The sequence below is a fragment of the Burkholderia sp. BCC1985 genome (genome assembly GCF_905339915.1).
In the GTDB taxonomy this organism is placed as follows: Bacteria; Pseudomonadota; Gammaproteobacteria; order Burkholderiales; family Burkholderiaceae; genus Burkholderia.
This window is the reverse complement of sequence record NZ_CAJPGY010000020.1, coordinates 1-112,432: the sequence shown is the minus strand read 5'-3', so window position 1 is coordinate 112,432 and position 112,432 is coordinate 1. Positions and strand designations below refer to the sequence as shown.

General features: G+C 67.8%; 101 protein-coding genes and 1 pseudogene (1 of these 102 cut by a window edge). 56 read left to right on the top strand and 46 right to left on the bottom strand.

The genetic code is table 11. From position 1 onward, the window contains the following. The 5 genes from copC to U4Z31_RS21535 form a co-directional block, all read right to left on the bottom strand. Positions 1-2 carry a 2-nt sliver of a copper homeostasis periplasmic binding protein CopC gene (copC, locus tag U4Z31_RS21555; RefSeq protein ID WP_321811346.1) on the bottom strand. It extends 364 nt beyond the left edge of the window, so just 2 of its 366 coding nucleotides fall inside the window; only part of the start codon is in view: it crosses the left edge, with 2 bases visible at positions 1-2; its stop codon lies off the left edge, out of view. 223 nt (positions 3-225) lie between these two features. After that, complete coding sequence (locus U4Z31_RS21550) at positions 226-603, bottom strand: DUF2946 domain-containing protein (RefSeq protein ID WP_044846867.1); 378 nt, start codon at positions 601-603, stop codon at positions 226-228. A gap of 103 nt (positions 604-706) precedes the next feature. Then, positions 707-1,201 carry an SRPBCC family protein gene (locus U4Z31_RS21545; protein ID WP_044846907.1) on the bottom strand — a complete coding sequence of 165 codons (495 nt, stop codon included), beginning with the start codon at positions 1,199-1,201 and terminating at the stop codon, positions 707-709. A gap of 56 nt (positions 1,202-1,257) precedes the next feature. Next, complete coding sequence (locus tag U4Z31_RS21540) at positions 1,258-1,560, bottom strand: 2Fe-2S iron-sulfur cluster-binding protein (protein ID WP_059527056.1); 303 nt, start codon at positions 1,558-1,560, stop codon at positions 1,258-1,260. Positions 1,561-1,694: 134 nt separating this feature from the next. Next, positions 1,695-3,584 (bottom strand): sigma-54-dependent Fis family transcriptional regulator, encoded by a 1,890-nt coding sequence (locus U4Z31_RS21535; protein ID WP_321811345.1) that lies wholly within the window; start codon positions 3,582-3,584, stop codon positions 1,695-1,697. Positions 3,585-3,976: 392 nt separating this feature from the next. On the opposite strand from U4Z31_RS21535, the gene U4Z31_RS21530 reads away from it, so the two are divergent. Both U4Z31_RS21530 and U4Z31_RS21525 read left to right on the top strand, forming a co-directional pair. Then, positions 3,977-4,252 (top strand): DUF2964 family protein, encoded by a 276-nt coding sequence (locus tag U4Z31_RS21530; protein ID WP_235879236.1) that lies wholly within the window; start codon positions 3,977-3,979, stop codon positions 4,250-4,252. 243 nt (positions 4,253-4,495) lie between these two features. Beyond that, on the top strand, positions 4,496-4,783 hold the full coding sequence (locus tag U4Z31_RS21525) for a DUF1488 domain-containing protein (RefSeq protein WP_014898618.1): 288 nt from the start codon (positions 4,496-4,498) through the stop codon (positions 4,781-4,783). Positions 4,784-4,954: 171 nt separating this feature from the next. Here U4Z31_RS21525 and U4Z31_RS21520 read toward each other — a convergent pair whose 3' ends face one another. Genes U4Z31_RS21520 through U4Z31_RS21510 form a run of 3 tightly spaced genes read right to left on the bottom strand, consistent with a single transcriptional unit; the run spans position 4,955 to position 6,711 of the window. After that, positions 4,955-5,827: an MBL fold metallo-hydrolase gene (locus U4Z31_RS21520; RefSeq protein WP_321811344.1), complete on the bottom strand. Its 873-nt coding sequence runs from the start codon at positions 5,825-5,827 to the stop codon at positions 4,955-4,957. Between the two features lie 4 nt (positions 5,828-5,831). Further along, complete coding sequence (locus U4Z31_RS21515; protein WP_124485271.1) at positions 5,832-6,158, bottom strand: hypothetical protein; 327 nt, start codon at positions 6,156-6,158, stop codon at positions 5,832-5,834. Positions 6,159-6,171: 13 nt separating this feature from the next. Continuing rightward, positions 6,172-6,711 (bottom strand): sugar ABC transporter, encoded by a 540-nt coding sequence (locus U4Z31_RS21510; protein WP_321811343.1) that lies wholly within the window; start codon positions 6,709-6,711, stop codon positions 6,172-6,174. Positions 6,712-6,913: 202 nt separating this feature from the next. Between U4Z31_RS21510 and U4Z31_RS21505 the strand changes: the two genes are divergently transcribed. Beyond that, entirely contained in the window at positions 6,914-7,765 is an 852-nt protein-coding gene (locus tag U4Z31_RS21505; protein WP_044846873.1) for a LysR substrate-binding domain-containing protein, read from the top strand. Positions 7,766-7,939: 174 nt separating this feature from the next. On the opposite strand, the gene U4Z31_RS21500 is transcribed toward U4Z31_RS21505, so the two are convergent. Further along, positions 7,940-9,241, bottom strand: a complete 1,302-nt coding sequence (locus U4Z31_RS21500) for an NCS2 family permease (protein WP_044846874.1) — start codon at positions 9,239-9,241, stop codon at positions 7,940-7,942. Positions 9,242-10,007: 766 nt separating this feature from the next. Between U4Z31_RS21500 and U4Z31_RS21495 the strand changes: the two genes are divergently transcribed. Beyond that, positions 10,008-10,286: a hypothetical protein gene (locus U4Z31_RS21495; protein ID WP_027807295.1), complete on the top strand. Its 279-nt coding sequence runs from the start codon at positions 10,008-10,010 to the stop codon at positions 10,284-10,286. A 173-nt stretch (positions 10,287-10,459) separates the two neighbouring features. Here U4Z31_RS21495 and U4Z31_RS21490 read toward each other — a convergent pair whose 3' ends face one another. The 5 genes from U4Z31_RS21490 to U4Z31_RS21470 all read right to left on the bottom strand — a co-directional run bounded on the left by U4Z31_RS21490 (position 10,460) and on the right by U4Z31_RS21470 (position 15,141). Next, positions 10,460-10,834 (bottom strand): DUF2917 domain-containing protein, encoded by a 375-nt coding sequence (locus tag U4Z31_RS21490; RefSeq protein WP_257769020.1) that lies wholly within the window; start codon positions 10,832-10,834, stop codon positions 10,460-10,462. A gap of 252 nt (positions 10,835-11,086) precedes the next feature. Next, positions 11,087-11,374, bottom strand: coding sequence for a hypothetical protein (locus tag U4Z31_RS21485; RefSeq protein ID WP_044846876.1), 288 nt, complete (start codon positions 11,372-11,374; stop codon positions 11,087-11,089). Positions 11,375-11,464: 90 nt separating this feature from the next. Further along, positions 11,465-12,370 (bottom strand): metal-dependent hydrolase, encoded by a 906-nt coding sequence (locus U4Z31_RS21480; protein WP_044846877.1) that lies wholly within the window; start codon positions 12,368-12,370, stop codon positions 11,465-11,467. Positions 12,371-12,404: 34 nt separating this feature from the next. Continuing rightward, positions 12,405-14,192: an SDR family oxidoreductase gene (locus U4Z31_RS21475; protein ID WP_321811342.1), complete on the bottom strand. Its 1,788-nt coding sequence runs from the start codon at positions 14,190-14,192 to the stop codon at positions 12,405-12,407. Positions 14,193-14,241: 49 nt separating this feature from the next. Continuing rightward, a complete protein-coding gene (locus tag U4Z31_RS21470; RefSeq protein WP_321811341.1) occupies positions 14,242-15,141 on the bottom strand; it encodes a M24 family metallopeptidase in 900 nt (299 codons plus the stop codon). Positions 15,142-15,639: 498 nt separating this feature from the next. Between U4Z31_RS21470 and U4Z31_RS21465 the strand changes: the two genes are divergently transcribed. Further along, a complete protein-coding gene (locus U4Z31_RS21465) occupies positions 15,640-16,917 on the top strand; it encodes a haloacid dehalogenase-like hydrolase (protein ID WP_321811340.1) in 1,278 nt (425 codons plus the stop codon). Positions 16,918-17,030: 113 nt separating this feature from the next. On the opposite strand, the gene U4Z31_RS21460 is transcribed toward U4Z31_RS21465, so the two are convergent. The 3 genes from U4Z31_RS21460 to U4Z31_RS21450 form a co-directional block, all read right to left on the bottom strand. Beyond that, positions 17,031-17,804, bottom strand: coding sequence for a slipin family protein (locus U4Z31_RS21460; protein WP_044846881.1), 774 nt, complete (start codon positions 17,802-17,804; stop codon positions 17,031-17,033). Further along, positions 17,801-19,360 (bottom strand): nodulation protein NfeD, encoded by a 1,560-nt coding sequence (locus U4Z31_RS21455; protein WP_321811339.1) that lies wholly within the window; start codon positions 19,358-19,360, stop codon positions 17,801-17,803. The genes U4Z31_RS21460 and U4Z31_RS21455 overlap by 4 nt, the downstream gene beginning before the upstream one ends. A 121-nt stretch (positions 19,361-19,481) precedes the next feature. Further along, a complete protein-coding gene (locus tag U4Z31_RS21450; RefSeq protein ID WP_321811338.1) occupies positions 19,482-20,516 on the bottom strand; it encodes an AraC family transcriptional regulator in 1,035 nt (344 codons plus the stop codon). 137 nt (positions 20,517-20,653) lie between these two features. On the opposite strand from U4Z31_RS21450, the gene U4Z31_RS21445 reads away from it, so the two are divergent. From U4Z31_RS21445 to U4Z31_RS21420, 6 genes are all read left to right on the top strand, one after another. Beyond that, the gene (locus U4Z31_RS21445) at positions 20,654-21,787 is read left to right on the top strand and encodes an acyl-CoA dehydrogenase family protein (RefSeq protein ID WP_321811337.1); all 1,134 of its coding nucleotides are present in this window, start codon (positions 20,654-20,656) and stop codon (positions 21,785-21,787) included. Positions 21,788-22,029: 242 nt separating this feature from the next. Then, positions 22,030-23,736, top strand: a complete 1,707-nt coding sequence (locus U4Z31_RS21440) for an AMP-binding protein (protein ID WP_321811336.1) — start codon at positions 22,030-22,032, stop codon at positions 23,734-23,736. A gap of 115 nt (positions 23,737-23,851) precedes the next feature. Continuing rightward, positions 23,852-25,381, top strand: a complete 1,530-nt coding sequence (locus U4Z31_RS21435) for a CoA-acylating methylmalonate-semialdehyde dehydrogenase (protein ID WP_321811335.1) — start codon at positions 23,852-23,854, stop codon at positions 25,379-25,381. Between the two features lie 18 nt (positions 25,382-25,399). Beyond that, positions 25,400-26,302 (top strand): 3-hydroxyisobutyrate dehydrogenase, encoded by a 903-nt coding sequence (gene mmsB / locus U4Z31_RS21430; RefSeq protein ID WP_044846886.1) that lies wholly within the window; start codon positions 25,400-25,402, stop codon positions 26,300-26,302. Then, positions 26,299-27,090, top strand: coding sequence for an enoyl-CoA hydratase (locus U4Z31_RS21425; RefSeq protein ID WP_321811334.1), 792 nt, complete (start codon positions 26,299-26,301; stop codon positions 27,088-27,090). Before mmsB ends, U4Z31_RS21425 begins: the two co-directional genes overlap by 4 nt. After that, entirely contained in the window at positions 27,087-28,226 is a 1,140-nt protein-coding gene (locus U4Z31_RS21420; RefSeq protein ID WP_124667450.1) for an enoyl-CoA hydratase/isomerase family protein, read from the top strand. The genes U4Z31_RS21425 and U4Z31_RS21420 overlap by 4 nt, the downstream gene beginning before the upstream one ends. Before the next feature lie 42 nt (positions 28,227-28,268). On the opposite strand, the gene U4Z31_RS21415 is transcribed toward U4Z31_RS21420, so the two are convergent. Then, on the bottom strand, positions 28,269-29,204 hold the full coding sequence (locus tag U4Z31_RS21415; protein WP_044846889.1) for a LysR family transcriptional regulator: 936 nt from the start codon (positions 29,202-29,204) through the stop codon (positions 28,269-28,271). Positions 29,205-29,392: 188 nt separating this feature from the next. Here U4Z31_RS21415 and U4Z31_RS21410 point away from each other — a divergent pair, with 188 nt between their 5' ends. Continuing rightward, positions 29,393-30,931 carry an MFS transporter gene (locus U4Z31_RS21410; RefSeq protein ID WP_321811333.1) on the top strand — a complete coding sequence of 513 codons (1,539 nt, stop codon included), beginning with the start codon at positions 29,393-29,395 and terminating at the stop codon, positions 30,929-30,931. A 176-nt stretch (positions 30,932-31,107) separates the two neighbouring features. Here the strand turns inward: U4Z31_RS21410 and U4Z31_RS21405 are convergent, their stop codons facing one another. Together U4Z31_RS21405 and U4Z31_RS21400 are read right to left on the bottom strand one after the other, a co-directional pair. Next, a complete protein-coding gene (locus tag U4Z31_RS21405) occupies positions 31,108-31,689 on the bottom strand; it encodes an HD domain-containing protein (RefSeq protein ID WP_321811332.1) in 582 nt (193 codons plus the stop codon). 109 nt (positions 31,690-31,798) lie between these two features. Then, complete coding sequence (locus U4Z31_RS21400; protein ID WP_044846911.1) at positions 31,799-32,356, bottom strand: helix-turn-helix domain-containing protein; 558 nt, start codon at positions 32,354-32,356, stop codon at positions 31,799-31,801. A 545-nt stretch (positions 32,357-32,901) separates the two neighbouring features. Here U4Z31_RS21400 and U4Z31_RS21395 point away from each other — a divergent pair. Together U4Z31_RS21395 and U4Z31_RS21390 are read left to right on the top strand one after the other, a co-directional pair. Then, positions 32,902-34,305, top strand: a complete 1,404-nt coding sequence (locus tag U4Z31_RS21395; protein ID WP_257769070.1) for an HdeD family acid-resistance protein — start codon at positions 32,902-32,904, stop codon at positions 34,303-34,305. A 416-nt stretch (positions 34,306-34,721) separates the two neighbouring features. Continuing rightward, on the top strand, positions 34,722-35,453 hold the full coding sequence (locus U4Z31_RS21390) for a ribonuclease T2 (RefSeq protein ID WP_321811331.1): 732 nt from the start codon (positions 34,722-34,724) through the stop codon (positions 35,451-35,453). Positions 35,454-35,532: 79 nt separating this feature from the next. On the opposite strand, the gene U4Z31_RS21385 is transcribed toward U4Z31_RS21390, so the two are convergent. Beyond that, positions 35,533-36,168, bottom strand: a complete 636-nt coding sequence (locus U4Z31_RS21385) for an isochorismatase family cysteine hydrolase (protein ID WP_321798735.1) — start codon at positions 36,166-36,168, stop codon at positions 35,533-35,535. A gap of 260 nt (positions 36,169-36,428) precedes the next feature. Between U4Z31_RS21385 and U4Z31_RS21380 the strand changes: the two genes are divergently transcribed. The 7 genes from U4Z31_RS21380 to U4Z31_RS21350 all read left to right on the top strand — a co-directional run bounded on the left by U4Z31_RS21380 (position 36,429) and on the right by U4Z31_RS21350 (position 43,974). Continuing rightward, complete coding sequence (locus U4Z31_RS21380) at positions 36,429-37,055, top strand: class I SAM-dependent methyltransferase (RefSeq protein WP_321811330.1); 627 nt, start codon at positions 36,429-36,431, stop codon at positions 37,053-37,055. 218 nt (positions 37,056-37,273) lie between these two features. Continuing rightward, positions 37,274-38,227, top strand: coding sequence for a LysR family transcriptional regulator (locus tag U4Z31_RS21375; protein ID WP_124485294.1), 954 nt, complete (start codon positions 37,274-37,276; stop codon positions 38,225-38,227). 63 nt (positions 38,228-38,290) lie between these two features. Beyond that, positions 38,291-39,700, top strand: a complete 1,410-nt coding sequence (tcuA, locus tag U4Z31_RS21370; protein ID WP_321811329.1) for an FAD-dependent tricarballylate dehydrogenase TcuA — start codon at positions 38,291-38,293, stop codon at positions 39,698-39,700. After that, a complete protein-coding gene (gene tcuB, locus U4Z31_RS21365; protein WP_321811328.1) occupies positions 39,687-40,901 on the top strand; it encodes a tricarballylate utilization 4Fe-4S protein TcuB in 1,215 nt (404 codons plus the stop codon). Before tcuA ends, tcuB begins: the two co-directional genes overlap by 14 nt. 58 nt (positions 40,902-40,959) lie before the next feature. Then, positions 40,960-42,279 (top strand): MFS transporter, encoded by a 1,320-nt coding sequence (locus tag U4Z31_RS21360; RefSeq protein ID WP_321798745.1) that lies wholly within the window; start codon positions 40,960-40,962, stop codon positions 42,277-42,279. Positions 42,280-42,880: 601 nt separating this feature from the next. Further along, positions 42,881-43,264, top strand: coding sequence for an ATP-dependent protease (locus U4Z31_RS21355; RefSeq protein ID WP_321811327.1), 384 nt, complete (start codon positions 42,881-42,883; stop codon positions 43,262-43,264). Positions 43,265-43,413: 149 nt separating this feature from the next. Beyond that, positions 43,414-43,974 carry a hypothetical protein gene (locus U4Z31_RS21350; protein ID WP_321811326.1) on the top strand — a complete coding sequence of 187 codons (561 nt, stop codon included), beginning with the start codon at positions 43,414-43,416 and terminating at the stop codon, positions 43,972-43,974. A 322-nt stretch (positions 43,975-44,296) separates the two neighbouring features. Here the strand turns inward: U4Z31_RS21350 and U4Z31_RS21345 are convergent, their stop codons facing one another. Together U4Z31_RS21345 and U4Z31_RS21340 are read right to left on the bottom strand one after the other, a co-directional pair. Beyond that, positions 44,297-45,268 carry an aldo/keto reductase gene (locus tag U4Z31_RS21345; protein ID WP_321811361.1) on the bottom strand — a complete coding sequence of 324 codons (972 nt, stop codon included), beginning with the start codon at positions 45,266-45,268 and terminating at the stop codon, positions 44,297-44,299. Between the two features lie 107 nt (positions 45,269-45,375). Next, the gene (locus U4Z31_RS21340) at positions 45,376-46,353 is read right to left on the bottom strand and encodes an oxidoreductase (RefSeq protein WP_321798751.1); all 978 of its coding nucleotides are present in this window, start codon (positions 46,351-46,353) and stop codon (positions 45,376-45,378) included. A 152-nt stretch (positions 46,354-46,505) separates the two neighbouring features. On the opposite strand from U4Z31_RS21340, the gene U4Z31_RS21335 reads away from it, so the two are divergent. Continuing rightward, the gene (locus U4Z31_RS21335) at positions 46,506-47,387 is read left to right on the top strand and encodes an AraC family transcriptional regulator (RefSeq protein ID WP_321811325.1); all 882 of its coding nucleotides are present in this window, start codon (positions 46,506-46,508) and stop codon (positions 47,385-47,387) included. A 164-nt stretch (positions 47,388-47,551) separates the two neighbouring features. Here U4Z31_RS21335 and U4Z31_RS21330 read toward each other — a convergent pair whose 3' ends face one another. Further along, positions 47,552-48,496 (bottom strand): LysR family transcriptional regulator, encoded by a 945-nt coding sequence (locus U4Z31_RS21330; protein ID WP_321811324.1) that lies wholly within the window; start codon positions 48,494-48,496, stop codon positions 47,552-47,554. A 138-nt stretch (positions 48,497-48,634) separates the two neighbouring features. Between U4Z31_RS21330 and U4Z31_RS21325 the strand changes: the two genes are divergently transcribed. Together U4Z31_RS21325 and U4Z31_RS21320 are read left to right on the top strand one after the other, a co-directional pair. Then, a complete protein-coding gene (locus U4Z31_RS21325) occupies positions 48,635-49,399 on the top strand; it encodes an SDR family oxidoreductase (protein WP_321811323.1) in 765 nt (254 codons plus the stop codon). Between the two features lie 75 nt (positions 49,400-49,474). After that, positions 49,475-50,266, top strand: a complete 792-nt coding sequence (locus U4Z31_RS21320) for an SDR family NAD(P)-dependent oxidoreductase (RefSeq protein ID WP_044846901.1) — start codon at positions 49,475-49,477, stop codon at positions 50,264-50,266. 228 nt (positions 50,267-50,494) lie between these two features. Here the strand turns inward: U4Z31_RS21320 and U4Z31_RS21315 are convergent, their stop codons facing one another. Next, entirely contained in the window at positions 50,495-51,409 is a 915-nt protein-coding gene (locus tag U4Z31_RS21315) for a glutaminase (protein WP_124523240.1), read from the bottom strand. Between the two features lie 220 nt (positions 51,410-51,629). On the opposite strand from U4Z31_RS21315, the gene U4Z31_RS21310 reads away from it, so the two are divergent. Then, positions 51,630-52,340, top strand: a complete 711-nt coding sequence (locus U4Z31_RS21310) for a response regulator (protein ID WP_044846903.1) — start codon at positions 51,630-51,632, stop codon at positions 52,338-52,340. Between the two features lie 64 nt (positions 52,341-52,404). Further along, positions 52,405-53,535, top strand: a complete 1,131-nt coding sequence (locus U4Z31_RS21305; RefSeq protein WP_321798764.1) for an ATP-binding protein — start codon at positions 52,405-52,407, stop codon at positions 53,533-53,535. Between the two features lie 71 nt (positions 53,536-53,606). On the opposite strand, the gene U4Z31_RS21300 is transcribed toward U4Z31_RS21305, so the two are convergent. Next, positions 53,607-56,024, bottom strand: coding sequence for a patatin-like phospholipase family protein (locus U4Z31_RS21300; protein ID WP_321811322.1), 2,418 nt, complete (start codon positions 56,022-56,024; stop codon positions 53,607-53,609). A 270-nt stretch (positions 56,025-56,294) separates the two neighbouring features. Here U4Z31_RS21300 and U4Z31_RS21295 point away from each other — a divergent pair, with 270 nt between their 5' ends. Further along, positions 56,295-57,329 (top strand): rod shape-determining protein, encoded by a 1,035-nt coding sequence (locus tag U4Z31_RS21295; protein ID WP_044847899.1) that lies wholly within the window; start codon positions 56,295-56,297, stop codon positions 57,327-57,329. Positions 57,330-57,972: 643 nt separating this feature from the next. Here the strand turns inward: U4Z31_RS21295 and U4Z31_RS21290 are convergent. After that, a complete protein-coding gene (locus U4Z31_RS21290) occupies positions 57,973-58,191 on the bottom strand; it encodes a hypothetical protein (RefSeq protein WP_321811321.1) in 219 nt (72 codons plus the stop codon). Here U4Z31_RS21290 and U4Z31_RS21285 point away from each other — a divergent pair. The 3 genes from U4Z31_RS21285 (at position 58,184) to U4Z31_RS21275 (ending at position 68,021) form a co-directional block, all read left to right on the top strand. After that, positions 58,184-65,284: an autotransporter-associated beta strand repeat-containing protein gene (locus U4Z31_RS21285; RefSeq protein ID WP_321811320.1), complete on the top strand. Its 7,101-nt coding sequence runs from the start codon at positions 58,184-58,186 to the stop codon at positions 65,282-65,284. The two genes, U4Z31_RS21290 and U4Z31_RS21285, sit on opposite strands and share 8 nt — an antisense overlap. Before the next feature lie 156 nt (positions 65,285-65,440). Further along, positions 65,441-67,666 (top strand): amylo-alpha-1,6-glucosidase, encoded by a 2,226-nt coding sequence (locus tag U4Z31_RS21280; RefSeq protein ID WP_321811319.1) that lies wholly within the window; start codon positions 65,441-65,443, stop codon positions 67,664-67,666. Between the two features lie 100 nt (positions 67,667-67,766). Next, a complete protein-coding gene (locus U4Z31_RS21275) occupies positions 67,767-68,021 on the top strand; it encodes a hypothetical protein (RefSeq protein ID WP_044847902.1) in 255 nt (84 codons plus the stop codon). A gap of 494 nt (positions 68,022-68,515) precedes the next feature. Here U4Z31_RS21275 and penR read toward each other — a convergent pair whose 3' ends face one another. Beyond that, a complete protein-coding gene (gene penR / locus U4Z31_RS21270; protein WP_044847903.1) occupies positions 68,516-69,406 on the bottom strand; it encodes a beta-lactamase transcriptional regulator PenR in 891 nt (296 codons plus the stop codon). 116 nt (positions 69,407-69,522) lie between these two features. On the opposite strand from penR, the gene blaPEN-bcc reads away from it, so the two are divergent. Next, entirely contained in the window at positions 69,523-70,416 is an 894-nt protein-coding gene (gene blaPEN-bcc / locus U4Z31_RS21265) for a PEN family class A beta-lactamase, Bcc-type (protein ID WP_321811318.1), read from the top strand. A gap of 520 nt (positions 70,417-70,936) precedes the next feature. On the opposite strand, the gene U4Z31_RS21260 is transcribed toward blaPEN-bcc, so the two are convergent. The 3 genes from U4Z31_RS21260 to U4Z31_RS21245 all read right to left on the bottom strand — a co-directional run bounded on the left by U4Z31_RS21260 (position 70,937) and on the right by U4Z31_RS21245 (position 74,032). After that, entirely contained in the window at positions 70,937-71,137 is a 201-nt protein-coding gene (locus tag U4Z31_RS21260) for a membrane protein (protein ID WP_044847905.1), read from the bottom strand. Between the two features lie 859 nt (positions 71,138-71,996). Further along, a complete protein-coding gene (locus tag U4Z31_RS21250; RefSeq protein ID WP_321811317.1) occupies positions 71,997-73,373 on the bottom strand; it encodes an ATP-binding protein in 1,377 nt (458 codons plus the stop codon). Continuing rightward, positions 73,370-74,032 carry a response regulator gene (locus U4Z31_RS21245; RefSeq protein ID WP_044847907.1) on the bottom strand — a complete coding sequence of 221 codons (663 nt, stop codon included), beginning with the start codon at positions 74,030-74,032 and terminating at the stop codon, positions 73,370-73,372. The genes U4Z31_RS21250 and U4Z31_RS21245 overlap by 4 nt, the downstream gene beginning before the upstream one ends. 226 nt (positions 74,033-74,258) lie before the next feature. Here U4Z31_RS21245 and U4Z31_RS21240 point away from each other — a divergent pair, with 226 nt between their 5' ends. The 6 genes and pseudogenes from U4Z31_RS21240 (at position 74,259) to U4Z31_RS21215 (ending at position 78,603) form a co-directional block, all read left to right on the top strand. Further along, positions 74,259-74,612 carry a YgiW/YdeI family stress tolerance OB fold protein gene (locus U4Z31_RS21240; RefSeq protein ID WP_044847908.1) on the top strand — a complete coding sequence of 118 codons (354 nt, stop codon included), beginning with the start codon at positions 74,259-74,261 and terminating at the stop codon, positions 74,610-74,612. Between the two features lie 71 nt (positions 74,613-74,683). Beyond that, positions 74,684-75,544: a MurR/RpiR family transcriptional regulator gene (locus U4Z31_RS21235; RefSeq protein ID WP_044847909.1), complete on the top strand. Its 861-nt coding sequence runs from the start codon at positions 74,684-74,686 to the stop codon at positions 75,542-75,544. 60 nt (positions 75,545-75,604) lie between these two features. After that, positions 75,605-75,718 (top strand): annotated as a pseudogene (locus tag U4Z31_RS21230) (GNAT family N-acetyltransferase); the annotation flags it as partial. A gap of 111 nt (positions 75,719-75,829) precedes the next feature. Then, a complete protein-coding gene (locus U4Z31_RS21225; RefSeq protein ID WP_321811316.1) occupies positions 75,830-76,690 on the top strand; it encodes an isocitrate lyase/phosphoenolpyruvate mutase family protein in 861 nt (286 codons plus the stop codon). 334 nt (positions 76,691-77,024) lie between these two features. Continuing rightward, a complete protein-coding gene (locus tag U4Z31_RS21220) occupies positions 77,025-77,291 on the top strand; it encodes a YodC family protein (RefSeq protein WP_044847912.1) in 267 nt (88 codons plus the stop codon). A 145-nt stretch (positions 77,292-77,436) separates the two neighbouring features. Continuing rightward, complete coding sequence (locus U4Z31_RS21215) at positions 77,437-78,603, top strand: cytochrome P450 (RefSeq protein ID WP_321811315.1); 1,167 nt, start codon at positions 77,437-77,439, stop codon at positions 78,601-78,603. An 18-nt stretch (positions 78,604-78,621) separates the two neighbouring features. Here U4Z31_RS21215 and U4Z31_RS21210 read toward each other — a convergent pair whose 3' ends face one another. Both U4Z31_RS21210 and U4Z31_RS21205 read right to left on the bottom strand, forming a co-directional pair. After that, entirely contained in the window at positions 78,622-78,948 is a 327-nt protein-coding gene (locus U4Z31_RS21210; protein WP_044847914.1) for a superinfection immunity protein, read from the bottom strand. A 90-nt stretch (positions 78,949-79,038) separates the two neighbouring features. Next, positions 79,039-79,458: a rhodanese-like domain-containing protein gene (locus U4Z31_RS21205; protein ID WP_321811314.1), complete on the bottom strand. Its 420-nt coding sequence runs from the start codon at positions 79,456-79,458 to the stop codon at positions 79,039-79,041. 111 nt (positions 79,459-79,569) lie between these two features. On the opposite strand from U4Z31_RS21205, the gene ftrA reads away from it, so the two are divergent. Next, the gene (ftrA, locus tag U4Z31_RS21200) at positions 79,570-80,544 is read left to right on the top strand and encodes a transcriptional regulator FtrA (RefSeq protein ID WP_044847916.1); all 975 of its coding nucleotides are present in this window, start codon (positions 79,570-79,572) and stop codon (positions 80,542-80,544) included. Positions 80,545-80,693: 149 nt separating this feature from the next. Next, positions 80,694-81,437, top strand: coding sequence for a hypothetical protein (locus U4Z31_RS21195; protein WP_321811313.1), 744 nt, complete (start codon positions 80,694-80,696; stop codon positions 81,435-81,437). Between the two features lie 67 nt (positions 81,438-81,504). Here the strand turns inward: U4Z31_RS21195 and U4Z31_RS21190 are convergent, their stop codons facing one another. Beyond that, a complete protein-coding gene (locus U4Z31_RS21190; RefSeq protein WP_321811312.1) occupies positions 81,505-83,853 on the bottom strand; it encodes an Orn/Lys/Arg decarboxylase N-terminal domain-containing protein in 2,349 nt (782 codons plus the stop codon). 3 nt (positions 83,854-83,856) lie between these two features. Continuing rightward, positions 83,857-85,389: an arginine/agmatine antiporter gene (gene adiC, locus U4Z31_RS21185; RefSeq protein WP_044847919.1), complete on the bottom strand. Its 1,533-nt coding sequence runs from the start codon at positions 85,387-85,389 to the stop codon at positions 83,857-83,859. A 428-nt stretch (positions 85,390-85,817) separates the two neighbouring features. Here adiC and U4Z31_RS21180 point away from each other — a divergent pair, with 428 nt between their 5' ends. From U4Z31_RS21180 to U4Z31_RS21160, 5 genes are all read left to right on the top strand, one after another. Beyond that, on the top strand, positions 85,818-86,888 hold the full coding sequence (locus U4Z31_RS21180; protein WP_321811311.1) for a nitronate monooxygenase: 1,071 nt from the start codon (positions 85,818-85,820) through the stop codon (positions 86,886-86,888). Positions 86,889-87,015: 127 nt separating this feature from the next. Then, positions 87,016-88,470, top strand: coding sequence for a M20 family metallopeptidase (locus tag U4Z31_RS21175; RefSeq protein WP_044847921.1), 1,455 nt, complete (start codon positions 87,016-87,018; stop codon positions 88,468-88,470). 60 nt (positions 88,471-88,530) lie between these two features. Beyond that, positions 88,531-89,640: a malate/lactate/ureidoglycolate dehydrogenase gene (locus U4Z31_RS21170; protein WP_321811310.1), complete on the top strand. Its 1,110-nt coding sequence runs from the start codon at positions 88,531-88,533 to the stop codon at positions 89,638-89,640. Continuing rightward, positions 89,637-90,164, top strand: coding sequence for a TfoX/Sxy family protein (locus tag U4Z31_RS21165; RefSeq protein WP_321811309.1), 528 nt, complete (start codon positions 89,637-89,639; stop codon positions 90,162-90,164). Before U4Z31_RS21170 ends, U4Z31_RS21165 begins: the two co-directional genes overlap by 4 nt. Positions 90,165-90,478: 314 nt before the next feature. Then, positions 90,479-91,057, top strand: coding sequence for an NnrU family protein (locus tag U4Z31_RS21160; protein WP_321811308.1), 579 nt, complete (start codon positions 90,479-90,481; stop codon positions 91,055-91,057). A 180-nt stretch (positions 91,058-91,237) separates the two neighbouring features. Here U4Z31_RS21160 and U4Z31_RS21155 read toward each other — a convergent pair whose 3' ends face one another. The 3 genes from U4Z31_RS21155 to U4Z31_RS21145 all read right to left on the bottom strand — a co-directional run bounded on the left by U4Z31_RS21155 (position 91,238) and on the right by U4Z31_RS21145 (position 92,987). Beyond that, a complete protein-coding gene (locus U4Z31_RS21155; RefSeq protein WP_124485404.1) occupies positions 91,238-91,975 on the bottom strand; it encodes a sulfite exporter TauE/SafE family protein in 738 nt (245 codons plus the stop codon). 209 nt (positions 91,976-92,184) lie between these two features. Then, positions 92,185-92,763, bottom strand: a complete 579-nt coding sequence (locus tag U4Z31_RS21150) for a DUF488 family protein (RefSeq protein ID WP_044847926.1) — start codon at positions 92,761-92,763, stop codon at positions 92,185-92,187. Beyond that, positions 92,760-92,987: a DUF2945 domain-containing protein gene (locus U4Z31_RS21145; protein WP_321798814.1), complete on the bottom strand. Its 228-nt coding sequence runs from the start codon at positions 92,985-92,987 to the stop codon at positions 92,760-92,762. Before U4Z31_RS21145 ends, U4Z31_RS21150 begins: the two co-directional genes overlap by 4 nt. Positions 92,988-93,233: 246 nt before the next feature. Here U4Z31_RS21145 and U4Z31_RS21140 point away from each other — a divergent pair, with 246 nt between their 5' ends. The 3 genes from U4Z31_RS21140 (at position 93,234) to U4Z31_RS21130 (ending at position 96,591) form a co-directional block, all read left to right on the top strand. Continuing rightward, positions 93,234-94,523: an FAD-binding oxidoreductase gene (locus tag U4Z31_RS21140; protein ID WP_321811307.1), complete on the top strand. Its 1,290-nt coding sequence runs from the start codon at positions 93,234-93,236 to the stop codon at positions 94,521-94,523. Positions 94,524-94,539: 16 nt separating this feature from the next. Further along, positions 94,540-95,097 carry a helix-turn-helix domain-containing protein gene (locus tag U4Z31_RS21135; RefSeq protein WP_044847929.1) on the top strand — a complete coding sequence of 186 codons (558 nt, stop codon included), beginning with the start codon at positions 94,540-94,542 and terminating at the stop codon, positions 95,095-95,097. A gap of 147 nt (positions 95,098-95,244) precedes the next feature. After that, positions 95,245-96,591 carry a glutamine synthetase family protein gene (locus U4Z31_RS21130; protein ID WP_044847930.1) on the top strand — a complete coding sequence of 449 codons (1,347 nt, stop codon included), beginning with the start codon at positions 95,245-95,247 and terminating at the stop codon, positions 96,589-96,591. 70 nt (positions 96,592-96,661) lie between these two features. On the opposite strand, the gene U4Z31_RS21125 is transcribed toward U4Z31_RS21130, so the two are convergent. The 5 genes from U4Z31_RS21125 to U4Z31_RS21105 form a co-directional block, all read right to left on the bottom strand. After that, positions 96,662-97,150 (bottom strand): hypothetical protein, encoded by a 489-nt coding sequence (locus tag U4Z31_RS21125; protein ID WP_321811306.1) that lies wholly within the window; start codon positions 97,148-97,150, stop codon positions 96,662-96,664. 300 nt (positions 97,151-97,450) lie between these two features. Next, entirely contained in the window at positions 97,451-97,840 is a 390-nt protein-coding gene (locus U4Z31_RS21120) for a lysozyme inhibitor LprI family protein (RefSeq protein ID WP_321811305.1), read from the bottom strand. A gap of 50 nt (positions 97,841-97,890) precedes the next feature. Beyond that, positions 97,891-98,652, bottom strand: a complete 762-nt coding sequence (locus U4Z31_RS21115) for an N-acetylmuramoyl-L-alanine amidase (RefSeq protein ID WP_321811304.1) — start codon at positions 98,650-98,652, stop codon at positions 97,891-97,893. A gap of 147 nt (positions 98,653-98,799) precedes the next feature. Further along, on the bottom strand, positions 98,800-100,419 hold the full coding sequence (locus U4Z31_RS21110) for an FAD-dependent oxidoreductase (protein ID WP_321811303.1): 1,620 nt from the start codon (positions 100,417-100,419) through the stop codon (positions 98,800-98,802). Next, positions 100,419-101,933 (bottom strand): polyamine aminopropyltransferase, encoded by a 1,515-nt coding sequence (locus U4Z31_RS21105; RefSeq protein ID WP_321811302.1) that lies wholly within the window; start codon positions 101,931-101,933, stop codon positions 100,419-100,421. The genes U4Z31_RS21110 and U4Z31_RS21105 overlap by 1 nt, the downstream gene beginning before the upstream one ends. Positions 101,934-102,054: 121 nt before the next feature. Here U4Z31_RS21105 and U4Z31_RS21100 point away from each other — a divergent pair, with 121 nt between their 5' ends. The 6 genes from U4Z31_RS21100 to U4Z31_RS21075 all read left to right on the top strand — a co-directional run bounded on the left by U4Z31_RS21100 (position 102,055) and on the right by U4Z31_RS21075 (position 106,273). Beyond that, on the top strand, positions 102,055-102,441 hold the full coding sequence (locus U4Z31_RS21100) for a DUF350 domain-containing protein (protein WP_014898735.1): 387 nt from the start codon (positions 102,055-102,057) through the stop codon (positions 102,439-102,441). A gap of 26 nt (positions 102,442-102,467) precedes the next feature. Then, positions 102,468-103,520, top strand: coding sequence for an SPFH domain-containing protein (locus tag U4Z31_RS21095; RefSeq protein WP_321811301.1), 1,053 nt, complete (start codon positions 102,468-102,470; stop codon positions 103,518-103,520). A 9-nt stretch (positions 103,521-103,529) separates the two neighbouring features. Beyond that, positions 103,530-105,050 carry a DUF4178 domain-containing protein gene (locus tag U4Z31_RS21090; RefSeq protein ID WP_321811300.1) on the top strand — a complete coding sequence of 507 codons (1,521 nt, stop codon included), beginning with the start codon at positions 103,530-103,532 and terminating at the stop codon, positions 105,048-105,050. After that, positions 105,050-105,196 (top strand): hypothetical protein, encoded by a 147-nt coding sequence (locus U4Z31_RS21085; protein ID WP_170296473.1) that lies wholly within the window; start codon positions 105,050-105,052, stop codon positions 105,194-105,196. The genes U4Z31_RS21090 and U4Z31_RS21085 overlap by 1 nt, the downstream gene beginning before the upstream one ends. Further along, entirely contained in the window at positions 105,193-105,570 is a 378-nt protein-coding gene (gene speD / locus U4Z31_RS21080; RefSeq protein ID WP_321807053.1) for an adenosylmethionine decarboxylase, read from the top strand. Before U4Z31_RS21085 ends, speD begins: the two co-directional genes overlap by 4 nt. A gap of 106 nt (positions 105,571-105,676) precedes the next feature. Continuing rightward, a complete protein-coding gene (locus U4Z31_RS21075; RefSeq protein ID WP_321811299.1) occupies positions 105,677-106,273 on the top strand; it encodes a DJ-1/PfpI family protein in 597 nt (198 codons plus the stop codon). Positions 106,274-106,291: 18 nt separating this feature from the next. On the opposite strand, the gene U4Z31_RS21070 is transcribed toward U4Z31_RS21075, so the two are convergent. Next, positions 106,292-106,744: a type II toxin-antitoxin system RatA family toxin gene (locus U4Z31_RS21070; protein WP_057929413.1), complete on the bottom strand. Its 453-nt coding sequence runs from the start codon at positions 106,742-106,744 to the stop codon at positions 106,292-106,294. 184 nt (positions 106,745-106,928) lie between these two features. On the opposite strand from U4Z31_RS21070, the gene U4Z31_RS21065 reads away from it, so the two are divergent. Both U4Z31_RS21065 and U4Z31_RS21060 read left to right on the top strand, forming a co-directional pair. Beyond that, complete coding sequence (locus U4Z31_RS21065; RefSeq protein WP_321811298.1) at positions 106,929-107,969, top strand: bifunctional nicotinamide-nucleotide adenylyltransferase/Nudix hydroxylase; 1,041 nt, start codon at positions 106,929-106,931, stop codon at positions 107,967-107,969. A gap of 74 nt (positions 107,970-108,043) precedes the next feature. After that, on the top strand, positions 108,044-109,477 hold the full coding sequence (locus U4Z31_RS21060) for a nicotinate phosphoribosyltransferase (protein WP_321811297.1): 1,434 nt from the start codon (positions 108,044-108,046) through the stop codon (positions 109,475-109,477). Between the two features lie 52 nt (positions 109,478-109,529). Here U4Z31_RS21060 and U4Z31_RS21055 read toward each other — a convergent pair whose 3' ends face one another. Then, the gene (locus U4Z31_RS21055) at positions 109,530-110,396 is read right to left on the bottom strand and encodes an NmrA family NAD(P)-binding protein (RefSeq protein WP_321811296.1); all 867 of its coding nucleotides are present in this window, start codon (positions 110,394-110,396) and stop codon (positions 109,530-109,532) included. Between the two features lie 179 nt (positions 110,397-110,575). Between U4Z31_RS21055 and U4Z31_RS21050 the strand changes: the two genes are divergently transcribed. Then, positions 110,576-111,484 (top strand): LysR family transcriptional regulator, encoded by a 909-nt coding sequence (locus tag U4Z31_RS21050; RefSeq protein ID WP_124920944.1) that lies wholly within the window; start codon positions 110,576-110,578, stop codon positions 111,482-111,484. A 15-nt stretch (positions 111,485-111,499) separates the two neighbouring features. Here the strand turns inward: U4Z31_RS21050 and U4Z31_RS21045 are convergent. Further along, positions 111,500-112,432 (bottom strand): PLP-dependent aminotransferase family protein (locus U4Z31_RS21045; RefSeq protein ID WP_321811295.1); only part of this gene is annotated, 933 nt, incomplete at its 5' end.

Here is a 112,432-nt window from a genome sequence, read left to right as displayed (position 1 = left end):
ATGACGGGATGATCCGGTTGGAAATGATAAGGAAAACGATGTATTCGAATTCGGTACACGGCCGCGCGTTCGCGCACGCGCAACCAGCGGGCGAGCGCACGCACGGCACGGCGCCGCGAGCAATACGGTCGAACATGATCGTCCTTCGAAACGTGACACGGCATGCACGCGCGGACGCGTGCGGACGGCGCGATGCGCTTCGGCATCACGCGCGGTGACGACGAATCAGGACGCGAGCGGCGGGGCGCGCGGCTGCGCGGCCGTGAGCGGCAGCGCGCGGCGCAGGCTTTCGAAGCGGGTTGCTTCGCGGTGCTGGAGCGGGTGGACGTTGGCCGCGAACGTCAGTTCGGGCGCGGGCAGGGCCGGCGTATGGGCGAGCAGGCTGCAATAGCCGCAGGCCTGCAGATGCGCCTGCAGGCTTTTCGACGACGCATCGCCGGCGTGGCCGCCGTCAGCCGGCGCGGCCGTGCAGTGGCCGGCAAGCAGTGCGTCGACGCGGCCTTGCGTCGTCAGCGCCTGCGAGATCGTCGGCGCGAGCGCCGTCATCAGGATGGCGAGCATCCCGATCAGACTGACGATCTTCCGGAAACGACGACTCAGCATGCGATGCGCGGGGCGGCGTAGGGTAACGATGGAGCGGATTATGCCATGCACCCGCGGCTAGGGCATGCGGGCACGCGGATACCGGGCATGACGTGCGCCGCGCTCACGCGTGCTTCGCCAGATATTTCGTGATCAGCATCATCTGCGCGGCCCAGCCGTGATCGTTCATCTCGCGCGCCTTCGCACGGCGCGCTTCGATCAGCTGGTCGAAACCCGTCTCGGTGACCGTCAGCAGCGTGCCGCCGTCTTTTTCCGCGAGCGCGAACGTGACGAGCGTCATCGGCTCGGACGTGTAATCGAAGTTCGGGTCGATCGCGAACGGGTGCCAGCGAAAGGAGAACAGTTGTTTCGGCTCGACGCGATCGACGACGATTTCGAACACAGTGCCCGCATACGGCTCCTGTGCCTTGGCGATGTCGTCGTCGACGCGCGTCGGCGTGATGCGGCCGAACAGCGGCTGGTCGGGCACGAACGGCCCGTCGAACGACACGCCGAACCAGATGCCGAATTCGCCGGCATTGCTGACGGCTTCCCAGACGCGCGCCAGCGGCGCGGCGAGCAAGGCTTGCTTCTCGATGCGATCGGTGGACTGGGTCATCATCTTCTCCAGGCAGGCATCATCGTTGCGGGACGGCGTGCGGCCGCGCGCCGCGTTCAGTCGATCATCACCGCGTCGGGCACGTCGAGCACGACATCCGAAGTCGCGACGGCCACGCACGGCAGCGTATAGCCGTCGGCCTTCTCCTCGCGGCTCAGGCCCGGCCATTCGATCGTATAGCGTACGCTGCCGCTGACGATCCTGCACAGGCAGCTTCGGCACGTGCCGTTGCGGCACGAGCGCGGCAGTCGGACGTGCGCGAACGCGGCGGCCTCGAGCAGCGTCAGCGAATCGGGCGCGTCGAATGTCGCGCCGAGCGGCTCGATGCGCACGAGAGGCGGGTGGTCGGGATCGGTCATGGGTGAAAGCGGGCGGCGAATCGGCAGCGAAGCGAGGCAAGGCAGCGCGATGCCGGAAGGCAACGCAAGCGCCAAGCATACCCGAAGCCGCCTGCGGCCGGCGCCCGTCGGGCGGGCAACCGGCCCGGAACGTGTCAGTGCCGGCGCAGGTAGCGGTACACGGTATTGCGCGCGAGCCCGAGCTCCCGCGCGGCGGCCGATACGTTGCCGCCGTGCCGTGCGAGCACGGCATCGATCACCGCGGCCTGGTGGCTCTGCAGCGTCGTCGCTTCGCGCACGTCGGCCGGTGCGGCTTGCGCCGCGGGTGCGTCGTCGCAGTCGAGCCAGAAATCGTCGGGCAGGTGCGCGAGCGTGATTTCGGCTTCGTCTTCGGCGAGCATGCCGGCCGTGCGCAGCACGTTGGTCATTTGCCGCAGGTTGCCGGGCCAGCGGTGCCGCATGAACGCGTCGAGCACGTCGGCCGCGAGGCGGCCCGGCATCGGCTCGCTGCGCGCCAGCCGCGCGAGGATCCGCTCGACCAGCGCGGGCAGGTCGGTGCGCGCGGCGAGCGGCGGCAGCGTGACCGCGAGCCCGTTGATCCGGTAGAACAGGTCTTCGCGGAACGTGCCTGCGGCGATCATCGCGCGCAGGTCGCGGTGGGTCGCGCAGACCACCCGCACGTCGACCGGCACCGCGCGTGCGCCGCCGAGCGGCATCACCGCGCGCTCCTGCAGTACACGCATCAGCCTGACCTGCTGCGCGAGCGGCATGTCGCCGATTTCGTCGAGAAACAGCGTGCCGCCGTCGGCCTGCACGATCTTGCCGGGGCTGCCGCGCTTGCGCGCGCCGGTGAACGCACCGTCCTCGTAGCCGAACAGTTCGGCCTCGATCAGCGAATCCGGCAGCGCCGCGCAGTTGACCGCGACGAACGGGCCGTCTGCGCGCGGCGATGCCTGGTGCAGCGCACGCGCGAGCCATTCCTTGCCGGTGCCGGTCTGGCCGAGGATCAGCAACGGCAGGTCGCGTCCGCGGATCTTCGCGACGCGTTCGAGCACGGCGGCCATCCGCGCATCGCCGGTGTCGAGCGTCGCGAACGTGATCGCGTCGGGGTCCGGCGCCCGCGTGCGCACGGCGGGGGCGGGCGGCGTGACGGCGACGGTCGTCTTGTGCGCTTCCGCGAATTCGCAGCGGGCGAGCACGCGCACGCCGGTCGACAGCGTGAGGCGGAACGGTGCGCCGGCCGCGCGGGCTGCGTGCTGCGCGAGCTGGCCGAAGTGCATGCCGAACAGCGCGTCGCAGCCTTGATGCTGCAATGCATCGAACGTCGCGCCGAGCTGGAATTGCGCGCTCCGGTTCGCGGCGATCAGCCCGCCGTCGGGGCCGAATGCGACGAGCCCGGCGAACAGCGAGTCGACGCAATCCTCGTGGGCGTGGAAGCGCAGCCGCAGCGCTTCCGCGCACTGGTTCGCGAACAGATGGTTCTCGATCAGCTGCGCGGACATCCGCACCAGCGCGAGCGTATGGGGGCTGAAGCCGCGCGGGTCGCCGCTCACGTCGAGCGTGCCGAGGGTGCGGCCGAACGGATCGATGATCGGCGCGCACGAGCAGGTGAGGATATGGTTCGCGCGCAGGAAGTGTTCCGACCCGTGCACGGCGACCGCCTGGCCCGATGCGAGCGCGGTGCCGATCGCGTTGGTGCCGCGTGCGCCTTCGGCCCATGACACGCCGGTGCACAGCGCGACGCGGTTCGCCTTCTCGATGAAGTCCGCGTCGCCGATGCTGTGCAGGATCACGCCGTCGGCATCGGTGAGCAGCACGAGGCTTTGCGTGTCGGCGATTTGCGCGTGGAGGTTTTCCATCACCGGGCGCGCGTGCGCGAACAATGCGTGGTTTGTGTCGAGCAGTTCGCGCAGTGCGAGCCGCGACAGCGGCGAGAAATCGGGGCGCTCGTTCGCGCGCAGGCCGACCGCGGTCGAACGGGCATGCGCCTGCGCGAGCAGGTCGGTGCGGCCCGCGGTGGCGGGCAGCACGAAAGATTGAGGCATGTCTTGTCTCCTGTCGACCAGAGTTAGCGCTTTAGCGCTTACTCTGGTCCCATGCTTCGCGGTCGGCCGGAGTTAGCGCTTTAGCGCTTACTCTGGTCCCATGCTTCGCGGTCGGCCGGAGTTGGCGCTTCAGCGCTTACTCTGGTCCCATGCTTCGCGATCGGCCCAAGTTGGCGCTTCAGCGCTTGCTCTGGTCCCACGCTTCGCGGTCAACCCGAATCCGCACATCAGCGCGTTCCGAGGCCCCCGCTTCGCAGTCGAACCCCTTGGACGCCCTGCACCGCACCATCCGCCACCCGGGCCGCCGCCGTCGATATCGCCTCATCATACAAGCGCCGCGCACGTTGTGCGACTGCGTACAAAAACCCCTTGCTTTTAAGCGCCCGCCTGCAATGATGGAAATGGAACACGCACGCGCCGTGTTCCGCATCGCAACATGCATGCGACGCGACATGCATCCGTTCGGGAGACGCATCATGGTTCGGACGGAACTGAGAGTCGTGCTGGCGGCCATCGCCACTTTCATCATGCTGGGCGGCATCGCCGTGGCGATCCACGGTCTGCTGTTCGACCTGAGCGACGCGGTGCAATACGGAGCGGCCGCGATTGCGGCGGGCGCCACGACCGCCGCGATCGCGCTGAACGTCTGGCCCACCGATCCTCACTGACGCCGTTCGGCAAAACGGTGCCGGATGTCGCGCTGGTCAGAGGAAATGCGCGTCGGAACGACGCACATCGCAAATTTTGCCTCCTGCGCGAAACCGTCTAAAGTGGAATGCAACCGGCATGCATTAGTCCGCGCCATACCCCCGTGGATCGTGCCTCTGCCGGCGAGCCCGCGTAAATTTTCGTCCGGCCGGTAGCGGACGACGGACGCGGTCATTTGCTTTCTACCGGTCGAGGCGGCTCCCATGCAGATCCATTTCACGAATGAGAAGCCCGAATATTCGGGGCGCGACCTGATGCTGGGTTTCACGGCGCTGGTCAATGGCGAGCGCGTCCAATGTCAGATCACCGCCGAGGCGCTGGAGGATCATTTCGGTGCGGCATCGCCGCGCTTCGAGGACATGGTCGGTGCGTACGATCAGCACCGCGAGCGGATCGAGGCAGCCGCACGGCGGTTGCTGTCCGAGACGCGCGCGCAATGCGTGACGCTGCGCAGCGGCTACGTGCGCTTCTACGAAGCGAACTGGCGCTGAGCCGGACGACCGGGCAGCGACGGAGCGGGCGCCGGATACCGGCGCCCGTGTCATATCGGCGCGGGCTCGTCCGGTAGATCGATCGCTTGTGCGGGACGATGCGCTGCACGGTCCGGGCATCGTGCGGCGCGATGGCGCGCCCGCGTTCCGTTTCGGTTGATCCCGTTTCGCTCAATCTGCGCCGATCAGCGCATACGCGCCGCTCGTTGCGTCGTGCGTGCGCGCGATGCGTGCGATGCGTGCGAAGCCTGCGTCGGCGAGGTGCATGCCTGCAATCAGCAAGCGATCCGAAGCGACTTCGGCGAGCGTGGCCGCGCGTGTCGCCGATGCCTGCGACGGATCGTGATCGAACGCGATCGACACGTCGGGGTGAGCAACCTGGATCGGCGCGAAATGCACGAGATCGCCCCAGATCAGCAGGCGCTCGCCCTGCGATTCGACGCGATAGCCGGTGTGGCCGGGCGTGTGCCCCGGCAGCGGCACGGCGGCGATACCGGGCAGCACGTCGCCTGCCGCGATGGTGCGCAGTTGCGCCGCGCAGGCGTCGAACGCGCGCCGCGCGATTCGGACATTGACGCGCGCGCGCTCGCTGGCCCTCTCGTACATATCGTCGTCCAGCCAGAACATGCGTTCCCGTTCGTCGATGAGCACCTCCGCTTGCGGAAAGGCCGGGCGCCCGTCTGCGTCGAGCAGGCCGCCGATGTGGTCCGGATGCGCGTGCGTCAGCAGGACCGTGTCGATCTCGCGTGCATCGATGCCGGCTTGCGACAGCGACGGACGCAGCAGGCCGCCCCAGTTCCGGATGCCGCCGGCACCGGTGTCGACGAGCACGGTGCGGCCGTTGCCGCGTATCACGTAGCAGTTGATGTTGACCGCCGACGGCGTGTGCATGCCGGCCCGGTGCATGATGCGGGTCGCGTCGTCGACGTCGATGTTCGACAGCAGATCGAGGCCGGCCGTCAGCGTGCCGTCGCTGATCGCGGTCACCGTGAAATCGCCGACTTGGCGGCGCGGGAAAGAAGGCCGTGGAACGGGTGCGCTCATGGGGTCAATGTCGGGCGTGAAGGTGGGTGGTGTCGTAGCCGAAGCAGCGGATGCGTGCGACGAATCCGGTGTGCCGGAGAATCTCGCGATCCAGTTCGGCCATGAACCGGTCCATCAATTCAGTGGTACGAAATGATGCGATGCGAAAGCGGATCTCCGCGCTGACCGGATGTCCTCGGCCGAGCCGGATCGGAACGTAGGCGACGTGGATCGTGCCGGGTGCGGCGCGCAACACCTCGGTGCAGAGCGTCTCGCAGGCTGACGACAGTGCATCGAGTGCCGCGCTGGACGGCATGCTCGTCCCGGGGATGAAAATCGTGACGCTGGGCATGGCCGGGCTCCCGTCAGCGTGCGGCCGACGTCGTCGTCGCGCTGACAAGCCGGTCGCCCATCGGCGCATAGCACCGGATCGCGGCGCCCGACGCATCCGACGCGAGCCGCGCCTGATCGTGATCGAGGACCGCCAGCCAGCGAGTGGCCGGCTGGCGGTCCAGCGCGACCGCATGCATGGCCGTGGCTGCGATACCTGCTCGCGCGAACGGGGCGGCGTCGTCGCAAACGGCCAGCCATTGATGGCCGGAGACGGCCGGCGCGGGTGCCGCGCTGTCGTACACGTTACGGCGCCATTCGACGATGTGCGGCTGCCAGCGCGCGAAATTGCCGCCGCCCTTGTCGCGATACTCGTCCGACGTCAGCACGTCCGGGCCGTCGATCGTATGCAGCGCGAGGTAGACGGGGCCGTCGCCGCCGAGGGCGCGAAAGCGTTGCGACGTGCGGAAGCCGGATACCGAGATCAGCGCCGGCAGTTTGACGCGGCTGTAGAAGTCGTTCCACCCGGCTTCGACGGCGGGCTCGGCGATGCTGCATTCAACGGCATAGATCATGACATCTCCACGGGTGGCGAGCGGCCTTCGGGCGCGATCGGCCGGCTCGACTGGTTGAGTTTTTGTCATGATAATGAGCGGAAGAATGGGCGGAAAACGATGATTCGTCACCGTTCAATGACATTTGATCAAGCCATGACCGACGGCGGTCGGACCGGGAGCAATCGTGACGCGACGCAGGATTCCGAGCAATTCGGCATTGATGGCATTCGAGGCCGCGGCGCGGCATGGGAGCTTCGCGCGCGCCGCCGACGAACTGGCGTTGACGGAAGGCGCGATCAGCCGGCAGATCGGCCGGCTGGAGACGTTCCTGGGCGTCGCGCTGTTCGAACGGGTCGGCAACCGCGTGCGGGTGGCGCCGAACGGCGCGCGCTACGCGGCGCAGGTTCGCGAAGTGCTGGACCGGCTCGAGCGCGACAGCCAGTACATGATGGGACAGCCCGGCGACGGCGGCAGCGTCGATATCGCCGTGACGCCGACGTTTGCGACGCGCTGGCTGATTCCGCGGCTCAAGGGATTCCAGACGCAGCATCCGAACATCACGGTGCATTTCGCCGATCGCGCCGAGCCGTTCGTGCTGGCCGGCAGCGGCTTCGACGCGGCGATTCACTTCGAGCATCCGGCCTGGGCCGGCATGCATACGTACCGGTTGTGCGAGGAGGTGCTGGTGCCGGTCTGCCATCCGTCGCTGCTCGCGGGCGGGCAGCCGGACACCTTGCTGGGCACGCTGCCGCGCCTGCACAAGCGCCAGACGCCCGATGCGTGGTCGGCTTACGTGCAGGAAACGGGGTTGCCCGTGAACAATCCGGCCGCCGGCGCCCGCTACGATCTTTACTCGATGCTGATCGCCGCGGCGCTGGCCGGGCTCGGCGTCGCGCTGGTGCCGCGCCTCTATGTCGACGCCGAAATCGCGCAGGGGCTGCTCGCGGCGCCCTGGCCGGACGGGCGGGGCGTGGTCAAGCGCTTCTGTCTCGTGTTGCCGGAGGCGCTGGAACTGGGCGAGGGGCCGTTGCAGACCTTCGCGCGCTGGGTGCTCCGGCAGGCGGACGCGTGACCTGACGTCGCCCGCACCAGGCGGGCGCCCATGTGAAACGACCCGGCCGCAAATGCGACCGGGTCGTCAGGGGCCGTCCTTCTCGCCATGCCGTTCGGTTCCGCGACAGGAACCGGGCGGCACTACACCTGAAGGTGGCGTCTTTTCATCATGCATCGCACCGATGCGCGTGCGTCACTCGCTGCCGAGATAGAAGAAGCGGAACAGGAACACGGCCGCGATGATCCACACGATCGGCTTGACCGTGCGGGCCTGGCCCGTCAGCAGCTTCAGGCCGCCGTACGCGATGAAGCCGAACGCGACACCGTTCGCGATCGAGTACGTGAACGGCATCAGCAGCGCGGTCAGCGCGGCCGGCACGGCTTCGGTCGCGTCGTCCCACGGCACGTCGACCATCTCGCGCAGCATCAGGCACGACACGTACAGCAGTGCCGGTGCCGTTGCGTAGCCCGGCACGACGCCGGCGAGCGGCGCGATGAACAGGCACGCGAGGAACAGCACGGCGACGGTGATCGCCGTCACGCCGGTGCGGCCGCCGGCCTGCACGCCCGATGCGCTTTCGATATACGCGGTGGTCGACGACGTGCCGAGCACCGAGCCCGCGACGATCGCGGTGCTGTCGGCGAGCAGCGCCTTGTTCAGGCGGTTCATCTTGCCTTCGACGAGCAGGCCCGCGCGGTTCGCGACGCCCATCAGCGTGCCGGTCGCATCGAACAGCTCGACGAGGAAGAACACGAGGATCACGTTGATGATGCCGGTCGACAGCGCGGCGCCGATGTCGAGCTTGAACAGCGTCGCGTCGATCGACGGCGGCGCGGAGAACACGCCGTGGAACTGATTGCCGCCGAAGAAGAACGACAGGACGGTGACACCGATGATGCCGATCAGGATCGCGCCGCGCACGCGCAGGTGGTCGAGCGTGACGATCGTGAAGAAGCCGATGATCGCGAGGATCGTCGTGGGCTTGTGCAGGTCGCCGAGCGTGACGAGCGTGGCCGGGCTGCCGACGATCACGCCCGAGGTCTTCAGCGAGATGATGCCGAGGAACAGGCCGATGCCGGCGGTGATCGAGATGCGCAGCGATTTCGGAATGCCGTTGACGATCGCCTCGCGCACGCGGAACAGCGTGACGAGCAGGAACAGGCAGCCGGAGATGAACACCGCGCCGAGCGCGGCCTGCCACGTGAAGCCCATCCCCTTGACGACCGTATACGCGAAATACGCGTTCAGGCCCATGCCGGGTGCGCACGCGATCGGATAGTTCGCGTACAGCCCCATGATGATCGATGCCAGCGCTGCGACGAGGCAGGTCGCGACGAACACGGATTCCTTCGGCATGCCGGCATCGCCGAGGATCGCGGGGTTGACGAAGATGATGTAGGCCATCGTCAGGAACGTGGTGACGCCCGCGAGTATTTCGGTGCGGAAGTCGGTGCCGGCTTCAGCGAAGCCGAAATACCGCTTGATGGATTCCATGAAGGCGTTTTCTCCGGTCGGGTTGTCGTGTTGCTTGTTGTTCGTGCCGAATTGTTGTAAGGCAGCGCGAGGCCGGCCTACTGTAACCAGCCACTATTGCCGCGCTATCGGCGGATTGTAATAGCGCGGATAGCTCGGACGATATAGTTGCGGGGCACGATCGGCCGCGTTCGCGCGAACGGTCGAACAGGCCGGCCGCGCGAGGAAGGCGCGCATTTTACCGGTTCGGACGAGGCGGGCAGGTAGAAACGATGGAAACGATTCGATGAGGGGCGGGGGGCCGGGCCGGCCGATGCGGGCGCAACGACATGACGGGCATGCGGCGCGGCCGCCGCGCGATGACATGCGACTGCAATGGCGCACCCGCATGCTGGCCGAACGCAGGACGGTCGCAATGCATGCGCGAACGCGCGCGGCATGACCGGCGCGGGTGCGCAGCGGCGTGCAGCGGCCATTCATCAGTCCAGGCGGTTGCAGATATCGGGCTATCCTGCGCCGAACCCGTTCCGTCCGCAACTGTCATTTCGCGACGCGGGCGCGACTGTGGTTTCTGTGTAAAAGATTGCAAGACGTCATCGCGTTAACCGGCAAGTCTTTCTAGGATAGATACACCGCGCACACACGCCGGCCAGTCGTTGCCGACGCGGGGGAGTCGCAGTCCGTGCAGGGCAGGCGGTGAAGTGCGGTGACGGTCGTTGCGCATTCGGGCAGGCGCGACCGGTTGCGATTGCCCGATGCGGGTTCGTCCGTCATCCCGGAGGTGAGCATGTTGAACTGGATCAGCCGTTGGGCGATGCGGCACGCCCCCACGCCGGAAAAAACCGCTGCGTCGATGCTCGTGACGGCGCGCATGGAACTGTTCGCAGCCGAACAGCGCGTCATCGATGCGAAATTACAGGCGGATTACTGGCGTACGCGGGTGTCATTTCTCGAGGAGGTGCAAAAGCAAGGCATCGACCCGTGGGTGACCTCGCAGGCGGCGCAACGCCCCGACCTCGATGCCACTCCCCGCAGCACGGGCCCGCGTCTCGCCGCCAGCACCTGATGCACGCGATGCATGCAAGGGTTGCGCACGGCGCGCGATCGCTCGCGGCACGCACGCGCGTGCCGCGTCATTCGATGCGCACCCGCGACGCATGGCGCCGCGGGTGCGTCCGTTTCCGGATGCGTTGATTCCGCGCGTTCCGGTGTCACGTCGCGCGACGGAATCGCGCATCATCACTCCCGTCTTCGCCATCGTCCGGCGAGCAAACGTTGCATTCGCGCGAGCGTGCGTCTCAGCCGTTCGCCGCGCCGCACGTACGCCGTCGTGATCGACGCTTCGGCCGGCCGGTCGTCATCGGTGCCGAGCCAGATGCGATCGCCGCGCGCGATGCGCAGCACGTCGCCGGGTTGCACCCAGTAGTCGTCGACGCTCGGCGGCCGCGTGATCCACAGCGGCGCACCGTGCGCACGAATTTCCGCATCGCCCGGCGCGCGCCAGGTCAGCGTCGTGCGCGGCGCAACCGCGAAACGGATCACGACGGTCGGTAACGCGATCGCGCCGGCGCGGCGCGAATCGGGACGGTCGAACAACGGGCTTGCCTGATCCATCGTCTTCTCCATTCGTTGAGCCGGACGGATGACGCGCACCAGAACAAAAAGGCCTCATCCGTTTCCGGTGAGGCCTCGTGTGACATGCGGTACTGCTCGGATGCTAACGCACAAGCGCCTCCCGTGATCCATTCTTTCGAATGTTCACCGGGCAATGATTCGCGATGGCGATGAGCTTGAACGTAGGCATGCGAACGAGTTTGTCGATGTCGTACGGCGTTGTCAACGACTATTTTCGAGAAACGTGGCGCGTCACGCGTCGCGCTGGGCGAGGCCGTTGACGAGCAGTTCGGACAGCAGGCCCGTCATGCCGTTCGGATGCGTGGCGGCGCGTGCCTTCAGCTGTTCGACGAGTTCGGCGTTGAGCTTGCACGCGAACGGCACGAGGCCCTGTTCCTGGTCGAGCTTGCGTTGCGCGCGACGATCGAGCTTCGCCGCGTCCTCGGCGCCCTTGCCGAAACGGGCGGAGCTCGACTGCTTCATCGCGTGCGTCAGCTTGAGCGCCTTGTTCTTTTCTAGATCGGTTTTCTTCATGGCCATCGCGGCACCTCCGGGAAATGAAGCCGCGATTGTACGCATTTCGGCGGACGCCGCCCGCCGACGCCGTGACGAAGCCGTCGACGAACCGGCTCATGCGCCCTTCGTCGTGCCCCAGTTGCCGCCGTGCGCGGCCGCCTGCGCGGCCGGCGAGCGCGCCAGATACGCGAGCGCCTGCTCGGTCGAGCCTTCGTGGTGCGGCGTATAGCCCGGCTTGAAATAGCGCAGCGCCGCGCCGATCACTTTCCAGAACGACGGCAGGTGCCCGCGCCGCGAACCCTTCCACCATGCGAGCACGAAACCCGGATAGCGGCCCGCGGCCGGATCGCGCCGGTACATGAACTTCGCGCCGCTCGTGATGAAGTAGAGCAGCAGCACGATCACGAACGCCATGTGCAGGCAGCGCTCCGGGTAGTTGCCGCCCATGTGGTTGTAGATGTCGAACGCGACGGTCCGGTGCTCGACTTCCTCCGCGCCGTGCCAGCGCAGCAGGTCGACCATCGTCGGGTCGGCACGGCCTTCGTCGAGCCCGTGCGCGTTGAGCACCCAGTTGCCGAGGTAGCCGAAGAAATGCTCGAGCGACGCGATCACCGCGAGCTGCTGCCGCAGCCAGAAGCGCGTATGGCCGATCTTCAGCCCGAACGGCGCTTCGCCCAGCACGCGCGTGAACAGCCAGTTCAGCTTCTGCGTGAACGGCTTCGTGTCGATCCCGTGCCGGTCGTAATAATGCTTGAGCACGCCGCCGTGCGAGCGCGAATGCACCGCTTCCTGACGCAGGAAGCCTTCGGCTTCGTCGCGCAGGCGTGCATCGGTGATGTGCGGCAGCGCCTTGTTGTACACGCGGCAGAACCACAGCTCGCCTTCCGGGAACAGCAGGTTCAGCGTGTTGATGATGTGCGTGCTGCCCGGGTCGTTCGGCACCCAGGTGATCGGCGTGTCGCTGAAGTCGAACTTCACGTGCCGGGCCTTGATCTTGTGATAGTCGGCGGTAGCGGTCATCTGTGTCTCCGTTCCTGTGCGGCGCGCTGCGCCGTCAATGCGATGCCATGCTGATGCGGGCGAGCATCCGGCCGAGCCACGGCATGAAGCGGCCGACGAAGCGCAGCGCATGCGCCTCGGTGCCCACCGCCACGACCGGGCGGTTGCGCAGCACGCCGTCGACCATCGCCTGCGCGACGGTTTCCGGCTTCAGGCCGCGCATCTGGTACCGCTTCGTCGCGCGCTTGCGCAGCCGCGCTTCGTCCTGTGCGTTGGCGCCCGCGTATTGCGTCGACGCCATGATTCCGGTTTCCGCGAAACCCGGGCACACGGCCGTCACGCCGATGCCTTTGTCCGCGAGTTCCGCGCGCATGCATTCGCTGAGCATCAGCACGGCGGCCTTCGTCGTCGCGTAAGCGGGCAGGTCGCGCGACGGCCCGAACGCGGCGGCCGACGCGGTGTTGACGATGTGGCCGCCCGCGCCGCGCGCGGCCATCTGCTGCGCGAACAGCCGCGAGCCGTGGATCACGCCCCACAGGTTCACGTGCAGGATGCGCTCCCAGTGCCGCTCGCTCGTGTCGAGGATGCCGCCGGCCATGCCGATGCCCGCGTTGTTGATCACGATGTCCGCGCCGCCGAGCTCGCTGCCGACCCATGCCGCGAGCGCTTCCATCTCGTCGGCGGCGCCGACGTCCACGCGTTTCGCGTATGCCTGCGCGCCGGTCAGCCCGAGCAGCAGCGCGGTGCGCTCGGCGCTCGCGAGATCGATGTCGCATGCGACGACGGTCGCGCCTTCGCGGGCGAACGCGAGCGCCGCGCAGCGGCCGATGCCGCTGCCCGCGCCGGTGACGACCGCGACCTTGCCGCTGAACCGGCCGCTGGTCGCGCGGCGGCGTGCGTTCGCGAGCGCGGGCGGTTCCTCGCCCGATTCGACCGCGTCGATCAGCTGCCCGGCGAGGCCCGCGAAGCGCGCGGGATCGGCGAGCGGCAGCCAGTGGCCGGCCGCGACTTCACGGCGGTAGTACTGCGGCACCCAGCGCGACAGGTTCTCGGACAGCGCCGGGCTCACGTACTTGTCGCCGAGCGGCACGATCGTCTGCACCGGTGCATGCGCGTAGCGCTCGCGCGGCGCGAACAGGCAGCGGATGAAGTTCGCGCGATAGAGGCGCACGCCGCGCGCGCCGTCGTCGGCCTGCGTCGGGCGCGGCGTGGCCGGCGTCTTCTCGATCCGGCGCAGCAGGCCCGGCCATGCGCGGCCCAGCCACAGTCGCCAGCCGAGTTCAGGGACGAACGGCAGGTGGAACAGGTACACGTACCACGAGCGCACGAGCTGGCCGCCGAGTTTGCCGAGCGACGAGGGCGTCGGGTGCAGCACGCGTTCGCGCAGCCAGAAGCCGACGTGATCGAGGCACGGCCCCGAGCACGACGTGTACGACGCGATGCGGCCGGCGAGCCGCGGATCGGTGACGAACTCCCAGCCCTGGATCGAACCCCAGTCGTGCGCGATCAGGTGCACCGCGCGGCCGGGGCAGAGCGCGTCGATCACCGCGACGAAGTCGTCGGTCAGCTTCGCGAGGTGGTAGTCGGCCGTGCGCTTCGGCACGCCGGACAGGCCCGCGCCGCGCACGTCGTAGGCGATCACGTAGTGCCTGCGCGCGAGCAGCGGCGCGACCTGCTGCCAGACGCTGCTGTCGTCGGGGTAGCCGTGTACGAGCACGACCGGCGAGCGGGCCGGGTCGCCCCAGGTTCGCACCGCGAGCGTCAGGTCGCCGGAGGCGACGGCCGTTTCGCTGTGGACCGATTCGAACAGGGCCAGCGGCGCTTCGTCGGAAAGAGGCTGCATCGTGAGTCCGTCGTTCAGGGATTCGGGAGGAAGGCGCAACGCGTGCGTGTCAGGCGGCGGCCTGCACGGTCGCGACGGCCGGCGCGCGTTCGGCCTGGCGGCGCTGCCAGCGGCGCACGTGCGGCAGGTCGTCGTCGAGCCAGTACGCGTCGTCGTCGGTGATCACCAGCAGTTCCTCGAATTTCGCGCCGACGCCGGCGAAGCCGAGATGCGGCTCCACGGCCCACAGGCCCGGCACGGGCGCGTGCTCGGAGCGGCGGTCGATCGACCACAGCGGCGACCAGCCCTGCTGCTTCGCTGCGCGGCCCTGGTCGAGCAGCAGGTTGCGTGTCGCGTTCAGCCCGAAGCGTGCGACGAAGCGCGGCTTCGACAGCTTGTGGATCTTCGCGACGCGATGCGCGAGCACCTTGAACGGATAAGCCTTGTGGCGCGGCTCGACGCCCTGGCGACGGCACAGCGCGTCGACCGCCTGTGCGACCTCGGCCATCGGACGACGCGCCTTCACGAGCTGCACGATCAGGTCGCGATGGTCCATCAGGTCGTCCTGCAGCTGTTCGAGGATCGGGTTGTGGCCGAGGCAGTGCGCGTAGCCGACGTCCGCGACGATCCCGTCGAGCACGGGCGCGACGTCGAGGATCACCGGCATGTCGGTTTCGAGCTGGCGGTTGCTCGGGAAGAACGCGAGGTTGAAGCCGCCCATGTGCTTCAGGCCCGAGAAGCCCTGGAACGCGGTGCGGTCGCCGAACCACGCGAACGGCTTGTGCAGCCAGTCGTGCACGCCGTTGTCCTGCAGCCATTCGGTCAGCAGGCGCGCGGCTTCCTTCTCGGTGATGCCGGGGTAGAGCATCGCGCCGACGGTCTCGACGCAGCGGTACGCAAGCTGCTGGACCGCGCGGAATTGCGGCAGATCGTCGAGGTGGACTTCCGGCAGCGGATGGTGGGCGGTCATGATGCGTCTCCGTGTGTCGGCCCGCGTTCGCGCCTCGGCGCGACGCGGGTCCGGTGCAAGGCTGGGGCGCTGATCAGGAATGCATCCGCCGGGGATCCGGAGGCGGGTTATTCAGTCAGCATTTAATGTGTCATTGGTCGATGTAAAGATCATAGCGGGTTCGACGTGGCGCGGAGGTGAGGATTTCTCCTAATGAAGGCCGAAATGGAGGGGAAGCTCTAGGTTGGCGGCGATCGGGGCGGACGGCCGTCGGGCGCACGCATCCCGAGCGGGGCAGCCGGCCGGGGAGCGCCACGCGAGGCCGCGGCGCGGGCCTGGCATGTCGCGCTGGATCAACTCCCTGTCGTGTCGCGGCGCGACGCTGTCAAATTGCCGAAATAATTTCGTCACATCATTCGCCCCCGATTCGAAGCCTTCGCGGCTTCGCGGGGCCGGTGTGCCGCGCGTCGCGCGGGGGCAGCGACCGAAGCCGATTCGACCTTCCTACGGAGACAGACCATGCAACGCCGCAAGTTCATGAACACCCTGGCCGCGGCGACCGCTGCGACGCCGCTGATGCTCAAGGCCGGCATGGCCGGCGCGAAGAGCGCGACCGCGCCGGACGCGCTGGACCCGGGCCGCTGGTCGCCGTTCAACGCCGCGCGCCTGCAGGCGGTACTCGACCAGCACGGCGTCGCGAGCGCGCGCTACGACGGGAAGCGCCGCCCGTATGCGGTGTTCGACTGGGACAACACGTGCATCATGAACGACTGCGAAGAAGCGTTGCTGATGTACCAGATCAACCATCTGCAGTACAAGCTGACGCCGGACGAGTTCGTCGGCGTGATGTGGAAGGACGTGCCGAAGGGCGCGTTCATGAAGGACTACACGACCGTCGACGGCAGGCCGGTGACGATGGAGGATCTCGCCGCCGACGTCGAGTCCGACTACCGCTGGCTCTACGCGAACTACAAGGGGTTCGGCGGCGACAAGAGCCTCGACGAGATTCGCGAGACCGACCAGTTCAAGGATTTTCGCGCGAAGCTGTACTTCATGTACGACGCGATCTGCGATACGCATCCGCTCGAAGTCGGCTACAAGTGGATCATCTACTTCTACAAGAACATGACGACCGCCGAGCTGCAGGCGATGGCGGAAGCGTCGAACAACTACGGGATCGGCGACGCGCTGCGCAAGGTCCGCTACGAAAGCCCGAAAGCGCTGCCGGGCAAGGCCGGCGTGGTGGCCGACACGCATTTCCACGGCATCCGCATTCACGAGGAAATCCGCGCGGTGATGCATACGCTGCGTGCGAACGGCATCGACGTGTACGTGAGCACCGCGTCGCTCGACGATGTCGTGCGCGTATTCGCCGGCAATCCGAACTATGGTTACGGCGTGCCGCCCGAGAACGTGATCGGCCTGCGTCTCGACATGCAGGACGGCAAGTACACGAGCACCTATCCGGCCGGCTGGCATTTCAACTGGGGGCCCGGCAAGACGGTGGGCATCCGCAACGTCCTCGCGTCGAAGAAGGGCTACGGCCCGCTGCTGGTGTTCGGCGACAGCGACGGCGACGCGTGGATGCTGCGCGACTTCAAGGACACCGCGGCCGGCGTGATCGTGAACCGGATGAAGAAGGGCGAGATCGGCGCGGACAGCAAGCTCGCGGCCGAGCAGATCGGCAAGCCGGACGCGCGCTTCCTGCTGCAGGGCCGCGACGAGCACACGGGGCTGATGATCCCGGACGAGAAGTCGATCAAGTACGGCAAGACCGACCGAAAGCTGCTGGCCTGACGTGGGCCGGGCGCCGGGCATCCGGCATCCGGCTTCCGGCCGCGGCGGCCCCGCGCCCGAGCGTCGCCCGTCGGCATCGGCCGCAGCGTCGCTCGGGCCGGCGCACGCGCGTCTCACTGCTCGCGCGGCGGCCTCAATCGCTCCAGCAACGCCCCCAGCAGATCCACCGGCAGCGGAAACACGATCGTCGAATTCTTGTCCGCCGCGATCGTCGTCAGTGTCTGCAGGTAGCGCAGCTGCATCGCCTGCGGCTGCAGCGCGAGCCGCTGCGCGGCCTGCAGCAGCTTCTCCGACGCCTGCAGTTCGCCTTCCGCATGGATCACCTTCGCGCGCCGCTCGCGTTCGGCCTCGGCCTGCCGCGCGATCGCGCGGATCATCGTCTCGTTCAGGTCGACGTGCTTGATCTCGACCGTCGACACCTTGATGCCCCACGCATCGGTCTGCGCGTCGAGCGTCTTCTGGATGTCGGCATTCAGCTGCTCGCGTTCGGCGAGCAACGCGTCGAGCTCGTGCTTGCCGAGTACCGCGCGCAGCGTCGTCTGCGCGAGCTGGCTCGTCGCCTCGAAGAAGCGCGCGACCTGGATCACGGCCTTCTCCGGATCGACGACGCGGAAATACACGACCGCATTGACCTTCACCGACACGTTGTCGCGCGTGATCACGTCCTGCGCGGGCACGTCGAACACGACGGTGCGCAGGTCGATCCGCACGACCTGCTGGACGATCGGGATGATCAGCACGAGCCCCGGCCCCTTCACCTTCCAGAACCGGCCGAGCATGAAGACGACGCCGCGCTCGTACTCGCGGAAGATGCGGATCGACGATGCGACGAGCACCACGACGAAGACGATCAGGACGCTGCTGAAGCCAAACGTGTAGCCCATCATGACGGTGCTCCCTGGTGTTGTTGTTCGTGTGCCGGCACGTCGTAGAGCGGCGCGACGGTGAGCGTCAGCCCGTGGCGGCCGGTCACGCGCACGCGGCAACCGGCGGCCAGCGGCGTGCTGCTCGCGACGCGCCAGCGCTCGCCGTGCACGCGCGCCCAGCCCGCCGCCGACGGTGCGGCGCCGGCCGCGCCCTGCGGCTGGTCGGCGTGCAGGCCGTCGTCGAGCACTTCGCCGATGCTGCCGACCATCGCCTCGGCGCCCGTCACCACCGGCCGCCGCCGCGCGCGCAGCGCGACGCTCGACACGACGGCGACGAGCAGCCCGCCGCCGGCCGCGAGGCCCACGATCACCGGCCACGGAATGCCGTAGCCGGGCACGTCGGTGTCGATCAGCATCAGCGCGCCGATCGTGAACGACACGATCCCGCCGAACCCGAGCACGCCGAAGGTCGGCAGGAACGCCTCGGCGACGAGGCAGCCGAGCCCGAGCAGCACGAGCCCGAGGCCCGCATAGCTGACCGGCAGCAACTGCATCGCGAACAGCCCGATCAGCAGGCAGATGGTGCCGGCGACGCCCGGCAGCACGAAGCCGGGATTCGCGAACTCGAAGAACAGCCCGTAGATGCCGATCGTCAGCAGGATCAGCGCGACGTTCGGATCGGTGATGATCGACAGGAAGCGGCTGCGCCAGTCGGGCGCCAGCACGACGAGCGGTGCATGCGCGGTCGCGAGGTGCAGCGTGCCGGCGGTCGTCGTCACGGTGCGCCCGTCGAGCTGGCGCGCGAGGTCGGCCGGGTCCTGCGCGACCAGGTCGACGACATGCTGCGCGCGCGCCTCCGTTGCCGACAGGCTCAACGCCTCGCGCACCGCGCGCTCGGCCCACTCGGCATTGCGTCCGCGCAACTGCGCGAGGCCGCGGATGTACGCGGCGGCGTCCTGGGTCGCCTTGCGGATCTCGGTCGACTGCGTGTCGTTCGGCAACTCGGCTGGCGTTGCGGATGCGCCGGACGCGCCGGCCGGCGACGGCTTCGTCGCCCCCGGCGCTCCCGGCGCGCCGCCGCCGATGCCGAACTGCACCGGCGACGCCGCGCCGAGATTGGTGCCGGGCGCCATCGCGGCAATGTGGCTCGCGTAGACGATATAGGTACCGGCGCTCGCAGCCCGCGCGCCACCCGGCGCGACGAACGCGGCGACCGGCACCGGCGAGCCGAGGATCGCCTTGATGATCAGCCGCATCGACGTGTCGAGCCCGCCGGGCGTATCGAGTTGCAGGATCGCGAGCGGCGCGTGCTCGCGCGCCGCGCGGTCGAGCGAGCGGACGATGAAGTCGGCGCTGGCCGGCCCGATCGCGCCGTTGACCGGAATCACGACGACCGGCGGCGCGGCGACGGGTGCGGTGGCGGGCTGGGTAGCGGGGGGCGGCGCGGCAACCGCCGCGCACACGACGAGCAGCGCCGCGAACAGCGCGGCGCGCGCGACCCGCGCGGACAGCGGGTGACGGGGGCGGCCGCCGGGCGAAGCAGGTGCCGGCGGCGGCCCATGACGGTGAATGTGCATCGGGGCGTCCGGGCGGCGCGCGGCCGCACGCCGTCCGGCTCGCGGAAAGGGCGTTGGCCCGATATTTGAAGATTAGGCGGTTTCGGCGGAAAGCGCGAAGGCGGTGCCGCCGGCCGCGCACTCAGCCGGCGGCGCCGCCCCGCGCGAGCGCTTCTTCCCGGTACTGGGCCGGGCTGCGCCCGCTCCATTTGCGAAACGCGCGGTAGAACGCGCTCGGTTCCGCGAAACCGGCGGCGGCCGCGACGTCGGCGATGGTCCGCGCCGGATCGGCCAGCGCCTCGAACGCGAGGTCGCGCCGCAGCGTGTCCTTGATCGACTGGTACGCGTGGCCTTCCTGGTGCAGCTTGCGGCGCAGCGTCGCCTCGGCCACATGCAGCCGCGCGGCCATCCCGCCGGCGCCGGGCCACGCGGCGGGCGGCATCCCGCGCAGCACCGTGCGCACGCGCTGCGCGAGCGCGTTCGGGTTGCGGTACTTGACGATGAAGCTGGCCGGCGCATTGCGCAGGAAGGTCTTCAGCGTCTTCGCGTTCTGCACGACCGGCAGCGTCGCGAATTCGGGATCGAAATCGACATACGAATCGGGCTGGTTGAAGCGCATGTCGTCGCACAGCATCGACGGGTATTCGTGGTCGGCCGGCGGCGTGTCGCAGCGGAAGCTCGCGTGCAGCAGCGGGATGCGTCGCCCGATCAGCCAGCAGGTGAGCCCGTACACGATGATGAAATAGGTCGCGTACGTAAACATCGCGGGCGCCGCGGCGCTGTTGCGGTGCACGAAGCGCAGCCGCACGCGCTGCGGGTTCGCGTCGAGCTCCGCGTGCAGGTCGTCGAGCACGCAGTGCATGAAATTCACCGCGCGCGCCATCGCGTGCAGCCCGTCCTGCGCGGACAGCGCGGCCTGGCTCATCGCGATGAAGCTGCCGCTGCGCATCGGGTGGCGATCCTGCCCGAAAAACTCGTCGTCGAGCGCGCGCGCAATCGCGTTCCACAGCGCACCGTATTGCTGCGCCGACACCCGCGCGCGCGGCTGCGCGAGCAGCGCGGGCGCGATGCCGGCCTGCGCGAGCAGCGGCTCGGCCGCGACGCCGCGCCGGGTGGCGAGCGCGACGCTGTAGGCGACGAGGCTGATCGCGACGGTTCCCTTCTCTTCCTGCTTCATCGAAGCCGCCGGTATGGCAAAAACGCTCAGTGTAAATGAGCGGCGCGAGCATCGAACAGTCGCGCGCGCTTGCCTACACTTGTTGCATCGAAACGAAAGGTCGGTCGCGGTACGCGGCCGCGGGAGACAGCAGCGCCATGGACGAGCTTTACACCGAAGACCAGCGGATGATCCGCGACGCCGCGCGCGCTTTTGCCACCGAGGTGCTGGCACCGCACGCCGCGCAGTGGGACCACGACGCGCACCTGCCCGACGCCGTCGTCGCGCAGCTCGGCGAACTCGGCCTGCTCGGGATGATCGTGCCGCAGGAACTGGGCGGCGCGTATACGGATTACGTCGCCTATGCGCTGGCGATGGAAGAGATCGCGGCGGGCGACGCCGCCTGCGCGACGATGATGAGCGTGCACAACTCGGTCGGCTGCGGGCCGATCCTCGGCTTCGGCACGCCCGCGCAGAAGGATCGCTGGCTGGCCGAGATGGCGGCGGGCCGCATCATCGGCGCGTTCTGCCTGACCGAGCCGCAGGCCGGCTCCGAGGCGCACAACCTGCGCACGCGGGCGGAGCTGCGCGACGGCAAGTGGGTGCTGAACGGCGCGAAGCAGTTCGTGACCAATGGCCAGCGCGCCGGCGTCGCGATCGTTTTTGCCATGACCGACCCGGAAGCCGGCAAGCGCGGCATTTCCGCGTTCCTGGTGCCGACCGACACGCCGGGCTTCATCGTCGGCAAGCCGGAGAAGAAGATGGGCATCCGCGCATCCGACACGTGCCCGATCACGTTCGAGAACTGCGCGATTCCGGAAGAGAACCTGCTCGGCAATCGCGGCGAAGGGCTGAAGATCGCGCTGTCGAACCTGGAAGGCGGGCGCATCGGCATCGCCGCGCAGGCGCTCGGCATCGCGCGCGCCGCATTCGACAAGGCGCGCCGCTATGCGGGCGAGCGCGTGCAGTTCGGCAAGCCGCTCGCCGAGCACCAGGCGATCCAGCAGAAGCTCGCCGACATGGCCACCCAGATCAACGCGGCGCGCCTGCTCGTGCATCACGCGGCGAAGCTGCGCACCGCCGGGCTGCCGTGCCTGTCGGAAGCATCGCAGGCGAAGCTGTTCGCGTCCGAGATGGCCGAGCGCGTGTGTTCGGACGCGATCCAGATCCACGGCGGTTATGGCTACCTCGTCGATTACGAAGTCGAGCGCCACTATCGCGACGCGCGCATCACGCAGATTTACGAAGGCACCAGCGAAGTGCAGCGGATGGTGATCGCGCGACAGCTTTGAGTCGCGACGCGCGCGCCATCGACAACCACGCAAACAACCAGACATACAGGCCGGCAAACAGGCAGGGCACGAGGGCAGCGCGGCAAACGCGGCACGCAACGACGTGACCGTGCGCCGCGTGATACGGAACCGGGCATTCGCTGCAGCGCGTGCCCGGTTGACCGCTGGGCATGGAGACTCGCCAAGGCATGGGACGTGAGTAAGCGCTAAAGCGCTAACTCACGTCGACAGGAGACGACACGATGACGGTACAGGCATTCCTGGACGCACGCGACTTTCTGCTGCGCCATCGCACCGACTACGAAACCGCTTACCGCGATTTCGAATGGCCGGTGCTCGATGCGTTCAACTGGGCGCTCGACTACTTCGACCCGATGGCGCGCGGCAACGACAAGCCCGCGCTGTGGATCGTCGATGCGGCGACCGGCACGGGCGACCCGTATTCGTTCGCGCAGATGTCCGAGCGCTCGTCGCGGATCGCGAACTGGCTGCGCGGCATCGGCGTCGTGCGCGGCGACCGGATCCTGCTGATGCTGCCGAACCGTGTCGAGCTGTGGGACGCGATGCTCGCCGCGATGAAGCTCGGCGCGATCGTGCTGCCCGCGACCACGCAGCTGTCGGCCGACGACGTGCGCGATCGCGTGCAGATCGGCGGCGCGAAATACGCGATCGTCGACGAGAACGAAACCGCGAAGTTCGAACAGGCCGATCTCGGCCTCGCGCAGAAGATCGTCGCCGGCGCGCCGCGCGCGGGCTGGCTCGCGATGAACGACGGCTATGCGGCGAGCGCCGCGTTCGAGCCGGACGCCGTCACGCACGCGAGCGATCCGATGCTGCTGTACTTCACGTCGGGCACGACGTCGAAGCCGAAGCTCGTCGAGCACACGCATCGCACCTATCCGGTCGGGCACCTGTCGACGATGTACTGGGTCGGCCTGCAGCCGGGCGACATCCACTGGAACATCAGCTCGCCGGGCTGGGCGAAGCATGCATGGAGCTGCTTCTTCGCGCCGTGGAATGCGCAGGCGTGCGTGTTCGCGTTCAACTACGCGCGCTTCGAGCCGAAGGTCGTGCTCGATGCGCTCGTCAAATACCAGGTGACCACGCTGTGCGCGCCGCCGACCGTGTGGCGCATGCTCGTGCAGCAGCCGCTCGCGTCGTTCGACGTGAAGCTGCGCGAGATCGTCGGCGCGGGCGAGCCGCTCAATCCCGAGATCATCGAGCGCGTGAAGAAGGCGTGGGGCATCACGATTCGCGACGGCTACGGCCAGACCGAAACCACCTGCCTGATCGGCAACACGCCGGGCCAGCCGGTCGTCGCGGGCTCGATGGGGCGGCCGCTGCCCGGCTACCGGATCGCGCTGCTCGACCCGGACGGCGCGCCGGTGACCGAAGGCGAGGTCGCGCTGCCGATCGGCGCCGGCGTGACGCGCCCGGTCGGCCTGATGACCGGCTATGCGAACAATCCCGACGCGACGGCCCACGCGATGCGCGACGGCCATTACCGCACGTCGGACATCGCGATGCGCGGCGACGACGGCTACTACGTGTACATCGGCCGCGCGGACGACGTGTTCAAGTCGTCCGACTACCGGCTGAGCCCGTTCGAACTGGAAAGCGTGCTGATCGAGCATCCGGCGATCGCGGAAGCGGCCGTCGTGCCGAGCCCGGACCCGCTGCGGCTGTCGGTGCCGAAGACTTTCATCACGCTTCGCCAGGGCTACGAGGAAAGCCCCGCGCTCGCGCTGGAGATCTTTCGCTTCTCGCGCGAGAAGCTCGCGCCGTACAAGCGCATTCGCCGCCTGCAGTTCGCGGAGCTGCCGAAGACGATCTCGGGGAAGATCCGTCGCGTCGAGCTGCGCCGCCGCGAGATCGAGCGCGGCGACGATGCGACCACGCGGATGCCCGGCGAATACTGGGAAGAAGATTTCGCCGCCGAACTGAAATGACCGGCCGCGGGCCGCGCGCGCCGCGCTTTTGCCGTGCGTCGCCGGCCACCATACTGAACCGAACCGGCCGCGCGTGGCATCACGCCATGCGGCCCACTGCAAGGAGAGTGCACTGATGAACGCGAATCCGACGCCCCGCACGGGGCAAGACGTGCCGACGGTCAAGCTGCTGATCGACGGCGCCTTCGTCGAGTCCACCACGAGCGAGTGGCGCGACATCGTCAACCCGGCGACGCAGCAGGTCCTCGCGCGCGTGCCGTTCGCGACCGGCGCCGAAGTCGACGCGGCCGTGCAGGCCGCGCACGCCGCGTTTGCGACGTGGAAGAACACGCCGATCGCCGCGCGCATGCGCATCATGCTGAAGTTCCAGGATCTGGTGCGCGCGAACCTGCAGCGCATCGCGAAGACGCTGACGGCCGAGCAGGGCAAGACGCTGCCCGATGCCGAAGGCGACATCTTCCGCGGCCTCGAAGTGGTCGAGCATGCGTGCTCGATCGGCACGCTGCAACTCGGCGAATTCGCGGAGAACGTCGCGGGCGGCGTCGACACCTACACGCTGCGCCAGCCGCTCGGCGTGTGCGCGGGCATCACGCCGTTCAACTTCCCCGCGATGATTCCGCTGTGGATGTTCCCGATGGCGATCGTATGCGGCAACACGTTCGTGCTGAAGCCGTCCGAGCAGGATCCGATGTCGACGATGCAGCTCGTCGAACTCGCGATCGAGGCCGGCGTGCCGAAGGGCGTGCTGAACGTCGTGCACGGCGGCAAGGAAGTGGTCGACGCGATCTGCACGCATCCGCTCGTGAAGGCGATCTCGTTCGTCGGCTCGACGGCGGTCGGCACGCACGTGTACAAGCTCGGCAGCGAGCACGGCAAGCGCGTGCAGTCGATGATGGGCGCGAAGAACCACGCGGTGGTGCTGCCCGATGCGAATCGCGAGCAGACCCTCAACGCGCTGGTCGGCGCGGGCTTCGGCGCGGCCGGGCAGCGCTGCATGGCGACGTCGGTCGCGGTGCTGGTCGGCGAGGCGCGCGACTGGCTGCCCGATCTCGTCGCGAAGGCGAAGCTGCTGAAGGTGAACGCGGGCGCGGAAGCCGGCACCGACGTCGGTCCGGTCGTGTCGCGCGGAGCGAAGGCGCGCATCCTGTCGCTGATCGAAGCGGGCGTGAAGGAGGGCGCGAAGCTCGAGCTCGACGGCCGCGACGTGAAGGTGGCCGGTTACGAGGAGGGCAATTTCGTCGGCCCGACGATCTTCTCCGGCGTAAAGACCGACATGTCGATCTACACGCACGAGATCTTCGGTCCGGTGCTGGTCGTGCTCGAAGCCAACACGCTCGACGAAGCGATCGCGCTCGTCAACGCGAACCCGATGGGCAACGGCGTGGGCATCTTCACGCAGAGCGGCGCGGCGGCACGCAAGTTCCAGAGCGAGATCGACGTCGGCCAGGTCGGCATCAACATCCCGATCCCGGTGCCGGTGCCGTTCTTCAGCTTCACCGGTTCGCGCGGTTCGAAGCTCGGCGATCTCGGCCCGTACGGCAAGCAGGTCGTGCAGTTCTACACGCAGACCAAGACGGTCACCGCGCGCTGGTTCGACGACGACACGACGGCCGGCCCGGTGAACACGACGATCCGGCTGCATTGAGCCGCGGAGGACACGAACATGAAGATCGGTTTTATCGGACTGGGCCACATGGGTGCGCCGATGGCGCTGAACCTGTTGAAGGCCGGCCATGAAGTGCATGCGTTCGACCTGAGCGCCGACGCATTGCGCGCGCTGCAGGACGCCGGCGCGCAGGTCGCCGCATCGCCGCGCGACGCGGCATCGGGCGCGGCCTTCGTGATCACGATGCTGCCGGCCGCGCCGCACGTGCGCTCGGTGCTCGCCGGCGAGAACGGCGTGCTGGCCGGCCTCGGCGCCGGCGCGACCGTGATCGATTCGAGCACGATCGACCCGGCGAGCGCGCAGGCGTTCGGCGCGCTCGTGCGCGAGCACGGCGGCGCGTTCGTCGACGCGCCGGTGTCGGGCGGCACCGGCGGTGCAGCGGCCGGCACCTTGACCTTCATGGTCGGCGGCAGCGATGCGGATTTCGAGCGCGTGAAGCCGGTGCTCGCCGGGATGGGCAAGAACATCGTCCACTGCGGGCCGACGGGGATGGGGCAGGTCGCGAAGGTCTGCAACAACCTCGTGCTCGGCATCTCGATGGCGGCCGTGTCGGAGGCGATGTCGCTCGGCGTCGCGCTCGGCATCGACCCGAAGGTGCTGGCCGGCATCGTCAACACGTCGACGGGCCGCTGCTGGAGCTCGGACACCTACAACCCGTATCCGGGCGTGATCGACACCGCGCCGTCGTCGCGCGGCTACAGCGGCGGCTTCGGCACCGACCTGATGCTGAAGGATCTCGGCCTCGCGAACGACGCCGCGAAGCAGGCACGCCAGCCCGTCTATCTCGGTGCGCTCGCGCAGCAGCTGTACCAGACGATGAGCAGCCGCGGCGACGGGCAGCTCGATTTCTCGGCGGTGATCCGCCTGTACCAACCGGCCACCAAGAAGGACGCCTCATGATCGAACTGGACTACGTCGACGACGGCGCGATCGCGTGCGCGACGCTCAAGCGTCCGCCCGCGAACGCCTTCACCGCCGACGGCCTGCAGCAGCTGCAGGCCACCGTCGCCGAATTGAATGCGAACCCGCGTGTGCGCGCGCTGGTGATCACCGGCGACGGCCCGAAGTTCTTCAGCGCGGGCGCGGACCTGAACACGTTCGCCGACGGCGATCGCGCGGTCGCGCGCGCGATGGCCGCGCGTTTCGGCGCGGCATTCGAGGCGTTGCACGACGCGCGCGTCGTGACGATCGCGGCGATCAACGGCTATGCGATGGGCGGCGGCCTCGAATGCGCGCTCGCGTGCGACCTGCGGATCGCCGAGACGCACGCGCAGATGGCGCTGCCCGAGCCGTCGGTCGGCCTGCTGCCGTGTGGGCTCGGCACGCAGACGCTGCCCTGGCTCGTCGGTGAAGGCTGGGCGAAGAGGATCATCCTGGCCGGCACGCGCGTCGACGCGGCGACGGCCCTCAGGATCGGCCTCGTCGAGGACGTCGTCGAAAGCGGCGCGGCCCGCGATGCGGCGCTGGCGCTCGCGCGCAACGTCGCGCGGCAGAGCCCGCATGCGGTCGCCTACAGCAAGGAGCTGATCGGCCTCGCGCGCCGCGGCGTGCCGCGCGGCGCGGCGCTCGCGGTCGAGCGCGAGCGCTTCGTCGACCTGTTCGACACCAACGATCCGCGCGAGGGCGTGGCCGCGTTTCTCGGCAAGCGCGCGCCGCAATGGCACACCGACGGGGAGTCGCAACGATGAGCACGCCGGTGACGACTCATGACAGCTTCGCGCAACCCGCGCCGGAGGTGCTGTTTCGCGTGGTGAACCGCGTGGCGCTCATTACGCTGAACCGGCCGGCCGCGCTCAATGCGTTGTCCTATTCGATGATCGGCGAGCTGGCCGCGCTGCTCGAACGTTGCCGCACCGACGACCAGATCGTCGCGGTCGTGCTGCGCGGTGCGGGCGAGAAGGGCTTCTGCGCGGGCGGCGACGTGCGAGCGCTGCACCGAATGGTCGCGCAGCGCGAGACCTGGCTGCCGTTCTTCGTCGACGAATACCGGCTCGACTACGCGATCCACACGTTCCCGAAGCCGGTGGTCGCGCTGATGGACGGCGTGACGATGGGTGGCGGAATGGGGCTCGCGCAAGGCGCGGCGCTGCGCGTCGCGACCGAGCGCAGCAAGATCGCGATGCCCGAGACGCGCATCGGCCTCGTGCCCGACGTCGGCGCGACGCATTTCCTGTCGCGCATGCCGGTCGAGCTCGAACTGTACGTGGGGCTGACGGGCGCGATGCTGTCGGGCGCCGACGCGCTGAGCGCGAAGCTCGCGGATCTGTGCGTGCCGTCGGCGTGGCTCGATACGTTCGAGACGCGCATCGACAGCATCAAATGGGACGGCGACGTGCTGCCGGCGCTGCGCAAGGTGTTCGAGCCGCCGTGCAACGTCGTGCCGCATGCGGCGCTCGATACGCAGATGGCGTGGATCGTCCGTCACTTCGACAAGCGCTCGACCGTCGAGCGGATCGTCGCGACGCTCACGCAGGAGCTCGCGCGCGACGAGCTGTCGCGCGAGCACCGTCAATGGCTGCAGGCGACGCTCGATGCACTCGCCGGCCATTCGCCGACGATGTTGTGCGTGACGCGCGAAGCGCTGCTGCGCGGACGGCAGATGACGCTCGCCGAATCGTTCCGGATGGAGCTCGGCATCGTCGCGCGCGCGATCGAGGAGGGCGACTTCTGCGAAGGCGTGCGCGCGCATCTCGTCGACAAGGATCGCAAGCCGCGCTGGGCGCCGGCGTCGCTCGTCGAGCTGCGCGCCGAGCGCGTGCGGCATTTCCTGACGTCGCCGTGGAAACTGTTCGCCCATCCGCTCGCCGATCTCGGCGCGGCGTGAGCGCCGCGTGACGGCCCGGCGCGCCCGTGCGGCGCGTCGGTTTCAACCGGTTTTCTTGAGGCTCGCGGGCTCCGGCCGCTCGATCATCGGCGGCACCGCCTGAACGAGCGCGTCGATCACGCAGCGCGTCTTGCGCGGCAGGTAGCGCGTTTTCGGCCAGATCGCGTGAATGTCGCCTTCGCATACGAAGCAGCGGTCGAGCACGACGACCATCTCGCCGCGCTTCACGTAATGATCGAGCAGCCAGCTCGGCAGCCACGCGATCCCGAACCCCGATGCGCCGGCCGCCGCGATCGCCTGCACGTCGTCGAAGCTGAGCTGGTGCGGCATGTCGATGCGCACCGTCGAGCCGTCCGGCGCGCGCAGGTCCCACGGCTGCGCGACGCCCGAGCGTGAGTACGCGATCGTCCGGTGGTTCCTCAGATCGTCGAGCGATTGCGGCATCCCGTAGCGCGCGAGATACGACGGCGCGGCGCCGAGGCTCCCGTATTGCGTGCCGAGCCGCCGCACCGCGAGGCTCGTGCTGTCCGCGAGCGAACCGATCCGCACCGCGAGGTCGATGCCTTCCTCGACCAGGTCGACGAAGCGGTCGGTGATCGACACGTCGATCCGCAGGTGCGGATAGGTGCGCGCGAGATCGAGCACGATCGGCGTCACGCAGTGATGCCCGAACGCGAGCGGCACGCTCAGCCGCAGCTTGCCGCGCGCTTCGTTGCGGCCGCAATCGAGATCGGCTTCGGCCGCTTCCAGCTCCGCCAGCGCGCGCACGCAGCGGTCGTAGTACGCCTGGCCGTCGTCGGTCAGGCTCTGGCTGCGCGTCGTGCGCTGCAGTAGCCGCGCGCCGAGCCGCTTCTCGAGCCGCGCGATCGCCTTGCCGACCGCCGAGCGCGTCATGTCGAGCCGTTCCGCGGCGAGCGCGAAGCTGCCGGATTCCACGACCTGGACGAAGGTCGTTACGCCGTCGAGTTTGTCGGTCATGGCGGGGTGTGCTGGGGTTGCCCCAATTGCGTCCTGTGATTCCCGAGTCCGGGGAAATGGACGCATCAATGGGGAGGGAAATTCTCACTATAGTACCGATTCCCGCCCAGCGTGCGTTGCCGGCCGCACGCGGCGCATCCTTCTCACCTGGAGGCGCACGGCCTGTCGAGGGCCGTCGCGCAATACGCATGACCCTATCCGACTCCCGCAGGAATGCGGTCGCGCTGGCGGCCGTCTGTCTCACGTCGCTGATGTTCGGCCTCGAGATCTCGAGCGTGCCGGTGATCCTGCCGACGCTCGAACGCGTGCTGCACGGCGACTTCAACGGCATGCAGTGGATCATGAACGCGTACACGATCGCATGCACGACGGTGCTGATGGCGGCCGGCACGCTTGCCGACCGGTTCGGCCGCAAGCGCGTGTACGTGATCGGCACCGTGCTGTTCGGCGCGACGTCGCTGCTGTGCGGGCTCGCACCGAACGTGCCGGTGCTGGTCGCGGGCCGGCTGCTGCAGGGCGCGAGCGGCGGCGCGATGCTGATCTGCCAGATCGCGGTGCTGTCGCACCAGTTCCGCGAAGGGCGCGAGCGTGGCCGCGCGTTCGGGATCTGGGGCATCGTGTTCGGGATCGGCCTCGGCTTCGGGCCGATCGTCGGCGGCGCGATCGTCGCGGCGGCAAGCTGGCCGTGGGTGTTTCTCGTCCATGCGCCGCTCGCGGCCGTCGCGCTCGTGCTGATCGGCGGCGCGGTGCAGGAGTCGCGCGATCCGCATGCGGGCACGCTCGACGTCGCGGGCATCGTCACGCTGTCGCTCGCGGTGCTCGGTCTCGCGTTCTACATTACCCAGAGCGCGGAATTGGGGCTCACGAGTGCGGCCGGCCTCGGCGTGCTCGGCGCGACCGTGCTCGCGCTGGCCGGCTTCTTCGTCGCGGAGCGCACGAGCGCGCGGCCGATGTTCGACTTCTCCGTGTTCCGGATTCGCGCGTTCACCGGCGCGATCTTCGGCTCGATGGGGATGAACTTCAGCTTCTGGCCGTTCATGATCTACCTGCCGATCTGGTTCCAGGTCGCGCTCGGCTACGACAGCGTGACGGCCGGCCTCGCGCTGCTCGCGTACACGCTGCCGACGCTGGTCGCGCCGCCGTTCGGCGAGCGGCTCGCGCTGCGCTACGGGCCCGGCGTCGTGATTCCGGGCGGCCTGTTCACGATCGCGGCCGGCTTCGCGCTGATGCGGATCGGCAGCGGCGTCGAGCACGCGAGCTGGCTCACGATGCTGCCCGGCTGCGTGATCGCCGGCATCGGGCTCGGGCTCACCAACACGCCGGTCACGAACACGACGACGGGCGCGGTGCCGAGTTCGCGGGCCGGGATGGCGTCGGGCATCGACATGAGCGCGCGGATGATCTCGCTCGCGCTGAACATCGCGACGATGGGCTTCGTGCTGGTCGCGGGGATCGTCGCGAGCCTGAAGGCCGGCGTCGCGGGAGCGGTCGATCCGGAGGCGCTGCGCGCGCTGGCGCAGCAGATCGCGTCGGGCCGCACCGACGGGCTGCAGGCGATCGCGCCGGCGCTCGCCAAGGCCGACCCGAACGGTGCGGCGCTGCACGCGGCGCTCGTGCACGGCTTCGGCTGGGTGATGGTGTACGGCGCGGCCGGCGTGGCCGTGCTCGCGACGGCAAGCGCGGTGGCGTTCGCGCCGGCGCGGCGGGGGGTGACGGTGTGTGAATGACGCGTGCGCCGCGCGTCGGGTGACGCGTCGTTGCCGTGACGCGGCAACGAGCGCCATCATCGGCCGGTCGTGTTCCTCGCCGCGCGCGGGCATCGCGCCGATTCCCGTCCGTTCAGGTGCGTGCGCATCTTGTGCGATTGCCGCACGCGGTGTGGTGCGCGGCTGGTTCCGCGCGCTTATGCACCGTCGCCGCGTGTGTCGATCCTGCGTTGCGTGTCCGCGTCGACGATCGCACGGATCGCGTTGAACAGCGGTGCCGCGTCGGTGTAGCGCCGGCCGTAGCCGAGATTGAACGCGTAGTCGAAGTCCGGCGGATTGCTGCCCTGGTTGTGCAGCAGGATCGTCTCGAGCTTGTCGAGTGCCTTCGCGGCGCGCGCTTCCGGTGATGCCGCCGCCTCGTATTCGTCCCACAGTGCGACGATCTCGTCGCGCAGCGCGCGATCGAGCCCGGCCGTCAGCGTGAGCAGGTCGTCGCGTTCGTGCGTGCTCTTGTCCGGATGCGCGGCCTGCTCGATCGCGGGGATGTCGCCGTGCAGCGCTTCGCCGAGATCGTGGACGACGCACAGTTTCAGCAGCTTCGTCGTGTCGACGTCGGGCAGCGCGTCGGCGAACACGAGGGCCATCAGGCACAGCCGCCAGCTGTGCTCGGCCGTGCTTTCGGCGCGCCCGCTCGACGTGTGGCCGCTGCGCAGCACGTCTTTCAGGCGTTCGGCTTCGCGCAGGAAATCGAGCCGCGCGTGGATCGTGTCGAGGTTCATGGCCGGTGGGAATGCTTGAATCGTGCCGTCAAGCGTACGCCGTGCGGCCGCGCTGCGTCCACGCATGAAATATGCGCGCCGCGCTTGCACCCCGCGACCGCCGCGCGTGCTACAGCGTTTCGACGAGGCGCGCGGCGGAGCCGTCCGACAGCGTCATCCGCGTCCATCGGCAGGTGCTGCCGCGGATCGGCACGACGCGCGACGCATTGGCGCCGGTCGCGAATTCGACGCTCGGCGGCCCCGCATGATCGTGCCAGCCGAGCGGGTCGAGCGCGGCTTCCATGCGGACGATCTCCGGCGACGCATAGCGCCACAGCGACGTGCCGAGCAGCGTCGGCAGCGGCCGCGAGAACTCGGCCGCGCGCGACGGCGAGCACGCGAGCAGACGGTGCGTGAGGTCGCACACGAGATGCATGCGCGCCGCGCTGCTCGCGATCAGCCGCGCGAGCGCGTGGTCGCCCGCCGAATCGAGACGCGCGGCAAGCAGCCGCTCGGCCGTCGCGCGCTCGTCCGGCGACATCTGCTGGATGCCGGCTTCCCAGCGCGAGATCGTCGATTGGGCGACGCCGAACAATTCGGCAGCATGGCTCTGCTTCACGCGATGCAGCGTGCGCCAACGCTTGAGTTGCGGGCCGAGCGGCGGGGTGTGAAGCGGTGAGGCGGGCATGTTCGTATTCCGTTCGGGATGCGGGCCGCGCCGGCGCCGCGTTGCGCAATGGATGAATGGGGCCGTCATTTCCGGGATGCCTGGATTACGACGAACCCAATCGGAACGCGCGTCGTCCGCCAAGGGCGGGTGAGCCGTCGGCGGTGATCGGTGTGCGCTGCATCGTGAGATCCAGACCTGCGATCGCCATCGTGACATGCCGAGCTTAGATCGTGTACGGCTGGTCGAGCAACGGTGCGGCCATCCCGGACGGTACGTCGAAACCCTCGGCGGAATAGCAGCCGCAACTCCGCCAATCGCGCCGTCTCTATCGACACGCCGGGCGTCCGGCTCCGCCGGCAATGTTTTCGCCAGGCTTTCAACCGGCTCCGCCATATCTTATTATTCGGCGAAAGCGGAGCGCGCCGGCCGTGATTGGAGATGTCGACGCATGACGCGCCGGTCAGCATTGCCACCGTCCGCCTTCCGCATCGCACGATGCACGATCGGCACGACCGGAGGCGCGTGATCTGCGCGTATCCCGAAAAAATCAATACGAGGGCGCCATGGTACGACTGGTGTTGCTGCTGCTGGGCATCGAATATCTGCGAACGCGCTGGCGTGGACTGACCGTGCTGGGCTGGCTGTGGGTCGTCGCGGGCGTCGGCATCTTCGTCGACGCACTCGACGGCGCGCTGCATTTTCCGATCGAACTGTTCGCGTGGCTGTTCCTGATCGAGGGGCTTGCGACGCTCGCGGTGGCCGGCAGCGGCGTTGGCGGGCAGCGCATCCTGCGCTACGTGAAGGGCATCGCGGTCGTGGTGGCTGCCGCGCTCGTGTTCGCGGGCCATCATCACGGACACTTCCTGCTGTCGATGATCTTCGGCACGCTGTTTCTCGTCGACGGGCTGCTGCAGTGCACGTCCGCGTGGATGGTGCGTTACCGGCGCTGGCACGTCGCATTCGCGTGGGGCGTCGTCGAGATCCTGCTCGCGATCTTCTTCTACCAGCCGTACCCGACTCATTATGTGGGCACCGTGCCGTACTGCCTCGGCCTGCTGCTCATGTTCGGCGGGATGCACATGCTGAGCCTTGCCGCGCGCGTGCGGCGGCTGACGCGCAACCCCGCGTTCGTCACGTCGCCGGCGCCGGCGATCGTCCCCGACATCGACACGGCTGCCGACCTCCCGCGCTTCACGCAATCCGAATGGGACGGCCCGCCGGCCGACCACGAGCACGCGCTGACCGTGCACGTGTGGACGCCGACCGGCACGTCGAAGGCCGAGGCGCAGCGCTATCCGGTGATCGACCGCTACATCGCGGCGGTGGACGTCAACGGGGTGATCTCCACCGGCCATGCGGCGCTGGAGTCGCCCGAGGGCATCTACATCAGCCTGTATCCGGCCGTCGAGATCGATCGTTCTCCCGATGAATTCACGCGGATCCTGCGCGCGACGCGCGAGAACGACGTGCCCGGGCTGTTCCAGCCCGACTATGCGACCGAGTCGAAGGCGTGGTGTCCGTCGACCGTGCGCGTGCGGATCCGCAATTACGATCCGGCGAAGCTGGCCGCGTTCTGGTCGTCGTATCGGCAGACGGTCACGTACAACCTCACGCACCGCAACTGTTCGAGCACCGTGTCGAACGCGCTCGAAGCGGCGCTCGACGGCGCGGTGTGGCGGCTCAAGGGCACGCGGGCCGGGTGGGGCGCATTCGTGCGGCTGCTGCTCACGCCCGAGCTGTGGGTCGCCGCGCAGATCCGCAAGCGCGCGGTGACGATGGCCTGGACGCCCGGGCTCACGCTCGACTATGCGCGCGCGCTCAGCATGCTCGCCGATCCGCGTCCGTTCGCGTGGTGGAAGGTCGCGCGCTCGGCCGTGCAGGCGATCATCGCGTCGCGCCGCGCGTGGCGCGAGCAGGACAGCGCGGCGCTGTCGTCCGGCGGATCGGAAGCCGCGTCGGTGAAATGATCGCGTGGCGCCGGACGAGGGCCTGCGCGTGAGCATCTGCGTGTGGCAGATTCTCGCGCTCGAAGGCACGGATTCGGCCGCGCGTGCGTGCATGCAGCTTGGCAGCAGCGAGCCGTGAGCAGGGGCATGCTGTTCGCGAGTTCGATGCTTTGCCCGTTCCGATCGCGACGCGATTGGGCCTGCCCGGCTGGCAGGCCGTCATCGTGGGGATGCTCCGTTGCAGGGTTGGGCGGCGTCTCCGGCGGAGAAGGGCGCGTATTGGTACCGGTGCCGGTGCTGACAAGGGTGGCGTTCGACTACGAATTCCTTCGTCCACCTTCATATTGATGCCACGTTGCGCGAGCAACAATCGCGGGCAGACATTCGACAACCTTGCGGCGCATCCCGCGACCGCAAGCCTTTTCCGAGGAAACGCCATGCTCAAGACGCTCGCTCGCGCCGCGGCCGCAATCGCGGTTGCATCCGCCTCGCTGCACGCCGTCGCGCAGACCAGCTACGACTACCTGCTGCTCGCCGCTTCGTGGGAACCCGGCTTCTGCGCGTCGCACGACACGCCGGAGTGTACGAACCTCGCCGGCACGTACGCGGCGACGAGCCTGTCGCTGCATGGTCTCTGGCCGAACCGGTACGACGGCAACCAGCCGTTCTACTGCGGCGTGCCGCAGAGCGACGTCGATCTCGACAACGCGCACCAGTGGTGCAGCATGGATGCGTATCCGGTCAGCACCGCGACCCGCAACACGCTGTCGACCTACATGCCGGGCGTGGCGTCGTGCCTCGACAAGCACGAATGGTTCAAGCACGGCACCTGCTCGAACTCGGCGTCGCCGGATGCGTACTGGAATCAGGCGGCCGGCATGATCAGCCGGCTCGGCAACACGTCGTTCAACGCGTTCCTGCAGGCGAACGCAGGCAAGACGGTGACGCGCAACCAGCTGCTGTCCGCGTTCGAAGGCGCGTTCGGCAGCAATACGCGCAGCGCGGTGTCGCTGAAGTGCACGAAGACCAATGGCGTCAGCTATTTCACGGAAGCGTGGATCGCGGTCAAGACGAACGCGACCACGCAGTTTCCGAGCGCGGCGTCGCTCGTGACGGACGGGAATACGCAGGGGACGTGCCCGACGTCGGGCGTGTATATCGCGAAGTAACGCGCGAAGTTGCGCACGGCGTGATGCGCGAGGCGCCGGCCGGAAGCGCTCCGGCCGGCGTGGCGTGGATATCGTGCGCCTAAGCGAGCAGCCGCAGCGCGTCCGCGAGCGACAGCACCGTCGTGCGCGTCTCGAACGCCGTCGCGAACAGATGCTCGTGCACGACCTGATCCGGGTCGTAGCAGCAGTCCTTCACCGTATACAGCCGGAAATCCGCGTCGCTGGCGTGCGCGACCGACGACAGCACGACACCGGTCGACGCGATCCCGACCAGGATCAGCGTATCGATACCCCGCGCGATGAGCCGCGCCTGCAGGTCGGTGCGGAAGAACACGCTCGCGCGATGCGCGATAGTCAGCGGCTCGCTGTCGAGCCGGCCGAGCTCCGGGCACGGGCCGTCGTCGACGAACAGCCCGAGTTGCTTGATCCCTTGCCCGTTCTTGTTGCGCGGACTGACTTCCGGATAGCCGGGGCTGAAGCGGAGATTCGCGAAGCAGACGTGGACACCGCTCGCCCGGGCTGCATCGCACAGCTTGCGCGTGTTGGCGAGCAGGGTGGGGGCGACTGACGGAAAGAGGCCGAGGATGTCGGTCTGGTAGTGCATCACGATGAGCGCGGTTTGTGCCGGAACGATCGAGGGTATCGGCGCGTGCGTGCCGCCTTCCGCACCTGCATGGCGAGTCGTTGCGAGATCTGAAGCGTGTTCCGGTTGCATGACTGATGCTCTCCCATGAGTCACTTCGGTGTTTTCAGAAAATCGACCGCTCCGTATACGTCGTCAACCATTCCGGCGCGAGCGTGTTGGAACTCCGGCAATATAAACCGACATTTCATCTTGGTGCAGACCGACCGAGCTGGCGAGTGCGGTGCCGCCCTGGACGACCGGGTTCGGTCAGCTCTGGACATCGGGTCGGCGATACTGAAACGCCGGCAATCTGGCAAACTTCGCGAAACACCGACATTTGGAGAACGGTGGTGTCCATCAATGTACGCGGCACGGAAGGCTACGCGGAGCATGCACATTCGCTCATCGAGCGATGGCAAGACATCTCGTTCGAGAAACATCATCAGCCCATCCTGTATCTCGTTCCCGTGCTCCCGTCTTGCATTCTCGATGTCGGAGCCGGTATCGGAACCGATGCGGCTGCATTCGCGGCGATGGGGCATTCGGTCGTAGCCGTCGAACCGGTGGATGCGCTGCGCGTTGCGGGAATCAGGCGGCATTCGTCTCCGCGGATCGAATGGCTGGACGATAGCCTGCCGGATCTCGCGATTTTGCGTACGAGGCGAAAAGCATTTGACTTCGTGATGCTGTCGGCCGTCTGGATGCACCTTGACGAAGACGAGCGCCGTCGGGCGATGCCGAACGTCAGCGCTCTCCTGTGCGATGGCGCGATGCTGGTCATGTCCTTGCGTTACGGACCAGTTCCGGAAGGACGACGGATGTTCGACGTTTCAGCGGAAGAAACCATGCAGCTCGCAAATGCTCATGGCTTGCGCAATGTGCTGAATGTCCAGACCGAATCCGTACAGCGTGGAAATCGGCGTGCGGGTGTGACGTGGAGCCGATTGGCATTCGTCAAAGGCGGCACGCGGGGTTAGCTTCGGTCGAAGCTCGAGCCAGGGAGGCTTCGGTAAGCGCGTATGGAGCGATCAGCGCCTGTTCTCGAAGAGAGCGGTGGCAGTAAGGGGTTGGTCTCTGCCGGATATGTGCGACTGCTGCAGAGACGCACCTGCTGTAAAGATCCAACCTCGACACTGAGGATTACCCGACGACGTTCTGTCAAAATATCCGCCCAATCCTTCTGATCGAGCGCGGAATGGAACTCAGACAACTACGCTATTTTCTCAGTGTCGTCGAACACGGAAGCATGGGCAAGGCAGCGCTGGAACTCGGCGTGGTGACCTCGGCACTGAGTCAGCAGATCAGCCGTCTCGAAGGCGAACTATCCACGCGCTTGCTGCAACGCACCTCGGCGGGCGTCGTTCCGACCGACGCAGGTTTGGCGTTCTGGCGTCAGGCGCAACTTGCGCTGCGGCATATCGACGATGCCGCGCTTGCCGCACGCTCGGCCCGTCTGTCGGGCCATGTCAGCGTCGGCATGGCGCCGAGCACGGCGAGCGTGCTGGGTGTCGCGTTCATGCAGGCCATGCGCTCGCGCTATCCCGATGTACGGTTGCACATGGTCGAAAGTCTCTCCGGCTATCTTGCGTCCATGTTGAGCGCGCGTCAGATCGATCTCGCCGTGCTGTTCCGTGAGGAGTCCGCGCAACGCTGGAGCGTGCTGCCGCTGCTGGACGAGCGGCTGTTCCTGATCGGCGCGGGCGATCTCGATGGCATGCCGACGAGCGCATCCGTCCGGCTGAAAAATCTCGGCAGGCTTCCGCTGATTCTCCCCAGCGGCACGCACGGGCTGCGTTCGCTGCTGTTATCGGCGTTCAGGCGCGCCGAGTACGAGCCGAACATCGTCGCCGAAGTCGACGGCCTTGCGCTCCTGATGGACTTCGTCCGCACCGGCATCGGCGCGACGATACAACCGGGCGCGGCGCTCGCCAGGCCCGAGAACGTGATACTGACGAGCGTGCCCGTCGCGGAAAAATACGCCACGCGGCCCAATATGCTCGCCAGCATCTCCGATGACGAACTGTCTCCCGCCGGTCTCGCTGCGCGCGTGGTGCTCGCCGATGTCGCCCGTCGACTGGTGCAGGAAGGCCGCTGGCCCGGTGCGCGGCTGCGGGAACCTCAGCCTTCACAAAAAGTGAAGACCCGTTGACGGCTGGCTGGTAGCGACGCGGGCACGAGACCTTTACGATTTGTCCAAAAGGAGGCAAGTCTGATGGTCGATGTGCTCGTAATCGGAGGAGGCAATGCCGCGCTGTGTGCCGCATTGATGGCGCGCGAAGCGGGCGCCTCGGTCCTCCTTCTCGAATCCGCGCCGCGCGAATGGCGCGGCGGCAACTCGCAACACACGCGCAATCTGCGCTGCATGCACGATGCGCCGCAAGACGTTCTCGTCGATGCCTATCCGGAAGAGGAATTCTGGCAGGACCTGTTGAAAGTCACCGGCGGCATCACGAACGAGCATCTCGCGCGGCTGACGATCCGCGCGTCGTCGTCGTGCCGGCCGTGGATGCAGAAGCACGGCGTGCGCTTCCAGCCGCCGCTGTCCGGTGCGCTGCACGTGGCACGCACCAACGCGTTCTTCATGGGCGGCGGCAAGGCGCTCGTCAACGCGTATTACCGCAGCGCCGAAGCGCTCGGCGTTGATATCCGCTATGAAACGCCCGTCGATTCGCTTGAACTCGACGGCAGTCTCTTCATCGCGGCGCGCAGCGGCAGCCAGCGCTTCGAGGCGCGCGCTTGCGTGCTGGCGGCAGGCGGTTTTGAATCGAATCGCGAATGGCTGCGCGAAGCGTGGGGGCAAAACGAGCGCGGCGAATGGCCCGCCGACAACTTCCTGATTCGCGGCACGCGCTTCAACAAGGGCGTGCTCATCAAGCATATGGCCGACGCTGGCGCGGACATGATTGGCGACCCGTCTCAGTCGCATTGCGTCGCCATCGATGCGCGCGCGCCGCTGTATGACGGCGGCATCTGCACACGCATCGACTGCGTGTCGCTGGGCGTCGTGGTGAATCGTGACGCCGAGCGCTTCTACGACGAAGGCGAGGATTTCTGGCCGAAGCGCTATGCAATCTGGGGACGCCTCGTTGCGCATCAGCCGGGGCAGATCGGCTATTCGATCATCGACTCGAAAGCAATCGGCCGCTTCATGCCGCCGGTGTTTCCGGGCGAACAGGCCGACACGCTGCCGGAACTCGCGCGCAAGCTCGGGCTGCCGGAAGCGCGCTTCATGGAAACGCTCACGCGCTACAACGATTCATGCCGCGACGGCACCTTCGACCACACCGCGCTCGACGACTGCCACACCGAAGGCCTCGCGCCGCCCAAGACGCACTGGGCGCGCCGCATCGAGACGCCGCCGTTCTACGGTTATGCGTTGCGGCCAGGCATCACGTTCACGTATCTCGGACTCGAGACCAATGACCGCGCGCAGGTTCACTTCGGCGGCAAAGCCAGTGAGAACCTGTTCGTCGCCGGCGAAATGATGGCCGGCAACGTGCTCGGCAAGGGCTATACGGCGGGCGTCGGCATGTCGATCGGCACGGCCTTCGGGCGCATTGCCGGGGCGCAGGCCGCACGCGCCGCACTCAAGACAACGGAGGCAACCAGTGCAGCAGTCTGACCCGCTCGCGCCCGAACGCACGCGCACGGCGTGCTCGGTCGATACGAAAAAAACTTCACACGGCAGCACGGCGCGCGTGATCCCCATCGTGCAGATGAGCGCCGCCGAAACCGAAGTTGCACGGCAGATGCAGATCTGCAACGCCTGCCGCTATTGCGAAGGCTTCTGCGCGGTGTTCCCGGCCATGACGCGCCGCCTGGAATTCGGCAAGGCGGACGTCAACTATCTGGCGAATCTCTGCCACAACTGCGGCGCGTGCTATCACGCGTGCCAATACGCGCCGCCGCACGAGTTCGGCGTGAACGTGCCGAAAGCGATGGCCGAAGTCCGGCTCGAAACCTACACCGAATACGCGTTTCCCGCGTCGTTCGGCGCGCTGTACAAGCGAAACGGCCTGACATTGTCGGTTGCGTTGGCGGCCGGAATCGCGCTGTTTCTGCTGCTCGGTACGGCATTGCGCGGCGGCTTGTCGGGCGATGTCGCGCCGGCGAACTTCTACGCGATCTTCCCGCACGGCCTGCTCGCGGCGATGTTCGGCATCGTTTTCCTGTTCGCCATTCTCGCGCTCGGTCTGGGCGTCACGCGCTTCTGGCGCGACGTGTCGGCAGGAGCGGCGAGCGCGAGCGCGCCGGCCGTCGCGGAAGCGGCCAGGAACGCGCTGACGCTCAAGTACCTGGACGGCGGCCACGGCGACGGCTGCAACGAAGAGGACGATGCCTTCACGCTGGCGCGGCGTCGTTTCCATCATCTGACGTTCTACGGCTTCATGCTGTGCTTTGCGGCAACCGCGGTCGCGACGCTCTATCACTATGCATTCGGTCTGGAAGCGCCGTATCCGGCTCTGAGCGTGCCGGTGCTGATGGGAACGGCGGGCGGCATCGGATTGCTTGCGGGGCCGGCGGGACTGCTGTGGCTGAACCTGAAACGCGTTCCGGAGCGGGGCGATGCCCGTCAGCGTCCGATGGACCGCGGCTTCATCGCGCTCCTGCTTCTCACGAGCGCATCCGGTCTCGCGCTGCTCGCGCTCCGCACGACCTCGGAGATGCCGTTGCTGCTCGCGATTCATCTCGGCATCGTGATGGCGCTGTTCGCCACGCTGCCTTACGGCAAGTTCGCTCACGGCATCTTCCGCTCGGCGGCATTGCTCAAATCGTCGATAGAGAGGCGGCAACGCAACACGCTGAGCCTCGGTTCGGATTAGCAAGTCACTAGGGTGCGCCTTGGGCGCCCATCACCATAGACAAGAAGCAGGAGACGCAATGAACCGCACAGAATCGATCGCTGCCACGTCCGGCGTTTCGCCCATGACGAGGGCCGCCGCCGTGTTGCGCGTGACCAGCGGCAATTTCATCGAACAGTTCGATTTCTTTCTGTTCGGCTTTTACGCGACCTCGATCGCGAAGATCTTTTTCCCGTCCACCAGCGAGTTCGCGTCGCTGATGCTCACCTTCGCCGTGTTCGGCGCGGGCTTTCTGATGCGTCCGCTCGGCGCGATCTTTCTCGGCGCGTATATCGACAAGGTCGGGCGGCGCACCGGGCTGATCGTTACGCTGTCGATCATGGCGAGCGGCACCGTTCTGATTGCCTGCGTGCCGGGGTACGCGACCATCGGCCTGGTCGCGCCAGCGCTCGTGCTGCTCGGGCGTCTGTTGCAGGGCTTCTCGGCGGGCGCGGAACTGGGCGGCGTGTCGGTCTATCTCGCGGAAATGGCGACGCCCGGCAACAAGGGTTTTTACACGAGTTGGCAGTCGGCGAGCCAGCAGGTCGCCATCGTCGTGGCGGCGGCCATCGGTTACGGCTTGAACCAGTGGCTGTCCGCGCAGCAGATCGCTGCATGGGGCTGGCGCGTGCCGTTCTTCATCGGCTGCGCGATCGTGCCGTTCCTGTTCGTGCTGCGCCGTTCGCTGCAGGAGACCGCAGCGTTCGAAGCGCGGCGGCATCATCCGCAGGCGCGCGAGATTTTCGCGATGTTGCTCGGCAATTGGCGCACCGTCATCGGCGGCATGCTGCTGACGGCGATGACTACCACCACCTTCTATCTCATCACCGTGTATACGCCGACCTTCGGGAAGTCGGTGCTGAAGCTGTCCACCGCCGACAGCCTGATGGTGACGCTGCTCGTGGCTGCATCGAATTTCGTCTGGCTGCCGATCGGCGGCGCGATCTCCGACCGCATTGGCCGCAAACCGCTGTTGCTCGCCATTTCCGCGCTGACGATCTTCACGGCTTATCCGGCGCTGTCCTGGCTCGCCGATGCACCGAGCTTCGCGCGCATGCTGATCGTGCTGCTGTGGTTCTCGTTCTTCTTCGGCATGTATAACGGCGCGATGGTCGCCGCGCTCACCGAAGTGATGCCGGTCGAAGTGCGCGTCGCGGGCTTCTCGCTGGCGTTCAGTCTCGCGACGGCGCTGTTCGGCGGCTTTACGCCGGCCGTATCGACGTATCTGATTCAGGTCTTGCATGACAAGGCCGCACCCGGCTACTGGCTGAGCTTCGCCGCGCTCTGCGGCTTTTGCGCGACGCTCGGGCTGTACCGTCGCCGCGCGGGCGGCAATGCGTCGGCGGCATCGTCGGCCTGAGAGCGATTACAGCGGCGCGTTTCCGTCACCCCGGCTTCGCGCCGGGCTTGCGCTTTTTCAGTGGCGACAAGAGGGGCGATGCGGTCCGGCTTGCGCAGCAGCGCAGGCCACGCCGTCGTGCCGTAGGAGCGGCGGGTCTGTGGTTGACAGGCTCGTGTGTCCGGCGCGCAGATCATGGGCTGAAGGCCTATTCGACTGACCGACGAGTGGGCTTTTCGGCAAGGGGAGCGGATTCAACCGGCAACGGACCGCCGGGGAGGTATCCAACGGCGTTCGATTCGGCCATGACGAGTCATGCACGACCGGCACCCGCATTGGCGCTTGAGTACCGGAGTGACGCTTGCGGCGATACGCTCGAAACTTGTTCCGTGATTTGCCGCGCCCGGTTGCTTTCTTCACTGTGCTCGCAATGCTGCAAAATGAGTGTCCTGTTGCCCGGGCGGCCCCGATGAGTGGCACGCTGGAAGGCGTGCCCCCGCTCACGGTGCCTTTGCTCCGGTCAGCCGGTGGCGCGAAGCGGTGTGTTGCACCGTCCGGATTCGCGGCACCGGCCCGGATGCGGCCCGTGCGATGATGTGCCATGACCGACATGAGAGATGGAATGACGACTACCTTCGACGAAGCGACAACGGCGGCAATCGCCGCGTTTGCGCAATTGGATTTCTACACCGCTGTGCAAGCGATGCGCGCCGAGGCCGATTACGACCGCGAACTGGACCAGTGGATCTCGCGCTATATCGACGAGCACGGCGGCGGCGCGGACGATGCCGCATACGACGCCCTGCACGCGCAGGCGCAGGCAACCCCGGAATATGCGCAGTTCGTCGATGCGGTTCGCCGGGAAATCCTGGAATACTTCGGCGTGACCGACGATCGACTGGACTGGATGGTCGTGCTGCGCAATGACGACAGCGACGAGCTTTGGGCGGAAGTCAACCGGCAGCGCAGCGCGCTGGGAACCGGTGAAGTGCGCGGAGATCTCTGATCGTTGCCATCGAACGGGTCGATTCAATCGAAGACACCAACTCGGCTGGAGTCGCGAGAAAAGGCGGTATATATCAGGAAAAAATCGCACGGCGAGGATGATCGTTCGCTATGCTGCCTGCGACAACGCACCTACTCCAGCCGATATACATGAGCACGACTGCGCGGACCATTCTCAAAGCCATTCTGAGCATCCCCATTGCCTTTGGGCTCGCCTATCCCCTTATCTATCCCGCTGAAGGCGGAGGCGTTCTCGGCGAAATGGAGATGCTTGGGCCGATCGGTGGCATCGTCGTCATCGCGGTTTTCCTGGCGCTGGTCTATGCCTACGCGAGCGACCTCAGGACCACCCTGAAATCGGTCAACCGAGGATCGCGTGCGGCCGAACCCAACAGCGTCTGGCTCATGTTCCTCTTGCCATACAACTTCATCGAGGACTTCTTCATTATTTCCAACGTCGCGAAGTCCCTGGAAGCGGAGTCTCGTATCAATCCGGCTCTGTCGGGTTTGCGCTCGTTCGGCCGGATCAGCGGCATCGGGTGGTGTCTTGCCCAGGTTCTTTCGCTAATACCCAATACCATTGGCTCCATCGCGGGCGGCGTTGCGGTTTTGCTCTGGGTTTGGCACTGGGTGTTCGTGCGCCGAGCGAACAGGATGCTCGCCGGCAGTCAGGTCTCCGTGGCTGCTCTACCCGGACGGACAGAATCGTAGCCCTCGTTGGAATCCGGATCGCGTACCGCACCGCCTTCGGCGTATATGACGGGCGGGAGTTGTGGTGCACGGTGGGGAGTTACGAAGCAAACCCGCTCCCGAGAACAAGAGTCATGCATCTTTCAAACTTGCGCGAAATCGCAAGATGTCCGACAGGCCACAGCTCGTATACGTCGTGGCGCTGCCCCTGGTTACTTACGTCGTGTTGACCACAGTCTGGCTGAGGCGCGCGCCTTCAAGGTCGGAGTCTGCCGGATCAAAACCTGTCAACGTCGATCACTGCCTGCGCAAACGCTCGCGGCGCCTCCTGCGAGTTGCTGTCCTAATGACCGAGTGTGGCCATCATTCCAGACGAATAGCGTTCGCCAGCTGCTGCGCCGAACGGAGCGGCCGCATCCAGGGCGTTCATCTCGTCCTGGGTCAGCGTGATATCGATGGCGGCGACGTTCTCTTCGAGATACCTGATGCGTCGCGTTCCCGGAATGGGCACCGTTCCGGTACTCGTCACCCATGCAAGGGCGAGCTGAGACGGCATGACGCCCTTTGCTTCAGCGATCTCGGTGATGCGGTCGACCAACAGTAGATTGGACTGGAGGTTCTCTCCCAGGAAGCGCGGATCGAACCGGCGGAAGTCGGTCGGATGCAGGTTATCCAGATGCTTCAGCGCACCGGTCAAGAAGCCCCGGCCGAGCGGCGAGTAGGAGACAAAACCGATTCCCAGCTCTCGGACGGTCGCCAGCACATCGTTGTGCTCGACGCCACGCTCGAACAGGGAATATTCCATTTGGACGGCCGTGAGCGGATGAACCGCGTGGGCTTTCCGGATCGTCTTTGCCGATGCCTCGGATAGGCCGAGGTAGCGGATCTTGCCTTCGTGCACGAGGTCGGCGAGCGCGCCGATCGTCACTTCGATCGGCGTTGCTGGATCGATGCGATGCAGGTAGACGAGGTCGATGACGTCGGTCCTCAAGCGTCGCAGCGATCCTTCGACCGACTTTCGGATATGCGACGGATCGCCCGTGACCAAGGGCTTCTCACCTTCCATGGCGAGCTTGCCGTGCTCGGTGTAGCGAAATCCTGCCTTGGTCGACAGGATGACCTTGTCGCGCTTGCCTATGAAGGCCTTGCCGAGAAGCTCCTCGTTCATGAATGGGCCGTAGACCTCCGCCGTATCAAAGAACGTCACACCGAGGTCGAGGGCGCGCATGAGGGTTGCAAGGCTTTCCTGCTCGTCGCTGGGCCCGTAGGTAGTGCTCATTCCCATGCACCCAAGGCCTTGCGCGCTGACCGCCATGCCTTGGCTACCGAGTGATACCGTTCGCATGTTTTTTCTCCTGGCTACGTTGCCATAGTGGTTGGTGATAAGGCGCGACTGGTTGTCCCGAGTCGCATCGAATTTGCTCAATCCAGCGTCACACCCGTCAGTTGTTCGCTGAGCTGCCACAAACGGCCGGCGGAGACGGGGTCGATGGCACGGGGCCTGACGCCGTGCATTTCAGGGCTCCCGTCGCTGGGAAGCGCGATGGCGATGTCGCAATCGGCGCAGTAGACGCCGCCCATGCCGGCTAGTTGAGGGCTCGTCGCGCACCACACGGAGGTGGCCGCCCCCTGTTCGGGCGTCTTCTTGTTGTTTTCCGGATCAATGACCGGCTTGCCCTCGGCATCGAAGATCCGGCTCGCTTCGATCTCGGAGGGCAGCATGTGGCGCGCTAGCGGGGTGGCAATGCCACCGGGATGGACGGCGAATGCGCGCACGTTCCAGTGCCGGCCGATTGAATCCAGCGCGACGGCGAACAAGGCGTTCGCGGTTTTGGCCTGGCCGTAGGCTATCCATCGGTCGTACTCACGACGCTCGAAATGAGGGTCGCGAAAATCGATGCCGGCGCGGCGATGTCCGTAGGAACTCAGCGCTACGACGCGAGCCCCCTCCGCGCGCACGAGTGCGGGCCATAGCCGGCAGGTGAGTTGGAAATGGCCGAGGTGGTTGGCCGCGAACTGCATTTCGTAGCCGCGCGCATCGCGTGTCAGCGGTGCGGCCATGACTCCAGCGTTATTGACAAGAATGTCCAGCTTGTCCGTCAGCGACAGTACGCGACTGGCGAATCGGTCTATCGCTGCAGGCTCCAGCAGGTCCATCGCTTCCACGATGACGTCAGGCATGGTCGCGAGGGCTGCTTTGGCCTGGGCTGTATCGCGGGCCGGCACGATGACCCTGGCGCCTGCGGAACGAAATGCACGGACGGTCTCGATTCCGATACCTGAAGCGCCGCCGGTTACCACGACGGTCTTGCCCGTAAGATTGATGCCACGGATCACCTCGTCGGCGGTCGAGGCGGGGCCGAAGCCTGAACCGATTGGTTTTTGAGGCGTGTGCGTCATACGGTTTCCTCGTTCAATTCTGCGTTTGGGACGCTCCATTGAATCGCAGGGACCGTTCGCGGTGGTAGCGCAATGCCGCCAATCTCTTGCACAATCCTGTCAATTGGTGTTTCCGGAGCGGGTGCAATGCCCTGAGGTGTTTGGAGGCAGGCTTGGACCACTTGTACGAACTTCGCGCGCTGGTCGAGCGCCATGGCGGGGAAGGCCCGACTGAAACCGCCGTTGGCGGGCTGACGCTTTATGTCGAGACGGATCTTTCGGTGGTCACCTACGTGGTCCACCGGCCGGTTTTGGCCCTAATCCTCGGTGGGGCAAAGCGGACGGTGCTCGGAGGCCGGCTATTCGACATCGTGCCGGGCGACTACGTAGCCGTGTCCGTGGACCTGCCAGCGACAGGGCAGGTCACCCTGGCGCCATACTCCGCCGTCACGCTGGACCTGGACTTGGGCATGCTCGCGAGCTTGATCGCCGAGCCAATGGCGCCACAGGGCGGCGCCGCCGGCGTGGAGGTGAACCAGGCTGGGCCCGATTTGCTTGATGCGATGTGGAGATTGGTCAGGTTGCTCGACCGGCCGGAGGACATTGCAGTCCTCGCGCCCATGATCCGGCGCGAGGTGTTCTGGCGGATTCTGCAAAGCCCGTGTGGCCCCATGGTCCGCCAGATTGCCATGGCGGACAGCCGCCTCTCGCAGGTGAGCCGTGCCATCACATGGCTGCGCACCAATTTTTCGGAGTCGGTGCGGGTCGAACGCCTGGCCGCGTTGGCAGGGATGAGCCCGGTATCTTTCCACCGCCATTTCAAGGCGGCAACCGCCATGAGCCCGCTTCAATATCAAAAGCAAATCCGCCTCCAGACCGCTCGCGCCCGGCTTTTAGCGCAACAAGGAGGTGTCGCAGGCGTCGGCTTTAGCGTGGGCTATGAAAGCCCGAGTCAATTCAGCCGTGAATATGCACGCCAATTCGGAGTGTCTCCCGCGCGTGACATGGCCCGTTTCCACGGGGCAGGAGCGCGCGCCCATTGCGTTGCAGACTAGCGATGCCGTTTCTCTCGTTCGACTTTCCCCCACGGGGCGTGCGGCCCGCAACGGACACCCGTCAATAATCAAATTTGCAACGTATGGAATGCCAGAGCACGGAACGATCGCGCTCCCGCAGCCTGAATGCCCGACGATGGCGGACGCTTGTCCGGGAGGCGCCTTCAACGCATCGCCGGCGTGGCGCCTGCCCGATTTCCGTCATCCCGGTCCCACGGCGGCACTCCACCGAACGCATCGACCAGGAAATCGATCATGACGCGCACTCTGGCGCTCAAGTGTCGGCGGCTCGGGTAGACAGCAAGTATGTCGATCTCGGGTAGACGATACTCAGGCAACACGTGAACGAGTTTGCCTGCACGCAGATCGTCGTTGATCAGGAACGTGGGTTGCCAGATCAGCCCTTGCCCGGCGAGCGCTGCCGAGCGCGCCGTATCGCCGTTATTGGTATGCATATGGCAGTCGACCCTCGCAGGATGGGTCTTGCCGTTTCCATCGATCAGTTCCCATTCGTCGCCGGTGGCCGCATATGTGTACCCGATGCAGCGATGCTCGACCAGGTCCGTCAGCGCGGTCGGATGTCCGAAGTGGGCCAGATAGGCCGGCGACGCACACAGAATGTTTTGCGATGTCGCCAGCTTGCGTGCCGCGTGGTTGGTCGAGCCGGCGCGCGAGATGCGAATGGCGAGATCGTAGCCCTCGTCGACGATATCGACGACGCGGTCGATCAGCCCGATGTCGAGTTCGATTCGCGGATATTTCTGCATGAACCCGGGCCATAGCGGCGCCAGATACAGAATGCCGAAGCTCACGGGCGCATTGATGCGCAGTCGTCCACGTGGTTCGACCGACGCGGATGACACAAGCCCCTCCGTCTCCGCAACCTCGTCGAGGATGGACTTGCAGCGGGCGTAGAGGGTCTCGCCGCCCTCCGTCAGGGACAGCGTGCGTGACGTGCGATTCAGGAGGCGCGTGCCGAGGTGCGCTTCCAGTTCATGCACGTACCGCGTGACGTTGGCCGGCGACGTGCCGAGCGCTTCCGCCGCGCGCGCGAAGCCGCCACGGCTCACCACCGTCACGAAAACTTCGAAGGCGCGAAGGCGATCCATACCAATCCTCGATCATTCACAAAAACTTAATGATAGAACCATTTTTTATGCCTTTCTGCAATCAAGACTGAAGCCTATATTGCTGTCACGGGCCAACGCATCGGGCGCTGGCCGACGCAGCGGATCAGGAGATTGGAAATGCAACGTTTGACAGGAAAAGTCGCGATCGTGACGGGTGCCAGCGCAGGTATTGGCCGTGCCACTGCAAAGCTGTTCGCGAAGGAAGGCGCCAAGGTAGTCATTGCGGCGCGGCGCGCGGCGGAACTCGAGACGCTCGCGGCGGAGATCGCCAGCGAAGGCGGCGAGGCTGCGTATCTGGCCGGCGACGTACAGTCGGAGGACTTCGCGAAGGCGCTGGTCGCGCTTGCAGTGAGCCGCTTCGGCCGTCTGGACATCGCCTATAACAACGCAGGTACGCTCGGCGAGATGGGCCCGACCACCGGTATTTCCGAAGCAGGCTGGAACGCCGCGCTGGCGACCAATCTGACCAGTGCCTTCCTGGGCGCGAAGCACCAGATTCCCGAAATGCTGAAGCAGGGCGGCGGATCGATCATCTTCACGTCGACGTTTGTCGGTTACTCGTTCGCGTTTCCCGGCACGGCGGCCTACGCGGCGAGCAAGGCCGGGCTGATCGGCTTGACGCAGGCACTCGCCGCGGAGTACGGCGCGCAAGGCGTGCGGGTCAACGCGGTGTTGCCCGGTGCCGTGGACACGGAGATGTATCGCGGCATGAACGACACTCAAGAATCGCAGGCGTTCGTGACCGGGCTGCATGCGCTCAAGCGCGTGGCAAAGCCGGAAGAACTGGCGCGTTCAGTGCTTTATCTCGCATCGGACGATTCGTCCTTTGTCACCGGCACTGCGTCGCTGGTCGATGGCGGCGCATCGATTACGCGTACGTAATCCCGTTGGCGACATCCGGTCGTTCGAGACTCGATGTCGTCACGTCTACTTTGTCCACGGAAAAAGGAATCACTCATGAACCTGAATCTGACAGGCAAACTCGCACTGGTGAGCGGCAGCACAGCCGGCATTGGCCTCGCTATCGCCAGCACGCTGGCCCAGGAAGGCGCTCGTGTGATCGTGAACGGACGCTCCCAGTCATCTGTCGATGACGTAGTCGCGCAACTGAAAGCGGATACCGGCGGCGATGTGGCTGGATTTGCGGGCGACCTGAGTACGGCCGAAGCGGCCGACGAACTGGCGCAACGCTATCCCGGCGTGGAAATCCTGATCAATAACCTCGGCATCTTCGAGCCCAAGCCATTCGAAGAGATTCCTGACGCGGACTGGAAGCGTTTCTTCGAGGTCAACGTCCTGAGTGGCGTACGCCTCGCCCGGCTGTTCCTGCCGGCGATGAAGCAGGCCGACTGGGGGCGCATCATTTTCATTTCGAGCGAAAGCGGGGTGCAGATTCCGGCCGAAATGATCCACTACGGGGTGACGAAGACCGCGCAGATCGCGGTTGCGCGCGGGCTGGCCGAAGCCGTTGCCGGCACGGGTATCACGGTCAACAGCATCCTGCCGGGGCCGACGAAATCGCGCGGCGTGGGCGAATTCGTCGAGACGCTCGCGAAGGCCGACGGCAAATCGTTTGAAGCGTTCGAAAAGGAATTCTTCGAGAAGGTCCGTCCCACATCGCTCATCAAGCGATTCGGTTCGCCGCAGGAAGTGGCGTCCCTTGTGGCTTATATCGCCAGCCCGCTTTCGTCGGCGACGACCGGCGCTGCGTTGCGAGCCGACGGGGGCGTGATAAAGAGCGCCTTCTAGCTGCGTGGCCGGACTTGCGCCGGCCTGTCCGAATCTTGCTCGCTCGATGTTCCGATGCGATCGGTTGTCGCGCTCGATTCATGACGAGTGCGACGTCCGGTTTCGGGCGTTGCGAGCGTGTCCTCCGGGTCGATTGCTGCCCGAGAACGAATTCCCGATTCAACGTGTAGATGCGTGCCGAATCGATCGTCACATTTCAAAGAATGCGTCGCGCGTGAATTCGGTGCGTCAAAAAATCGACCTTTCCGTATAAGTCGTCAACCACTCCAGCGCCAACGTCCCCGCCAGCGAGTTCCCGTTCGCATCGAGCCCCGGCGCCCACACGCACACGGCCATCTCCCCCGGCAGCACCGCGACGATCCCGCCGCCGACACCGCTCTTGGCAGGCAAGCCGACGCGATAAACGAAGTCGCCCGCCGCGTCATAGGTGCCGCAGGTCAGCATCAGCGCCGACAGCCGCTTTGCCGAACTCGCATCGACGACCCGCTCGCCGGTAACGGGCGCGACGCCCCCGTTCGCAAGAAACAGCGCGGCCTGCGCCAGCTCGACGCAGTTCATCGTGATCGCGCACTGGCGGCAATACGCGTCGACCACCGTATCGGGCGGCATCTGCATGTTGCCGAAGCTCGCCATGAAATGCGCCATCGCGCGGTTGCGTTCCGCGTGCTGCAGCTCCGACAGCGCGACGCGCGAATCGTAGTCGAGGTCGGTCGCGCCGATCAGCCGCCGCACGAACTCGACGAGCGCCGTCTCGGCCCTGACGAAGCGGCGGCACAGCACGTCGGTGACGACCAGCGCGCCGGCGTTGATGAACGGGTTGCGCGGCTTGCCGCGCTCGCTTTCGAGCTGAACGAGCGAATTGAACGCGGTGCCGGACGGCTCGCGGCCGACCCGTTCCCACAGCGCGTCGCCCAGCAACTGGAACGCGAGCGTGCACGCGAACAGCTTCGAGATGCTCTGGATCGAGAAGCGCTCCCGCGCGTCGCCGACCGTGTAAACGTTTCCGTCCAGCGTCACGACGGCCATCCCGAACTTGTCGGCGGGCACTTTCGCGAGCTCGGGAATGTAGTCGGCGACGCGTCCCTGGCCGATCCAGGGGGCGAGTTCGGTATGGATGCGTTCGAGGATCGGCTGATAGTTCATCGCGTGCGAGGCAGGGCGGGCGGCCCGGTTTCCAAAGAGCCCGTATGGAACCGTTTCGGCGCCGGTTCGTCAAGCGCGGCAGCAATCGCGCCCTTATTTATCGGATCGGGCAACAGGCGAGCGGTGGGCGCAGTATCATGCGGTACGTTTCGACCGATGGCCGGCAGCCGGTGCAAGCCTGCCGCCGCCGCGGTCTCCCCGTACGATCCGACCGTTGCCCATGCCCTTTCGCATCCTGCTCGTCGAAGACGACACCCGCCTGTCCACGCTGATCGCCGGCTACCTGCGCAAGAACGACTATGAAGTCGACACTGTGCTGCATGGTGACGCCGCCGTGCCGGCGATCCTGTCCACGCGCCCGGATCTCGTCATTCTCGACGTGAACCTGCCGGGCAAGGACGGGTTCGAGATCTGCCGCGAGGCACGCAAGCAATACGACGGCGTGATCATCATGGTGACGGCGCGCGACGAGCCGTTCGACGAACTGCTCGGCCTCGAATTCGGCGCCGACGACTACGTGCACAAGCCGGTCGAGCCGCGCATTCTGCTCGCGCGGATCAAGGCGCAGCTGCGCCGCGTGCCCGCGCGCGCGGCCGAGGGCGCCGCGCCGCAGCCGGAGCGCTACACGTTCGGCCAGTTCTCGATCGACCGCACCGACCGCTCGGTCGTGCTGCCCGGCGGCGGCTCGCCCGACCTCACGTCGGCCGAGTTCGACCTGCTGTGGGTGCTGGTGTGCCGTGCGGGGGAGGTCGTCAGCCGCGACGACCTGATGCTGCAGCTGCGCGGGGTCGAATTCGACGGCCTCGACCGCACGATCGACGGGCGCATCTCGAAGCTGCGCCGCAAGCTGCACGACGATGCAGGCAACCCGCAGCGGATCAAGACGATCCGCAGCAAGGGTTACCAGTTCAGCAAGCATGCGTGGGAATGACGCCACCCTGGCGCGGCGCCGTCGGCCGCCGCGTCCCCGCATCGCACGATAGCCGGAAGCCGAGATGATCCGACGCACCCGTTCGCATCCCGACGCAGCGCCGCTTTCCGCGCTGCGCTATGTCAAATGGCGCTGGCTGCATTTCCGCCGCGCGTGGACCGACACGCGCGCCGACCGCATTCCGAGCTGGTCGCGCCTGTACGTGCGCACCTACCTGCACCTGCTCGGCCTCGTGCTGCTGACCGCGCTGGTGCCGGCGCTCGCGCTGTGCGTGGTGTTGTCGCCGGAAGTCGTGTGGCACGCGTTCGACGCGCTGCCGGGCGATATCTGGATCGTGCTCGCGTTCGTGTTCACCGCGCCCGCACTCGCCGCGTATCGGTGGATGCGGCCGGTCTGGTCGGATCTCGTGATGGTGCGCGAGCGCGCGATCGATTTCACCGGCGGGCGCTTCAACACGCGCGCACGCGAGTCGCACAGCGTGATCATCGGCCCGCTCGCGCGCACGCTGAATGCGCTCGCGATGCGCATGGAGCGGCTGATCGCCGCGCAGCGCGACCTGACGAACGGGATCTCGCACGAGCTGCGCACGCCGCTCGCGCGCGTGCGCTTCGCGCTCGAGATGCTGCGCGAGCCGGGCTCGGCCGCCGAATACCACGGTGCGCTGGAGAGCATCGCGCAGGACGTGACGGAGCTCGAGGAGCTGATCGACATGAGCCTCACGTACGCGCGGCTCGAATACAGCTCGCTGCAGTCGAGCCTCGAGCTGACCGCGCCGGTCGCGTGGTTCGAGCACCAGGTCAGCGACGCGCAGCTGCTGTATCCGGAGCGCGCGATCGAGTCGCGCATCGCGATCGCGTCGGACCTGCGCGTGAAGATGGACCGGCGGCTGATGTCGTACGCGATGCGCAACCTGCTGCGCAATGCGAGCAAATACGCGGCGTCGCGGATCGTCGTCGGGATCGCGATCGAACACGGCAACATCGCGATCTATGTCGAGGACGACGGGCCGGGCGTGCCGGAGAGCGAACGCGAGCGGATCTTCGACGCGTTCGTGCGGCTCGACCGCCGCACCGGCGGCTACGGGCTAGGCCTCGCGATCACGCGGCAGGTGCTCCACGCGCACAACGGCCGGATCGCGGTCGTCGATCCGGCCGAACTCGGCGGCGCGCGCTTCGAGATCAGCTGGCCGATCTAGCCGGCGTCCGGCTGCACAAGGCGCGGGCGGTGACGCGGCGGATGCCCGCCGCCGCCATCCGCGCGCCCCCATCAGTATGTGCGGCCGAGCTGCAGGTAGATGTTGCGCCGGCCGCCCGGCGCGAGCGCGATACCCATGTACAGCGGACCGAATGAGGTCGACAGGCTCGTGAAGAACGTATAGCTCTGCTTGAGCGTGCCGCCGCCGACCTTCACGCCGCTCGACCACACGTTGCCGAGTTCCGCGCTGGCGCCGACCGACAGCGCCTTGATCGGGGACGCGTTGAACGTCATCAGCTGGTTCATGTAGGTCACGTTGCCGTACGCGAGTTCGTTGCCCGTCAGCTGGTCGGCCGCATACGCGGCCAGATGCTGGAACCCGCCGAGCGTGAAGTTGAACGCGTTGATCAGGTTGGTGCCGCCGATGCTCTTGCCGCCCTCGATCGTTGCACTGACGCTGTGCCGGCCGAACTGCTGCGCGATCATCGCCTTGGCGTAGAGCTCGGTGTAAGGCGTGTTGGATGTATCGGCGAGGTCCTCCGCGGACTGGCTGTTGTGCGACCACAGCGACCGTTCGACACGGAATTCGCCGTAGTAGCCGCGACGCGGGAACATCGGATCGTCGAGCTGATCGATGACGAGCCGCGCACGCGCGGTCAGCGCCTGCGACGTGAAGCTCGGCCAGATCAGCGTCGAGCTGCCGTCATCGAACGGGAACGGCAGGTTGTAGTTCGGCGAGCCGTGCCCGGTCGCATAGCCGATACCCATCCGGAAGTCGCCGAGTCGCGCGATCGGCAGGCCGAAGTCGAGCCCGGTGCGCGCCGTCTGCATCAAGTACTGATTCAGCTTCACCTCGCCGCTGTTGTCGTACAGGTTCACGTAGCGACGCTGGTATTCCGCATAGGGCGAAATGTACAAGCCGTATGCGGCCGGCAACGGCTGGCGCAGTTCGACGCGCGCCGATTGCAGGTCGCTGCCGATCGTCGTGTCCGCGCGGAATTCGAGGCCCGATTCGGTGAGCCACGGCCGCCGGTAGCCGACGTGCAGGCGGAAGCCGCCTTCGTCGGTCGAACTGCTCGACATCCCGACGCCGAACAGCAGGAAATTCGGCCCCCAGTATTTCTCCCGCGCATCGATCTCGAGCACGTTCTCGTCGCCGTGGCTCACGATCTGCTGCGTCACGCTCTCGAAATTGCCGCCGGTCGTCAGTCCGAGCAGGTCCTGGCTGACGGTCGCCGGATCGTAGGTGTCGCCCGGTTTCACGTGCAGCGCGTCGGCGACGACACGCTTGGGCACGCCGCCGGTCGTCTTGATCTCGACCCGCGTGATGCGGATCGGCGGCGGCAGCGGCTGCGCATGCGCGGACCGGTAGGCCGCGTACTGTTCCAGCGTGAGCGCGAGGTGCCTGAGCCGCGGCAGCGCCGCAGTCGCGGCGGCCGCGCCGGCGGCGATCGCCTGCTTCGCGTTCTGGAAATCGGTGAACGCGAGCGCGCCGAGGTCGGGCGTGAGCAGCACGTCCTGCGCGGCGAGCTGCTTGCGCTGCGACGTCACGTTCTGGCGGATCAGGATGCCGACCATCTGCTGCATCACGTCGGCCGGCGATGCGAGCGCGTCGAGCGGACGCAGCTGCGAGCCGATGTCGACGGCGATCACGACCTTCGCACCCATCTGCCGCGCGGTGTCGACCGGCAGGTTGCTGACGAGCCCGCCGTCGACGAGCGCGCGGCCGTTGATCTCGGCCGGCGCGAACAGGCCGGGCATCGCCATGCTCGCGCGGATCGCGAGCGGCAGCGAGCCGCGGTCCAGCACGACCATCTGGCCGGTCTGCAGGTCGGTCGCGACCGCGCGATACGGGATCGGCAGCTGGTCGAACGGCTGGTTGGTCGGCACGGCGGCGGTCCAGTTCGCGAGCAGCGCCTGCAGCCGGTTGCCCTGCACGAGGCCGACCGGCGCCTTCACGCCTTTCTTGCCGAAGCCCAGCGTCAGGCTGTTGATGTACAGGCGCTCGTCCTCGCGGCTGGTTTGCGGCAGGTCGGCGCGGTCGGTCACGTCGAACGCGATGTCGGCCAGGTTCACCTCCGACAGCTGCTTCTGCATCTCGTCGGCGGCCATCCCGCTCGCATACAGGCCGCCGACCACGGCGCCCATGCTCGTGCCGGCGATGCAGTCGATCGGGATGCGGTTTTCCTCGAGCACCTTCAGCACGCCCAGGTGCGCGTAACCGCGCGCGCCGCCGCCGGACAGCACGAGGCCGACCGGCGGCCGGCCGGCCGGGCCGCCGTCGGCGTTGCAGGTCGAGGCGGGCGTGGCGGCGGGGGCGGCCGTCGTGGCAGGGGCGGCCGGTGCGGCGGCAGTGGCCGCCGTCGCGGTGCGCGCGGCGGTGTCGGCGGCCGGCAAGGGCTGCGCGGCAACGGTGCAGCACCACAGCGCAACGAGCGTGGCGCCGAGCCGGCGCACCCCGAGCCAGCGGAGAGAGGCGGTCGCTGTCATGGTGGAATACCTGGCGTGATCGGGCGTCGGGCGCCTGCCGGGAGCAGGCAAGACCGAGAGATTACCGTGTTTTACAAGCGCAACGCGAGCGGCCGATGCGTAGCCGCGGGCCTGCCGAAACGCGGTTTCGGCAATTTCGTCGCGAAATAATCATTGGAATTGCTTAAAGTATCGGCACGATTTGCCGCTAAGACTTCAATGGGGCGGCGAAGGCGCGCCGCGGGGATGCGGCCTGGCCGCTTCGGCCGTTTGTTCAAGAAAAGGGTAACCATGTCGACACCGCTGTTCGGAAAGTTGTTTGCGCAACCCGTTGCGATCGACCCTGGAACGGCGAGTACGCGGATTTATACGCACGAGCGCGGCGTGGTGCTGGACCAGCCGTCGGTCGTCTGCTTTCGCAAGGGCGGCGCGTCCGATGCGCGACCGACGCTCGAGGCGGTCGGCGAACTCGCGAAGGCGCTGCTCGGCCGCGAGCCGGGGCATCTCGAGGCCGTGCGGCCCATGCGGCACGGCGTGATCGCCGATGCGCACGCCGCCGAGCAGATGTTTCGGCGCTTCATCGACATGTCGCGCACGCGCTCGCGCTTCAGCCGCCGCGTCGAGGTCACGCTGTGCGTGCCGTCGGATGCGACCGCGGTCGAGCGCCGCGCGATGCGCGAGGCGGCGTTCGCGGCCGGTGTATCGGACGTCGAACTGATCGAGGAAGCGCTCGCCGCCGCGCTCGGCGCGGGCCTGCCGGTGACCGAGCCGGTCGGCTCGATGGTCGTCGACATCGGCGCCGGGACGACCGAAGTCGCGGTGATCGCGCTCGGCGGTGTCGTCTATCGCGAGGCGATCCGCGTCGGCGGCAACCAGTTCGACGCGGCGATCGTCAATCACGTGCGCAACCTGTACGGCGTGCTGCTCGGCGAGCAGACTGCCGAGCGCGTGAAGGAGACGATCGGCTCGGCCACCAGCGCCGTGCCGCGCGCGTCGACGCGCGCGATCGGGCGCAGCGTCAAGGACGGCCTGCCGCGTTCGATCGAGCTGTCCAACCACGATGTGGCGGACGCGCTGGCCGCGCCGCTCAAGCAGGTGATCGGCGCGGTGAAGTCGGTGCTGGAAAACGCGCCGGCCGAACTCGTGACCGACATCGCGCATCGCGGCGTGGTGCTGACGGGCGGCGGCGCGCTGCTCGCGGATCTCGAACGCCTGCTGCGCGACGAGACCGGGCTGAGCGCGCGGATCGCCGACGAGCCGGCCACCTGCGCGGTGCGCGGCGCCGGGGAGGCGATGGGGCGGCTCGCGATGTGTCCGGTGGATTGACGCCGGCCGGGCAGGCGCGTTGAGGTCCGTTGAAAATCCTTCGAACCCCGAAGCTCCGGCATGCCGAACATCGTCAGGCTGCTCCGGACACGCTCGACACGCCGTGTCGACCGCAGTGCCTGGCCATGCGCGAGCCGGCCGTGGCAGCATGCCGGGCCGCGTGCCGTGCAAGCCGGCGGCACGCTTCTCCTGAAGTCCGACACCTTTGCACCTGAGTTTCACGCGGGGCCGCGCGGCAGGGAGTCGATTGACCTTGCGGCTTTCATTTTTCATTTCAAGGCGGCGGAATCATGTGCGCCGTATTCGAAAGCGCTCTGCAAGTGTGTTGAGAATCCACGCTCTCAATCTTTTAAATAAAATGGGTTCGGATTATTTGCGCCGCTGCCGCCGTCATCATTTAAATTGAGTCGCGAAAATCCGACTGGGGATTAGTATGAATTATCAGTGTTTTCACTGATCTCATGGTGCAGGTAACTTTTCCTGGCATGACGGAATGACCGAAAGACCCTTTTAATCCGGTCGTTTCACGCAATCTAACGAGTAAAAAATACGTATTCCATCGACCTCGCTCCGATAACCAAACATCGACTGGAAAACCCTGTTTATTTGATATAGCCTTGTCTGACAAAAAGCAGGGCGGTAATCAAATCAACCAGAAAGTCGCTGCATAAGAACAAGGGGCCACGATCATGTTGTCCGGTTGAGTTTGCACTCGCAAACGAGAATCGATTAACCCGCAGTTCATCCACGAATAGACCGACGTCGTTCCGCGACCGCCGGAGGGCACGCTTGCGTCCCGGATTTTCCGCCGCCGCCGGATCGATTCACCGGCCATGCCGAGCACGAGGGGAAGCATGAACATTGCGCATTCGAAGAAGAGCGGAGAGCCGTTTCCGAAATTCCTGTTGCCGACGGGCGTCTTCCTGGCCTTGTCCGGCGCGGGCATCGTCCCCGCGTACGCGACCTGCAGCACGGCAGGCACCACGGTGACCTGCACGGGCGTCGCGAATCCGCTGGCGCCGAGCTATGCAAACAGCGCCAACAACCTGAACGTCACCGTCAATCCCGGCGCGAGCGTCGGCGTGCTGCTGGGCGTCGGCGGCACCGCGATGTCGCTGACCGGCAACAACAACACGCTGACCAACAACGGCACGATCGACCCGTCCGCGCTCGGCTCGGGGCTCGGCGTGCTGTCGAGCGGCGCGGTGCTCGGCAATGCGTCGGCGAGCAATACCACCGTCACCAACAACGGCACGATGCTCGGCTCGACCGGGGTCGCGATCAGCGGCGTGACCGGCATGGCGCTGTCGGTCCAGAACGGCACCGGCGGCACGTCGACCATCAACAACACCGGCACGATCGGTTCGAACCCGCTGGTCGGCGCGACGCTGTCCGGCGCGGATGCGCCGGTGGTCGCCGCATACGGCGGCGGCACGGTCAACATGACGAACAGCGGCACGATCAACGGCCGCGTGTCGCTCGCCACGAACGGCACGCCCGGGGGCGGCAACACGTTCACCAACTCGGGCACGATCAACGGCAGCGTGTCGATGGGCGCGAACAGCACCAACACGTTCAACGCGGTGACGGGCTCGTCGGTCAACGCGGCGGGCGGCACCGGCGGCGCGTTCAACATCACGGTCGGCCCGAACACGCTCAACGTGGCGGCGACGGGGATCGTCGACGGCGGCGCGGGCGGCAACAACACGCTGAACCTCCAGCAGGGCACCTCCGCGAACGGCACGATCGCGATCAACAACTACATCAACTTCAATCACCTCGACGTCGCGAGCGGCAACTGGACGATCAACGGCGCGTCGACCGTGCAGGACGCGACGCTGTCGAGCGGCGGCGTCGCGATCATCAACGACAACGCGTCGCTCGGCACCGGCACGATCACGGCCAACGGCGGCGCGCTGCAGGCGGGCACGGCCGGGCTCAACGTGTCGAACAACGTGACGCTCGGCACCGGGCTGACGGTGCAGGGCGCGACCGGGCTCACGCTGTCGGGCACGGTGTCGGGCAGCGGCGCGCTGACGAAGAACGACGGCGGCACGCTGGCGCTTTCGGGTGCCAATACCTATACGGGCGGCACGAACCTGAACGGCGGCAACCTCGTGGTCGGCAACAACGGGGCGCTCGGCACCGGCGCGGTGAACGTCAATGCGTCGGCGTTGCTCGACACGAGCACGAACGTCACGCTGAACAATGCGGTCAATCTCAACAACAGCGCGACGCTGACGCTCGGCGGCAGCAACAGCCTCGGGCTGTCCGGCACGATCAGCGGAAACGGCGGCCTCGTGAAGAACGGCTCCGCGACGGCCACGCTGACGGCCGCGAACACCTACACGGGCGACACGACGATCAACAGCGGCACGCTCGCACTGAGCGGCGCCGGCAGCCTTGCGGCGACCGGCACGGTGAACCTGACCGGCGCGGGCGCGACGTTCGACCTGAGCGGCGCGTCGGGCGCGCAGACGATCGGTGCACTGGCGGGAGCGGCCGGCACGAACGTGGACCTCGGCAGCAATTCGCTGACGCTCAACGGCACCATCAACGCGACCTACGCGGGCACGATCGGCGGCTCGGGCAGCGTGACGCTGTCCGGCCCCGGGACGCAATCGCTGACCGGCACGAACGTCTACTCCGGCGGCACGAACCTGAACGGCGGCAACCTCGTCGTCGGCAGCAACACGGCGCTGGGCTCCGGCGCGGTGAACGTCAACGGCTCGTCGACGCTCGATGCGACCACCAACGTGTCGCTCGCGAACGGCATCAACGTCGCCACCGGCACGACGCTGACGCTGGGCGGCAGCACCGATCTCGGGCTCGGCGGCACGATCTCCGGCGGCGGCGGGCTCGTGAAGAACGGCGCGGCGGCGCTGACGCTGAGCGGCGCGAACAATTACACGGGCGGCACGACGCTGAACGCCGGCACCCTCGTGCTCGGCAACGCCGCGGCGCTGGGCACCGGCACGCTGACCGTCGGCGGTGCCGCGACGCTCGATGCGAATACGAGCCTGTCGGTCGCCAACGCGATCGATCTCGGCACGGCCACGGCACTCACGCTCGGCGGCAGCAATGCGCTCGCGCTGGGCGGCGTGATTTCCGGCGCCGGCGCGCTCGTGAAGAACGGCGCGGCGACGGTGACACTGACGGGCGCGAACACCTACACGGGCGGCACGACGATCAATGCCGGCACGCTGGCGATCGGCGCGGGCGGCAGCCTTGCGGCGACCGGCACGATGAACCTTGCGAACGCGGGCGCGACGCTCGACCTGAGCAATGCGTCGGGCGCGCAAACGCTCGGCGCGCTGTCGGGCGTGGCCGGCACGAACGTGAATCTCGGCGCGAACGCGCTGACGCTGGGCGGAACCGCGAGCGGCACGTACAGCGGCGCGATCGGCGGCACCGGCAGCCTGACGCTGGCCGGCACCGGCACGCAGACGCTGAACGGCGCGAGCACTTATTCGGGCGGCACGAACCTCAATAGTGGCGGACTGGTGCTCGGCAACGCCGCGGCGCTGGGCACCGGCACGCTGACCGTCGGCGGTGCGGCGACGCTCGATACGAATACGAGCCTGTCGGTCGCCAACGCGATCGATCTCGGCACGGGTGCGGCGCTCACGCTTGGCGGCAGCAACGCGCTTGGATTGGGCGGTGCGATTACCGGTACGGGCGCGCTCGTGAAGAACGGCGCGGCGACCGTGACGCTGACGGGCACGAACACCTACACGGGCGGCACGACGATCAATGCCGGCACGCTGGCGATCGGCGCGGGCGGCAGCCTGGCGGCGACCGGCGCGATGAATCTCGCGAACGCGGGCGCGACGCTCGACCTGAGCAATGCGTCGGGTGCGCAAACGCTCGGCGCGCTGTCGGGCGTGGCCGGCACGAACGTGAATCTCGGCGCGAACGCGCTGACGCTCGGCGGAACCGCGAGCGGCACGTACAGCGGCGCGATCGGCGGCACCGGCAGCCTGACGCTGGCCGGCACCGGCACGCAGACGCTGAACGGCGCGAGCACCTATTCGGGCGGCACGAACCTCAATAGTGGCGGGCTGGTGCTCGGCAACGCCGCGGCACTGGGCACCGGCACGCTGAATGTCGACGGTTCGGCGACACTCGATACGAACACGAACCTGACAGTGGCGAATGCAATCGGTCTCGGCGCGGGCTCGACGCTCACGCTCGGCGGCAGCAACGCGCTCGGATTGGGCGGCGCGATTACCGGTACGGGCGCGCTCGTGAAGAACGGCGCGGCGACGACCACGCTGACGGGCGCGAACACCTACACCGGCGGCACGACGATCAATGCCGGCACGCTGGCGATCGGCGCGGGCGGCAGCCTCGCATCGACCGGCACGATGAATCTTGCGAACGCGGGCGCGACGCTCGACCTGAGCAGCGCGTCGGGCGCGCAGACGCTCGGTGCGCTGTCGGGCGTGGCCGGCACGAACGTCAGCCTCGGCAGCAATGCGCTGACGCTAGGCGGAACCGCCAGCGGCACGTTCAGCGGCGTGATCGGCGGCACCGGCGGGCTGACGCTCGCGGGTACCGGCACGCAGACGCTGTCCGGCGCGAACACGTATACAGGCGGCACGACGATCAACAGCGGCAGCACGCTGGCGCTGGGCGCGGGCGGCAGCCTCGCGGCGAGCGGCACGGTGAATCTGGCCGGCACGGGCGCGACGTTCGACCTGGGCGGCGCGTCCGGTGCGCAGACGATCGGCGCGCTGACCGGCGCGGCCGGCACGAACGTGAATCTCGGCGCGACTGCGCTGACGCTGAGCGGCAACGGCAGCAACACCTTCGGCGGTGCGATCGGCGGCACCGGCAGCCTGACGCTGGCCGGCACCGGTACGCAGACGCTGACGGGCGCGAACACGTACACCGGCGGCACGACGATCAACGCCGGCACGCTGGCGCTGGGCGCGGGCGGCAGCCTTGCGTCGAGCGGCGCGGTGAACCTGGCCGGCACGGGCGCGACGTTCGACCTGAGCGGCGCAACGGGCGCGCAGACGATCGGCACGCTGACCGGCGCGGCGGGCACGAACGTGAACCTCGGCGGCAACGCGCTGACGCTGAACGGCAGCACCGCCGGCACATTCGGCGGGACGATCGGCGGCAGCGGCGGCGTGACGGTCGCGGGCGTCGGCACGCAGACGCTGACGGGCGCAAACACGTACACCGGCGGCACGACGATCAACGGCGGCAGCACGCTCGCGCTCGGCGCGGGCGGCAGCCTCGCCGCGGGCAGCACGGTGAACCTGGCCGGCACGGGCGCGACGTTCGACCTGAGCGGCGCCGCAGGCGCGCAGACGCTCGGCACGCTGACCGGCGCGGCCGGCACGAACGTGAACCTCGGCGCGAATGCGCTGACGCTGAACGGCAGCGGCAACGGCGCGTTCGGCGGCGCGATCGGCGGCACCGGCGGCGTGACGCTCGCGGGCACCGGCACGCAGACGCTGACGGGGGCGAACACGTACACCGGCGGCACGACGATCAACGGCGGCAGCACGCTCGCGCTTGGTTCGGGCGGCAGCCTCGCGGCGAGCGGCGCGGTGAATCTGGCCGGCGCGGGCGCGACGTTCGATCTCAGCGGCGCAACGGGCGCGCAGACGATCGGCGCGCTGTCGGGCGCGGCGGGCAGCACCGTAAACCTCGGCGCGAATGCCCTCGCGCTGAGCGGTAGCGGCGCCAGCACGTTCGGCGGGACGATCGGCGGCAGCGGCGGCGTGACGCTCGCGGGCAGCGGCACGCAGACGCTGACGGGCGCGAACACCTACACCGGCGGCACGACGATCAACGGCGGCAGCACGCTCGCGCTCGGCGCGGGCGGCAGCCTCGCGTCGATGGGCGCGGTGAACCTCGCCGGCGCGGGTGCGACGTTCGACGTGAGCGGCGCAGCGGGTGCGCAGACGATCGGCGCGCTGTCGGGCGCGGCCGGCAGCACCGTGAACCTCGGCGCGAATGCGCTGGCGCTGAGCGGCAGCGGCGCCAGCACGTTCGACGGGACGATCGGCGGCACCGGCGGCCTGACGGTCGCGGGCACCGGCATTCAGACGCTGACCGGCAGCAACACCTATACGGGCGGCACGACGATCGCATCGGGCGGCACGCTGCAGCTCGGCAACGGCGGCACGTCGGGCAGCGTGGTCGGCAATATCGTCGACAACGGCGCGCTGATCTTCAACCAGTCCGCGAACGTGACGCTCGCGAGCGTGCTGTCCGGCACCGGTTCGCTGACCCAGGCCGGCAGCGGGCAACTGACGCTGACCGGTACCAATACGCTGAGCGGCCCGACCACCGTCGCGGCGGGTACGCTCGCGGTCGACGGTTCGCTCGGCCAGTCGACCGTGACCGTGCAGAACGGCGCGACGCTGACGGGCACCGGCACGGTTGGCGGCTTCGTCGTGCAGGGCGGCGCGTTTGCGGCCGCGTCGCAGCCGGGCGCGGCGCTGAACGTGGCCGGCAACGTCACGTTCCAGCCGGGCTCGACGCTGCAGGTCGCGGTGACGCCGCAGCAGGCCGGCAGCATCGCGGCGGGCGGCACGGCCACGCTGAACGGCGGCACCGTGCAGGTGCTCGCGAACCAGGCCAGCTACCAGCCGACCACGAAGTACACGATCCTCAGCGCATCGTCGGGCGTGCAGGGCACGTTCAGCCAGGTGAATTCGAACTACGCGTTCCTGATGCCGACGCTCAGCTACGATCCGGACCACGTGTATCTGCAGCTCGTCGCGAACGGCACGGCGCTGCCCGATGTCGCGGCGACGCCGAACCAGCGCGCGGTCGCGACCGCGATCGGTGGGCTCGGCGCGGGCAACCCGCTGTACGACACGGTGCTGACGACCGATGCGGCCACCGCGCGGCGCGCCTACGGAATGCTCGGCGGGGAATTGCAGGCGAGCCTGAAGAGCATGCTGCTGCTCGACAGCCGCTACGTGCGCGAAGCCGTGACCGATCGCGTGCGCCAGGGCCTCGCGCCCGGAGCGGGGCCGCTCGCCGCGCTGTCGTCGGGCGGTGCCGCGCTGTGCGGCGACAACACGGCCGGCGCGACCGATCCGACGCTGCCGCCGGAACGCCGGATCGGTTCGCGCGCAGGTTGCTACGGCGGCACGCCGTATCAGCCGGTGGTCTGGGGGCAGGCGTTCGGCGGCCGCAGCCGGCTCGCGGGCGACGGCAACGCGTCGACCATCAACCGCAGCATGACGGGCTTCATCGCCGGTGCCGACATGGCGCTCAACGACCAGTGGCGTGCCGGTCTCGCCGCGGGCGTCACGCACAGCTCGCTCGACAACGACCAGAGCGCGTCGGCGTCGGTCAACAGCTACTACGTGTCGCTGTACGGCGGCGCGCAGTACGGTGCGCTCGGCGTGCGCGGCGGCGCGTCGTACACGTGGTACCGCATCAACAGCGACCGTTATCCGGGCTTCGCGGGCTTCTCCGATCACGATTCGGCCGGCTACAACGCGCATTCCGAGCAGGTGTTCGGCGAAGTCGGCTATGCGCTGCCGGTCGGGCCGGTCGCGCTCGAACCGTTCGCGGGTCTTGCCTACGTGAACCTGCATACCGACGGCTATACGGAAACCGGCGGCGCGGCCGCGCTGCAGGCCGGCGGCCAGACGACCCACGTCGGTTTCTCGACGCTCGGCGTGCGCGCGGCCTCTCAACTCGGCATGCTCGCGAGCGGCACGTTCACCGCGCGCGGGACGGTAGGCTGGCGGCATGCGTTCGGCAACGTGCGGCCGTCGTCGGCGTTCACGTTCGCGAACGGCGGCACGTCGTTCCAGGTGTCGGGCGTGCCGATCGCGCGCGACAGCGCGGTGCTCGAAGCTGGCATCGACGCGACCATCACGAAGCGCCTGACGCTCGGTCTCACGTTCAGCGGCCAGTACGGCAGCGGCGTGCGCGACAACGCGGTGCTCGGCAACATCCTGTGGAAGTTCTGACCGGCGCCTGAGGTGCCTGTGCGCGATCCCGATGCGACGGCGATGCCCGCATCGGGGTCGCGTCTTTTTCGGCGCTGCGCGCGTCCCCCGTTCTGGCCTATCCTGTGCGAAACACGCGACGCGCGCCGCGCGTTGCGCCTCGACACAGGAGCATCGATGCCGAATCACGCCGAAGCCACCACGACGCAGGCGCCGCAAGTCGCGCCCGTCCCCCCGACCCAGGCGACAGGCCCCGCATTCATCGCGCCCGAAGCCGATCCGCAGGCGCTCGCACGCAACAACCAGTACGTGCTGAAATCCGGCGACGCGTTCGTCGTCAGCGACGCGCTCGGCGACGTCGGCGGCCACGACGACGGCCTGTTCGTCGACGACATGCGCGTGCTGTCGACCTGGCGCCTGACGTTCGGCGGCCGCGCGCCGTCGCTGCTGTCGGGCGCGACGAGCGCGGACAACGCGTCGTTCACCGCGCACCTGACGAACCGCCCGCTGCCGCCGCTCGGCGGTCGCGAGACGCCCGAGGGCGTGATCCACATCGAACGGATGCGCGTGCTCGCGGGCGACGTGCTGCACGAAGCGCTGACGCTGACCAACTACGGCGCGAGCGAGGCCGAGGTGCCGCTGTCGCTGTCGTTCGCGGCGGATTTCAAGGACATGTTCGAAGTGCGCGGCACGCCGCGCCCGAAGCGCGGCACGGTGGTCGCGCCGCGCATCGACGGCGGGGCGGTGCGGCTGCGCTACGACGGCCTCGACAAGGTCGAGCGCAACGTGACCGTGCATTTCTCGCCGGCGCCCGACGCATTGTCGGTCGATCGTGCCGATTACACGCTGACGATCGCCGCGCAGGCGTGCGTGTCGATCTACCTGACCGTCGACGCGACGCTCGGCCGCGCGCACGACGATGAAGGCCCGGGATGCGGGCGTGTCGCGCTGCGCACCGCGCTCGTCGGCGTGCATCGCGAGATGCGCTCGCGCCGCGAGTCGATGGCCCGCGTGCACACCGGCAATCCGCTGTTCGATGCATGGCTCGACCGCTCGCTCGCGGATCTCGGGCTGCTCACGACGCAGCTCGATACCGGGCCGTATCCGTATGCGGGCATTCCGTGGTTCTCGACGCCGTTCGGCCGCGACGCGGTGATCACGTCGCTGCAGATGCTGTGGCTGCAGCCGTCGCTCGCGCGCGGCGTGCTGCGCTTTCTCGCGGAGCACCAGGCGCGCGAGACGTCCGCGTTTCGCGATGCGGAGCCCGGCAAGATCATGCACGAATTCCGCCGCAGCGAAATGGCCGCGACGGGGGAGGTGCCGTTCGCGCTCTATTACGGCGGCGTCGACACGACCCCGCTGTTCATCGTGCTCGCGGGCGCGTACGTCGAACACACCGGCGACGATGCGCTGATCGACGAGCTGTGGCCCGCGCTCGAGCGCGCCGCGCAGTGGGTGATCGACAAGTGCGACCGCAATCCGTACGGGCTGCTTGACTACCAGCGCACGTCGGAGCGCGGTCTCGCGAACCAGGGCTGGAAGGACAGCCACGATTCGGTGTTTCATGCGGACGGCCGTTTTCCCGACGGCCCGATCGCGCTCGTCGAAGTGCAGGCGTATGCGTGCGCGGCGCTCGATGCGATGTCGATGTGCTCGCACCGGCGCGGCCACGCGGCCGACGCGACACGCTATGCGCTGCGCGCGAAGGCGCTGCGCGACCAGGTCGAGACGCTGTTCTGGATGCCGGAAGGCCAGTTCTACGGGATCGCGCTCGACGGTCACGGCGACCTGTGCCGCGTGCTGGCGTCGAACGCGGGCCATCTGCTCGCGTTCGGCCTGCCCGACGCCGAGCGCGGCGCGGCGGTCGCCGGCGTGCTCGGCTCGACGCTGTTCCAGACAGGCTGGGGCGTGCGCACGCTCGCGGCCGGCCAGCCGCGCTTCAACCCGATGGCCTATCACAACGGCTCGGTGTGGCCGCACGACAATGCGCTGATCGCGCGCGGGCTCGCGCGCTACGGCGACAAGACGGCCGCGGTGAACCTGCTGCGCGCGCTGTTCGAAGCCGCGGTCAGCTTCGAGATGCGGCTGCCGGAGCTGTTCTGCGGGTTCCCGCGCCGGCGCGGCGAACCGCCGACCGCCTATCCGGTCGCGTGCCTGCCGCAGGCGTGGGCGGCCGGTGCGCCGTTCATGATGCTGCAGGCGTGTCTCGGCGTGAGCGTCGACGCGGCACGCCACGAGGTGCGGGTCGAGCGCCCGGCGCTGCCCGAAGGTGTCGACTGGCTGCGCATCGACGAACTGCGCGTCGGCGACGAAACGGTATCGCTGACGTTCCGGCGCGTCGACGGCCAGGTGATCGCGTCGGCGGAGCAGCCGGGGCGGGTGAAGGTGGTCGCGGTGCTGTAGCGCATGCGGCTGCACGGACGTTGCGCGATGTCGTGCCACGTCCGCGCGCAGCGGCATAGAATCGTGACATGACCCTTGAACGATGGCGGAGGCACCTACGATGACGACCGACAACCGGCCCGACGACGGCGAGCAGAAGAAGCTCGAGAACCTGGAAGCGGCGGTCGACCACCTGCACAAGTCGATCGAGTCGCAGAGCATCGCGGCTGGCGCGGCGAAGGGCATTCTGTTCAGCCTGATCGAAACGCTCGGCGCGCTGATCGGCGATCCCGACCTGCCCGAACATGCGCGCTCCGGGTACGAGGCGCTGCGCGACAAGGCGAGCGAATTGCGCCGCGGGCTCGACCGGCATTGACGAAGCGGCAGCCGGCGTCGGCCGCGTGGCCCGCGCCGGCGCTGCCCAATCCTGCACGGCGCGCACAAAACCCCGTGCGCTCAATGAGTTAGTCGGCCGGTGCGCAGGATATCCACAAGCTTGCCAACACAATCTGTGGAGAACCGGCCGGCCCCCGACCGGCCGCGCAAGCGGCGCCGCGAGGCCGTACACGATGACGCGTCATTGACCTGTCTGGCCCGATCTACTGAATCCCCTTTTGTATCAGGATGTTACGCGTCACATTGGTGGAATATCCACAGGCTTGCCAACAAAATCTGTGGATAAGTCTGACGTGATTGCTTCCTGATGGTTGACGATCCGGCGCGCGGCGGTCGGTGCGTCGAAGCCTTTGCGCACGGGCTGCCCGCTGCGTGCGTCGGCGCGATAATTCGTGCGCGATCAACGGGTTAGGCCTCGGGTACCCAGGATATCCACATCCTTGCCAACACAATCTGTGGACAAGCCGGGCCGCATCATTCGACCGGCGCGGTGTCGGCCGCCTCCGCGACGATCCAGTCGCGAAACAGCGTCATCGCCGGCGAGAGCGGCTTCGACTTCAGCGACGTGAGCCAGTAGCCGCCCGCGCGCACGTCGATGTCGAACGGCCGCGCGAGCAGGCCGAGCTGCAGTTCGCGCGCGAACATGCAGGCTGGCGCGAGCGCGATGCCGGCGCCCTGCATCGCGGCCTCGACCATCAGCCGCGACGAATCGAACACGGGCCCGTTCACCGCCCACGGTTCGAGCGGCGCGGCATCGAACCAGCCGAGCCATTCGTCGGTGCGGTACGAGCGCAGCAGCGTTTCGTTCGCGAGATCGGCCGGCCGCGCGAGGCGCCGCGCGATCTCCGGCGCGCACAGCGCGGTGAGTGGGGCGTCGAGCAGCCGCTCGTTGCGCGTCGCCGGCCAGTTGCCTTCCCCGAAGCGGATCGCGAAATCGAGACCCTCGGCCGCGAGGTCGACGACGTTGTTGTGGGTCCGTAGCCGCAGCTCGACGAACGGGTGCGTGTCGCCGAAGCGCTTCAGCCGTGGCATTAGCCAGCCTATGGCAAAGGTGCCGACCGCGCCGAGCGTCAGCACTTCGTGGAAGCGCCCGCCGTCGAACTGCTTGAGCACGGTTTCGATCCGGCTGAATGCGTCGCTGAGCACCGGCAACAGCGCGCGCCCTTCGTCGGTGAGCCCGAGGCCGCGCGGCAAGCGGGTGAACAGCGCACAGCCGAGCCGCTCCTCGAGCGAGCGCACCTGCTGGCTCACGGCCGCCTGGGTCACGCTCAGCTCGAGGCCGGCGCGCGTGAAGTTCAGGTGGCGCGCCGACGATTCGAACGCGCGCAACGCATTGAGCGGAAGATGAGGGCGGAGCTTCGTCATAAGAATTTCTTTTGTCAGCGCTCAATTATCGTTGCTTGTCAGGCAACCGTAAAGTCACGATAGTGCTGTCTCGCCGGCCGGCCATTCTGCCTCCACTCCACCACGAGAGACACTCCATGACCTACTCATCGCAACGTCGAACCCTGCTGCTGGCCGCCGCGACGGCGCCGCTCGTCCTGACCGTCAGCGCGTGCGCGTCGCCGCCGGCTGCCGCGCAGGACGTTTCGTCCGCGACGTCGTTTGCCGCGCTCGAGCGCGCGGCGGGCGGCCGTCTCGGCGTGTGCGCGATCGACACCGCGGGCGGCCGGCGCGTGCAGCATCGCGCGGACGAGCGCTTCCCGTTCTGCAGCACGTTCAAGGCGATGCTGAGTGCGGCGGTGCTCGCGCAGAGCGTCGAGCGCCCGGGGCTGCTGCAGCAGCGCGTGGCCGTTGCGCAGTCCGATCTCGTGAACTACTCGCCGGTGTCGGGCAAGCATGTCGGCACCGGGATGACCGTCGCCGAGTTGTGCGAGGCGGCGATCCAGTACAGCGACAACTCGGCCGCGAACCTGGCGATGAAGCTGATCGGCGGGCCGGCGGCGGTGACCGCGTTTGCACGTTCGATCGGCGACGACACGTTCCGGCTCGATCGCTGGGAGACCGAACTGAACACCGCGTTGCCGGGCGACCCGCGCGACACCACGACGCCGGCCGCGATGGCCGCGAGCCTGTGCGTGCTCACGCTCGGCGACGCGCTGCCGCCCGCGCAGCGTGCGCAGCTCGTCGCGTGGCTGCGCGGCAACAAGGTCGGCGACAAGCGGATTCGTGCGGGCGTGCCGGCCGGCTGGCAGGTGGCCGACAAGACCGGCACCGGCGACTACGGGACGACGAACGACGCGGGCGTGATCTGGCCGCCGTCGCGCGCACCGATCGTGCTCGCCGTGTATTACACGCAGGCGCGTGCCGATGCGAAGGCGAAGGACGACGTGATCGCGGCCGCCGCGCGCATCGCGGTCGCGACGTTCGCGTGAGCGGGCGGCGCGGCGCGCGTTCATCGATGAATGCACGGAACGACGAAGCGATGTGTCGATGAATGCACGCGGTGCCGCAGTCGTGACCGGCATGTCGAAACGTTGTGCGATCAACGACTTAGGTCACGCATGCTCAGGATATCCACATCCTTGCCAACAAAAATTGTGGACAAGCCCGCGCGCGGCCGCGTTCATCGCGCAGCGGGCGCGGCGCCGGCGTGCGTCAGGCTTGCCTGCCGGGTTCGAAGCGACACGGACAAAACCTTTCGGATCAAGCGCTTGTGCGTGGTATGCGCAGGCTATCCACACGCTTGCCAACACAATCTGTGGACAAGCGGCGTGGCGCGCGCGACATGCGGTCCGTCGCGTCGCGCGACGATGCGTGAACGGCACATCGCGTGGCCGCGTGCCCGATTCGAAGCGGCGCGGACAAAGTCTTACGGATCAAGCGCTTGATCGCGGTATGCGCAGGCTATCCACATGCTTGCCAACACAATCTGTGGACAAGCCCGCCCGATGTTCAGCCATGCCGATCGTCGACCGAGGGCCAGCGCGCGAACGCGAACACCCACAACATGATGAAGTTCAGGACCGGGACGAACATCGTCAGGATCCACCAGCCTGAATGCCCGGTACGCCGAACGATGCGGACATACGGATAGACGACGATCGCGACGAGCACGAGCGAGACGATCAACTGCCCTGCGGTGAAGTGTTCCATGGTCTTCCTCGGAATGATGTGTCGTTGTCCGATGCGGGCGCAACGGCCGGCACCGTGGTGCCGCTGCGTGAAGTCTCGCGATGCGTGGCGCGTGCGGCTCGTGTGATCGTGACGCGTGGCGGGTGCGGGCGTCAAGCGGCGGGCAGGGCGCCGCTGTTGCGCCGGATCGTCCGTCTGCGCGCGCGGGCGAACCGCGTGCTGCCGCAACGGTGACGCGGCGCATGAATCATTGGCCGATCAACGGGTTAGCCGATGCGTGCGCAGGATATCCACAAGCTTGCCAACAAAATCTGTGGGTAAGTGCTGCGACGATCGCATCGCACATCATTGGGGCATCGACGTGGCATCGTGATGCGAAGTGCGGCGAACCGGCGCATGTGACGGCCCGGCGCGCGCCGCGTCTGCATCACGCGTGCCAAAGTCCGTCGGATCAACAGCTTAGCGTTGCGGTGCGCAGGATATCCACAAGCTTGCCAACATTTTCTGTGGAGAAGTCCGCGTGGCGATCGCGCAGCGCGGCACATCGTGCAAACCGCCTCGTCTGCCGGATCCACCGTGAAGATGTTGAGGAGCACGACGGGTTGCGCGTCGACGCCGAGCTGTTGCCGGATCGGGAAGTTCGGGTCCATCGATTTGAAATGTGGCATTGGGCGCCCCTGCAAGTAGTGCGGCGACGACTCGGAGGGAAGGGATCGGTACGCGATGTCGCGTCGAGGCGAGCGCCTGCTCGACGCGAGTTGGCGCATTCGCTGCGCACGAGCGCCAAACCCTTTCGGATCAATGGCTTGCTGCCATTAGCGGCCGGTTGTCCACAAGCTTGCCAACACAATCTGTGGAAAAGCGGCCCGTCGGGCGTGTGTCAGGCCGGCGCCGGAAAGCGCACCGTCACGGTCAGCCCGCGCCCGCCTTGCGTCGTGCCGAGCGCGACGGTTGCGCGATGCTGTTCGGCGATCCGCTTGACGATCGACAGCCCGAGCCCGCTGCCCGACGACGTGACCGCCTGCGCGCCTTCGCCGCGATAGAAGCGCTCCCACACGTCCGTGCGCTCGGCTTCCGGAATGCCGGGGCCGTCGTCGGCGACTTCGAGCACGGGCGTCGCGCCATCGAGACGCGCGGACACGTCGACGCGCGCGCCGACGCCCGCGTAGCGGATCGCGTTGTCGACGAGGTTGTTCAGCAGCACGCGCAACGTGTCGATGTTGCCGGCGGCCATCACCGGCGACGACACGATCGCGCCGAGGTCGATGCGGTGCGCATCCGCGACGCGCGTGCGATCGGCGACCACCGAGCGGCACAGCGCGGCGAGATCGACGGGCGCGGAGGCCGCGGCGGACGCCTGCGCGTCGGGTTCGAGGCGCGCGAGCGTCAGCAATTGTTCGGCGAGGTGGCCGAGGCGTGTCGTGCCCGCATGGATCTGCGCGAGGATCTGCTCGCGTTCGTCGGCCGTCGACGCGCGCCGCAGCAATTGCGACTGGATCGACAGCCCCATGATCGGCGTGCGCAATTCGTGCGCGGCATCGGCGATGAAGTGTCGCTGCAGCGTGAATGAACGGTCGAGCCGCGCGAGCAGGTCGTTGATCGCTTCGGCGAGCGGGCGGACTTCGTTCGGCATCGACGCGACGTCGACCGGCTCGAGATTGTTCGCATTCCTGCGCTTCAGTCCGGCCGCGATCGTGCGCAGCGGCCGCAGCCCCGCGCCGATGCCGAACCACAGCCCGATCGCGAGCACCGGCAGCATCGAGAACACCGGCCACAGCAGGTGCACCGCGATGCCAGCGATCGCTTCCCAGCGCGCGTGGCGCGCCTGCGCGAGCCGGATTGTCGTGCCGCCGCGTTCGGTCACGTAGGTGCGCCACGGCTGGCCGCCGACGTCGACGCTGCCGATGCCCGTCTGCGCGGGCGGCGGCAGCGCGGACTTGCGATCGGTCGAATACACCAGCGTGCCGTTGCGCCAGACCTGCAGCAGCACGGCGTCGGGGTCACCGGCCTCGAATTCGTGCTTGCCGTCGCGATGGTTGCTGAACGACAGTTCGCCGTTCGGGCCGACGACGATCTGCTTCGACATGCTGCGCATCTGGTCGTCGAGGAGATCGTCGAGCTCGCGCAGTGCGCCCCAGTAGGTGCCCGCGCTTGCGACCAGCCCGATCACGCACGCGGCCGGCAGCAGCCACGTCAACAGGCGCCGCCGCAGCGATGCGCTGCGCCAGCGCGCGATCGCGTGTTGCAGACGCATCATGCGGCGTCACCGATCCGGTAGCCGACGCCGCGCACCGTGCGGATCATGTCGTGGCCGAGTTTCTTGCGCAGGTTGTGGATGTGTACCTGCACCGCGTTGCTCTCGATTTCCTCGCCCCAGCTGTACAGCCGTTCCTCGAACTGTTCGCGCGAGATCACGGCGCCGGGGTCGCGCATCAGTTCGTGCAGCAGCACGAACTCCTTCGGCGACAGCGTGACTTCTTCGTCGTTGAGCCAGACCAGGTGCTTGACCGGATCGAGCCGCAGCGGGCCGATCGCGAGCGTCGTCTGCGCGCGCCCCGCGTGGCGGCGGTTGACCGCACGAATGCGGGCGAGCAGTTCCTCGAGCACGAACGGCTTGACGAGGTAGTCGTCGGCACCGCTGTCGAGGCCGGCGATGCGGTCCGGCACGCCGTCGCGCGCGGTGATGATGATCGCGGGCAGGGTTTCGTCGCGGCGGCGCAGCGACGCGAGCACCGACAGGCCGTCGCGGTTCGGCAGCCCGAGGTCGAGCAGCAGCAGGCCGTAGCCGGTCGAGCGCAGCGCGAGCGTCGCGGCATCGCCGTCCTTGACCCAGTCGACCGCGAAGCCTTCCTGTTTGAGGCCCTGTTCGAGCCCGCTGCCGATCAGCGGATCGTCCTCGACGAGCAGTACGCGCATGGATTCGTGTCTGTTGGCGGGCGCGGGCGCCCGGGGTTCCCATGATAAGCGCAGGTGTCTTAGGCGGAGCTTAAACACGGGCGCCTGCGTGCGTTCGCGCACTGGAACGTTGCGACGGCATGCCGCGGCGCACGGTCTTCAGCTTTGCTTAATCTTACGGTCCGTAATCTGGGGCCGTCGCGTTCAACGGAGCGCGGCGCACTCGAAAAAATGGAGGAACGAGATCATGAAACACCTGACGAGAATCCTGGCGGTCGCGCTTGCCGTGCTGCCCGCCGCCGTCTACGCGCAATACACGGGGCCGTCCGCGCTGACCACGACGACCGTGAAGGAACTGCTCGCGAACGGCAAGGACGACCAGCACGTGCAGTTGCAGGGGCGCATCGTCAAGCATGCCGGCGGCGAGGACTACGAGTTCGCCGATGCGACGGGCACGATCCGCGTCGAGATCGACCACAAGCTGTGGGCGGCCGGCCAGCCCGTCAGCGACAAGAACGAAGTGAAGCTGACCGGCGAGTTCGAGCGCAAGTGGTCGGGCAAGGTGAAGGTCGACGCCGATCACGTCGAAGTGCTGCGCTGACCGGTGCACCCGTGCACCGGCGCGCACGGGGCCGGTGATACCATGGACGACCGGTTCCCGTTCTCACCAAGATGGCTGCCAATTTCGATGAACTCGCGTCCCGGATCCGGGCGCAATTTTCCGAACTGAGCCCGCAATTCCAGGCGGGCGCTGCATTTCTGCTCGATCATCCCGACGAGGTCGCCACCTCGTCGATGCGCAAGGTCGCGCAGCGCGCGCAGGTTCAACCCGCGTCGCTCGTGCGGCTCGCGCAGCAATTCGGTTTCCCCGGCTGGAACGAGCTGCGCGACCTGTGCGTCGCGCGCGTGCGCACGCGTCCCGAGCCGCTCACGCAGCGTGCGCGCTCGCTCGTGCGGCCCGACGCGAAGGCGTCGCTCGCGCACGACCTGCTCGCCGCACAGCAGCACAATCTCGCCGCCACCGCCGCACAGAACGGGCACGCGCTCGCGGACGCCGCGAAGCTGATCCGCAAGGCGTCGCACGTGCATGTCGCGGGGTTCCGGTCGTGCTATCCGGTTGCGTTCGGTTTCGTGTACGGCTACCGGCTGTTCCGGCCGACCGTGTCGTTGCTCAACGGTGTCGCCGGCTCGCTCGAGATGGAGTTGCGCACGATCGCGAAGCAGAGCGTGACCGTGATCATCAGTTTCGCGCCGTATTCGGCGGAAGCGACGCGCGTCGCGCAGGCGGCGAAAGCGCAGGGCAGCAGGATCGTCGCGATCACCGACAGCGCGGTGTCGCCGATCGCGCTGCATGCGGACGCGCAGCTGATCTTCACGCACGACAGCCCGTCGTTCTTTCCGTCGCTGGTCGCCGCGCATGCGATGGCCGAGGCGCTGGTCGCGCAGTTGCTGGCGCTCGAAGGCAGCGATGCGATCACGGCGCTCGAGCGCACGGAAGCGGAACTGCATGCGAAGGGCGCGTATGTCGTGTAGCCGCACGCGCGGCTTCCACTGTTTTCCGCTCCCGTTTTTTTCCTTGATCCGACGTAACCGATGACGTTCACCTACGACGTGACCGACGCCGGCGACGTGAACGTCCGCAAGCAGATCGCGGCGCCACTCGTCCGGTTCAACGAAAGCCGGGCCGGCCCGGCCGACTTCCGGCCGCACACCGCGCCGCGCGCGCGGCCCTGACATCCGCATCGATATTTCATCGCGACCTGAACCGTCGCGTACCGCGCGCGCGTATGCTGGCGTCTCCATTCCGAGGAGACATCAATGTCCGATTCCAACGTGCAGTTCCGCCAGGCCGAAACCTTCCGCGCGCTGCATGCGCGCCCCGGCGCCTTCATCATCCCGAACCCGTGGGATGCCGGGTCCGCCCGGCTGCTCGCGATGGCCGGCTTCGAATCGCTCGCCACCACGAGCGCCGGTTTCGCGTTTTCGAGAGGGCGGCCCGACAACGCGATCGGCCGTGACGAAATGCTCGCCCACATCGCCGAGATCGTCGCGGCGGGCGGCCTGCCGGTCAGCGCCGATCTCGAGAACGGCTTCGGCGACGCGCCCGACACGGTCGCCGAGACGATCCGCCTGGCGGCCGGCGCCGGCGCGGTGGGCGGCTCGATCGAGGATGCGACCGGCCGCGCCGATGCACCGATCTATCCGTACGACGCGGCGGTCGAGCGCATCGCGGCGGCGGTCGACGCGGCGCGCGCGCTGCCGTTTCCGTTCACGCTGACCGCGCGTTGCGAAAACTACCTGCACGGCCGCCACGACCTCGCCGACACGATCGCGCGGCTGGTCGCCTACCGCGACGCGGGCGCCGACGTGCTGTACGCACCGGGCGTGACCGATCCCGACGAGATCGCGGCGCTCACGCGCGCGGTCGGTGCGCCGGTCAACGTCGTGATGGGGCTGCAGGGCGGGTTGCTGAGCCTCGAGACGCTCGCGGCGCTCGGCGTGAAGCGCGTCAGCGTCGGCGGCGCGCTGGCGCGGGCCGCATTCGGCGCGTTCCTGCGCGCCGCGACGGAAATGGCGCGCGACGGCACGTTCACGTTCACGCAGGCGGCGGTGCCGGGCCGCGACCTCAATCGCTGGTTTTCGGCGCCGGACAATTCGCCCGTTCAGTTCGAACAATAAGGGCCGGTGAAACGTGGGAACGTTTCCAACCGAAAGCTGATTGACGGTAATCAATCGAAACTGCTGCCGATTTGAAGTTCGATGACGGCGCGAAAACCATCGATTATTCTCCGTATTCCGGCGGTGCGACCGGAACCGGCACGCAAGCCACGCCGGTTCTGGCGTCAGCCGCCCGCCACGCGAACCGGTGCCGCATATTGTTGCGATTTTCCGGTCGCTGTTTTTTTCGTATTCGGGAGTTGCCGGTTATTTATCGGATTGGTAATCTCCCGCATATCCGAATGACCTGCCAGCGGGCCGCCGGAAAATGAATATATAAAAAATCGAGAGAGCGATGACAATCCGAGAAAATCACCGCAGTGGCGTTCGCGTCGGCGATGTCGTGACGCTGAAAACCGGCGGGCCGCGCATGACCGTCACCTACGCGGGGCCGGTCGTGTTCGACGATGCCGACTGGCTGATCTGCCAGTGGTTCGACGACAGCGGCCACTTCCGGCAGGAAATGTTTCATCACGAAACGGTAGTGCCCGAACCGCGCGCGATTTCCGCCGGGCGTGTCCGCGTGCGCATGCAGGGGCACCGCTACCGGTCGGCAGCCTGACGACGCGCCCGTCGCGGCATCGCGCCGCTTGCCGGCCGCAGGTTGCCGCATTGCCGTGGCCCGCCGTGCCGGCATGCCGACGACATCCACGACATTTCACGTCAACCCGAAACATGCGGCGGCCCGGCGCGCCGATACTCCACGCATGAACCCGACCCATCCGATTGCCGCGGTCACGCACCGCGATCCCTACCCGTATTACGCGACGCTCGTCGACGGGCCGCCGCTTGCGTTCGACGCCTCGCTCGGCCTGTGGGTCGCGAGCCGGGCGGCGAGCGTGACGGCCGTGCTCGGCCACCCGGCGTGCCGCGTCAGGCCGCTCGATGCGCCGGTACCGCCCGCGTTGCGCGGGTCGACGGCAGGTGCGCTGTTCGGCGAACTGGTGCGCATGAACGACGGCGCATTGCGGCACGACGTGCCGAAGCAGGCGCTGCGCGCGGCGTTCGCGCCGATCGATGCGAACGCGTTGCGCGAACGGGCCGCCCAACTCGCCGGCAGCCGGCTGCGCGCGCCGTATGACGCCGATGCATTGAACGCGTGGTGCCTGACGGTGCCCGTTTGCGCGGTCGCCGATCTGCTCGGCTTCGACAGCGCGCAACTCGACGATATCGCCGCGCTGGTCGTCGACTTCGTCGCCGCGCTGTCGCCGCTGTCGGACGACGCCGCGCTGGCCCGCGCGAGCGAAGCCGCGCGGCAACTGCTCGACCGCATGACGGAACGCGTCGCGTGCACACGGGCCCAGGACGGTTCACTCGTCGCCGCGGTTCAGCAGGCGGCCGGCGCCGCGGGCTGGCACGCCAGCGGCGCGCTGGTCGCGAACCTCGTCGGGTTGCTGTCGCAGACGTGCGAGGCGACGGCCGCGTGGCTCGGCAACGTGCTGGTCGCATGGGATGGCACGGACGGCGAACGCGCGATGCCGGATACGGCCGCCCTCGACGCATTCGTCGCCGAGGTCGGCCGATTCGATGCGCCGGTGCAGAACACGCGCCGCTTCGTCGCGGCGCGCACGACGATCGACGGCGTGACCGTCGATGCCGGTGCGGCCATCCTGGTCGTGCTTGCGGCGGCGAACCGCGATCCGGCCGTGCATCGCGAGCCGCACCGACTGCTGCCGGGCCGCGCGCCGGGGCCGAACTTCGGGTTCGGCACGGGGCCGCACGGCTGTCCGGGCGAGCGGATCGCGCGGGCGGTCACGGCGGGGGCGTTCGGGGCGTGGTTGCGCGCGGGCGGTGACGCGCCGCGCGACAGGCTGGTGTGGGACTACCGGGCCTCGACCAATGTCAGGATGCCGAAGTTCGGCGTGGCGAGGTAAGCGGAACGGCGGGACTGCCTAGCGGCAACCTTGCTTCTCGGCCCATTGTTGCTGGGCGGCGACGCGGCGTTGCACGCGTTCGACGAGACCGGTCGAGAAGGTCCGCATGCTGATGCCGCGGCGCTTCGCGAGGATGGTTTGCGCGACGTCGGTCTGCGGGTTCGGCTGGCATGCCCAGTACAGCGTCATCAGCCAGCCGATGCCCGTCCATGCGAACAGCGCGTTGAACATCGCGATCGTCAGCTTGTCGTGCCGGCTGCGCCGATCGGCGACGATGGCCGGAAGAAAATAGAGCGCGATCGCTGCGACCGAACCGGCCACCTGAATCAGGACTGTGTGTTCCATGTTGCTGCTCCGTCCGAACTGCAATGAGGCTGATTGTCGCGCTTTTTCCGTTCGTGTGCCGGCAATTGATTGTTGCGTTTTCAATAACGATCAGCGCATGGCGACGCCCTCCGGCTGCACTTCGTTGCTCAACGCGAAACCTTCGTCGAGCCAGCCCGTGACGCCGCCGATCATCAGCTTCACCGGGCGGCCGAGGCGCGCGAGCCGGATCGCCGCGCGCGCGGCGCCGTTGCAGTGCGGGCCCGCGCAGTAGACGACGAACAGCGTGCCGGCCGGATGGTCGGCGAGCTTGCCGGCGACGATCTTGCGGTGCGGCAGGTTGCGCGCGCCGGGCACGTGGCCGGCGGCGAACTGCTCCGGCCCCCGGACGTCGAGCAGCACGAAATCCGGCGCGCCGGACGCAAGTGCATCGTGGACGTCCCAGCAATCGGTCTCGAAGCGCAGCGATGCTTCGAAGTGCGCGAGGGCGGTGGCGCTGTCGGCGGCGGGGACGTCGGTGACGTATGACATGAATGGCGCTCCTGAAGGACGGCGCGGAATGCGCCGGAATGAAGGGCAGTATCGCGGTTCGGCGGCCGTCGCGGCAGTGGCGCGATCGACAAGTTCCGGTAACATCGCGCCATGCACAATCATCTCGTCGTCGCGCTCGCCTACGATCGCCTCTGCACCTTCGAGTTCGGCTGCGTGGTCGAACTGTTCGCGCTCGAACGCCCGGAACTCGGCGTCGACTGGTATCGCTTCGCGGTCTGCGCGAGCGAGCCCGGGCCCGTGCGGGCGGCGGGCGGCATCACGGTCGCCGCGCCGTACCGGCTCGCGATGCTCGATCGCGCGGACACCATCGTGATTCCCGGCTGGCGCGATCCGGACGAGCTGCCGCCGGAGCCGCTGCTGAAGAAGCTGCGTGCCGCGCATCGTCGCGGCGCGCGGCTCTGTTCGATCTGCTCGGGCGTGTTCGTGCTCGCGGCGGCCGGCGTGCTCGACGGGCTCACCGTGACGACGCACTGGCGCTACGCCGAGCGCCTGCAGGCGCGCTATCCGGCGCTGCGCGTGAATCCCGATGCGCTGTACGTCGACGAAGGGCAGATCGTCACGTCGGCCGGCTCGGCGGCGGGGCTCGACATGCTGCTGCATCTCGTGCGCCGCGATCATGGCGGCGCGATCGCGAACCGCGTCGCGCAGCGCCTCGTGCTGCCGCCGCATCGCGACGGCGGCCAGGCGCAGTTCGTGCCGCGCCCGGTCGCGCCGGGCGGCAGCGACCGGCTCGCGAAGCTGATCGACTGGATGCGCGCGCACGCGGCCGAGCCGCACACGCTCGCGTCGCTGGCCGCGCAGGCCGCGATGAGCACGCGCACGCTGCAGCGGCAGTTCGCGGATGCAACGGGGATGTCGCCGCTCGCATGGCTGATCCGCGAGCGCGTGAACGTCGCGAAGGACATGCTCGAAGCGCATCCCGGGCTGTCGCTCGCGCAGATTGCCGCGCGCGCGGGGTTCGGTTCCGAGGAGTCGTTGCGCCGGCATTTCCGGCGCGTCGCGGCGACGAGCCCGGCTGCGTACCGGCGGGGGATGGATCGCGGTGTGAGGTCCACGGACGCGTGAGTGGTGCGTCTTTCCGCGCAGTGGCGGAATCAGTCCGTCGTTTGCTTCTTGTCGACTTCGAGCACGCGTAAGATGGCGATCGCCGTGCGGCGACCGTAGATGCGGCGCCGCCATTCCCGCTCGCAACGACAACGACAAGGACAATCATCATGGGCCTGCTGGGCAAGCTGTTCGGAAAGAAAACGCGTGACGAAGCGGCAGCGCCTGCGCGTTCCGCGCACGACGCAGGCGGAGCGTCGGAAGCAACGGAAGGATCCGACGATACGCACGAACAAGGCGGCCCGGACATCGCGCCGGAACTCGCGCCCGCGCTGAGGGCATTCCAGGCCGGCCGGCACGAGGCCGCGATCGCGGCCGCCGCGCCGCACGCGGAGCGGCTGGCCGATGCGGCGCGCCTCTGCGCGCTTTCATACTCGGCGATGAAGCGTTACCCGGAAGCGTTTCCGTACTGGCTCGCGCTGTTCGACCATGAGCCGAGCGCGCACAACGCGGTGCAGCTCGCGACGACGTCGGTGATGTGCGACGAAGTGGAGCGCGGCGAAGCGTGGATGCAGAAGGCCGCCGAGGTCAATCACGACACGCACGAGCAGTCCGACGTCGCGGCGCGCGTGAACTTCATTTCGGCGCTGATGCAGGGCGGCCACCTGCGCGAGGCGCTGCCGCATCTCGCGTGGGTGCGCGACGTGTACGGCCACGTGCGGATCACCGATTCGACCTTCCTCTACATGCGCGGCATTCCGTTCTTTTCGTCGTTCCTCGAGAACAGTCTCGAGATCCTGAAGGCCACGCAGCCGGCCGACGCGATCGAGCCGTGGTACGGGGAACTGAAGGGCAAGCTCGACGAAGAAGGCGAAGCGCAGCTTGCCGCGTGGGTTAATCAGTTGCCGGCATGACCGGCCGGTTCATCGCGCGCCGCGACGCGTGCCGCATCCTGCCGGCGCGGCGTCGCGGCGCGCATGCTCAGCGCGTGTTGGTATTGCCGGTATCGCGCGCGGTTTGCTTGATGCACGCGATCCGGTACACGCCGTCCTCGACTTCGACGCCATGCGTGTCGTGCGTGAAGCCGGGGAAGCGCAGGTCGTACTGCTCGAGCGCCTTCAGGTAGCCGAGCAGCGGGCCGTCGGCCGGCCCCGCGTTCTCGCCGGGCATCAGCAGCGGAATGCCGGGCGGATAGGGCACCACGCCCGTCGCGACGGTGCGGCCCGCCATCTCGGCGAGTTCCAGCATCTCGATGTCGTTGTGCACGAGATGCTCGTACGCCTCGGCCGGGCTGAAGTCGGGCTGCGGCAGCGTCGAGAAGCCGCGCGACATCATCTCGGTCGTCTTCAGGTCGCTCATCGCGCTGAACATCAGGTCGCACAGATCGCGCAGGCCGAGCGTGCCGTAGCGGTCCGGATAGCGCGCGACGAGTTCCGGCAGCGCCTGCTCGAGCGGCGCGTTCGCATCGTAGTCGCGCTTGAAGTCGAGCAGCGTGTTGACGAGCGTGCCCCACTTGCCCTTCGTCACGCCGAGCGAGAACAGGAACAGGATCGTGAAGTCGGTCGTCTTCTCGACGACGATCCCGTGCCGGTCCAGGTACGCGGTGACGACCGACGCCGGAATGCCGACCGGCATCAGCCCGCCATGCGGCGCGACGCCCGGCGTGACGATCGACACCTTGATCGGATCGAGCATGCAGTAATCGTCCTCGATCTCGCCGAAGCCGTGCCATGTGTCGCCCGGATGCAGCACCCAGCATGACGGATCGGTGGCGAGCAGCATTTCGTCCGCTTCATGGAAGCGCACGCGCCGGCCCGTCTTGCGATCGACCACGGTGTCCGGCTGCCAGCCGTTGAAGAACCAGTCGTCGTTCTCCTCGCATTCCGCATGCAGCCGCGCGAGCATCCGGCGGAACGACACGGCCTCGCGGATCGCGTCGGTGGTCAGCGCCTCGCCGCCGGGGCCGTCCATCATCGCGGCGCTCACGTCGTTCGACGCGATGATCGCGTAGTTCGGCGACGTCGATGCATGCATCATGTACGCCTCGTTGAAGCGCGCGTGCTCGATCGGGTTGCGGCCGTTGCGGACATGGATGAACGACGCCTGCGACAGCGCGGCGAGCAGCTTGTGCGTCGACTGTGTCGCGAACACGGTCGGCTTGCTCGCGTCGTGCTGCGACGGATCGCCGTGCATCGCGTGGCGATCGCGGTAGATCGGGTTGAAGCGCGCGTAGCCGTACCACGCCTCGTCGAAATGCAACCGGTCGACGCTCTGGCCGAGCAGTTCCTCGATGCGCGTGACGTTGTAGCAGAGGCCGTCGTACGTCGAGTTCGTGATCAGCGCATGCACGGGCGTCGGGTCGATGCCGTCGCGGCCGCGCACGAGCGGGTTCGCGTCGATCGCGAGACGCACGGCGGCGGCCGTGAGCCGTTCCGGCATGATCGGCCCGATGATCCCGTAATGGTTGCGCGACGGAATCAGGTAGGTCGGAATCGCGCCGGACATCGTCATCGCGTGCTCGGCCGACTTGTGGCAGTTGCGATCGCACAGCGCGACCTGGTTGCGCGTGACGCTCGCCATCAGGATCACGCGGTTCGACATCGACGAGCCGTTCGTCACGTGATACGTGCGGTGCGCGCCGAACACGCGCGCCGCGTAGCGTTCGCTTTCGCCGATCGGGCCCGAGTGGTCGAGCAGCGAGCCGAGCTCGCCGACCGAGATCGACAGGTCCGAGCGGAACAGCGCTTCACCGAAGAATTCGAAGTACGCGCGGCCGACCGGCGATTTCAGGAACGCGGTGCCGCCCGTGTGGCCCGGCGTGTGCCACGAGTATTCGTACACGCGCGAGAACTGCGCAAGCGCGCGGAACATCGGCGGCAGCACGGTTTCGCGGTAGCGTTCGATCGCGGCGACGATCCGCCCGCCGATGAACGCGGTCGTGTCCTCCAGCATCCAGATGAAGTCGTCGGCCTTGCGCATCGCGTCGACGGGAATCGCCGCCGCGCTCGCGCGGCTCGCGAGCAGGAACACCGGCACCGTCGCATTGCGCGCACGCATCGCGTCGAGCACGGCCTGCGCGGGCGCATGCACGGGATCGTTGCCGAGCTCCCAGTTGAGCAGCAGGCACTGGATCGCGGGATCGGCGTCGACCACCGCGCGTGCGTCTTCGGCTGAGGTCGCGATCACGACGTCGACGAGCCGCGTGCGCAATTCTTCGACGAGCGCGGTGGCCGCGCGTCCGGTGGCCGTGCGTTCGTCGATGTCGTGCTGCACGAGCAGCGCCTTCATGCCGAGGCGGCGGAACGCCGGTTGGGTCAAGGAAGCGGTCATGGGTCATTCCCCCGTTTGTTGAGTTGCCGGGATGCCTGCTGCGGCGGCCGGCGAGCGTGCGTGAAGGCGGGCGGCCTCGTGTTGGCCGACGGAGATCCAGAAGGCCGCGACGAGCGCGACGATGGTCACGCCGAGCGCGAGGTAGCGCACCCAGCGCGGCGAGCGGCCGCCCGGATGGACATGGGTTTCCTCGATTTCGCGCTGGCGGTTGATCGACAGCTCGTAGAACACGATCGTCGCGATCACGAAGATCAGCGACCAGCGCGTCTGCTGGCCGTCGGAGCCGACCATCGCCCACAGCGCGTAGACGGCGCCGATCAGGCCGACGATCGTGTAGAAGGTGAACTGGTGCGACGGCATCTTGCCGTAGCCGAGCACCTTGATCGCGATGCACGAGTAGATGTACGGCAAGAGCGTCATGATCACGGCGATCGACGCGATCTTGCCGAACTGCTCGCTCGCGCTCGGCGACATCGTCGCGAGCACCTGCACCGACATGATGACCGCGACGATCGCGAGGCCGGCCGACGGCACGTTCTTCGAGTTGACGCGGGCGAACACGCCGGCGAACAGGCCGTCGTCGGCCGCGGCCTTCGCGGTCTGGCCGACCAGCAGCGTCCAGCCCGCGAGCGAGCCGAGGCAGCCGAGCGCCGCGCAGATCGCGACCGCGTTCGCGGCGGTGTCGCCGAGCGCGAGGCGCGCGGCATCCGCGAACGGCGCGCTCGACGCGAGCAGCGCCTTGTTCGGGATCATCCCCATGATCACGGTCGAGCTGAGCACGTAGCAGACGGCCGCGAGCACGACGCCGCCGACGGTCGCGATCGGCACGTTGCGCGACGGGTTCTCGACGACGCCGGCCGACACCGACGCGCTCTCGACGCCGATGAACGCCCACAGCGTGAAGTTCAGCGTCGCGCCGATCGCGCTGAAGCTGCTCGCGCCCGACACGTTCCAGCCGGCGAAGTACACGTCCTTGCTGAACCAGAACCAGCCGAACACGGCCATCCCGAGGATCGGCACGAGCGCGAAGATCGTCGTGACCGACTGCACGCGGCCGACCACGTTCGGCCCGAGGATGTTCGCGTAGGTGAACAGCCAGATCACGAAGATCTGCGCGAGCGCGAACACGAGCGGGTCGTGCAGGACCGGGAAGAAGTGCGTCAGGTAGCCGAGGCCGGCGACCGCGAGGCCGACGTTGCCGAGCACGTTCGCGAGCCAGTAGATCAGGTTGGTCTGGTAGCCGATGTACGGGCCGAAGGCCTTGCGCGCATACGCATACGGGCCGCCGGCGGCCGGGTCGATCGCCGCGAGCTTCGCGAACACCAGTGCGAGCGACACGGCGCCGACCACGGTGATCAGCCAGCCGAAGATCGCGATGCCGCCGGTGGCGGCGAGGTTCGCGGGCAGCATGAAGACGCCGGAGCCCATCATGTTGCCCGCGACCATCAGCGTGGCGGGGATGACGCCGATTTTCGGCGCGGCGGTCGCGGCTGGCGCGGCGGCGGAACGGGAGGAGGACGAGCTGGCATCGGACATGCGAGGCTCCTTGAATGGTCGTGATGCGGTTGAGGTGGCGCGGCCCGGCACCGGTCGACGATTCCGGAATGGATCGTCGTTTTATTGAACGACAGCATCTTATCTCCTAATGAAGTTTAATAAGGGTAAGCGAGGCCATTTAATATCTTGAATATTGATGTCGATCATTGAAAAGGGTGAAACGCTTTGGTGCGGATGAAGGTGGCCGAACCGGGGCGGATGGCCTGTCTGGCCCGTCCGGCCGGTGGTTCCGGGGCGAAGGCGAGATGCGGGGCAGGTTGAACGGATAATCGATTTTTGCCGAACCGGTTAATTCAATTTACGGGCTGAGTGAGTCGACAAACCATGATTGAATCAGTCGGTTATTATCGAGCGCTCGAAATGCGCTCGCCCGCGCCATTGATTATTTCTACCGAACGGTGATTCCGATGACGATGCTGCCTTCCCGCCTGCCGCTGATCCAGGCTCCGATGGTCGGTTCCCTGAGCCCGCTGACGATTGCGGTCTGCGAGGCGGGCGGGCTCGGCTCGCTCGCATGCGCGGCGCTCGGCCCGCAGCAGTTGCGCGACGAGATCGCGGCGATCCACGCACGCACGCCGGCGCCGTTCAACGTCAACTTCTTCTGTCATGCGCCGCCAGCGCCCGACGCCGAGGTCGACGTGCGCTGGCGCGCGGCGCTGGCCGGCTACTACGCGGAAGCCGGGCTCGATCCGGCCGACGTGAAGGGCGGCCCCGGTCGCGCGCCGTTCGACGACGCGATGTGCGCGGTCGTCGAGGAATTGCGCCCGGCCGTCGTGAGCTTCCATTTCGGTTTGCCGGACGAAGCGCTGCTCGAACGGGTGCGGCGCACGGGCGCGTTGGTCGTCTCGTCCGCGACGACCGTCGAGGAAGCGCGCTGGCTCGATGCGCGCGGCGTCGATGCGATCGTCGCGCAAGGCGCCGAGGCGGGCGGGCATCGCGGGATGTTCCTGACCGACGACATCCACGCGCAGCCGGGCCTGTTCGCGCTGCTGCCGCAGATCGTCGACGCGGTGCGCGCGCCGGTGATCGCCGCCGGCGCGATCGCCGATGGCCGCGGCATCGCGGCCGCGTTCGCGCTCGGCGCACGCGCGGTGCAGATCGGCACCGGCTACCTGCTGACGCCGCAGGCCGGCCGCTCGGCGCAGCATCGCGCGGCGCTGCGGGCCGCACGCGACGACGGTACGCGCGTGACCAACCTCTACACGGGCCGCCCCGGACGCGGCCTGCTGACGCGCTTCATGCGCGAGCAGGGGCCGATGAGCGCGCTTGCGCCCGCGTTCCCGCTCGCGACGGCGGCAGTCGATCCGCTGCGCGGCGCGTTCGAGCGGCAGGGGCGCGACGATTTCTCGCTGCTGTGGTCGGGCGAGGCCGCGGCGCTTGCGCGGGAAGAGGATGCCGGGGCGCTGACCCGGCGGCTGTGGGACGACGCGATCGCGTGCGCGGCGGGGTTGCGCGACGCATTCCCGCAGGCCGTTTGAGCGGGGGCGCGACGCGCCGCGGGAAACGGGCCCGAACGGGCCCTGAATACGGCCACGGAAAGCGCCCCGGGGCGGGGGCATCGGCGTATCATCCGGTTTTTCGTCAGCCCTATCCAGGCACCCCACCATGACCTCCGTCGACACTACCCCCGTCCTCGACCATGACAAGCTCGTTACCTTCGTCGAGCGCAAGTGGAACGATGAAATCCTCCACGCACTGACCGACTACATCGCGATCCCTGCGAAGAGCCCCGCCTTCGACCCCGACTGGGCGAAGCGCGGCTATCTCGAACGGGTCGTCACCGATGCCGCGCAGTGGGCCGAACGCCAGCCGGTGAAAGGCCTGAAGCTCGAGATCGTGCGCTTGCCCGGCCGCACGCCGGTGATCTTCTTCGAAACCCCCGCAACCCGCTCGGGCAGCACCGACACGATCCTGCTGTACGGCCACCTCGACAAGCAGCCCGAATTCGACGGCTGGCGCGCGGACCTCGGCCCGTGGACGCCGAAGTTCGAGAACGGCAAGCTGTACGGCCGCGGCGGCGCGGACGACGGCTACGCGATCTACGCGAGCCTCGCCGCGCTCGGCGCGCTCGACGAGCAGGGCGTCGAACGCCCGCGCTGCGTCGGCCTGATCGAGACCTGCGAGGAGTCGGGCAGCTACGACCTGCTGCCGTACGTCGATGCGCTGCGCGACCGGCTCGGCCAGGTGTCGCTCGTCGTGTGCCTCGATTCGGGCGCCGGCAACTACGACCAGATGTGGCTCACGACGTCGCTGCGCGGGCTGGTGTCCGGCGACCTGCAGGTCGAGGTGCTCGAGGAGGGTGTGCACTCGGGCGTGTTCGGCGGCATCGCGCCGTCGAGCTTCCGCGTGATGCGCCAGCTGTTCGAGCGCCTGGAAGACGCGAAGAACGGCAACCTGCTGCCGGGCGTGTTCCATTGCGAGATTCCCGACAGCCGCGTGCGCGAAGCCGACGCGGCCGCCGCGATCCTCGGCGACGCCGTATGGAAGGGGCTGCCGTGGGCATGCGGCGCGGACGGCAAGCCGGTGCTGCCGACCACCACCGATCCGCGCGAGGCGCTGCTGAATTCGACGTGGCGTCCGTCGCTGTCGGTGACGGGCGCGGCCGGCCTGCCGGCGCTCGCCGACGCGGGCAACGTGCTGCGTCCGCGCACCGCGTTCAAGCTGTCGCTGCGCCTGCCGCCGCTGGTCGATGCCGCTCAGGCCGTGCAGCAGCTGAAGGCACTGCTCGAACTCGATCCGCCGTACAACGCGAAGGTCACGTTCAAGCCGGATGCGGGCGCCGCGACCGGCTGGAGCGCGCCGGATCTCGCGCCTTGGCTCGCGTCGTCGCTCGACGCCGCGTCGCGCCGCCACTTCGGCGCGGACTGCGCGTACATGGGCCTCGGCGGCACGATCCCGCTGATGAACGTGCTGCAGGCCGGCTTCCCGTCCGCGCAGTTCATGGTGTGCGGCGTGCTCGGGCCGAAGTCGAATGCGCACGGCCCGAACGAGTTCCTGCACGTGCCGTACGCGAAGAAGCTGACCGCGGCGGTGGCGGACGTGATCGCGTCCGCGCGCTGAGCGTTCGCGTTGTCTGTCCCGACCCGACCGGATCCAACCCGACCTGACGGAGCCTTGCCGATGACCGCGCTGCCGACCCCCGATACCGACCCGCTGCGCATGCGCGCCGAACCGCTGCACGCGTTCGTCGCGGCACTCTGGGAGCGGGTCGGCAGCAGCGAGCGCGAGGCGCGGCTCGTCGCCGATCACCTGGTCGGCGCGAATCTGGCCGGGCACGATTCGCACGGGATCGGGACGATCCCGAACTACGTCGCGTCGTGGCGGGAAGGGCAGTTGCAGTTGAACGGGCACGCGTCGATCGTCCGCGACGGCGGCGCGGTACTCACTATCGACGGCGGGCGCGGCTTCGGCCAGGTGATCGCATTCGAGGCGATGGTCGAAGGGATCGAGCGCGCGCGGCGCATGGGCATCTGCGCGATCGGGCTGCGCGACGTCCATCACCTCGGCCGCATCGGGCACTGGGCCGAGCAGTGCGCGCGCGCGGGTCTCGTGTCGTTCCATTTCGTCAACGTACCGGGCGACTTGCTCGTCGCGCCGCTGCACGGCACCGATGCGCGCTTCGGCACCAATCCGTTCTGCGCCGCGTATCCGCGCGCGGGGCGGCCGCCGCTGCTGCTCGATTTCGCGACGAGCGCGATCGCGTACGGCAAGACGCGGGTCGCGTACAACCAGGGCAAGCGCGTGCCGGCGGGGTCGCTGATCGATCATCGCGGCCAGCCGACCGACGATCCGGCCGTCATGCACGAGCAGCCGTTCGGCGCGCTGCTGCCGTTCGGGCTGCACAAGGGGTATGCGCTGGCCGCGATGTGCGAGATCTTCGGCGGCGCGCTGGTCGGCGGGCATACGACCTACGGCGACACGCTGCAGAAGACGAGCGCGATCGTCAACGGGATGCTGTCGGTGCTGATCGATCCGGACGCGTTCGATGCGGCCGATGCGCAGCGCGAGGCCGATGCGTTCGTCGAATGGGCGAAGGCGTCGCCGCAGGCGGGCGATGCGCCGGTGCGGATGCCCGGCGAGCCGGAGGAGGCGAGCCGCGCCGCACGCGGCGTGGACGGCATTCCGGTCGATCGTGCGACGTGGCGGCAGATCCGCGAGAGCGCGGCGGCCGTCGGCTTCGACGACGCGGAACTCGACGTGTGGACACGGCGCTGCACGGAGCCCGCATGAGCTGGCAATCGGAGAAGGCGCACGGCGAGGAGATCGCGTACCGGCTCGCGCCGCTCGGCAAGGTAGAGGTCGCGCGGTTCTTCAGCGGCGCCGCGATGCGGCTCGACGGCGTGATGTTCGGCTTCATGTCGCGCGGGTCGCTGTTCCTGCGCGTCGACGACGTGAACCGTCCCGCGTTCGTTGCGGCGGGGATGGGGCCGTTTTCGTATGAGCGTCCTACGCGCACCGTTGCGCTCGAGGGGTATTACGAAACGCCGGCCGACGTGCTCGAGGATGCGGGCGCGCTGTTCGACTGGTGCCGCGGCGCGTATCGGGCGGCGTTGCTGGCGGGGGCGCCGAAGCGCAAGGCGAAGGCGGCGCCGAAGCCGCCTGCGGAGCCGAAGACGGCAGCGGCGTCGACGCCGGCGGCGAAACGGAGTGTGAAGTCGTCTGCGAAAGCGTCCGCGAAACCTTCCGCGAAAGCGGCGCCGAAACCCGTTTCGAAACCGGCCACGAAATCCGTGGTGAAGCGCAAGCAACCATAGCGTCGGCTGCCCATCGTCGCTGCGCCACGATTTACGTTGTCCTGAGTTTGCGACTCACGACTCACGACTCACGACTCACGAGGCGCGGGGAGATGCGCCTGATTCCTGCCAACTGCACGGGATATACGAAAGCATCAACCTTGCCGAACCGTGCGTGCGTCATGCTTCACAACGGCGGCTACGGCGTTTATGATCGGCGCGGATCGCGTCCGCGTCTGGCGCGACCCGCGCCGGCCGTGTCGCCGGCCTCGCGAACGGCGCATCGAAAGCCGCGCGAATGATTCCCCACTCATCGTTCCAGACGGAGACAACCGATGCTCGTCCTGATTCTCGGTTTAGCGATCTTCCTCGGTGTGCATTCGATTCGGATCGTCGCGGACGGCTGGCGATCCGCGACCATCGAGCGGATCGGCGAGAAACGCTGGAAGGGCCCCTATGCGATCGCGTCGATCGTCGGCTTCGTGCTGATCATCTGGGGTTACGGGATCGCGCGCCAGGGCGGGACGCTGCTGTGGGTGTCGCCCGTCGGCGTTCGCCATCTCACCGGCATGCTGACCGCGATCGCGTTCGTGCTGATCGCCGCGTCCTACGTGCCGCGCAACCGCGTCAAGACGCTCGTCGGCCATCCGATGGTGGCCGGCGTGATGGTATGGGCGATCGCGCACCTGCTCGCGAACGGCACGCTGCACGCGGTCGTGCTGTTCGGCGCATTCTTCGTGTGGTCGCTGGTCGATTTCGTCGTGTGGCGCGCGCGCGATCGCCGCAACGGCGTCCGCTATCCGGCCGGCAGCTTGTCGGGCGATGCAGTGGCGATCGTCACCGGACTCGTCGTATGGGCCGTCTTCGCCTGGTTCCTGCACGGCCCGCTGATCGGCGTGCGGCCGTTCGGTTGAACGCGCGCGCCTGCAAGCATTGACGAGCGCGGCGCGCAAGCCGCCCGCCGCGCCCGCGAATCCGCCCGCGGCATCGAGGCGGGCGCATTGCCCCCCCATCGCTCGACGCACCTGCCGATCGATGGCGAGTTCGTCGCGACCGACGGCATGCGTGCCGTCGGCGCGATCGGCGCTCGTGCGTCAGATCGGCTTGACGAACAGCCCCACGGTCAGCGCGGCGCCGATGCAGACGATCGCAATCCGCAGCACGCGCTCGTTCACGCGGTGCAGCGCCCACGCGCCGAGCAGGCCGCCGACGATCGCGCCGCCGCCGAGCGCGATCGCCGCCTGCCAGTGCAGGTGCGGCGAGGTCAGGAACAGCACGACCGCCGACGCGTTCATCACGCCCGCGAGCGCGTTCTTGGTCGACATCGCATGACGCGGCGACAGGCCGGCCATCGTCAGCGCGGCCATCATCAGGAAGCCGATGCCGCCGCCGAAGTAGCCGCCGTAGATCGCGATCAGGAACTGCGAGATCGCGGCCGTGACGGGGCCGACATGCTGCGTGCCGGCGCCGGTCTTGCGGAAGAAGCTGCCCCATGCGAACACGACCGTCGCGAACAGCACGAGCCACGGCACGAGGTGCGAGAAGATCGACGACGGGGTTTTCAGCAGCAGCAGGCCGCCGAGCGCGCCGCCGACCACGCTGATCGCGAACAGCGCGCGAAACGACAGCTTGCCCGCGCCGCGCACCATGTTCCGGCTGGCCCAGCCTGTCGTGACCTGGCCGGGAAACAGCGCGACCGTCGACGTGATGTTCGCCGCGAGCGGCGACATTCCCGACACGATCAGCGCGGGCAGCGTGACGAACGAGCCGCCGCCCGCGAGGGCGTTTTGCAGGCCGGCCCACAGGCCGGCGACGATGATGAGGGCGAGCATGGGTGCGGAAGCGGAGAAGTGGCGGGGCGCGCGGGTACGCGCGGCGGACGCCCGATGGTAATGCAGGATCGCGGCGGCGCAAAGCGGGCCGGCGCGCGGCGTTGCGGGGGCGCGGGGGGGCGCGGGCGATCGACGTGGGGCGTTGCGTCGGGCACGACGCGCTCGCACCGTTGAGCCGTCACGCCGTCACGCACCCGACCGGTGTCGCGTCACGCGTTCGGCTGCGTGTCGGCTGTTTCCGCTGGCGCATGGCCTTCGACGTCCGGATAGACGATCGTGCCGTCGTCCCGGATCACCGCGCCGGCAGTAAGACGCGCGGGCTCCACGCGGTTCTTGCCCATGATGTGCAGCACCGTTTCGCCGCGCGCGATCAGGTAGTCGGACACGATGCGCCGATGACAGCGCCACCACACGGCTTCCGAGCACATGATCGCGCTGCGCTGCCGGTGCCCTTGCGCGATCAGCTGGTCGAGGCCCGCTCGAAACTCGGGCGACAGCGCGTAATCGGCGTAGCGATGGAAACTGCGGTTCGTCCAGAAGTCGTTGACGTCGTCGGGCACGCCGAGCGACTTACCTCGCAGGCCGCCGAGTGCGGCGATGTGCTCGTAGGCGATGTCGGCCGCGGCCAGCGCGCCGGGAAGCGTTGCTTCGTTGAACTGCGGATTCATGCGCGAACGCGTCATCTTCCGGATATCGGCGAGCAGCGCGATGTCGGACGCGTCGAGCATCTCGATGAACGCGTCGAGCGTGCGGTTCGAATGGCCGATCGTGTAGAACGGGAGCGTCACGAATCGTCCTTGCCGGCAACGCGTTCGAGTACGTGCCCGCGGTGCGCGGCGATGTGGTCGGTGCGGTCGCTCCTGATCTCGTAGTGCGGATTGTCGGGCGATGCGTGTTCGCGATGACCCTTGTAGTCGAGATCCTGCGTGTGGATCGCGATGATCGTGCCGGTCACGTAACCGGCTTCGGAATTCCAGCGGACGTGGTCGCCCGGCTTGAATGGCGTCGTCATGCGGGGAGCCCCCTTGCATCGGTGCGGTGTCGTCGGTCGTTGCCGTACGCGTTATCGGCGCTCGCCGGGCATGGAAAAAGATGCAGGCGGCGGGAGCGTGCCGGACTGCGGGCGCAAGCGTCGTGCCGGCGCCCTGCGAGCCTTCATTTTCCCAACGACGACGATCCCATCCTCCCGCTTGCCTCCGTGAAATTGACGTGCTAATTTTTCATGAAATTAGCCGACTGAAATTTCACGGGAGCCCGCATGTTCGTGCAGTCCGACCGTCACGTCGCAAGCTACTACGCCGGCACCTACCCGGCGCCGATCCCGCGTCGTCCCGAACTGGACGAACGCATCGACGCCGACGTGCTGGTGGTCGGCGCGGGCTTCAGCGGGCTGCACACGGCGTTGCGCCTGGCGCTCGCGGGCAAGCGCGTGGTGGTGCTCGAAGCAAGCCGCGTCGCGTGGGCCGCATCGGGCCGCAACGGCGGACAGGCGCTGCTCGGCTGGTCGTGCGACATGCAGCCGCTCGAGGATTCGCTCGGCCGCGACGGCGCGCGCGTGCTGTGGGACAGCATGCGCTGGGCCGCGGCCGAAGTGCGCGAACTGCCTGCGCGGCACGGCTTCGACATCGACTATCGGCCCGGCAGCCTGTGGGCCGCGGTGCGGCCGCGTCGCGTTGCGCTGCTCGCACAGGCCCGCGACGAAGCCGCGCAGCGCTGGGGCTACGACCGGCTGCGCGTGATCGGGCAGGACGAGATGCCCGAATGGATCGGCAGCGCGCGCTATCTCGCCGCGCTCTACGATCCCGAGGCCGGCCATCTGAATCCGCTGAAGCTCGCGCTCGGTCTCGCGCAAACGATCGAACGGGCCGGCGGCCGCATCTTCGAGCAAAGCCGCGTGCTCGACTGTCGCGAGACGGCCGGCGGTCACGTCGCACGCACCGCGCACGGCGAAGTGCGCGCGGACGTGCTGGTGCTCGCGTGCAACGCGTACGTCGACCGGCTCGATCCCGAGCTGTCGCGCCGGTTGCTGCCGGTCGGCACCTACCAGGTCGCGACCGCGCCGCTTTCGGCGGACGTCGCCCGCTCGCTGCTGCCGCAGAACAGCTGTGTGATCGACAACCAGTTCGTGCCCGACTACTTCCGCCTGAGCCCCGACAACCGCCTGCTGTTCGGCGGCGGCTGCACGTATCTCGGCGGGATTCCGGCCGACATCGCGGCCGCGACGCGCCCGCATCTCGAACGCGTGTTCCCGCAACTGGCCGGCGTGCCGCTCGACTACGTGTGGGGCGGTCACATCGACATCAGCATGCGCCGCACGCCCGACATCGGCCGCCGCGGCCAGCGCTTCTGGCTGCAGGGCTTCTCGGGGCACGGCGTGCTGCCGACGCTCGCCGGCGCGCGTGCGGTCGCCGATGCCGTGCTCGGCGACGATCGCCTGCTCGCGCAGTACCAGCGCATCCGCAACCCGCGCTTTCCCGGCGGCGACCGCCTCGCCGCGCCGCTGGAAGCGATCGGCAAGGCCTGGTACCGTTTGCGCGATACCGTCTGACGTACCGGAACTCATCATGAACGAACAGGAAGAGATAGAAAGTCTGGCGATCCTGATCCGCGACCTGCGCAAGCATCGCAAGGTCACGCTCAACGATCTCGCGGAACGGATCGGCCGCTCGGTCGGCTTTCTGTCGCAGGTCGAACGCGGGCTGTCGCGCCCGACGGTCGCGGATCTCACCGCGATCGGCGAGGCGCTCGGCGTGCCGACGACGTATTTCTACAGCCTGAGCAAGCCGCGCAGCGTGCCGTGGGTCACGCGGCCCGACGAGCGGCGCACCGTGTATTACGCGGCCGGCATCACGGACATCCTCGTGTCGCCGAACATGCGCTCGCGCTTCTCGATCCTCGAGAGCCATCTCGCGCCCGGCGCGAGCAGCGGCGAGCGCTCCGTCGACGACAGCGACGAGCAGGGCGGCTTCGTGCTCGAAGGCGAGCTGACGATCTGGATCGACGGCGACGACACGCCCGTCACGCTCGGCCCGAACGACGCATTCCAGCTTCCCGCGCACAAGCGGTTTCGTTACGCGAACCTGGGCGACGCGCCGGCGCGCGTGATCTGGGTGTTCACCTGAGTTCGCCGGCGGGCGGTCCCACGGATCGTCGCGCCGTGCTGCTGGTTTGCAGTACTGATCGACATCGGGCATGTGGCGTGCCGCATGCCGATGAGTCCGGTTCGCCGCGCCGCGGCACCGTCATACAAGACATGGAAAGGATGAGACATGGCTGACGTCGTTCCCGTGCTGGTCGATGAAGTCCGCGCATTCCGGCAGGCGCATCCCGAGATCCGTTATGTCGACCTGATCTGTCTCGACCTGCCGGGCCATTTCTACGGCAAGCGTTATCCGATCGATGCGCTCGAGAAGGTCGCGTCGGGCTCGCTGCTGAAGCTGCCGCAGAACTGCGTGCTGCTCGGCACGCAAGGCGGCCTCTACAAGATCGGCGATTACTGCTTCAACGACGGCGACCCTGACGCGCCGCGCCGCCTGATTCCCGGCACGCTGAAGCCGGTGCGCTGGGAGCGGCAGCCGCTCGCGCAGATGCTGATCAGCTCCGACGGCACGGACGCGCCGATCGAGTTCGAGCCGCGCGAGGTGCTGGCGCGCGTGCTGCGGCGGTTCGCGGCGCGCGGCATCCGGCCGGTCGTCGCGTTCGAGCTCGAGTTCTACCTGTTCGCCGCGCAACTCGCGGACGGGCTGCCGCAGTATCCGCGCGACCGCTTGAGCGACGACCGCGACGACCAGCCGAACATGCACATCGAACGTCTGTCGCGGTTTTCCGATGTGCTGCACGAGATGGTCGAGGCCGCGCGCGAGCAGGGCGTCGACGCGACGGTGATCACGGCCGAGCTCGGGCCCGGCCAGTTCGAGATCAACTTCGGCCATACCGACGACGCGCTGCGCGCGGCCGACTGGTCGGCGCTGTTCTGCCGCAGCACGCGCGGCGTCGCGCTGCAGCACGGCTATCGTGCGAGCTTCATGGGCAAGCCGTACCTGCATGCGCCGGGCAGCGGGATGCACGTGCACGTGAGCCTGTATGACGACGCGGGCCGCAACCTGCTCGCGGCGGACGCGCAGCGACCGCTGCGGCATGCGGTGGCCGGCTGCCTCGCGCTGCTGCCGCACTGCATGCCGGTATTCGCGCCGAACCACAATGCGTTCCGCCGCTACGGCTCGATGGTGAATGCGGCGAGCCGTGCAAGCTGGGGCTTCGAGGATCGCGACGCGTGCATCCGGATTCCGGAATCGGATGCGCGCAATCTGCGCATCGAGCATCGGCTCGCGAGCGCGGACGCGAATCCGTACCTGGTGCTCGCGGCGATCCTGTCCGGGATGGAGCACGGGCTCGACGCACGGATCGAGCCGATCGCGCCGCTCAACGACGATCGCGGCAGCGGGATCGATTTCCCGAAGGAGATGCTGTCGGCCGTCGCGGCGATGCAGGATCACGCGGCCGTGCGCGACGGGCTCGGCAGTGAATTCGTGATGGTGTATTGCGAGAACAAGCGGCAGGAGGAGCTGGATTTTCGCAACGAGATCGGGGCGCGCGAGTATCGGTGGTTCCTGTGATGACATCACGCGTGACCCCGCCGCGGGCCACGCGCAATCGGCTTGCATCGTCGCTTGCGATCGAATCCGCTCAATACGTGGACAAGGCGTTCCAGTGCTCGCCGTCCTTCACTTCGACGGCTGCGGTTGCGACCGGCGTCATGACCAGCAATTCCGTCGGGCGCACCGACCACACGACGGCGATCAGCGTCGAGTCGTCGAGCGTCGTTCCGTTCAGGTACAGGCTCATGCTTTTGACGTCGGTTTTCAACACGCTCCAGTCGACCTTCTTCAGGCCGTCGATCGCGAGACGATAGAAGAAGTCGTAGTTGTCGTAGGCCGTCTGCGTGTCCGTGCCGGTGCTGAAGAACCAGCCATTCTCCTTGTTCTTGTACATGCACCAGCTTTGCGCCTGCTGCGCGAGCGTGCCGGTCGTGACGAGCTTCACGAGATTGCTTTTCGCGTCGTCGACGGTTTTCGCCTGCCACGGCGCGAAGCCGCCTGCCGCCTTGACGTCCGCCGGCGTGCGGCCGGGTTTGCCCGCGCGGGCGTTGTCTTCACCACGGTATGCGTATTGCATGATGTGCCTCCGGTTCGATATCGGTCGGTCGGGATGTGTCCGCGATGCGAATGGACACGAGCACGATATCGGCGGCGCACGCGGCGGGAAATGGACCGAAGGTGTGGCGGGGCGTCGGGGGGAGGACGGCACGGGACGATCGTTCGGGGTGCCACACAATGCCGGGTCGCGGACAAGCGCGGCATGAACGGGGACGAGCATGCGGACGAGATGGCAGGTCAAGGGCCGAATGACGGGAATGGCCGAACGCGGCCATCCCCGGTTCGTCCGTAGCGCGCCGGCGCAGCGCCGGCGGCATGGTTATTCGCCGAGCTTCGCCGTCACGCACCCCGTGCTCGCGCATTCGCGCTCGCGTTCGCGCAGGAACGACAGGCGCGATTGCGTCGCGTCGATCGCGCATTGCAGGTTCACGAGATAGCCGTCGTCGCGCGTTTCGCTGCAGCGGTCGTCGCGCCGCTTCATCCACGCGAGCTGGCCGGTCTTCAGCTTCGCCTGCTGGTCGCCGCTCAGTTGCTTGCGCACGCGGCCGTACTCGTCGTTCAGTTCGCGGTCGACCTGCGAGAACTCGTTGCTGCTGCAGTACACCTGGTCGAACGCGCTGCGCGGTTTGCCGCAGCCGGCCGCCTGCGCGGAGAACGGCACGGCAAGCGCGAGCAGCGCGCAGGAAACGAGCAGATTCTTCTTCATCATTGTGGTGCTCCTCACTGGGTGAAAATCGTTGAAACCGACCGGCGGCGCCTTTACCTGGCCGCCGTACATGCGTCGATCCCGCCCGCGATCGCGGTGGCGAGGCGCTGGATCGTCTCGCGCTGCGCGAGCCGTTTTTCCTCGTCGGGATTGACGATCACGCCCGCCTCGACCAGAACGGCCGGGATCGGCGCGGTACGCAGCACGACGAGATCGTCGAAGCGGTGGATGCCGAGTTGCGGATCGATCAGCGGGCGGTTCTCGCCCTTGATCGGCTGCGCGTGATACAGCGACGGCCGTTCGCCGGCCGCGACCAGGCGTTCGGCGATCGCGTTCGCGCAACGCAGGCTTTCCGCGTAGTGCGGATTGCGCTCGGACACGAACACGGCGAAACCGCGGAATTCGCGCTGCCGGCCCGCGTCGATGAACTGCTGCTGCATCGAATCGTGATGGATCGACACGAACAGATTTGCGTCCGACGCCTGCGTCGAGCGCTGGTCGAGCGCGATCTCGCGGCCGTCGGCCGACGTGCGCAGCACGCGATCGCCGTGCGTGGCGAGCGTCTGCGCGACGGCGGTGGACAGGTCGAGGTTGTACCGGTATTCGACGCGACCGCTTGCGCCGGTGGCACCCGGGTGGGCCGGCGTATGGCCGGTGTCGACGACGACGTAGCGGCCGGAGGCCGGCTGTGCGTCCGGACCCGCCGCATCGGCCGCATGCAGCGCGAGCGGCGCGCCAAACAGCGGGACGCATGCGAGCAGGCGCGCGGCGGCGCGCACGAACGGACGAAGGCGTCGAAGGGTTCGGTTTGTCATTGTTGTTGTCGAGGAGGGTATGCGGCGCGTCGTATGGCGCGCACCGTCGGCCTGCTCAATGCAGTCGGAATGTCGCGCGATTATAGCGGTTGCCGGCGGCGCCGCAATGACGGAATGCGCGGCGTCGCGCGCGGCGGAAACCGGCGCTCAGGCGAGCACGCGCCGGGCCGCGAGCATGCCCCAGTACGATGCTTCCTCGAACAGCGACAGCCCGGACAGGTCCGCATGCGCGAACACGACGGGGCCGTCGGCCTCGCGCAGCGCGAGCAGCCCCGGCCGGCTCAGGAAGCCGACATCGGGTGTCGCCATCGCGTGGCCGCGCACGGTGATCTCGAGCGCCGTCGCGTGCTTCCACAGTTCGCGTCCGTAGACGGCCTGGAGGTCGATCGCCGCCTGTTCGCGCAACGCATCGGGCTTTGCCTGGGCAAGCCAGCGGCGCGTGTCGTCCGGCGTTTGCGTACTCAACGCCTGATAGGCGGAGAACACGGAGCGGGTCGGCGGCGACATCCGGATCAGCTGGTGCGTCGACACGACATAGCCGAGCCCCGCGCCGTCGTAGACGACGTTGTCCCACGCGAGCGGCACGCCGGCTGCCTCGGCCGGCATCCCGTCGAGCAGGAAATTGGACACGAGCCACGGCGCGCGCGGCGGCAGGTCGCGTGTGGGATCGAAACCGTACGCGCGCAACTGCGGAAACACGCGAGCCGCGACGAACAGCGGCATGGCGCTGACGACGCGCCGCGCCTTCAGCGTGAACGTCGACAGCGTGCCGTCGTCACCGACACGCGCACACAGCACGTCGACGCCGCCCGCGCGCTCGGTCGCGCGAACGGCGAAGCCGCGCCGCGACCACGCGTTCGAGCCGGTGCGCGCGGTGATCGAGTCGCTCAGCTTCGTCACCATCGTATGCAGCCCGTCGGGCCAGGTCAGCACGGCGCCGTCGCTCGCATCGCTCGCGTGGCCGCCGCGCGACGAGAAATAGTGCAGGCCGGCCCACGCGGACACGTGCTCGTAGCCCGCACCGTAGTCGTCGCGGCAGCAGTAGTTCAGGTACCAGTGCAGCGCGGTCGCGGTGTAGCCCTCGTCGAGCAGCCACTGCCTGAACGAGCGCCGGTCGAGCGCGCGCCAGCGCGGGTCGCGCGACGATTCCGCGAGCGGGATGCAGAACACCTTGCGGCCGTCCGCGCCGCGCGCGGAGCGCAGGCTGTCGGTATAGGCGAAGAAGCGCGTTTGCTGCGCGAGCGCATCGGCGTCGAGGCCGGCCGTCGGCACGATGCCGTCCTGCCACTGGCCGCCGATGAACAGCCGTTCGTCGGGTGCGTGCGCGAGCGCGCGTTCGTCGTACGCGGGTTGCGCGGAGAACGGCGCCGCTTCGATCACGCCGAGATCGGCGAGCATGTCGCGCAGATGTGCGGATTCGAGCGACGGCAGCGGCAGGTAGTGCGCGCCCTTCGGATAGCCGAGTTCGCCGAAGCGGCCGCCGGCCGCATTGCCGCCGAATTCGGGACCGGCGAGCACGACGAAGCGTGTGTGTCCCGCGCGCGCGAGCTGCCACGCGCACGACAACCCGGCCGCGCCCGCGCCGAGGACCGCGACGTCGGTCTCGATCGTGCCGGACGGCGGCGGCAGCGCCGCGTGGTCGCGCAGCGCATGGCCTTCGCGCATGCCGGGGTAGCCGACGCGCGGCGTCGTCTCGATCCAGCCGGTGCGGCCGCACGCGGCGAGCGACGCCGCCGCGGACGCGACGAGGAACGTGCGGCGATCCATCAGCGCAGCACGTGCTTCCAGTCGTCGTCGAAGCGGCGCACGAGCGGCTGGTCGTTGAGTTCGTTCGGCGACATCGGCAGCGCCGGCATGTCGGCCGGGAAGTGGAACATCTCGGCGGCCGTCTGCGCGTCGAGCCAGCGCGTCGGCACCGAATAGCGTGTCGGCACGGTGAAGTCGCGACGCTTGCCGGCGATCACGAAGCCCCAGTCGCCGAACGACGGCACGTAGCAATGGTACGGCCAGGTGTTGAAGCCGGCTTCGCGCATCGTCGCGATGATCGTCCAGTACGCGTGCGGCGCGAAGTACGGCGACGTCGACTGGATCACCGCATAGCCGTTCTCGGACAGGTGGCGCGCGAGCAGCCGGAACACCGGCACCGAATACAGCCGGCCGAGCCCGAAGTTGGTCGGATCGGGGAAGTCGACGACGATCGCGTCGTACACGTCGGCATTCGATTCGAGCCAGCGCACCGCATCGTCGTTGATCACCTGCACGCGCGGGTCCTTCAGCGAACCCTGGTTCAGCTTCACGAGCGGCGCCGACGTCGAGAACAGCTTCGTCATCGCGGGGTCGAGATCGACGAGCGTGATCCGTTCGAGATTGCGGTGCTTGAGCAGTTCGCGCACCGCGAGGCCGTCGCCGCCGCCGAGCACGAGCACGCGCCTCGCCCACGGCAGCGCCTCGATCGTCGGATGGATCAGCGCCTCGTGATAGCGATGCTCGTCGCGCGACGAGAACTGCAGGTTGCCGTTCAGGTACAGCCGCATGTCGTCGTGCCACTGCGTGAGCACGATGCGCTGGTACGGCGTCGTTTCCGAATAGATCGTCTCGTCGCCGTACACGCCGTGCTCGGCCCAGTGCGTGATGCGATCCGACAGCGCGAAGCCGGCGACGAGCAGCCCGATCACGAGCGACGCGCGCATCAGCTTGCCGCGCACGTTGCGGATCTCGGCGCGGAACAGGTGCGTGGTCCACAGCGCGACGAACGCGTTCAGCAGCCCGAACAGGAAGCTCGTGCGCAACAGGCCGAGACGCGGCGCGAGCACGAGCGGGAAGATCAGCGACACGGCGAGCGAGCCGAGATAGTCGAAGGTCAGCACTTCGCTGACGGTATGGCGGAACGCCTGGCGGCGCTGCTGGAACGCGCGCATCACGAGCGGAATCTCCATCCCGATCAACAGGCCGAGCGCGAGCACGAGCGCGTAGAGCGCCGCGCGGAACGGCGCGGCCAGCCACGCGAACACCGCGAACAGCAGCGCTGCCGACACGCCGCCGAGCAGGCCGACGAGCAGCTCGATGTCGACGAAGCGGTCGAGCACGTCGTCGTCCTCGACGAACTTCGCGAGCCACGAGCCGATCCCCATCGCGAACAGGTAGCTGCCGATCACCGACGAGAACTGCAGGATCGAATCGCCGAGCAGGTAGCTCGACAGCGCGCTGCTGATCAGTTCGTAGCCGAGCCCGCACGACGCGAGCACGAGGATCGACAGGACGAGCGCGCGCTTATGCAGCATGGCGCGTCCGTTGTGCAGTGCTCGTCAATGTGGATATACTGGCGCGGATTTTCGTGGGGTGGCCCGCCATGGGCCAGCCTGCGACGGGGCGGCGAACCGAGCACAAAATCCGAGGAAAAGAATGAATAGTGCCTATCTTTATGCGGTTCATTTGCTGTCGGCGTTCGTGCTGCTTTTCGTGTTCGCGGCAGTGTACCTGAAGGTCACCCCGTTCGACGAACTGGCCCTGATCCGCGACGGCAACGCGGCCGCGACGCTGTCGTTCGGCGGCGCGCTGGTCGGCTTCTGCCTGACGCTCGCGTCCAGCATCGCGCACAACTCGACGCTCGGCGAAGTCGTGCTGTGGGCCGTCGGCGCGATGGCCGTGCAGCTCGTCACCTATGCGGTGCTGACCCGCCTGATTCCCGGCATGAACCATGCGATCGAGGATCGCAACGTCGCGATGGGTGGCCTGATGGGCACCGCATCGCTCGTCGTCGGCATCATCAATGCCGCCTGCCTGACCTGACACGCCACGCGTCCTGGGAGACCGACATGAGTCTGGGTTCGTTTATCCGCAAGCAGTTCATCGACGTCCTGCAATGGACGGAAGACACCGACGGCGTGCTGGCCTGGCGCTATCCGATGGAAGACCAGGAGATCCAGTACGGCGGCCAGCTGACCGTGCGCGAAACGCAGGTCGCGATCTTCGTCAACGAAGGCAAGGTCGCCGACGTGTTCCAGCCCGGGCTGTACAAGCTGGAAACGCGCACGCTGCCGGTGCTCACGTACCTGAAGAACTGGGACAAATGCTTTCAGTCGCCTTTCAAGTCGGATGTCTACTTCTTCAGCACGCGCCTGCAGCTCGGCCGGCGCTGGGGCACCGCGCAGCCGGTGACGATCCGCGATCGCGAATTCGGCTTCGTGCAGCTGCGCGCGTTCGGCATCTACTCGTACCGGATCGTCGATGCGGCCGCGTTCCACCGCGAGGTGAGCGGCACGCGCGCGCAGTACACGGTCGACGATCTCGAGCAGCAGCTGCGCAACCTGGTCGTCACCGCGATGAGCACGACGTTCGGTTCCGCCGACGTGCCGTTCGTCGACATGGCCGCGAACCAGACGCTGCTGTCGCAACGCGTCGCCGAGGCGCTGGTGCCGGTGTTCACGCGCTACGGCCTCGCGCTCGATGCATTCGCGGTCGAAAGCGTGTCGCTGCCGGCCGAGTTGCAAAAGGCGCTCGACCTGCGGATCGGCGCGGGGATGGCCGGCGATCTCGCCCGCGCGACGCAATACCAGACGGCGCAGGCGATTCCGCTGGCCGCGCAGAACCCGGGCGGCATCGCGGGTGTCGGCGCGGGGCTCGCGGCCGGCGCGGTGATCGGGCAGGCGATGGCCGGCCAGATCGCGGGCGCCGCGCAACCGGCGCCGGCCGCACCGCCCGCGCCCGTCGCGGCACCGGTTGCCGCCGCGCAGCCGGCCGCAGCGGCCGAAGGAACCGATTACGTGCAACGCCTCGAACAGCTGAAGGCGCTGCTCGACAAGGGCCTCGTCACCGAAGAAGACTATTCGCGCGCGAAGGCGGACATCCTCGCGAAGCTCACCCGGTAAGCGTCGCGCATGTTCAGTACTTCGTGCCCCCAGTGCGGCGCGCCGGTCGAGTTTCGCTCGGCGGCGGCGGTGATGGCCGTCTGCGCGTTCTGTCGCAGCACGCTGTTCAAGCGCGGTGCCGACGTCGAGCGCATCGGCGAGCTGGCCACGGTGCTCGACGACGCGTCGCCGATCCAGATCGGCACGGCCGGGCGCTACGGCAAGCGCACGTTCACGGTGCTCGGCCGCATCCAGATGACCTACGACGCCGGCATGTGGAGCGAGTGGTACGTCGTGTTCGACGACGGTGCATTCGGCTGGCTGTCGGATGCGTCGGGCCAGTATGCGGTCACGGTGCGCGAGCCCGACGATGCGTCGGGCGGCGCGTGGCCCGCGTTCGGCACGCTGGAGCCGGGCATGCGGATCGACCACGGCGGCCGCGCGTATCTCGTGTCCGACAGGCGTACCGCGCGCTGCACGGGCGGCGACGGCGAGTTGCCGTTCCGCATCGATGCGGGCTGGGAAGCGCGCGTCGTCGACCTGCGCACCGGCAACGCATTCGCGACCTACGACTATTCCGACGCCGAGGCGAACGGCGGGAGCCCGGCTGTCTACAGCGGCGAAGCGATGGCGTTCGACGCGCTCGCGTTCACGGGACTGCGCGATATCGACAACGATACGCGCGAGAAACGGGGCGCGCAGATGGTGCCGTTCGCGTGCCCGAGCTGCGGCGCGCCGCTGTCCTATACACCGAACCTGGCCGACTACGTCGTGTGCGGCAGCTGTCACGCGGGCGTGCAGTGCACGGCCGAGCAGCAGACCGTGTTCGCCGCGCAGCGCAAGCTCGATGCGGTGAAGGGCACGCTGGAACTCGGCGCGACCGGCACGTTCGACGGCGTGAAGTACACGGTGATCGGCATGATGCGTTGCCGCGTGCCGGACGACGACGAGACGTGGGACGAATACCTGCTGCTGAACCCGAAACGCGGCTTCCTGTGGCTCGTGCAGAGCGAAGGGCGCTGGGAACGCGTGCAGGTGCTCGATCACTGGCCGACGATCGGCGGCGAGTCCGACGTCACCGACGAAGGCAAGACCTATCGACTGCGCGAGACGTACGACTCGGAAGTCGTGTACGTGGTCGGCGCGTTCAACTGGCGCGTGCAGGTCGGCGACCGCACGTCGATCGCCGACTACGGCTGGCAGAAGGACAAGCTCACGCGCGAGCGCAGCGCCGCGGAAATCGTCTGGTCGCGTGCGCGGCCGTTGTCGGCCGGCGCACTGGCCGAACGCTTCGCGACGCCGGCGCTCGCGACGGCAGCGGTTGCGTCCGCAACGGGTTCCGCCGGGACGTCGACGGGCCTGTTCGGCGCGAAGCAGCCGCATAGCTTCGCACCGCTGCCGATCGTGTTCAGCGCGATGCTCGTGATCTTCAACCTGGGGTCGCTGTTCTCGTTCAGCGGCCGCTCCGTCTACGTGCTGATCGGCCTGCTCGTGCTGTGGCTGCCAGAATGGTTGTGGAAGGGCTTCGCGTCCGACGGGGGCAACTCGTAATGCGTTACATCCTCTACGGACTTTACGGGCTGATCGTCGTCACGCTGTTCAGCTGCGCGTCGCTCGGCGGCAGCGGTTCGGGCGGCAGCGGGTGGGGCAGTTCGTCGGCGCGCAGCGGCTATTCGTCGTACGGGTCGCACAAATGACGGCACGTGACGGTATCGCCGCGCCGCGAGCGACGCTCGGCTCGCACGTGCTGGCCGATCTCGCCGGCATCGACGCGATGCTGCTGCGCGATGCGGCGCGGCTCGAGACGATTCTCACCGACGCCGCGCAGCAGGCCGGCGCACGCGTGATCGGCGCGCATTTCCATCATTTCGGCGGTGAGCACGGGGTGACGGGTGTCGTGCTGCTCGCGGAGTCGCACATCACGATTCATACGTGGCCGGAGCACGGCTTCGCGGCCGTCGACGCGTTCATGTGCGGCGCCGCGCGCGCGGCCGAGGCGGTCGATGCGATCGCCGCCGCGCTCGGCACGCACGCGCAGGTCCGGCAGCAGGTGGCGCGCGGCGTCGCGTAAGCGGTCGGGTTGCAGGCGCCGGCGGCGCGCGCGCGATGACGCGCACGCACCGATGGCGCGAACCGCTTATGATCGGGCGGTACGACGTCCCCACGCAGAGGCCCCCATGCACATCGCCATCCTGACCTTCGACGGTTTCAACGAACTCGATTCGCTGATCGCGCTCGGCATTCTCAACCGGGTCAAGCAGCCGGGCTGGCGGGTGTCGATCGCGAGCCCGACCGCCCGCGTGCGCTCGATGAACGGCGTGACGATCGACGCGCAAGCGTCGCTGCAGGACGCCCGCGACGCAGATGCCGTGCTGGTGGGCAGCGGCGTGCGGACCCGCGATGTCGTCGCCGATGCCGCGTTGATGGCGCAATTGCAGTTCGACCCCGCGCGGCAGTTGCTCGGCGCGCAGTGCTCGGGCACGCTCGTGCTGGCGAAGCTGGGATGGCTCGGCGATGTCCCCGCGTGTACCGACCTGACCACGAAGCCGTGGGTGCAGGAAGCCGGCGTGGCCGTGCTCGACCAGCCGTTCGTGGCCAGCGGGAACGTGGCGACCGCCGGCGGGTGCCTGTCGTCGCAGTATCTGGCTGCTTGGTTCATCGCGCGTCTGGCCGGCGTCGAGGCCGCGCGCAGTGCGATTCACTATGTGGCGCCGGTGGGCGAGAAGGACGATTACGTGTCGCGCGCGATCGCGAAAATTTCGCCGTTCCTCTGATGCGCGCGGCGTCGCGCGTCAGTGCGGCAGCGCTTCGGCTTCGGCCCAACGCTTGAACGAGTCGAGACGCCGGCGCGTCTGCACGAGATAGAACGCGCCGATCAGCGGTTCGAGCAGCCAGCGCAGCCATGCCGGCTGCGCACGGAAGTGATACGTGAACTTCACTTCGGTCGTGCCCGGTGTGCGCTCGGTGAAATTCCAGCTGCCGCTGAAGCGTTCGAGCACCTTCGGCCCGTCGACCATTTCGACGGCCGCGACCTGCGGCGGACGGTACGAGATGTAGCGCGACACCATCGTCGCGCCCGACTGGCTGCGGCAGAACGCATCGACGCCGACGTCGGCCGTCATCCCGTCGGGCAGGTACGCGTCGGCAAGGAAGCTGTCCCACACGAGCCGCCGCGCGTAGTCCTGCGACCACGTGAAGAGGCGTCTGCGATCGACGCCGACGATCCGGCTGACTGAGATCCTCATGATGGGTAGCAAGCGCAACGGTGTAATCAGGATGAAATCGAGTGTAACCCGCCAAAGCCGAGCAATTCTTCAGACTTCGTCAAGTCGAGCGCGCGCTCGATTGACCTTCTCCGGGAATTCCCCTACGATCGATTCCATGCCTTCGGGACAGACCCGAAGCGTTTCAATCTCTTGAGGGAGCCTCATGAGTACGCAACAGAACCGGCGCTTCGACGCGCTCGTTTTCATTGGTCGTTTCCAGCCTCCGCATCGTGGTCATCTGAACGTGCTGAAGTCCGCACTGAGCCGGGCCGAGCGCGTATGCGTGCTGATCGGATCGACCGACAAGCCCCGCACCATCAAGGATCCATTCTCGTTCGACGAGCGCTGCCAGATGCTGGCTTCGCTGCTCGAGCCGTCCGAGCGCGAGCGCGTGACGGTCGCGCCCGTGCAGGATTCGACGTACAACGACGGCGACTGGGTGCGCTGGGTGCAGGATGCCGTGGCCGCCTCGCTCGGCGAGGTCGCGCAGCGCAGGGTCGGGCTGATCGGCCACGAGAAGGACGCCACGTCGTATTACCTGCGGATGTTCCCGCAATGGGAGCTCGTCGACGTCGATGCGACCGAAGACATCTCCGCCACCGAAATCCGCGACCAGTATTTCGCCGAACGCACCAACAGCTTCGTGCAATGGGCCGTGCCGGAACCCGTGTTCGGCTGGCTCGAACGTTTTCGCACGCAGCCGGCATTCGCACAGCTGAAGGCCGAGGCCGAATTTATCGCCGGGTATCGCAAGGCGTGGTCGGCCGCGCCGTATCCGGTCACGTTCGTGACGGTCGACGCGGTGGTCGTGCACTCGGGCCATATCCTGCTCGTGCGCCGGCGCAGCGAACCGGGCCGCGGCCTGTGGGCGCTGCCGGGCGGGTTCGTGAACCAGGACGAACGGCTCGACGCGGCCTGCATCCGTGAACTGCGCGAGGAGACCGGCCTGAAGCTGCCGGAGCCCGTGCTGCGCGGCTCGATCAAGGATCGCCAGGTATTCGATCATCCGACCCGTTCGCTGCGCGGCCGCACGATCACGCACGCATGCCTGTTCAACTTCCCGACCGGCGAGTTGCCGCGCGTGAAGGGCAGCGACGACGCCGACAAGGCGCGCTGGGTGCCGCTCAACGAATTCGCGCAGATGCGCAACGTGATGTTCGAGGATCACTTCGAGATCGCGTATCACTTCCTGGGGAAGCTGTGACACGCTGATTCCCCGGATTCCGGTCCGCCGCGACAGACGCGGCGGCACGTCAACGGCCTAGAGGAGCTCTAGCCATGCAAAACGATCCCGGCGGCTTTGCCGCGGTTCTCGCCAATCCGATCCTCAACACGGATTCGTACAAGGCTTCCCACTTTCTGCAATACCCGCCCGACGCGCAGGCGATGTTCTCGTACGTCGAGTCGCGCGGCGGCCGCTATGACCGCACGCTGTTCTTCGGCCTGCAGATGCTGCTGAAGGACTATCTGTGCCGGCCGGTCACGCACGCGATGATCGACGACGCGCGCGATTTCTTCGCGGTGCACGGCGAACCGTTCAACGAGGACGGCTGGCGTCATGTCGTCGAGCACTACGACGGCTACCTGCCCGTGAGGATCCGGGCAGTGCCCGAAGGTTCGATCGTGCCCGTGCGCAACGTGCTGATGACCGTCGAATGCGACGACCCGAAGGTGTTCTGGCTCGCGTCGTATCTGGAGACGATGCTGCTGCGCGTGTGGTACCCGGTGACGGTCGCGACGCGCAGCTGGCACCTGCGGCAGACGATCCGCCGCTTTATCGAGAAGACCGACGACGATCTCGCGCAGCTGCCGTTCAAGCTGCACGACTTCGGCGCGCGCGGCGTATCGAGCGCGGAATCGGCCGCGATCGGCGGCGCGGCGCACCTCGTGAGCTTCATGGGTTCGGACACGGTGCTCGGCGTGCTCGCCGCGAACCGCTTCTATCGCGAGCCGATGGCCGCGTATTCGGTGCCCGCGGCTGAGCACAGCACGATCACGTCGTGGGGGCGTGAGCACGAAGCCGATGCATACCGGAACATGATCACTCGCTTCGGTTTGCCGGGCGCGATCGTGTCGGTCGTGTCGGACTCCTATGATCTGTTCGCCGCGCTCGAGATGTGGGGCGGTCCGCTGCGCCAGGCGGTGATCGACTCGGGCGCGACGCTCGTCGTGCGTCCCGATTCGGGCGACCCGGTGAAGATCGTGCTGCAGACCGTGCGCGCGCTCGACGCTTCGTTCGGCTCGACCGTGAACGGCAAGGGGCGCCGCGTGCTGAACCGCGTGCGCGTGATCCAGGGCGACGGCGTCGACGAGCTGTCGATCGACGCGATCCTTTCCGCACTCGACGACGCGGGCTACGCGGCCGGCAACGTCGTGTTCGGGATGGGCGGCGCGCTGCTGCAGCAGGTGAATCGCGACACGCAGCGCTTCGCGATGAAGTGCTCGGCGATCCGGCGCGGCGACGTATGGCACGACGTGAGCAAGGATCCGGTTACCGATCCGGGCAAGCGCTCGAAGCAGGGCCGGCTGACGTTGCTGCGCAGTCGGCGCACGGGTGAATACCGGACGGTGACGCTGCCGGTCGCGTGGGACGATCGCGCGCTGGAAGGCGAGTGGGATGACGCGCTCGAAACGGTGTTCGATACCGGGCGGATGCTGGTCGATACGACATTCGCCGAGGTGCGGGCGAGGGCGCACGCGGGGGAGGCGTGATCGGGCGACCGGGGCGGCGGCGTGGCAACGTCAGCCGCCGCCCCGGTCGCGCTCAGGCGACGCGGGCGACGAGGGCGTGCAGCACGGCGTCCGCGTCGATTTCTCCTCGAACGACATCCGCGCGCGCCGACTCGAAGTCGATCCAGCCCTCGTTGAAGCCGTCGAGCATGCGCATGCGCGGCTCGGGGTGGCGCATCCGCTGCGCATCGAACAGCGCCGCCCACGTGCTGCGCGGCACGGCTTCGGCGCGCACCGGGTGCCCGAACACGCGGGTGAACGCGTTCGCGAGGTCGTTCGGGCTGACCCGCCGGGGCCCTTCGAGTTCGACGATGCGTGCGCCGGTCCATTCGTCCTGTAGCAGCGCGGCCGCCGTCCGGCCGACATCTTCGGTTGCGACCATCGGCACCGGCTTGTCGAGCGGCTGGAGAAAGCTGTAGATGACGCCGGCGTCGCGTGCGGTTGCTACGTCCCACGCGGCATTTTCGAGGAACCACGCGGGGCGCAGGAACGTGACGGGTATCGGCAAGTCGTCGAACGCCTTTTCGATCATCGTCAGTTGCGTCAGCAGATTCACCTGCGTCGCCTGCGCGCCGATCGTCGACAGACAGACGACCTTGCGTGGCCGAGCGGCGCGCAATGCCGCACCGACGGCATCGATGACGGCGCGCGTTTCGGGGAATCCCGGCGCCGGATCGAAGCATGGCGGCAGCAGGACGAAGACGCCATCCGTGTTCGAGAAGGCCGTCGTCAGCGCGGCGGTGTCGGTCATCTCGGCAAGTGCAACATCGCAGCCGCGCGCGACCCACGGCGCAGCGCGATCCGCGGTGCGCGCGACGGCGCGCACGGGCCGGCCGGCCGCGAGCAGCGTTCGGGCGAGCGCGCCGCCGACCTGTCCGGTGATACCGGTAATGGCATACATGGTTTGAAATCCTCATCGAGAAGGGAGAGCAGGCGCGCCGAAAGATGCGGGCGCCGGAACTGCATGCCGCGTTCGGGCTTGCCGTCGCGATGCATCGGGTTGCATGATAGGAGGCGACGATTCCTGATGGAATCGAATCCATGTCATTTGATTGGTGATTGTTTGTCATGAATGAAATCCTGGGGATCGACGGGCGGATTCTGGCGAACGTGGGCGTGCTGGCCGCGATCGTCGAAAGCGGCAGCTTCGCGCGCGCGGCTGACGCACTCGGCTTGTCGCCGTCCGGCGTCAGCCGGGCCGTGGGCCGGCTCGAGGCGCGCGTCGGCGTGCGGCTGCTCGATCGCACGACGCGCTCGGTCACGCTGACGGACGAAGGGCGCCGCTTGTACGAAGAGATCGGTCCGCTGCTCGCCGGCATCGGCGATGCGGTGACGCTGGCCGCCGGCTCGGCCGCCGCCGTGCGCGGCAGATTGCGCGTGAACGTCGACGCGTATTTCTCGCGGCGGGTGCTGGCGCCGCACCTTCCGGCGTTGCTTGCACGCCATCCCGATCTGTCGCTGGAACTGGCCGCGCGCGAGCAGCTCGGCGATCTGGTAGCCGACGGATTCGACGTTGCGGTGCGGTTCGGCGAGCCGCCGTCGTCGTCGCTGGTCGCGCGCAAATTGCTGGAGACGCGCGCGGTGACGGTCGCCGCGCCCGCCTACGTGAAACGGCACGGGCGTCCTGCGGCGCCGGCCGATCTCGCGGGCCATGCGTGCATCCAGATGCGCAACACGCTGACCGGCCAGCCGCTCGAATGGACCTATCAGCTTGGCCGCAAGCGCGTGCCGGTCAGGACGACGGGCAGGCTGCTCGTCAACGACGCCGGCACGATGCTCGGTGCATGTCTGGCCGGTGTGGGCATCGCACGCTTCAAGGCGAGCGGGGTAGCGGGCTTGATCGAGCAGGGGCGGCTCGTCGAGCTGCTCGCGGATTGGCGCGGCGAGGCATTTCCGCTGTTTGCCTACTATCCGTCGCGTCACCTGCCGCCCGCGAAGGTGCGGGCATTCGTCGATTTCGTCGCGGAAATCGTGGCGACCGGCAAGTAGCGCGCTCGCCCGCCGTCAACGTTCGCCGGCGAGCGCGCGCCCGTTCGTGTCCGGTTGCGCGATCGCGTGCTCCGACATCCGCGCCGCCTCCATCGCCCGCCCGAGCGCATCGAACACCGCCGGCCCCTTGCAGCGCGACACGTTGAAGCGCATGAACGACGTTGCGCCGTTCGACGCACTGAACACGTTGCCCGGCGCGAGCACCACATCGTGGTCGAGCGCATGGCGCGCGACGCGCGCGGCATCGAGCCCGTCGGGCAGCTCGGCCCACACGAACAACCCGCCGCGCGGTTCCGTCCAGATCCCGAGCCCGGCGCGTGCGAGCCGCCGGATCGTTTCGCCCATCGCATCGGCCAACCGCATACGCAGGCCGTCGAGATGGCGCCGGTAGGTGCCGTCGACCAGCAGCCGGTGCACGACGTTCGCGCCGATCTGCGCATTGCCGAACGACGTCGCGAGCTTCAGGTCGACGAGCGCGTCGATCCATTCGGGGCGCGCGGCGATGTAGCCGCAGCGGATCGCGGCCGACAGCGTCTTCGAGAAGCTGCCGATCGACACGACGCGCGAGAGCCCGTCAAATGCCGCGAGGCGCGGCGCGGGCGTGCTTTCGAAATCCGCGAAGATGTCGTCCTCGACGATCAGCAGGCCGTGCTCGGCCGCGAGCGTGAGCAACCGGTGCGCGACCGGCGGCGCGAGCGTCGCGCCGGTCGGGTTGTGCAGCGCCGCGTTCGTGATGTACAGGCGCGGCCGGTGTTCGGCGAGCACTTGCTCGAAGCGCGCGAGATCCGGGCCGTTCGGCGTGTACGGCACGCTGACGATCCGTGCGCGATGCGCGCGCAGCAGCGCCTGGAAGTTGAAGTAGCACGGATCGTCGAGCACGACGGTGTCGCCCGGCTCCAGCAGCAGCCGGTCGATCGACGACAGCGTCGAATCGGTCGACAGGCGCGC

Bases quoted from the DNA above. Each gene is read 5' to 3' on its own strand.
- U4Z31_RS21195 (WP_321811313.1), top strand. From the start codon at position 80,694: ATGGGCCTGCTGGGCAAGCTGTTCGGAAAGAAAACGCGTGACGAAGCG.
- U4Z31_RS21120 (WP_321811305.1), bottom strand. From the start codon at position 97,840: ATGATGAAGAAGAATCTGCTCGTTTCCTGCGCGCTGCTCGCGCTTGCC.
- U4Z31_RS21450 (WP_321811338.1), bottom strand. From the start codon at position 20,516: ATGAAGCAGGAAGAGAAGGGAACCGTCGCGATCAGCCTCGTCGCCTAC.
- U4Z31_RS21250 (WP_321811317.1), bottom strand. From the start codon at position 73,373: ATGATGCGTCTGCAACACGCGATCGCGCGCTGGCGCAGCGCATCGCTG.
- U4Z31_RS21435 (WP_321811335.1), top strand. From the start codon at position 23,852: ATGAACGCGAATCCGACGCCCCGCACGGGGCAAGACGTGCCGACGGTC.
- U4Z31_RS21500 (WP_044846874.1), bottom strand. From the start codon at position 9,241: ATGGAATCCATCAAGCGGTATTTCGGCTTCGCTGAAGCCGGCACCGAC.
- U4Z31_RS21360 (WP_321798745.1), top strand. From the start codon at position 40,960: ATGAACCGCACAGAATCGATCGCTGCCACGTCCGGCGTTTCGCCCATG.
- U4Z31_RS21405 (WP_321811332.1), bottom strand. From the start codon at position 31,689: ATGAACCTCGACACGATCCACGCGCGGCTCGATTTCCTGCGCGAAGCC.
- U4Z31_RS21305 (WP_321798764.1), top strand. From the start codon at position 52,405: ATGATCCGACGCACCCGTTCGCATCCCGACGCAGCGCCGCTTTCCGCG.
- U4Z31_RS21110 (WP_321811303.1), bottom strand. From the start codon at position 100,419: ATGGATCGCCGCACGTTCCTCGTCGCGTCCGCGGCGGCGTCGCTCGCC.
- U4Z31_RS21130 (WP_044847930.1), top strand. From the start codon at position 95,245: ATGGCTGACGTCGTTCCCGTGCTGGTCGATGAAGTCCGCGCATTCCGG.
- U4Z31_RS21095 (WP_321811301.1), top strand. From the start codon at position 102,468: ATGAGTCTGGGTTCGTTTATCCGCAAGCAGTTCATCGACGTCCTGCAA.
- U4Z31_RS21275 (WP_044847902.1), top strand. From the start codon at position 67,767: ATGACGACCGACAACCGGCCCGACGACGGCGAGCAGAAGAAGCTCGAG.
- U4Z31_RS21145 (WP_321798814.1), bottom strand. From the start codon at position 92,987: ATGACGACGCCATTCAAGCCGGGCGACCACGTCCGCTGGAATTCCGAA.
- U4Z31_RS21415 (WP_044846889.1), bottom strand. From the start codon at position 29,204: ATGACCGACAAACTCGACGGCGTAACGACCTTCGTCCAGGTCGTGGAA.
- U4Z31_RS21125 (WP_321811306.1), bottom strand. From the start codon at position 97,150: ATGCAATACGCATACCGTGGTGAAGACAACGCCCGCGCGGGCAAACCC.
- U4Z31_RS21395 (WP_257769070.1), top strand. From the start codon at position 32,902: ATGGTACGACTGGTGTTGCTGCTGCTGGGCATCGAATATCTGCGAACG.
- U4Z31_RS21155 (WP_124485404.1), bottom strand. From the start codon at position 91,975: ATGCTCGCCCTCATCATCGTCGCCGGCCTGTGGGCCGGCCTGCAAAAC.
- U4Z31_RS21490 (WP_257769020.1), bottom strand. From the start codon at position 10,834: ATGGATCAGGCAAGCCCGTTGTTCGACCGTCCCGATTCGCGCCGCGCC.
- U4Z31_RS21225 (WP_321811316.1), top strand. From the start codon at position 75,830: ATGTCCGATTCCAACGTGCAGTTCCGCCAGGCCGAAACCTTCCGCGCG.
- U4Z31_RS21350 (WP_321811326.1), top strand. From the start codon at position 43,414: ATGAGCACGACTGCGCGGACCATTCTCAAAGCCATTCTGAGCATCCCC.
- U4Z31_RS21055 (WP_321811296.1), bottom strand. From the start codon at position 110,396: ATGTATGCCATTACCGGTATCACCGGACAGGTCGGCGGCGCGCTCGCC.
- penR (WP_044847903.1), bottom strand. From the start codon at position 69,406: ATGACGAAGCTCCGCCCTCATCTTCCGCTCAATGCGTTGCGCGCGTTC.
- U4Z31_RS21465 (WP_321811340.1), top strand. From the start codon at position 15,640: ATGCAACGCCGCAAGTTCATGAACACCCTGGCCGCGGCGACCGCTGCG.
- U4Z31_RS21245 (WP_044847907.1), bottom strand. From the start codon at position 74,032: ATGCGCGTACTGCTCGTCGAGGACGATCCGCTGATCGGCAGCGGGCTC.
- U4Z31_RS21160 (WP_321811308.1), top strand. From the start codon at position 90,479: ATGCTCGTCCTGATTCTCGGTTTAGCGATCTTCCTCGGTGTGCATTCG.
- U4Z31_RS21135 (WP_044847929.1), top strand. From the start codon at position 94,540: ATGAACGAACAGGAAGAGATAGAAAGTCTGGCGATCCTGATCCGCGAC.
- U4Z31_RS21220 (WP_044847912.1), top strand. From the start codon at position 77,025: ATGACAATCCGAGAAAATCACCGCAGTGGCGTTCGCGTCGGCGATGTC.
- U4Z31_RS21470 (WP_321811341.1), bottom strand. From the start codon at position 15,141: ATGACCGCCCACCATCCGCTGCCGGAAGTCCACCTCGACGATCTGCCG.
- U4Z31_RS21375 (WP_124485294.1), top strand. From the start codon at position 37,274: ATGGAACTCAGACAACTACGCTATTTTCTCAGTGTCGTCGAACACGGA.
- U4Z31_RS21485 (WP_044846876.1), bottom strand. From the start codon at position 11,374: ATGGCCATGAAGAAAACCGATCTAGAAAAGAACAAGGCGCTCAAGCTG.
- U4Z31_RS21190 (WP_321811312.1), bottom strand. From the start codon at position 83,853: ATGACCGCTTCCTTGACCCAACCGGCGTTCCGCCGCCTCGGCATGAAG.
- U4Z31_RS21480 (WP_044846877.1), bottom strand. From the start codon at position 12,370: ATGACCGCTACCGCCGACTATCACAAGATCAAGGCCCGGCACGTGAAG.
- U4Z31_RS21070 (WP_057929413.1), bottom strand. From the start codon at position 106,744: ATGAGGATCTCAGTCAGCCGGATCGTCGGCGTCGATCGCAGACGCCTC.
- U4Z31_RS21535 (WP_321811345.1), bottom strand. From the start codon at position 3,584: ATGCCTCAATCTTTCGTGCTGCCCGCCACCGCGGGCCGCACCGACCTG.
- U4Z31_RS21520 (WP_321811344.1), bottom strand. From the start codon at position 5,827: ATGAGCGCACCCGTTCCACGGCCTTCTTTCCCGCGCCGCCAAGTCGGC.
- U4Z31_RS21215 (WP_321811315.1), top strand. From the start codon at position 77,437: ATGAACCCGACCCATCCGATTGCCGCGGTCACGCACCGCGATCCCTAC.
- U4Z31_RS21170 (WP_321811310.1), top strand. From the start codon at position 88,531: ATGACCGCGCTGCCGACCCCCGATACCGACCCGCTGCGCATGCGCGCC.
- ftrA (WP_044847916.1), top strand. From the start codon at position 79,570: ATGCACAATCATCTCGTCGTCGCGCTCGCCTACGATCGCCTCTGCACC.
- U4Z31_RS21495 (WP_027807295.1), top strand. From the start codon at position 10,008: ATGTTGAACTGGATCAGCCGTTGGGCGATGCGGCACGCCCCCACGCCG.
- mmsB (WP_044846886.1), top strand. From the start codon at position 25,400: ATGAAGATCGGTTTTATCGGACTGGGCCACATGGGTGCGCCGATGGCG.
- U4Z31_RS21385 (WP_321798735.1), bottom strand. From the start codon at position 36,168: ATGCAACCGGAACACGCTTCAGATCTCGCAACGACTCGCCATGCAGGT.
- U4Z31_RS21410 (WP_321811333.1), top strand. From the start codon at position 29,393: ATGACCCTATCCGACTCCCGCAGGAATGCGGTCGCGCTGGCGGCCGTC.
- U4Z31_RS21060 (WP_321811297.1), top strand. From the start codon at position 108,044: ATGCAAAACGATCCCGGCGGCTTTGCCGCGGTTCTCGCCAATCCGATC.
- U4Z31_RS21325 (WP_321811323.1), top strand. From the start codon at position 48,635: ATGCAACGTTTGACAGGAAAAGTCGCGATCGTGACGGGTGCCAGCGCA.
- U4Z31_RS21085 (WP_170296473.1), top strand. From the start codon at position 105,050: ATGCGTTACATCCTCTACGGACTTTACGGGCTGATCGTCGTCACGCTG.
- U4Z31_RS21330 (WP_321811324.1), bottom strand. From the start codon at position 48,496: ATGGATCGCCTTCGCGCCTTCGAAGTTTTCGTGACGGTGGTGAGCCGT.
- U4Z31_RS21075 (WP_321811299.1), top strand. From the start codon at position 105,677: ATGCACATCGCCATCCTGACCTTCGACGGTTTCAACGAACTCGATTCG.
- U4Z31_RS21400 (WP_044846911.1), bottom strand. From the start codon at position 32,356: ATGCCCGCCTCACCGCTTCACACCCCGCCGCTCGGCCCGCAACTCAAG.
- U4Z31_RS21295 (WP_044847899.1), top strand. From the start codon at position 56,295: ATGTCGACACCGCTGTTCGGAAAGTTGTTTGCGCAACCCGTTGCGATC.
- U4Z31_RS21240 (WP_044847908.1), top strand. From the start codon at position 74,259: ATGAAACACCTGACGAGAATCCTGGCGGTCGCGCTTGCCGTGCTGCCC.
- U4Z31_RS21320 (WP_044846901.1), top strand. From the start codon at position 49,475: ATGAACCTGAATCTGACAGGCAAACTCGCACTGGTGAGCGGCAGCACA.
- U4Z31_RS21235 (WP_044847909.1), top strand. From the start codon at position 74,684: ATGGCTGCCAATTTCGATGAACTCGCGTCCCGGATCCGGGCGCAATTT.
- U4Z31_RS21545 (WP_044846907.1), bottom strand. From the start codon at position 1,201: ATGACCCAGTCCACCGATCGCATCGAGAAGCAAGCCTTGCTCGCCGCG.
- U4Z31_RS21515 (WP_124485271.1), bottom strand. From the start codon at position 6,158: ATGCCCAGCGTCACGATTTTCATCCCCGGGACGAGCATGCCGTCCAGC.
- U4Z31_RS21390 (WP_321811331.1), top strand. From the start codon at position 34,722: ATGCTCAAGACGCTCGCTCGCGCCGCGGCCGCAATCGCGGTTGCATCC.
- U4Z31_RS21210 (WP_044847914.1), bottom strand. From the start codon at position 78,948: ATGGAACACACAGTCCTGATTCAGGTGGCCGGTTCGGTCGCAGCGATC.
- U4Z31_RS21090 (WP_321811300.1), top strand. From the start codon at position 103,530: ATGTTCAGTACTTCGTGCCCCCAGTGCGGCGCGCCGGTCGAGTTTCGC.
- U4Z31_RS21300 (WP_321811322.1), bottom strand. From the start codon at position 56,024: ATGACAGCGACCGCCTCTCTCCGCTGGCTCGGGGTGCGCCGGCTCGGC.
- U4Z31_RS21205 (WP_321811314.1), bottom strand. From the start codon at position 79,458: ATGTCATACGTCACCGACGTCCCCGCCGCCGACAGCGCCACCGCCCTC.
- U4Z31_RS21165 (WP_321811309.1), top strand. From the start codon at position 89,637: ATGAGCTGGCAATCGGAGAAGGCGCACGGCGAGGAGATCGCGTACCGG.
- U4Z31_RS21315 (WP_124523240.1), bottom strand. From the start codon at position 51,409: ATGAACTATCAGCCGATCCTCGAACGCATCCATACCGAACTCGCCCCC.
- U4Z31_RS21285 (WP_321811320.1), top strand. From the start codon at position 58,184: ATGAACATTGCGCATTCGAAGAAGAGCGGAGAGCCGTTTCCGAAATTC.
- blaPEN-bcc (WP_321811318.1), top strand. From the start codon at position 69,523: ATGACCTACTCATCGCAACGTCGAACCCTGCTGCTGGCCGCCGCGACG.
- U4Z31_RS21505 (WP_044846873.1), top strand. From the start codon at position 6,914: ATGGCATTCGAGGCCGCGGCGCGGCATGGGAGCTTCGCGCGCGCCGCC.
- adiC (WP_044847919.1), bottom strand. From the start codon at position 85,389: ATGTCCGATGCCAGCTCGTCCTCCTCCCGTTCCGCCGCCGCGCCAGCC.
- U4Z31_RS21540 (WP_059527056.1), bottom strand. From the start codon at position 1,560: ATGACCGATCCCGACCACCCGCCTCTCGTGCGCATCGAGCCGCTCGGC.
- U4Z31_RS21550 (WP_044846867.1), bottom strand. From the start codon at position 603: ATGCTGAGTCGTCGTTTCCGGAAGATCGTCAGTCTGATCGGGATGCTC.
- U4Z31_RS21530 (WP_235879236.1), top strand. From the start codon at position 3,977: ATGATGGAAATGGAACACGCACGCGCCGTGTTCCGCATCGCAACATGC.
- U4Z31_RS21510 (WP_321811343.1), bottom strand. From the start codon at position 6,711: ATGATCTATGCCGTTGAATGCAGCATCGCCGAGCCCGCCGTCGAAGCC.
- U4Z31_RS21425 (WP_321811334.1), top strand. From the start codon at position 26,299: ATGATCGAACTGGACTACGTCGACGACGGCGCGATCGCGTGCGCGACG.
- U4Z31_RS21280 (WP_321811319.1), top strand. From the start codon at position 65,441: ATGCCGAATCACGCCGAAGCCACCACGACGCAGGCGCCGCAAGTCGCG.
- U4Z31_RS21175 (WP_044847921.1), top strand. From the start codon at position 87,016: ATGACCTCCGTCGACACTACCCCCGTCCTCGACCATGACAAGCTCGTT.
- U4Z31_RS21180 (WP_321811311.1), top strand. From the start codon at position 85,818: ATGACGATGCTGCCTTCCCGCCTGCCGCTGATCCAGGCTCCGATGGTC.
- U4Z31_RS21115 (WP_321811304.1), bottom strand. From the start codon at position 98,652: ATGACAAACCGAACCCTTCGACGCCTTCGTCCGTTCGTGCGCGCCGCC.
- speD (WP_321807053.1), top strand. From the start codon at position 105,193: ATGACGGCACGTGACGGTATCGCCGCGCCGCGAGCGACGCTCGGCTCG.
- U4Z31_RS21290 (WP_321811321.1), bottom strand. From the start codon at position 58,191: ATGTTCATGCTTCCCCTCGTGCTCGGCATGGCCGGTGAATCGATCCGG.
- U4Z31_RS21455 (WP_321811339.1), bottom strand. From the start codon at position 19,360: ATGCACATTCACCGTCATGGGCCGCCGCCGGCACCTGCTTCGCCCGGC.
- U4Z31_RS21420 (WP_124667450.1), top strand. From the start codon at position 27,087: ATGAGCACGCCGGTGACGACTCATGACAGCTTCGCGCAACCCGCGCCG.
- U4Z31_RS21340 (WP_321798751.1), bottom strand. From the start codon at position 46,353: ATGACGCACACGCCTCAAAAACCAATCGGTTCAGGCTTCGGCCCCGCC.
- U4Z31_RS21310 (WP_044846903.1), top strand. From the start codon at position 51,630: ATGCCCTTTCGCATCCTGCTCGTCGAAGACGACACCCGCCTGTCCACG.
- U4Z31_RS21260 (WP_044847905.1), bottom strand. From the start codon at position 71,137: ATGGAACACTTCACCGCAGGGCAGTTGATCGTCTCGCTCGTGCTCGTC.
- U4Z31_RS21355 (WP_321811327.1), top strand. From the start codon at position 42,881: ATGACGACTACCTTCGACGAAGCGACAACGGCGGCAATCGCCGCGTTT.
- U4Z31_RS21140 (WP_321811307.1), top strand. From the start codon at position 93,234: ATGTTCGTGCAGTCCGACCGTCACGTCGCAAGCTACTACGCCGGCACC.
- U4Z31_RS21345 (WP_321811361.1), bottom strand. From the start codon at position 45,268: ATGGCGGTCAGCGCGCAAGGCCTTGGGTGCATGGGAATGAGCACTACC.
- U4Z31_RS21460 (WP_044846881.1), bottom strand. From the start codon at position 17,804: ATGATGGGCTACACGTTTGGCTTCAGCAGCGTCCTGATCGTCTTCGTC.
- tcuA (WP_321811329.1), top strand. From the start codon at position 38,291: ATGGTCGATGTGCTCGTAATCGGAGGAGGCAATGCCGCGCTGTGTGCC.
- U4Z31_RS21525 (WP_014898618.1), top strand. From the start codon at position 4,496: ATGCAGATCCATTTCACGAATGAGAAGCCCGAATATTCGGGGCGCGAC.
- U4Z31_RS21100 (WP_014898735.1), top strand. From the start codon at position 102,055: ATGAATAGTGCCTATCTTTATGCGGTTCATTTGCTGTCGGCGTTCGTG.
- U4Z31_RS21105 (WP_321811302.1), bottom strand. From the start codon at position 101,933: ATGCTGCATAAGCGCGCGCTCGTCCTGTCGATCCTCGTGCTCGCGTCG.
- U4Z31_RS21475 (WP_321811342.1), bottom strand. From the start codon at position 14,192: ATGCAGCCTCTTTCCGACGAAGCGCCGCTGGCCCTGTTCGAATCGGTC.
- U4Z31_RS21065 (WP_321811298.1), top strand. From the start codon at position 106,929: ATGAGTACGCAACAGAACCGGCGCTTCGACGCGCTCGTTTTCATTGGT.
- U4Z31_RS21445 (WP_321811337.1), top strand. From the start codon at position 20,654: ATGGACGAGCTTTACACCGAAGACCAGCGGATGATCCGCGACGCCGCG.
- U4Z31_RS21440 (WP_321811336.1), top strand. From the start codon at position 22,030: ATGACGGTACAGGCATTCCTGGACGCACGCGACTTTCTGCTGCGCCAT.